100 protein-coding genes, 2 tRNA genes and 1 pseudogene are annotated in these 115,343 nt (G+C 27.0%); 52 read left to right on the forward strand and 51 right to left on the reverse strand.

What is annotated here, in order from left to right; all coding sequences use genetic code 11:
* Positions 1-162 precede the first annotated feature (162 nt).
* From lepB to QZ288_RS01975, 3 genes are read right to left on the reverse strand one after another with little or no spacing between them, the layout of a single operon-like run.
* Positions 163-684, reverse strand: a complete 522-nt coding sequence (lepB, locus tag QZ288_RS01965; RefSeq protein ID WP_295154408.1) for a signal peptidase I — start codon at positions 682-684, stop codon at positions 163-165.
* A gap of 33 nt (positions 685-717) precedes the next feature.
* On the reverse strand, positions 718-1,284 hold the full coding sequence (locus QZ288_RS01970; protein ID WP_295154410.1) for an NUDIX domain-containing protein: 567 nt from the start codon (positions 1,282-1,284) through the stop codon (positions 718-720).
* Positions 1,268-2,314: a hypothetical protein gene (locus tag QZ288_RS01975; RefSeq protein ID WP_295154411.1), complete on the reverse strand. Its 1,047-nt coding sequence runs from the start codon at positions 2,312-2,314 to the stop codon at positions 1,268-1,270. Before QZ288_RS01975 ends, QZ288_RS01970 begins: the two co-directional genes overlap by 17 nt.
* Positions 2,315-2,540: 226 nt before the next feature.
* On the opposite strand from QZ288_RS01975, the gene dnaG reads away from it, so the two are divergent.
* The 5 genes from dnaG to QZ288_RS02000 all read left to right on the forward strand — a co-directional run bounded on the left by dnaG (position 2,541) and on the right by QZ288_RS02000 (position 9,997).
* Positions 2,541-4,361 carry a DNA primase gene (dnaG, locus tag QZ288_RS01980; protein WP_295154413.1) on the forward strand — a complete coding sequence of 607 codons (1,821 nt, stop codon included), beginning with the start codon at positions 2,541-2,543 and terminating at the stop codon, positions 4,359-4,361.
* Entirely contained in the window at positions 4,358-6,121 is a 1,764-nt protein-coding gene (rpoD, locus tag QZ288_RS01985) for an RNA polymerase sigma factor RpoD (RefSeq protein ID WP_295154415.1), read from the forward strand. Before dnaG ends, rpoD begins: the two co-directional genes overlap by 4 nt.
* 330 nt (positions 6,122-6,451) lie before the next feature.
* Positions 6,452-7,285 (forward strand): hypothetical protein, encoded by an 834-nt coding sequence (locus QZ288_RS01990; RefSeq protein ID WP_295154417.1) that lies wholly within the window; start codon positions 6,452-6,454, stop codon positions 7,283-7,285.
* Between the two features lie 170 nt (positions 7,286-7,455).
* Entirely contained in the window at positions 7,456-9,000 is a 1,545-nt protein-coding gene (gene guaA / locus QZ288_RS01995; RefSeq protein WP_295154419.1) for a glutamine-hydrolyzing GMP synthase, read from the forward strand.
* A gap of 22 nt (positions 9,001-9,022) precedes the next feature.
* Positions 9,023-9,997, forward strand: coding sequence for a DNA methyltransferase (locus QZ288_RS02000; protein WP_295154421.1), 975 nt, complete (start codon positions 9,023-9,025; stop codon positions 9,995-9,997).
* 146 nt (positions 9,998-10,143) lie between these two features.
* Here the strand turns inward: QZ288_RS02000 and gyrA are convergent, their stop codons facing one another.
* A complete protein-coding gene (gene gyrA, locus QZ288_RS02005; protein ID WP_295154423.1) occupies positions 10,144-12,651 on the reverse strand; it encodes a DNA gyrase subunit A in 2,508 nt (835 codons plus the stop codon).
* 169 nt (positions 12,652-12,820) lie between these two features.
* On the reverse strand, positions 12,821-13,246 hold the full coding sequence (locus tag QZ288_RS02010) for a response regulator (protein WP_295154425.1): 426 nt from the start codon (positions 13,244-13,246) through the stop codon (positions 12,821-12,823).
* Positions 13,247-13,400: 154 nt separating this feature from the next.
* On the opposite strand from QZ288_RS02010, the gene QZ288_RS02015 reads away from it, so the two are divergent.
* The 4 genes from QZ288_RS02015 (at position 13,401) to QZ288_RS02030 (ending at position 17,037) form a co-directional block, all read left to right on the forward strand.
* Entirely contained in the window at positions 13,401-15,128 is a 1,728-nt protein-coding gene (locus QZ288_RS02015; protein WP_363322966.1) for a 6-hydroxymethylpterin diphosphokinase MptE-like protein, read from the forward strand.
* A gap of 19 nt (positions 15,129-15,147) precedes the next feature.
* Entirely contained in the window at positions 15,148-15,801 is a 654-nt protein-coding gene (locus tag QZ288_RS02020) for an RluA family pseudouridine synthase (protein ID WP_295154428.1), read from the forward strand.
* Positions 15,802-15,915: 114 nt separating this feature from the next.
* Complete coding sequence (gene tpx, locus QZ288_RS02025; protein WP_295154430.1) at positions 15,916-16,413, forward strand: thiol peroxidase; 498 nt, start codon at positions 15,916-15,918, stop codon at positions 16,411-16,413.
* 138 nt (positions 16,414-16,551) lie between these two features.
* On the forward strand, positions 16,552-17,037 hold the full coding sequence (locus tag QZ288_RS02030; RefSeq protein ID WP_295154432.1) for a glutathione peroxidase: 486 nt from the start codon (positions 16,552-16,554) through the stop codon (positions 17,035-17,037).
* Between the two features lie 696 nt (positions 17,038-17,733).
* Here QZ288_RS02030 and secA read toward each other — a convergent pair.
* On the reverse strand, positions 17,734-20,664 hold the full coding sequence (gene secA / locus QZ288_RS02035; protein WP_295154434.1) for a preprotein translocase subunit SecA: 2,931 nt from the start codon (positions 20,662-20,664) through the stop codon (positions 17,734-17,736).
* 279 nt (positions 20,665-20,943) lie between these two features.
* Between secA and QZ288_RS02040 the strand changes: the two genes are divergently transcribed.
* Complete coding sequence (locus QZ288_RS02040; protein ID WP_295154436.1) at positions 20,944-21,669, forward strand: flagellar protein FlbB; 726 nt, start codon at positions 20,944-20,946, stop codon at positions 21,667-21,669.
* A gap of 491 nt (positions 21,670-22,160) precedes the next feature.
* On the opposite strand, the gene glyS is transcribed toward QZ288_RS02040, so the two are convergent.
* Positions 22,161-24,254: a glycine--tRNA ligase subunit beta gene (glyS, locus tag QZ288_RS02045; RefSeq protein WP_295154438.1), complete on the reverse strand. Its 2,094-nt coding sequence runs from the start codon at positions 24,252-24,254 to the stop codon at positions 22,161-22,163.
* A 240-nt stretch (positions 24,255-24,494) separates the two neighbouring features.
* Between glyS and lpxC the strand changes: the two genes are divergently transcribed.
* From lpxC to hemW, 3 genes are read left to right on the forward strand one after another with little or no spacing between them, the layout of a single operon-like run.
* On the forward strand, positions 24,495-25,787 hold the full coding sequence (lpxC, locus tag QZ288_RS02050) for a UDP-3-O-acyl-N-acetylglucosamine deacetylase (RefSeq protein WP_295154439.1): 1,293 nt from the start codon (positions 24,495-24,497) through the stop codon (positions 25,785-25,787).
* Between the two features lie 57 nt (positions 25,788-25,844).
* Positions 25,845-26,699 (forward strand): RNA polymerase sigma factor RpoD/SigA, encoded by an 855-nt coding sequence (locus QZ288_RS02055; protein WP_295154441.1) that lies wholly within the window; start codon positions 25,845-25,847, stop codon positions 26,697-26,699.
* Positions 26,700-26,704: 5 nt separating this feature from the next.
* The gene (hemW, locus tag QZ288_RS02060; RefSeq protein ID WP_295154443.1) at positions 26,705-27,847 is read left to right on the forward strand and encodes a radical SAM family heme chaperone HemW; all 1,143 of its coding nucleotides are present in this window, start codon (positions 26,705-26,707) and stop codon (positions 27,845-27,847) included.
* Here hemW and QZ288_RS02065 read toward each other — a convergent pair.
* The gene (locus QZ288_RS02065; RefSeq protein WP_295154445.1) at positions 27,839-28,138 is read right to left on the reverse strand and encodes a Trp family transcriptional regulator; all 300 of its coding nucleotides are present in this window, start codon (positions 28,136-28,138) and stop codon (positions 27,839-27,841) included. The genes hemW and QZ288_RS02065 overlap by 9 nt on opposite strands.
* A gap of 187 nt (positions 28,139-28,325) precedes the next feature.
* On the opposite strand from QZ288_RS02065, the gene QZ288_RS02070 reads away from it, so the two are divergent.
* The 4 genes from QZ288_RS02070 (at position 28,326) to QZ288_RS02085 (ending at position 30,862) form a co-directional block, all read left to right on the forward strand.
* Complete coding sequence (locus tag QZ288_RS02070) at positions 28,326-28,907, forward strand: ankyrin repeat domain-containing protein (RefSeq protein WP_295154614.1); 582 nt, start codon at positions 28,326-28,328, stop codon at positions 28,905-28,907.
* A 103-nt stretch (positions 28,908-29,010) separates the two neighbouring features.
* Entirely contained in the window at positions 29,011-30,138 is a 1,128-nt protein-coding gene (gene dnaN, locus QZ288_RS02075; RefSeq protein WP_295154447.1) for a DNA polymerase III subunit beta, read from the forward strand.
* A 12-nt stretch (positions 30,139-30,150) separates the two neighbouring features.
* The gene (locus QZ288_RS02080; protein ID WP_295154449.1) at positions 30,151-30,387 is read left to right on the forward strand and encodes a hypothetical protein; all 237 of its coding nucleotides are present in this window, start codon (positions 30,151-30,153) and stop codon (positions 30,385-30,387) included.
* Positions 30,341-30,862 carry an aspartyl protease family protein gene (locus QZ288_RS02085; protein ID WP_295154451.1) on the forward strand — a complete coding sequence of 174 codons (522 nt, stop codon included), beginning with the start codon at positions 30,341-30,343 and terminating at the stop codon, positions 30,860-30,862. The genes QZ288_RS02080 and QZ288_RS02085 overlap by 47 nt, the downstream gene beginning before the upstream one ends.
* A 28-nt stretch (positions 30,863-30,890) precedes the next feature.
* On the opposite strand, the gene QZ288_RS02090 is transcribed toward QZ288_RS02085, so the two are convergent.
* Positions 30,891-31,514, reverse strand: coding sequence for a hypothetical protein (locus QZ288_RS02090; RefSeq protein ID WP_295154453.1), 624 nt, complete (start codon positions 31,512-31,514; stop codon positions 30,891-30,893).
* A 339-nt stretch (positions 31,515-31,853) separates the two neighbouring features.
* Here QZ288_RS02090 and mrdA point away from each other — a divergent pair, with 339 nt between their 5' ends.
* The 5 genes from mrdA (at position 31,854) to QZ288_RS02115 (ending at position 38,248) form a co-directional block, all read left to right on the forward strand.
* The gene (mrdA, locus tag QZ288_RS02095; RefSeq protein WP_295154455.1) at positions 31,854-33,851 is read left to right on the forward strand and encodes a penicillin-binding protein 2; all 1,998 of its coding nucleotides are present in this window, start codon (positions 31,854-31,856) and stop codon (positions 33,849-33,851) included.
* Entirely contained in the window at positions 33,844-35,160 is a 1,317-nt protein-coding gene (locus QZ288_RS02100; RefSeq protein ID WP_295154457.1) for an FtsW/RodA/SpoVE family cell cycle protein, read from the forward strand. Before mrdA ends, QZ288_RS02100 begins: the two co-directional genes overlap by 8 nt.
* 11 nt (positions 35,161-35,171) lie before the next feature.
* A complete protein-coding gene (locus tag QZ288_RS02105) occupies positions 35,172-36,323 on the forward strand; it encodes a fused response regulator/phosphatase (RefSeq protein WP_295154459.1) in 1,152 nt (383 codons plus the stop codon).
* Between the two features lie 159 nt (positions 36,324-36,482).
* Positions 36,483-37,094, forward strand: a complete 612-nt coding sequence (locus QZ288_RS02110; protein ID WP_295154461.1) for an acetate uptake transporter — start codon at positions 36,483-36,485, stop codon at positions 37,092-37,094.
* An 86-nt stretch (positions 37,095-37,180) separates the two neighbouring features.
* Complete coding sequence (locus QZ288_RS02115; RefSeq protein WP_295154463.1) at positions 37,181-38,248, forward strand: M42 family metallopeptidase; 1,068 nt, start codon at positions 37,181-37,183, stop codon at positions 38,246-38,248.
* Between the two features lie 52 nt (positions 38,249-38,300).
* Here the strand turns inward: QZ288_RS02115 and QZ288_RS02120 are convergent, their stop codons facing one another.
* Positions 38,301-38,738 carry a hypothetical protein gene (locus QZ288_RS02120; protein WP_295154465.1) on the reverse strand — a complete coding sequence of 146 codons (438 nt, stop codon included), beginning with the start codon at positions 38,736-38,738 and terminating at the stop codon, positions 38,301-38,303.
* Between the two features lie 65 nt (positions 38,739-38,803).
* On the reverse strand, positions 38,804-39,973 hold the full coding sequence (locus tag QZ288_RS02125; RefSeq protein WP_295154467.1) for a sialidase family protein: 1,170 nt from the start codon (positions 39,971-39,973) through the stop codon (positions 38,804-38,806).
* Positions 39,974-40,390: 417 nt separating this feature from the next.
* On the opposite strand from QZ288_RS02125, the gene QZ288_RS02130 reads away from it, so the two are divergent.
* The 3 genes from QZ288_RS02130 to QZ288_RS02140 all read left to right on the forward strand — a co-directional run bounded on the left by QZ288_RS02130 (position 40,391) and on the right by QZ288_RS02140 (position 43,387).
* The gene (locus QZ288_RS02130) at positions 40,391-41,311 is read left to right on the forward strand and encodes a tyrosine-type recombinase/integrase (RefSeq protein WP_295154469.1); all 921 of its coding nucleotides are present in this window, start codon (positions 40,391-40,393) and stop codon (positions 41,309-41,311) included.
* Between the two features lie 164 nt (positions 41,312-41,475).
* The gene (locus tag QZ288_RS02135; protein ID WP_295154471.1) at positions 41,476-42,879 is read left to right on the forward strand and encodes a hypothetical protein; all 1,404 of its coding nucleotides are present in this window, start codon (positions 41,476-41,478) and stop codon (positions 42,877-42,879) included.
* A 16-nt stretch (positions 42,880-42,895) separates the two neighbouring features.
* Positions 42,896-43,387: a hypothetical protein gene (locus tag QZ288_RS02140; protein ID WP_295154473.1), complete on the forward strand. Its 492-nt coding sequence runs from the start codon at positions 42,896-42,898 to the stop codon at positions 43,385-43,387.
* Here the strand turns inward: QZ288_RS02140 and QZ288_RS02145 are convergent, their stop codons facing one another.
* The 5 genes from QZ288_RS02145 to QZ288_RS02165 are packed head-to-tail and all read right to left on the reverse strand — an operon-like array spanning position 43,388 to position 48,750.
* Complete coding sequence (locus QZ288_RS02145; protein WP_363322950.1) at positions 43,388-44,317, reverse strand: UDP-N-acetylmuramate dehydrogenase; 930 nt, start codon at positions 44,315-44,317, stop codon at positions 43,388-43,390.
* A complete protein-coding gene (murC, locus tag QZ288_RS02150; RefSeq protein WP_295154476.1) occupies positions 44,286-45,674 on the reverse strand; it encodes a UDP-N-acetylmuramate--L-alanine ligase in 1,389 nt (462 codons plus the stop codon). Before murC ends, QZ288_RS02145 begins: the two co-directional genes overlap by 32 nt.
* Positions 45,675-45,693: 19 nt before the next feature.
* Complete coding sequence (locus QZ288_RS02155) at positions 45,694-46,767, reverse strand: UDP-N-acetylglucosamine--N-acetylmuramyl-(pentapeptide) pyrophosphoryl-undecaprenol N-acetylglucosamine transferase (RefSeq protein WP_295154478.1); 1,074 nt, start codon at positions 46,765-46,767, stop codon at positions 45,694-45,696.
* Positions 46,767-47,858: an FtsW/RodA/SpoVE family cell cycle protein gene (locus QZ288_RS02160; protein WP_295154480.1), complete on the reverse strand. Its 1,092-nt coding sequence runs from the start codon at positions 47,856-47,858 to the stop codon at positions 46,767-46,769. Before QZ288_RS02160 ends, QZ288_RS02155 begins: the two co-directional genes overlap by 1 nt.
* A gap of 25 nt (positions 47,859-47,883) precedes the next feature.
* Entirely contained in the window at positions 47,884-48,750 is an 867-nt protein-coding gene (locus tag QZ288_RS02165) for a toxin A (protein WP_295154482.1), read from the reverse strand.
* A gap of 167 nt (positions 48,751-48,917) precedes the next feature.
* Here QZ288_RS02165 and QZ288_RS02170 point away from each other — a divergent pair, with 167 nt between their 5' ends.
* The gene (locus QZ288_RS02170) at positions 48,918-49,940 is read left to right on the forward strand and encodes a diguanylate cyclase (protein ID WP_295154484.1); all 1,023 of its coding nucleotides are present in this window, start codon (positions 48,918-48,920) and stop codon (positions 49,938-49,940) included.
* A gap of 119 nt (positions 49,941-50,059) precedes the next feature.
* On the opposite strand, the gene pta is transcribed toward QZ288_RS02170, so the two are convergent.
* From pta to QZ288_RS02205, 7 genes are all read right to left on the reverse strand, one after another.
* A complete protein-coding gene (gene pta, locus QZ288_RS02175; protein ID WP_295154486.1) occupies positions 50,060-51,064 on the reverse strand; it encodes a phosphate acetyltransferase in 1,005 nt (334 codons plus the stop codon).
* A 137-nt stretch (positions 51,065-51,201) separates the two neighbouring features.
* Positions 51,202-52,077: a DMT family transporter gene (locus tag QZ288_RS02180; protein WP_295154488.1), complete on the reverse strand. Its 876-nt coding sequence runs from the start codon at positions 52,075-52,077 to the stop codon at positions 51,202-51,204.
* Between the two features lie 75 nt (positions 52,078-52,152).
* The gene (locus tag QZ288_RS02185; RefSeq protein ID WP_295154489.1) at positions 52,153-53,790 is read right to left on the reverse strand and encodes an ankyrin repeat domain-containing protein; all 1,638 of its coding nucleotides are present in this window, start codon (positions 53,788-53,790) and stop codon (positions 52,153-52,155) included.
* Between the two features lie 99 nt (positions 53,791-53,889).
* The gene (gene mgtE / locus QZ288_RS02190; protein WP_295154491.1) at positions 53,890-55,248 is read right to left on the reverse strand and encodes a magnesium transporter; all 1,359 of its coding nucleotides are present in this window, start codon (positions 55,246-55,248) and stop codon (positions 53,890-53,892) included.
* Positions 55,249-55,321: 73 nt separating this feature from the next.
* Positions 55,322-55,984, reverse strand: a complete 663-nt coding sequence (locus QZ288_RS02195) for a hypothetical protein (protein ID WP_295154493.1) — start codon at positions 55,982-55,984, stop codon at positions 55,322-55,324.
* An 87-nt stretch (positions 55,985-56,071) separates the two neighbouring features.
* A complete protein-coding gene (locus QZ288_RS02200; protein WP_295154495.1) occupies positions 56,072-56,830 on the reverse strand; it encodes an MBL fold metallo-hydrolase in 759 nt (252 codons plus the stop codon).
* A 72-nt stretch (positions 56,831-56,902) separates the two neighbouring features.
* A complete protein-coding gene (locus tag QZ288_RS02205) occupies positions 56,903-57,958 on the reverse strand; it encodes a glycosyltransferase family 9 protein (RefSeq protein ID WP_295154497.1) in 1,056 nt (351 codons plus the stop codon).
* 155 nt (positions 57,959-58,113) lie between these two features.
* Here QZ288_RS02205 and QZ288_RS02210 point away from each other — a divergent pair, with 155 nt between their 5' ends.
* Positions 58,114-59,100 carry an ABC transporter substrate-binding protein gene (locus tag QZ288_RS02210; protein ID WP_295154499.1) on the forward strand — a complete coding sequence of 329 codons (987 nt, stop codon included), beginning with the start codon at positions 58,114-58,116 and terminating at the stop codon, positions 59,098-59,100.
* Between the two features lie 52 nt (positions 59,101-59,152).
* Here the strand turns inward: QZ288_RS02210 and QZ288_RS02215 are convergent, their stop codons facing one another.
* Entirely contained in the window at positions 59,153-59,779 is a 627-nt protein-coding gene (locus tag QZ288_RS02215) for an SIS domain-containing protein (RefSeq protein WP_295154501.1), read from the reverse strand.
* A 74-nt stretch (positions 59,780-59,853) separates the two neighbouring features.
* Positions 59,854-60,516 (reverse strand): ankyrin repeat domain-containing protein, encoded by a 663-nt coding sequence (locus tag QZ288_RS02220; protein WP_295154503.1) that lies wholly within the window; start codon positions 60,514-60,516, stop codon positions 59,854-59,856.
* A gap of 259 nt (positions 60,517-60,775) precedes the next feature.
* Between QZ288_RS02220 and QZ288_RS02225 the strand changes: the two genes are divergently transcribed.
* Together QZ288_RS02225 and QZ288_RS02230 are read left to right on the forward strand one after the other, a co-directional pair.
* Positions 60,776-62,212, forward strand: coding sequence for a fibronectin type III domain-containing protein (locus QZ288_RS02225; RefSeq protein ID WP_295154505.1), 1,437 nt, complete (start codon positions 60,776-60,778; stop codon positions 62,210-62,212).
* A 15-nt stretch (positions 62,213-62,227) separates the two neighbouring features.
* A complete protein-coding gene (locus QZ288_RS02230; RefSeq protein ID WP_295154507.1) occupies positions 62,228-63,091 on the forward strand; it encodes a tetratricopeptide repeat protein in 864 nt (287 codons plus the stop codon).
* Positions 63,092-63,211: 120 nt separating this feature from the next.
* Here QZ288_RS02230 and QZ288_RS02235 read toward each other — a convergent pair whose 3' ends face one another.
* The 5 genes from QZ288_RS02235 to QZ288_RS02255 all read right to left on the reverse strand — a co-directional run bounded on the left by QZ288_RS02235 (position 63,212) and on the right by QZ288_RS02255 (position 69,970).
* Positions 63,212-64,654 carry a hypothetical protein gene (locus QZ288_RS02235; RefSeq protein WP_295154509.1) on the reverse strand — a complete coding sequence of 481 codons (1,443 nt, stop codon included), beginning with the start codon at positions 64,652-64,654 and terminating at the stop codon, positions 63,212-63,214.
* 13 nt (positions 64,655-64,667) lie between these two features.
* Positions 64,668-66,410 carry a phosphoenolpyruvate--protein phosphotransferase gene (gene ptsP, locus QZ288_RS02240; protein WP_295154511.1) on the reverse strand — a complete coding sequence of 581 codons (1,743 nt, stop codon included), beginning with the start codon at positions 66,408-66,410 and terminating at the stop codon, positions 64,668-64,670.
* Positions 66,411-66,576: 166 nt separating this feature from the next.
* Positions 66,577-67,293: a 5'-methylthioadenosine/adenosylhomocysteine nucleosidase gene (locus QZ288_RS02245; protein WP_295154513.1), complete on the reverse strand. Its 717-nt coding sequence runs from the start codon at positions 67,291-67,293 to the stop codon at positions 66,577-66,579.
* Positions 67,294-67,431: 138 nt separating this feature from the next.
* Entirely contained in the window at positions 67,432-68,880 is a 1,449-nt protein-coding gene (gene gatA, locus QZ288_RS02250) for an Asp-tRNA(Asn)/Glu-tRNA(Gln) amidotransferase subunit GatA (RefSeq protein ID WP_295154515.1), read from the reverse strand.
* A 199-nt stretch (positions 68,881-69,079) separates the two neighbouring features.
* Positions 69,080-69,970 carry a hypothetical protein gene (locus tag QZ288_RS02255; RefSeq protein WP_295154517.1) on the reverse strand — a complete coding sequence of 297 codons (891 nt, stop codon included), beginning with the start codon at positions 69,968-69,970 and terminating at the stop codon, positions 69,080-69,082.
* A gap of 289 nt (positions 69,971-70,259) precedes the next feature.
* On the opposite strand from QZ288_RS02255, the gene rpsF reads away from it, so the two are divergent.
* From rpsF to QZ288_RS02295, 8 genes are all read left to right on the forward strand, one after another.
* Positions 70,260-70,586, forward strand: a complete 327-nt coding sequence (gene rpsF / locus QZ288_RS02260) for a 30S ribosomal protein S6 (RefSeq protein WP_295154519.1) — start codon at positions 70,260-70,262, stop codon at positions 70,584-70,586.
* Between the two features lie 12 nt (positions 70,587-70,598).
* On the forward strand, positions 70,599-71,027 hold the full coding sequence (gene ssb / locus QZ288_RS02265; RefSeq protein WP_295154521.1) for a single-stranded DNA-binding protein: 429 nt from the start codon (positions 70,599-70,601) through the stop codon (positions 71,025-71,027).
* Between the two features lie 34 nt (positions 71,028-71,061).
* The gene (gene rpsR / locus QZ288_RS02270; RefSeq protein ID WP_295154522.1) at positions 71,062-71,418 is read left to right on the forward strand and encodes a 30S ribosomal protein S18; all 357 of its coding nucleotides are present in this window, start codon (positions 71,062-71,064) and stop codon (positions 71,416-71,418) included.
* A 168-nt stretch (positions 71,419-71,586) separates the two neighbouring features.
* On the forward strand, positions 71,587-73,308 hold the full coding sequence (locus QZ288_RS02275) for a cytochrome c biogenesis protein CcdA (protein ID WP_295154616.1): 1,722 nt from the start codon (positions 71,587-71,589) through the stop codon (positions 73,306-73,308).
* 492 nt (positions 73,309-73,800) lie between these two features.
* Positions 73,801-74,460: an electron transport complex subunit E gene (locus tag QZ288_RS02280; RefSeq protein ID WP_295154524.1), complete on the forward strand. Its 660-nt coding sequence runs from the start codon at positions 73,801-73,803 to the stop codon at positions 74,458-74,460.
* A complete protein-coding gene (rsxA, locus tag QZ288_RS02285) occupies positions 74,453-75,034 on the forward strand; it encodes an electron transport complex subunit RsxA (protein ID WP_295154526.1) in 582 nt (193 codons plus the stop codon). Before QZ288_RS02280 ends, rsxA begins: the two co-directional genes overlap by 8 nt.
* Before the next feature lie 49 nt (positions 75,035-75,083).
* Complete coding sequence (locus QZ288_RS02290; protein WP_295154528.1) at positions 75,084-75,896, forward strand: RnfABCDGE type electron transport complex subunit B; 813 nt, start codon at positions 75,084-75,086, stop codon at positions 75,894-75,896.
* Between the two features lie 238 nt (positions 75,897-76,134).
* A complete protein-coding gene (locus QZ288_RS02295; protein WP_295154618.1) occupies positions 76,135-76,935 on the forward strand; it encodes an ankyrin repeat domain-containing protein in 801 nt (266 codons plus the stop codon).
* Positions 76,936-77,308: 373 nt separating this feature from the next.
* Here the strand turns inward: QZ288_RS02295 and QZ288_RS02300 are convergent, their stop codons facing one another.
* Positions 77,309-77,680, reverse strand: a complete 372-nt coding sequence (locus tag QZ288_RS02300) for a preprotein translocase subunit SecG (protein ID WP_295154530.1) — start codon at positions 77,678-77,680, stop codon at positions 77,309-77,311.
* Between the two features lie 247 nt (positions 77,681-77,927).
* On the opposite strand from QZ288_RS02300, the gene QZ288_RS02305 reads away from it, so the two are divergent.
* The 4 genes from QZ288_RS02305 to nagA are packed head-to-tail and all read left to right on the forward strand — an operon-like array spanning position 77,928 to position 85,024.
* Positions 77,928-79,505, forward strand: coding sequence for a hypothetical protein (locus tag QZ288_RS02305; protein WP_295154532.1), 1,578 nt, complete (start codon positions 77,928-77,930; stop codon positions 79,503-79,505).
* 17 nt (positions 79,506-79,522) lie between these two features.
* Entirely contained in the window at positions 79,523-82,252 is a 2,730-nt protein-coding gene (locus tag QZ288_RS02310; protein ID WP_295154533.1) for an RNA polymerase subunit sigma-70, read from the forward strand.
* 25 nt (positions 82,253-82,277) lie between these two features.
* A complete protein-coding gene (locus QZ288_RS02315) occupies positions 82,278-83,051 on the forward strand; it encodes a glucosamine-6-phosphate isomerase (RefSeq protein ID WP_295154535.1) in 774 nt (257 codons plus the stop codon).
* Between the two features lie 11 nt (positions 83,052-83,062).
* A complete protein-coding gene (gene nagA / locus QZ288_RS02320; RefSeq protein ID WP_295154537.1) occupies positions 83,063-85,024 on the forward strand; it encodes an N-acetylglucosamine-6-phosphate deacetylase in 1,962 nt (653 codons plus the stop codon).
* A 53-nt stretch (positions 85,025-85,077) separates the two neighbouring features.
* Here nagA and QZ288_RS02325 read toward each other — a convergent pair whose 3' ends face one another.
* The gene (locus QZ288_RS02325) at positions 85,078-88,311 is read right to left on the reverse strand and encodes a type ISP restriction/modification enzyme (RefSeq protein ID WP_295154539.1); all 3,234 of its coding nucleotides are present in this window, start codon (positions 88,309-88,311) and stop codon (positions 85,078-85,080) included.
* 141 nt (positions 88,312-88,452) lie between these two features.
* Here QZ288_RS02325 and QZ288_RS02330 point away from each other — a divergent pair.
* Positions 88,453-88,538 (forward strand) — tRNA-Ser (locus QZ288_RS02330).
* 13 nt (positions 88,539-88,551) lie between these two features.
* Positions 88,552-89,259, forward strand: coding sequence for a flagellar biosynthetic protein FliO (locus tag QZ288_RS02335; protein ID WP_295154542.1), 708 nt, complete (start codon positions 88,552-88,554; stop codon positions 89,257-89,259).
* Positions 89,260-89,316: 57 nt separating this feature from the next.
* Here QZ288_RS02335 and QZ288_RS02340 read toward each other — a convergent pair whose 3' ends face one another.
* Positions 89,317-90,063, reverse strand: a complete 747-nt coding sequence (locus QZ288_RS02340) for a protein kinase (protein WP_295154544.1) — start codon at positions 90,061-90,063, stop codon at positions 89,317-89,319.
* A gap of 6 nt (positions 90,064-90,069) precedes the next feature.
* Positions 90,070-90,528 carry a flagellar export chaperone FliS gene (gene fliS / locus QZ288_RS02345; RefSeq protein ID WP_295154546.1) on the reverse strand — a complete coding sequence of 153 codons (459 nt, stop codon included), beginning with the start codon at positions 90,526-90,528 and terminating at the stop codon, positions 90,070-90,072.
* 162 nt (positions 90,529-90,690) lie between these two features.
* On the opposite strand from fliS, the gene QZ288_RS02350 reads away from it, so the two are divergent.
* A complete protein-coding gene (locus QZ288_RS02350) occupies positions 90,691-91,512 on the forward strand; it encodes an aldo/keto reductase (RefSeq protein ID WP_295154548.1) in 822 nt (273 codons plus the stop codon).
* Between the two features lie 65 nt (positions 91,513-91,577).
* Entirely contained in the window at positions 91,578-91,925 is a 348-nt protein-coding gene (locus tag QZ288_RS02355) for a cytochrome C biogenesis protein (RefSeq protein ID WP_295154550.1), read from the forward strand.
* 50 nt (positions 91,926-91,975) lie between these two features.
* Here the strand turns inward: QZ288_RS02355 and QZ288_RS02360 are convergent, their stop codons facing one another.
* The 9 genes from QZ288_RS02360 to QZ288_RS02400 all read right to left on the reverse strand — a co-directional run bounded on the left by QZ288_RS02360 (position 91,976) and on the right by QZ288_RS02400 (position 99,397).
* Positions 91,976-93,175, reverse strand: coding sequence for a MalY/PatB family protein (locus QZ288_RS02360; RefSeq protein WP_295154552.1), 1,200 nt, complete (start codon positions 93,173-93,175; stop codon positions 91,976-91,978).
* A gap of 30 nt (positions 93,176-93,205) precedes the next feature.
* Positions 93,206-93,994 (reverse strand): hypothetical protein, encoded by a 789-nt coding sequence (locus tag QZ288_RS02365; protein ID WP_295154555.1) that lies wholly within the window; start codon positions 93,992-93,994, stop codon positions 93,206-93,208.
* Positions 93,995-94,056: 62 nt separating this feature from the next.
* Positions 94,057-94,410: a flagellar hook-basal body complex protein FliE gene (gene fliE, locus QZ288_RS02370; RefSeq protein ID WP_295154557.1), complete on the reverse strand. Its 354-nt coding sequence runs from the start codon at positions 94,408-94,410 to the stop codon at positions 94,057-94,059.
* Between the two features lie 23 nt (positions 94,411-94,433).
* Positions 94,434-94,895: a flagellar basal body rod protein FlgC gene (flgC, locus tag QZ288_RS02375; RefSeq protein ID WP_012670385.1), complete on the reverse strand. Its 462-nt coding sequence runs from the start codon at positions 94,893-94,895 to the stop codon at positions 94,434-94,436.
* 35 nt (positions 94,896-94,930) lie between these two features.
* Positions 94,931-95,359 carry a flagellar basal body rod protein FlgB gene (gene flgB, locus QZ288_RS02380; protein WP_295154566.1) on the reverse strand — a complete coding sequence of 143 codons (429 nt, stop codon included), beginning with the start codon at positions 95,357-95,359 and terminating at the stop codon, positions 94,931-94,933.
* 97 nt (positions 95,360-95,456) lie between these two features.
* A complete protein-coding gene (locus tag QZ288_RS02385; RefSeq protein ID WP_295154568.1) occupies positions 95,457-96,116 on the reverse strand; it encodes a hypothetical protein in 660 nt (219 codons plus the stop codon).
* A 3-nt stretch (positions 96,117-96,119) separates the two neighbouring features.
* Positions 96,120-97,544, reverse strand: coding sequence for an AAA family ATPase (locus QZ288_RS02390; protein ID WP_295154570.1), 1,425 nt, complete (start codon positions 97,542-97,544; stop codon positions 96,120-96,122).
* A 90-nt stretch (positions 97,545-97,634) separates the two neighbouring features.
* A complete protein-coding gene (locus tag QZ288_RS02395) occupies positions 97,635-98,726 on the reverse strand; it encodes a tetratricopeptide repeat protein (protein WP_295154572.1) in 1,092 nt (363 codons plus the stop codon).
* A gap of 11 nt (positions 98,727-98,737) precedes the next feature.
* A complete protein-coding gene (locus tag QZ288_RS02400) occupies positions 98,738-99,397 on the reverse strand; it encodes an HAD-IB family hydrolase (RefSeq protein ID WP_295154574.1) in 660 nt (219 codons plus the stop codon).
* A gap of 195 nt (positions 99,398-99,592) precedes the next feature.
* On the opposite strand from QZ288_RS02400, the gene def reads away from it, so the two are divergent.
* The 4 genes from def to QZ288_RS02420 all read left to right on the forward strand — a co-directional run bounded on the left by def (position 99,593) and on the right by QZ288_RS02420 (position 103,072).
* A complete protein-coding gene (gene def / locus QZ288_RS02405) occupies positions 99,593-100,156 on the forward strand; it encodes a peptide deformylase (RefSeq protein WP_295154576.1) in 564 nt (187 codons plus the stop codon).
* Positions 100,157-100,158: 2 nt separating this feature from the next.
* On the forward strand, positions 100,159-100,809 hold the full coding sequence (locus tag QZ288_RS02410; RefSeq protein ID WP_295154577.1) for an HAD family hydrolase: 651 nt from the start codon (positions 100,159-100,161) through the stop codon (positions 100,807-100,809).
* Positions 100,810-100,913: 104 nt separating this feature from the next.
* Complete coding sequence (locus tag QZ288_RS02415; protein ID WP_295154579.1) at positions 100,914-102,158, forward strand: M23 family metallopeptidase; 1,245 nt, start codon at positions 100,914-100,916, stop codon at positions 102,156-102,158.
* 86 nt (positions 102,159-102,244) lie between these two features.
* Positions 102,245-103,072: a GGDEF domain-containing protein gene (locus tag QZ288_RS02420; protein ID WP_295154581.1), complete on the forward strand. Its 828-nt coding sequence runs from the start codon at positions 102,245-102,247 to the stop codon at positions 103,070-103,072.
* 134 nt (positions 103,073-103,206) lie between these two features.
* On the opposite strand, the gene QZ288_RS02425 is transcribed toward QZ288_RS02420, so the two are convergent.
* From QZ288_RS02425 to QZ288_RS02445, 5 genes and pseudogenes are all read right to left on the reverse strand, one after another.
* The gene (locus tag QZ288_RS02425) at positions 103,207-104,799 is read right to left on the reverse strand and encodes a potassium/proton antiporter (protein WP_295154583.1); all 1,593 of its coding nucleotides are present in this window, start codon (positions 104,797-104,799) and stop codon (positions 103,207-103,209) included.
* A gap of 88 nt (positions 104,800-104,887) precedes the next feature.
* Complete coding sequence (locus tag QZ288_RS02430; RefSeq protein WP_365970299.1) at positions 104,888-105,154, reverse strand: type II toxin-antitoxin system HicB family antitoxin; 267 nt, start codon at positions 105,152-105,154, stop codon at positions 104,888-104,890.
* 85 nt (positions 105,155-105,239) lie between these two features.
* Positions 105,240-105,785 (reverse strand): annotated as a pseudogene (locus QZ288_RS02435) (IS1595 family transposase).
* 153 nt (positions 105,786-105,938) lie between these two features.
* Positions 105,939-107,990 carry a sugar-binding protein gene (locus tag QZ288_RS02440; RefSeq protein ID WP_295154585.1) on the reverse strand — a complete coding sequence of 684 codons (2,052 nt, stop codon included), beginning with the start codon at positions 107,988-107,990 and terminating at the stop codon, positions 105,939-105,941.
* Positions 107,977-109,737 carry a SpoIVB peptidase S55 domain-containing protein gene (locus QZ288_RS02445; RefSeq protein ID WP_295154622.1) on the reverse strand — a complete coding sequence of 587 codons (1,761 nt, stop codon included), beginning with the start codon at positions 109,735-109,737 and terminating at the stop codon, positions 107,977-107,979. The genes QZ288_RS02440 and QZ288_RS02445 overlap by 14 nt, the downstream gene beginning before the upstream one ends.
* Positions 109,738-109,924: 187 nt before the next feature.
* Here QZ288_RS02445 and QZ288_RS02450 point away from each other — a divergent pair, with 187 nt between their 5' ends.
* The 3 genes from QZ288_RS02450 to QZ288_RS02460 are packed head-to-tail and all read left to right on the forward strand — an operon-like array spanning position 109,925 to position 112,368.
* Positions 109,925-110,590, forward strand: a complete 666-nt coding sequence (locus tag QZ288_RS02450; RefSeq protein WP_295154586.1) for a bifunctional nuclease family protein — start codon at positions 109,925-109,927, stop codon at positions 110,588-110,590.
* Between the two features lie 23 nt (positions 110,591-110,613).
* On the forward strand, positions 110,614-111,789 hold the full coding sequence (locus QZ288_RS02455; protein WP_295154588.1) for a hypothetical protein: 1,176 nt from the start codon (positions 110,614-110,616) through the stop codon (positions 111,787-111,789).
* Between the two features lie 27 nt (positions 111,790-111,816).
* The gene (locus QZ288_RS02460; protein WP_295154590.1) at positions 111,817-112,368 is read left to right on the forward strand and encodes a hypothetical protein; all 552 of its coding nucleotides are present in this window, start codon (positions 111,817-111,819) and stop codon (positions 112,366-112,368) included.
* Here QZ288_RS02460 and QZ288_RS02465 read toward each other — a convergent pair whose 3' ends face one another.
* From QZ288_RS02465 to QZ288_RS02475, 3 genes are all read right to left on the reverse strand, one after another.
* The gene (locus QZ288_RS02465) at positions 112,369-113,271 is read right to left on the reverse strand and encodes a PfkB family carbohydrate kinase (RefSeq protein ID WP_295154592.1); all 903 of its coding nucleotides are present in this window, start codon (positions 113,269-113,271) and stop codon (positions 112,369-112,371) included.
* An 11-nt stretch (positions 113,272-113,282) separates the two neighbouring features.
* Positions 113,283-115,175, reverse strand: a complete 1,893-nt coding sequence (locus QZ288_RS02470; protein ID WP_295154594.1) for a penicillin-binding protein — start codon at positions 115,173-115,175, stop codon at positions 113,283-113,285.
* 13 nt (positions 115,176-115,188) lie between these two features.
* Positions 115,189-115,259 (reverse strand) — tRNA-Cys (locus QZ288_RS02475).
* Positions 115,260-115,343: the final 84 nt, after the last annotated feature.

Here is a 115,343-nt window from a genome sequence, read left to right on the forward strand (position 1 = left end):
AATAATTTTTTTCATTGTTTGCTGAATATCTCCTATAAATTTTATATTTCTCATTATATTATTATACAAAAAATAATTATAAAAGTAAAGTTTTAATTATTTAGTATTTTTTACATACATATAAATAATATAATAATTAAAAATATACACCTTATAATATTACTAATTATATTTATTAAATATATTATTAAACAGCTGAAATCTCTTTTTAGGACTGAATATTAATATAACTTGTCCTTTTATATCATTGCCGTCTATAAACCCGAAATATCTGCTGTCCTCACTTAACTTTATATTATCTCCCAAAACAAAATACTGATTATTTCCTACCATATATAAGCCATTATCCTTATTAGAAAAAATATAATATTTATGTTCTATAAGTTTATCATTCAAATAAAGTGCTCCGTCTTTTATTTCTACTTTATCCCCTTCTACTCCTATAACTCTTTTCACAAGATTATTGCTTTCATAATTAAAAACTATAACATTAAAATTTTTAATTCTGCTAAATATAAAATTCTTTTTTAAAAGCAGTATCTGATCGCCCTCAAAAAATGTAGGCTCCATAGATTTATTAGTAACTATATAAGTATCAAAGAAAAATATTCTTATAAATCCAGCCAGTATAACGGCACTGAATGAGGCTAATATAATCTCAATAATTTGTTTTTTATTCATCATAATCAAAGTATTATATTCTTTAATAAAATTCATTCATAAATTATTTATATAAAAAGAGAGAGCCTCTTTAGAAGACTCAAATGCTATTTTTTCAAAATCAATATTATCCCTTTTAATAAAAATAACTTTTGAAGCATCATCATTAGGGACTGTATTCGGAGTATAATCCAATTTTGAATAAAAGAATATATCTGTGGTAACATACATAATGCTTTCGTATATGTATTCATTATGCCCGCTCATAAGAAAATTTATTTTATCTAATTTGATGCTGGTTTCTTCAAGTATTTCTCTTAAAGCAGTATCTTCAGCCCTTTCATAAGGCTCGCAAAAACCTCCGGGTGTATCTATACAGCCTTTTTTAGGGTCAAATTTCCTCTCAACAAAAACTATGCCGCTTGGGGTTTCTATTATAACGCTTACAGCAGATGCAGGATTAGTAAAATAAGTTCTATTACATTTCGAGCATTTAAAAATCTTTATATCATTAAAAATAAAGCTGTCTTTTTCTCCGCAATAAGGACAATATTTAAATTGATATTTTATATGCTCTTTTATATTTAAAGCATTTATAAAATGGCTATTAGTATGTTCTTGCATAATTTCTATTAATATAATATGATGCTATATTTTTAGCCTTGCATATAAATATATCAGACTGTGCCCATATTCCAAAAGGTGCTTTCTCAAAAGATACATTATGAATATTCGTAACATTCACGCTTTCATAATTATACTCATTAGGATCAACATTATAAAAATCATATATATAGTAATAATCAACATTCATATTATTCATTTCTTCGTCTATTAAAGTTTCCATCTCTTCTATAGTATCTGCTACTATATAATATGTAGTAATGAAGTTTCTTTTCTGACATTTTCCTAAACATTTTACCGTAACATTCCAATATCTTGGAATTTTAATTAAATTATCAATTTCATTTAAATTAACAGCAGTGAATCCGTATATAGATTTAAGATTATTAATAATATCATAATAATCAAAAATATATTCATCAGTTTCAGAACAGCCGTAATCTGCTGCTATGGAAGATAAAGAATAATGAATATGCTCATAATCACTGATGAAAGAAGCATTATCATTGAGTAAATTATATGAATTTAATATACGGTTAATTTTTTTCATATTTTTGTATGATGTGTTAATCTCTATTTCTTTATCCAAATTTATAAATATTTCAAATTCTGTAAGTTCATCTACCACCCCAAATCCTACAAATCCGCATTCAATCCATAATTCATTATATCTTTTAAATACTTTTCTTATCTCATTCATTGAAACATCAGGATCGCTCATTAATATATCAAAATCTCTATTAATATCCTGACTAATTCTCTCTATAACCATTGTTCCGTATGAGGGAAATAACTTTAATAATTTCATATACAATAATGAAATTTTATCAGATGAAACTGAAATTTTATATGAATACATATCTCCATTATCTGTATTCCTTAATTCTATTTTTGTCCCCTCTCTAGGACATATATATTCACTAGGTACTATACCCAATGGAATGTTAAATTTATTTATGATAATCCTTCTTGATTTTATATTGTTTAAGATCCTTCTTCTTCTCTGACTCTTTTCAAAATAACTAAACACAATAAGTCTCCGAAAAATATGTTCTAGTTATAATAACAAAAAAAATAAATTTGTCAATTAATATATAAATATTATAATAAATTTATTTTTTATAATTTTTTATATATAATACTTGACTTTTTTAAAAATATTTTTATATTTTATGCATATTTATTTATGGGAATAATAATTTTGATTTTCTATATCCGATTAATACATATAAATATTATATTTGAGTTTATTTATTGTGGATAATTTATTTATTGAAAAATTAAATAATTTATTATCTAGAGTATCTCTTGCTGATATACTTAGAGACAGATACAAAGTTATACATAGAGGCGGAAGTAAATATACTGTACAATGTCCTTTTCATAAAGACGGGCAGGAAACAAATCCTTCTATGTCTGTTGATGATGATAAAGGCGTATATAAATGCTTTACCTGCGGAGCTAAAGGAAATGTTATAACATACCTTAAAGAAAAAGAAAATAAATCCTTTAAGGAAGCGGTTCAGTATTTAGGAAATAGATTTTCAGTTGATGTAAGTGATTTTTTTTCTGCTAAAACTTCTCAAAAGGATAAAATATATTTAGAAAGCAGAAGAATTAACAGAATGGCATGCAACTTTTTTGGTAAAAATTTGCTTTTGAAAGATAAAGACGGTAATTATTTCTATAAAGAAGCTGAAAAATACCTAAAATCAAGAAAAATACCTTTCAGCATTATAAAAGAATTTAAAATAGGGTATGCACCGCCTAGCTGGAATGCTGTTATTAATGCATTAACTGAGAATAAAATTACAGTAAATAATATGAATATATTAGGATTGGCAAGCGTAAGCAAGAATAACCCTAATCATTATTATGACACATTTGTAAATAGAATAATGTTTCCAATAATAAATGAAAGAGAAGAAGTAATAGGCTTCGGAGGAAGAAGTATAGACGGAAAAGAACCTAAATATCTGAATTCTAAAGAAAGTCTGATATTCAAAAAAAAATCTGCATTATACGGAATAAATATAGCAAAATCATATATAATGAAGCAGGACGAAATAATATTAGTTGAAGGATATATGGATACTATAGCATGCCATAAAATGGGTATAAAAAATGCTGTAGGAACTTTAGGCACGGCAATTACAGAAGAGCATGCAAAAGAGATAAAAAAATATACCAAAAATGTAGTATTAGCATTGGATAGTGATGAGGCTGGTATTAAAGCAGTTAAATCGGCTGTAATTACACTGTTGAAGTTTGACTTAAAATTGACTATACTTTATATACAAGAAACTAAAGATTTAGATGAATTTTTTACAGTTTATGATAGAAATCGGTTTGATATACTATATAATAATAAACTTGATTGGTATAATTTTGTTATAGACAGCGAATTGAAAAAAGATATATCATCTTTGTCTATATCAGAAAAATTAGAAGTTATTAATAATTTTTACAGATATTTAGATGCAGTTAATAGTGAAACAGAAAAACAAATGATAATTTCATATATAGCTTCAAAACTTAATATAGATAGAGAAGCTTTTAAAAAAGATTATTTGAAGACAAATAAAGTAAATCGGTATAGTTCTGAAATAAAAAGTGATAAAAAAATAAAAAATATAAATAATAACTTTTACTATGAGAATAGCTTAATATATTTACTTGCTTTGAATCCTTCTTTAATTAAAGAGGCTGAAAAAGAAATTAGTGTTGATCTTATAAAAAAAGATATAACAAGAGAATTTTATATAAGACTTTTAACTCTTAATAAAGAAGCAAGTTCTGAAGATGCTCTTTTGGCATTAGGAAATGAGTACATAGCAAATCAAATTTTAAGCAAGAAAAAGCTTTATAGTGAAAATATATATGAAAAATTAGAGGAGCTTATTATTAAAATTAAAAGCGGCTGCATAGACTCAAAGAGAAAGGAAGTTTTAGAAAATAATTCATTAAATAATATTCTTCGAAGTAATGACGGATTTGAGGCTATTTGTGAAAAAGCACGCGAAATACATTTACTTAATAAGCAGAAAGAAAAATTACATCAAGGAAGTGATTTATGATGACAGAAGAAGATTGCGATCTTTTGATTAAAAATAATGAAAAAATTAGAAAGCTGCTTGAAAAAGGAAATACTAATAAATATCTTACATTTAAAGAGATTAACGGTGCCATTGATAATATGGATACCGATGTAATGGATATACTATTTCAATTACTTGCTGCTAGAAAAATCGTTATTGTTGAAGATAAGAGAGAATTTGAAAGTCTTTCTAAAAATCAAAATAAAATTGATGATGCCGCTAAATTTATACATGTAGAAGATAAAGTTGGAAATAATGATGATCCTATCAGACTTTATCTTAAAGAAATTGGAAAGGTTAGTCTGCTTACTCATGATGATGAGGTTGAATATTCTAAAAAAATAGAATCAGGCGAATCAGAAATTGAAAATATTATTTTAAATACTCATTTAGTTGTAGGAGAAGTATTAAACACTATAAAAAATGTGCAGATAGGCAAAGTATCTATACATGAAATATTAGAGCCTCCTAGAATTTATAATGTTTCTACACAGGAAAAAAGAAAATTAGAAAGAAAGTATAAAAACTTTGAAAAAGAATATACCGTAATAGCTGAAAAATATCTTGCTTTAGATAAAAGAATAAAGAAAATTACAACGCAGAAAACTATCAAAACTCTTACTAAAGAGCAGGAAGAAGTTAAAGAAAGTATAGTAAAACTTCTGACTAAAGTAAGATTAAATAGAATGGAAATAGACAGAATAGCTGAAAAACTTAAATTCTATTTGCATAGAATAAATCAAATAGAAGAATATTTTGAAAAACTAAAGAAAAGATATTATAAAGAAATATCAGACTTTGAAAACTATTATAAGGAAATAGAAGCTGGAAACAAAGATATATATATAAGACTTGTAGATGAGTTTAATATTACGCCTGAAGCTATAGAAGCTGTTATAACTAGCTTTCATAAAGCACAGATTCGTATGGCTGATATTTATGATGAAGTTAGAGTTGATAAAGAAACTTTAGTAGAATGGGTTAGAAAAATAGATTCTTCCAGAAGAAAAATTGCTCAGGCTAAAGATCATATAGTTAAAGCAAATTTAAGACTTGTTATTGCAATAGCTAAAAAGTATGTTAATAGAGGGCTTCATTTCTTTGATTTAGTTCAGGAGGGAAATATAGGGCTTATAAAAGCTGTAGATAAATTTGAATACAAAAAAGGATATAAATTTTCTACTTATGCTACTTGGTGGATTCGTCAGGCTATTACCCGTTCTATAAGCGATCAGGCTAGAACTATAAGGGTACCTGTTCATATGATAGAACAGATTAATAAAGTTCAAAGAGTTTTAAGACAATATATGCAGCAGCATGGAAGAGAGCCTTCTATTCAGGAAATAGCAAAAGCATTAAGCTGGCCAGAAAGCAGAGTAAAAAGCGTAAGAAATGTTGCTAAAGATCCTGTATCTCTTAATGCTCCTATAGGCGATGAGGAGGATACTATTTTAGGAGAACTTATAGAAGATAAAGAATTTGAAAGTCCGCAAAATATTACAACTTTCAAAATATTAAGAAAGCAGATTGATTCTATATTAGACAGTCTTCCTGACAGAGAGCAGAAAGTCATAAGAATGCGTTTCGGGCTTGTTGATGGATATTCTCATACTCTTGAAGAGGTTGGATATGTATTTAAGGTTACAAGAGAGCGTATAAGACAGATAGAGGCAAAAGCTATAAGGAGATTAAGGGCTCAGTCAAAGAAAAAAGAATTAAAAGATTTTCTTGATTCTTAAATCTTTAAATTAAAAAATTTAATAAAGAGGCAAATTTCTGCCTCTTTTTTTATTTTTAATGTTCTTAAAAAAATAAAAAAAATTATAGTTGTTTTATATTATTTTTTTATTATTATTAATAATAAAGCTTTTATTAAAAATATGTACTATATATGCTTTATTATTCATTTTTATATGGTATAGTTTTAAAAGTATATATATACCATTTACATAAAAAAATAAATAAATAAATAGAATAAGATGATTATAGGTAAATATAAATAATAATATAGAAATAAATAACAGAGCTGGAAATAAATTCAGAATAAGAATTAATTAAAGGAATTTTATATGAAAAAAATTATATTATCTGCTTTAATATTTATTTCAATATTTACTAAATCAGCATTCACTGAATTTGAAGCTAGTATATATATTCCTTTAGGTATTAATTCTACATTGCCTAATATAGATGCCAAATGGAATGTAGTCAGAAATATAAATCTAAAAACAATTGAATCAGATATAAGTTTTAATATAGGAGTTACAGCAAATTTCGGATACAGATTCAACATTAATGAAAATAACGGCATAAGTATATTGACTGAAATAGGATATTCAAGGCTTGATTTTGCTTCCGAATTTAAAACTGCAGGCAATTATGATAATGCAAGTCAGAATTTAGTTTTTCATACCCTAAATATAGGATTAATGCCTAAATATACTGTAAATCTTACTTCTTTACTTAAAAGTGTTAATCCGAATTATAATGGTAAAATGGAGCTTAATATAGGTATAGGCTTCGGAGTGAAAATAGCATTGGCTGGAGAATATTATATGAATAATAATACTGATAAAAGTCATTTATCTGAAAAATACTCATTTAAAGATATAAAAAGAAAATTTGATTATCCGCTTATACCATATATAAAATTTCAAATGGAGGATTATTTTTATTTTAATGAAAAAACAGCATTTTTATTTGGTATGAGCCTTACATACAATTTTAATATACTCTATGATATTCTAAATATATCTTATGAAAGATATGAAGAAGATCTCAAAGAAAGTATTAATAATCCTATAGGAATAGGAGGACCTAGATTCTTATATTATGATATTGATAAATACGGTTTTTCTAGTTTTGAAATAGCTTTCAATTTAGGAATTAAATTCGGAAATTAATATTAAGCAGATAATATTATAAAAATTGATGCTTGATTTTCAGGCATCTTTTTTTATTAAAAATAAATTGATATAACAAAAATTACATAATATTATGATAATTATTAATTGAAATTTTATCAATTTAATATAATATAATGAAATTCATAGTTTTATAAAAGAGGAAATATATGCAAAGCAATATAGATAAAGTACTAATACTAGATTTCGGTTCGCAGTTTACACAGCTTATAACTAGAAGAATAAGAGAATTAAAAGTATATTCAGAAATTCACCCTTTTAATGTATCTATAGATTTCATAAAAAAATTTAATGCAAAAGCAATAGTACTTTCAGGAGGTCCCTCAAGCGTATATGAAGATGATGCCCCTAAAGTTGATAAACAATTATTTGAACTTGGTATGCCAATACTAGGAATATGCTATGGTATGCAGATAATAGTATATTCTATGGGCGGAAAAGTTGAAAGTGCTGATAAAAGGGAATACGGAAAAGCTGAAATTGAAATTACTAATCATAAAAGCATATTCAAATCATTTAATAAAAATAATACAGTGTGGATGAGTCATAGCGACAGCATTAAATCCATACCTGAAGGATTTGAACTTATAGCAAAAACTCCGAACACAGAAATTGCTGCTATAGAAAATAAAGAAAAAAATATTTATGCTATACAGTTTCACCCTGAAGTAGTTCATACTGAAAATGGTATAAAAATAATAGAAAATTTCTTGTTTAATATTTGTAAATGCGAAAGAAATTGGAATATGGAATCTTTTATAGAATATGAAATAAAAAGAATAAAAGAAATAGTAGGCGGCAAAAATGTAATACTCGGACTTTCAGGAGGAGTTGATTCTTCTGTAGCTGCTGTACTAATAGAAAAAGCTATAGGAAAGCAGCTAAAATGCATATTTGTTAATAACGGACTTCTAAGAAAAGATGAGGCTAAAAAGGTTGTTGAAGTATTTAGGGATAATTTTAATATTGATTTGATTTATTGTGATGCTTCAAAAAGATTTTTAGATAAACTATCAAATATTACAGATCCTGAACAGAAAAGAAAAATAATAGGACATGAGTTTATAAATGTATTTAATGATGAAGCTAAAAATATTGAAAATGTAGGTTTTTTAGCACAAGGCACTCTTTATCCTGATGTTATAGAAAGCATATCTTTAAGAGGAAGTTCCGATGTGATAAAAAGCCATCATAATGTAGGCGGACTTCCTAAAGATATGAAATTTGAATTATTAGAGCCTTTCAGAGAATTATTTAAAGATGAGGTAAGAGAAATAGGTTTAGAGTTAAAACTCCCAGAAGATATTGTATACAGACAGCCTTTTCCAGGTCCTGGCTTGGCAGTAAGAATATTAGGAGATATTACAGAAGAAAGAGTAAAAATACTTCAAGAAGCTGATGATATAGTAGTAAGCGAAATAAAAAAAGCAGGACTTTACAGAAAATTATGGCAGTCTTTTGCTGTGCTTCTTCCAGTAAAAAGTGTCGGAGTTATGGGAGACGGAAGAACTTATGAAGAGGTTATTGCTGTCAGAGCTGTAGAAAGTGCTGATGCTATGACGGCAGACTGGGCTAAAATCGATTATAATGTTTTGGGTATAATATCAAATAGAATAATAAATGAAGTGAAAGGGATTAACCGAGTAGTTTATGATATATCTTCAAAACCGCCTGCTACTATAGAATGGGAATGATTTTTATAATAGTGTAAATTATATGAATACAAAAGTTAAATCAAATAAAAATAAAACTATTGATTTTGATATAAATACTGATGAGGGAAAATTTTATTTTGATAAATGTATTAAAGATAATGAAAATATAAAACTATATACAAAAGAAAGTATTTTTAATAAAACTATAAACGGAGATACTTTTTCTGTTTTAGAAAAGATAGAAAAAAATATAGCTGATTTAATGATAATTGATCCGCCTTATAATATATCTAAAAATTATCATGGATTTAAATTCAAAGACAGAGATAATTTAAGCTATGAAAAATATACTCATCTATGGGTAGAAAATATTATCCCGATACTAAAAAAAAATGCTGCTGTATATGTATGCTGTGATTGGAAATCAAGTCTTGTAATAGGAAATGTATTAAAAAAATATTTTAATATACAAAACAGGATTACTTGGCAGAGGGAAAAAGGAAGAGGAGCAAAAAATAATTGGAAAAATGCGATGGAAGATATATGGTTTGCTACATTATCAAATAAATATACTTTTAATGTAGATGATGTAAAGATAAGAAGAAAAGTTATAGCTCCTTATAGAATAGACGGCAAGCCTAAAGATTGGATAGAAACAGAAGACGGAAATTTTAGAGATACGCATCCGTCAAACTTTTGGGACGATATATCAATACCTTATTGGTCTATGTCAGAAAATACTGCCCACCCTACTCAGAAGCCTGAAAAGTTAATAGCTAAATTGATATTGGCAAGTTCAAACAAAGATGATTTTGTATTTGATCCTTTTTTAGGAAGCGGTACTACTTCGGTTGCAGCTAAAAAATTAGGAAGAAATTATTCAGGAATAGAACAGCATAAAATATACTGTGCTTGGGCAGAAAAAAGAATAGAACTAGCCGAAGAAAATAAAGAAATACAAGGATATACGGATAATGTATTTTGGGAGCGAAATAGTTTATCAATACAGAAAAAAATAAGAAGCGAAAATTATTAGTTTTTATTGTTTTTATTGCTGCTAATAAAAATTATGAGCTTTGATACTCTGTCATTCTGCAAATGTCAGGCACTCGCAGGTTTTTTATTTATATTTATAAAAAATTATTTGACGAATACAATTTTTATATTTAGTTTTCTAAATCATTACTTATTTTTTTCTTCATCAGAAAAAGGAACAACAGCTAAATCGCTTACTCTTGCACCATCAGAAATATTAACCATTTTTACACCCTTAGCATTTCTTCCTAATTCAGGTATAGAATCAGCTTTTATTTTTATAGTCATATCATCTGTAGTAACAACCATTATTTCATCTTTATCGCCCACCGTTTTTACACTTACAACTTTTCCTGTTTTATTATCAGGCTTAATATAAATCTGTCCTTTTCCGCCTCTTCCCTTAACATTAAACTGTCTTGAAGAAAGCCTTTTACCTATGCCGTTTTCAGTAATTACTATTAAAGATTCTCCCTTATGTATAGCATTTCCAGATACGCAGATATCATTATCATCTAAAGAAATGCCTTTTACTCCTGAAGCTGCCCTTCCCATCTTTCTAATCTTCTCTTCTGTGATTCTCAAAGCAAGTCCTGTAGCAGTTGTCATTATAAAATCATCTCCAGCCTGAACAGGAGAAACGGCTACAAGCTCATCATTATTTTCTAATGTTAAAGCAAGTATTCCTCTTTTCTTAGCATTTTCAAGATGCTTTAATTCCATTTTCTTTATAGTGCCCATCTTTGTAACCATTATAATTGACTGCTTAGCCTCAAATGAAGATACTGTAAAATAGCTTGTAATTTTTTCTTCGGGTGCCAGATTTAGTATAAATTTAATACTTTTTCCCTGAGAAATTTTACTCAAAGCAGGTATTTCATGCACTTTCATCCAGAAAGCCTTTCCTCTGTCCGTAAATATAAATAAATAATCTTTTGTGGAAGCAACAAATAAATGTTCAATATAATGCTCCCCTTGAGATTTTCCGCCCTGAACTCCTACTCCGCCTCTTCCCTGCGTACGATAGCTTGAAGCAGGGACTCTCTTTATGAAACCCTGAGTAGTTATAGATACTGCTACATCTTCATCATGTATTAAATCTTCTTCATCTATTTCAGTATCATTTGTCTTACCTATTATTTCGCTTCTTCTCTCATCTCCGTATCTTTCAGATATTTTTTTAAGTTCATCTTTAATAACTGCAAGTATTTTTTCAGGGTGGGCAAGCAAGTCTTCGCAATAATCTATAAACTCTTTTAACTGCTGCAATTCCTGTTCTATCTTTAATTTTTCTAAAGCTGTTAATCTTTTAAGAGGCATATCAAGTATAGCCTGAGCCTGTTTATCTGAAAGGCTGAATCTGTTTATGAGTGTATTTCTGGCAGCATCAGTATTCTCGCTTTCCCTTATTATTCTTATTACCTCTTCAATATTAGCCTGTGCTATTAATAATCCCTCTAATATATGTGCTTTAGCCTTTGCCTGCTTCAAATCATATTCTGTTCTTTTAGTTATAACTTCAACTCTATGGTCAACAAAATATTTGATAAGTTCTTTCAAATTTAATACTTTAGGCTCTCCATTAACTAAAGCAAGATTTATTATTCCGAAAGTAGTTTCCAAATCAGTATGCTTCCATAGCTGATTGAGTACAATCTGAGTAGCAACTCCTTTTTTAAGCTCTATTATAAGACGAATGCCTGCTCTATTGCTTGACTCATCTCTAATATCTGCCACGCCTTCTATTTTGCCCTGTTTAACTAAACCTGCTATTTTTTCATGCAAAGTAGTTTTTACAACTCCGTAAGGAAGTTCTTTTACTACTATAGCCTCTCTGTCTCTCTTTGTTTCTTCTATTTCAAGTCTTGCCCTTAATTTTATCCTTCCCTTTCCTGTTGTATAAGCCTCTTTTATACCTTCTTTACCGTAAATAATACCAGCTGTAGGAAAATCAGGACCTTGTACATAACGCATCAAATCTTTAATTTCAGAATCCTGATGATCTATATAATAAATAACAGCATTCACAACTTCTTTTAAATTATGAGGAGGCATATTAGTAGCCATACCAATAGCAATACCCATACTTCCATTAACTAAAAGCTGAGGCAATGTTGCAGGAAGAACAGAAGGCTCAGTTCTGGAATCATCAAAGTTCGGTACAAATTTAACTGTTTCTTTTTCTATATCATTAAGCATTTCCTCTGCAAAACGAGTCATTCTAGCTTCGGTATAACGCATTGCAGCAGGCGGATCATCATCTATAGAACCGAAATTACCCTGTCCGTCTATAAGTAAATAACGCATAGAAAAGTCCTGTGCCATTCTTACCATAGTTCCGTAAACAGCTACGTCTCCGTGAGGATGATAACGTGCCAATACTTCCCCTACTGTAGCAGCAGATTTTTTATAAGGCTTATCATGTGTCAAATTAGCATCATACATAGCATAAAGTATCCTTCTATGAACAGGCTTTAATCCGTCTCTGACATCAGGCAATGCTCTTGATACTATAACACTCATAGCATAAGTTAAATATGATTCTTTTAATTCATTTTCTATCGATATATGATCTACTCTCTTTAGTATATCTTTTGTCAGCGTAGAATATTGCCTCTCTTCTGAAAGCTCTGGTTTACTCTTTTTTACTGCCATATATATTTATCCTTTATAAAAAACATTCATATAATTATAACATTTCACTGTATAAAAATCAAACAATGATATTAAAGAATTTCAAAACAATATAAATTTAATATTTTATTAATAAATATAATTATAAATATTTTTATTTTTTAATGAGATACAGAATATTAAAATCATTTTATTTTAAATAGTCTTCTCTTCCAATAACTTTAGCTAAATGGTACATTACAGTCTGACGCTGAACAGGTTTAACAACATAACCGTCTACTTTCAATTTTAGAAATTCCATTAATATACCTTTATTCGCATAAGAAGTAACTACTATTATTTTAGAATCTATATTTAATGCCCTTATCCTCTTAAGTAAATCAATTCCATTCATTTGCGGCATTTCAAAATCCATCATTATTATATCAGGCTTATCTGAAGCATCTTTAAGTTTTGTTAAAGCATCTATAGCACCGTCAGCCTCTAACATTACATCAAAATTCTCTGATAATAATATTTTTCTTTCAGCTATTCTTATAGTACTGGAATCATCTATTACCATTACCTTATATGATTTACCTGACTTACTATTATAACCTAAAGGAAAATTTGCCATAAAAATACCTCATAACAATTATAATGTAGTTTCCAATTTATTTTATAATAATTATTAAGATTGTCAATTACTTTTTATAAAAATAATAACAATATAATTTTATAATATACTGTTATATATTTGATTTTTATATTTTTTTTGTTATTATAGATAGATGAATATATCAGCAAAACTGCACAATTTAATGAATGATAAAAAAAATGAACTTGACTCTTCGTACAAAATAGAAAAAAATAAAGATAATATCATAGTAATTTCAAAAAACGGAAGAGCTTTGCATAGCAAATATAATATAAATAATGAATGCAAAAGGGCATTAGAAAATATTAATAAAAATAAAAATCTTCTGATAATATACGGATACGGATTAGGATATATTTTAAAATATTTATTAGAAAATATTAATGATTATTTTAGTAAAGAGATTATAAAAAGTCTAAAAATTATAGTAGTTATAGAAGATAGTGCTGTTTTTAAATATTCTTATAATAATATATATAATACTGATAATAATAATATATTTTTTATACATAAAGATGATAATATAAATTATATAAATAAAATTGTTGATTATAAAAGCATAAACGGAATAAATTTAGTACTTCTTCCAGCACTTACGAAAGAAGAAAAAGATAATGCTAATATATTTTATACAAAAATACTAAATATAGTAGAAAAAGAAGTATCAAATATATTTACCAATATGTATTTTGAAAATATATGGACTAAAAATATTATATTTAATAGCGAATATATAAAGAACTCTTCGGATATATTTATATTTAAAGATGCTTTTAAAGGCTTAAAGGCATTATTAGTATGTCCAGGTCCTACATTAAAGCATAGCATAGAAATAATTAAAAAAGAAAGAGAGAATTTATTGATTATATGTGTTGATACAAGCTACAGCGTATTATGCAAACATAATATAATACCCGATTTTGTTATTACGGTTGACGGCGGTTTTTTTAATTCTTTAGATTTTGTATATGAAAATAATAAATTTCCATATTTAGTTATGGATATAGCTGCCAATAAAATAATACCTAGAAGCATAAGTGCTGATATTATAAGATTTACATCATCTGAAAATTTGGGGCTTATAAAATATATACAGAAATTTACTAATTTATCTTATCTTACAACATCAAATACGGTTGCAACTACTATGATAGATTTTGCTTACTATTTGGGATTAGATGAAGTATTATTAATAGGTTTTGATAACAGCTATCCTTTTTATGAAAGACATATTAAACATGCTCTATCCTATGAATATATGGTAAATAAAACTAATAAATTAAAAACTTATGAATCATATTACTTTAACACTATAAGAAATAATACTAATATAGATAATTATCCTCCTACAGAATTTGTATTTGAAAGCCAAATGGAATATTTTAATGAGTTTAAAAATAAATATTCAAATATGAAAATAAAAAGAATCACAAAAGAAGCTGTAAAAATTAACTGCATAGAAGAAGGAAATATTGAAGATTTTTATATAAGCAGTATAAGACAGAGAGTATTAAATATTGCAGAAAATATATACAAAAAAGATAATGATACTAATATAAAAAAAGCATATATAGAATTAAAAAATATACTAGAAGAGTTTAGAAATATTTTATCTGAAAAATATAATAATATAAATAATAATCTGCCTAACATAGACAGTTTATATAATGAAAGCATAAATATAGTAAAAGAGTATCAAAATAAAGCAGGCATATTGCATACTATATTATCTGCAACAATACTTATGTGCGAAAGAGGAGAGAGAGAAAACAGAGAAAAATTAATATTTCTTATTATGGAAAGCCTTAGGAATGTTAATTATTTTTTAACTAGAATATCTCTTATCATAGAAAAATTATAAAGTTATAAAGCGATGCAAAATGGAAATTATTTACGAAGATGATTATTTTATTGCTGTTAATAAAGAAGCAGGAATAGAAACAGATAATAATTTTATAAATATGATAAAAAAGGAGTATAATCATATTAATAATTTATATTTAGTTCATAGAATAGATAAATTCACCTCTGGAATAATAATTATTGCGAAAGATGAAGATACCAAAGAATATTTTGAGAAATCTTTTAAAAATAAAACAATAACAAAAATCTATCATGCTATAGTTCAAGGAGATGTAAAAAAAGAAAATGGTAAAATAGAAATGTCAATAGGAATTGATAAGAAAAATCCTAATAAAAGAATTCCATTATCTTTGAAAGAAGGCGGAGAAAAAGCCGTAACCTATTATAGAGTTTTAAAAAGGCTGAATGAACATACATTACTTGAATTAAAGCCTATAACAGGAAGAACTCATCAAATAAGAGTTCATCTTTCATATATAGGGCATTCTATTATAGGAGATAAAATATATTCAAAAAATGCTGATATATACAATATGAAAGGCTTTGCTCTTATAGCTAAAGAAATCAAGTTTGCACATCATATAACAAAAAAAGAAATAAATATAAATATAAAATACAATAGAGAATTCTTAATAAGACTGAAATTATTAGAAAAACAAAATAAAAAATAATTACAATATTTGTTATTGACTTTTTTAACAATAATTATATATTATTCTTTAAATAATTAATTGAATTTAATAATTATTTATCTTCAATAAACTTATTATCAAGGAGTATAAAAAATGACAGTTACATTTCAAGGTGCAGCACAAAATTTAGAAGGTGCTCAATTAGAAGTTGGTGCTAAAGCATTAGATTTCACAGTATTAAAAACAGATTTAAGCCCATGGTCTTTAAAAGATGCAGGTGATACAGTAAAAATTATATCTTCTGTACCATCTTTAGATACACCTGTATGCGATGTACAAACTAAAAGATTTAATAAGGAAGCTAGTTCTCTTAAAGGAGTAACAGTTGTAACAGTATCAGTTGATTTACCATTTGCTCAGGCTAGATGGTGTGCTGCTGCTAATGCTTCTTCTCATATAGTAGCTTCTGACTATAATCAAAAAGATTTCGGAAGAAAATTCGGTACTTTATTAAAAGAATTACAGCTTCTTACTCGTGCAGTATTCGTACTTGATAAAGATAATGTTGTTAAATATGTTCAGTATGTTCCAGAAATAACTAATGAGCCTGATTATGAAGCTGCTTTAAATGCTGCTAAAGCTCTTTTATAATTTTTTAATTTTTAATTAAATAATAAAAGCATATTCTTTACTAGAGTATGCTTTTTTTATTTTAATTTGTTTGATATAAAGTAAAATTAATTTATAATTAAATATAGCAAATAAAAACAAAAACTACGGAGTATAAATATGAGTATTTATGATTACACTGTTAAAGATGCTGATGGAAAAGATGTAAAATTAAAAAAATATAAAGGAAAAGTGCTTCTGATAGTAAATACTGCAACAAAATGCGGATTTACAAAACAATACCCTGCATTAGAAGAATTATACAAAAAACATAAAAAAGAAGGTTTTGAAATATTGGATTTTCCTTGCAATCAATTCGGAGGGCAGGCAAAAGAACCTATTGAAGAAATCGCTCAGTTTAGAAAAGAAAAATACGGCATTACTTTTAAGCTTTTTGATAAGATAAAAGTTAATAGCAAAAATGCTGATCCTTTATTTATTTATTTGAAAACAGAAAAACCTACTGAAGAAGGTATTGAAAAAATAAGATGGAATTTCGGCAAATTCTTAATAGACAGAGAAGGAAATATAATAGGACGCTATGATCCTAGAGTAAAGCCTGAAGAACTTGATGAGACAGTAGCCGAATTATTAAAAAAAGAGTAAAATAATAAAAATCTGACAGTTTCTATATATGCTTTAATTATATAGAAACTGCTTTTTATATAAAAAATTACTCGTAAGTAAAATTGATATAAGCTCGTAATTTTTATAGTTTTTCTATTTCTTATTTACTAATAAAAAACTTGTGCCGATATCGGCATTATTCCTGCAATTCTTCGAATGTCAGGCACTCGCAAGTTTTTTATTTATTTATTATTGCCAGCGATAAACTTTATATTATTACCACTTTGCGTGCCTTCGGCAATGTTTGCCGACGAAGTCCGCCTCGCGAAGCGTGCCTTTGGCAGGCGACGCCTATAATAAACAAATAAATTTATTTGCTGGCTTCGGCTCGCTTAGTTAAATATAATTTATAAGCTACTCATTTATCTTTATTGTTATTAGCTATAAACTTTTTTATTATTACTAATAAAAATTGTTCGCTTAAAAAGTATAGCAAATTACTCTGTACGCCTTCGGCGAATTTGCTATACACTCACAATTTTTATATTTAGTTTTCTAGCATTTAAAAAATTATTAGTTTTTATTATTACTAATAAAAATTGTTTGTTAATCCTTTCTGACATTTGCAAAATGGAGGAATAACTAAAATAATTTTAATATATTGAGTTTTAAGTTAGCAATAATAAATTTTAGTTATTTAGGGCAGCCCCTTAATTTATTTTCTTTTTTCTTTACTTAATTCGTATTATCCTTTCCATGACAATGTTTGTATTTTTTACCGCTTCCGCAAGGACAAGGATCATTTCTTCCTATTTTCTGAGTCATCTTAACATTAGCCTGAGAGGCTTTTACTTTGCTTTGCATATTTTGAGTCATAGCACTTGCACTTAACTTTTCTTCAATTCCTCCGTCAAATGCACTTTCTCTCTCAATACTTTCAAATGATTTAGGTATTATTTTTACTCTCATTATAAGGTTTACAAGCTCATTATGTATAGCATTCATAGTAGCTACAAACATTTTATATCCCTCTAATTTGTATTCTGTAAGAGGATTTTTTTCAGCATATCCTCTAAGCCCTATGCCTTCCCTTAAACTGTCCATAGCAAATAGATGATCCTTCCATCTGTTATCTATTATTGAAAGGAATATATTTTTTTCTACTTCTCTGAATATTTTTTCATCTGTTTCTAACGCTTTTTTTCTGTATGCTTCTAACAGCAGTCTGCTTATATTTTTTACAGAATTATCAACTCCACCCTCTACAGCCTTATTAGCAGCATCTTCTTCTATGCCTATTAAATAACTGTTAAGCCATTTTGTTACTTCCAAAGCATCAACATTCTTTTTATTTACAGATATATCTTCAATTGTTTCTTCTGTTACTTCATATATAATTTCTTCTACTCTGGCAGATATATCATCAGAGTAAAGTATATAATCTCTCTCTCCGTAAACTGCCATACGCTGCTGATTCATAACATCATCATACTCAAGCAAATTTTTTCTTATATCAAAGTTTCTGCCCTCAACTTTTCTCTGAGCATTTTCTATTGATTTATTAAGCCATTTATGTTCTAATTCCTCTTCTTCGCCCATTCCCATAGCAAGCATCATTCTTGAAACTCTCTCGCCTCCGAAAAGACGCATTAAGTCATCTTCAAGAGATAAGAAAAATACGCTAAGTCCAGGGTCGCCCTGTCTTCCGCTTCTTCCCCTAAGCTGATTATCAATTCTTCTAGCTTCATGTCTTTCGCTTCCTATAACATGCAAGCCTCCTGCAGCAAGTACTGTTTCTTTATCTGCTTTAGACTTTTCATTTATCTGAATTATTCTATCTATTTTTTCTGTCATTTCTAATGCATTATTTTTTTCAGCTAATTCTTTAGCCTCTTCAATTTTGCCTGCAATAACATTTCTTACAAAAGCCTCTTTATAGATATCTATAGATTTAACTTTTTTTGTTAATTCTTCTTTTTTATAAGGATCTCTCTCTTTGAAAGCCTTATCTTTCATAAGTACAAGTATCTGTTCTATTTCAGCAATGCCTTTAGCAACAGGATTCCCGCCAAGTACAATATCGGTACCCCTTCCAGCCATATTTGTAGCAAGAGTAACTGCTCCCGGTTCTCCAGCCTGTGCTATTATTGCAGCTTCTCTCGAATGGTTTTTAGCATTCAAAACTTCATGATTTATTTTATGTCTTTTAAAGATTTTAGAAAGCTCTTCATTCATTTCCACTGATACAGTACCCACAAGTACAGGTTTTCCAGAGTTCTGAAGTTCTTTAATATATTTTGCCAATGCCTCAAATTTAGCTTTTCTTGTTCTGTATATTTTGTCTGATAAATCCTGTCTTGCTATAGGCTTATTAGTTGGTATAACAGCAACATCTAATTTGTATATTTTATAAAATTCTTCAGCCTCTGTTTCTGCGGTACCTGTCATACCTGAAAGTTTAGGATACATTCTGAAATAATTTTGGAATGTTATTGTAGCATAAGTCTGCGATTCATTTTGTATAGCAACTTTTTCTTTAGCCTCTATTGCCTGATGAAGTCCGTCGCTGTATCTTCTTCCTTCAAGTACGCGTCCTGTAAATTCATCTACAATTAAAACTTCTCCGTCTGCAACCATATAATCAACATCGCGTTTAAATACTTTATGTGCCTTTAATGCCTGATTAACATGATGTACTATTGTACTGCTTTGAGCTCCGTATAAATTTTCTACATTAAGAAGTTTTTCTACTTTATGTACTCCTTCTTCTGTAAGATATACATTTTTATCTTTTTCATCTAATACATAATCGCCTGTGCCTGCAATTTCACGCATTCTTTCATCTACTTCCGCCTGTTTAAGCATAGGTATTATTCTGTCAATTTCATAATACATTTTAATATTTTTTTCAGCAGGTCCTGATATTATAAGAGGAGTTCTAGCCTCATCTATCAAAATACTATCAACCTCATCTACTATAGCAAAATAGAATTTTCTCTGAACTTTATCCTCTTTTCTTGTAACCATATTATCTCTTAAATAGTCGAATCCGAATTCATTATTAGTACCATAAACAATATCACAGTTATAAACGGCTCTTCTTTCAGGGGAATGCGGTTTTGTATTGTCAAGTATTCCTATACTTATACCAAGCATAGAATATATAGGCGTCATCCATTCAGCATCTCTTTTAGCAAGATAATCATTCACCGTAATAACATGCACGCCAAGTCCTGTTAAAGCATTAAGATAAACAGCAAGAGTAGCCACAAGAGTTTTACCTTCGCCTGTTTTCATCTCTGCGATTCTTCCCTGATGAAGTACAGCCCCTCCCATAATCTGCACATCAAAATGTCTCATACCTGTAGTTCTTATACTAGCTTCTCTTACAACGGCAAATGCTTCAGGAAGTATTTCATCTAATATATCTTGGAGTTTCTTTTTATTTTCATCTTTGCTTAAATCTAATTCTTCTGTTTTGCATCCTATATGTTTTTCTACTCTTTCTCTAAACTCTTTTGTTTTATTTGCAATTTCTTCATTGCTTAATTTTTTTATTTCTTCTTCAAATGATAATGTTTTTTCTGCTATAGGCTTTAATATTTTAGCGTCATTTTGTTCTTTAGAGCCGAATATCAATTTGAATACTAAATCCATTGCCCCCATTAGTCATAAACTCCTTAAAATTATTAATGCGAAAATTAAAAATATTGTATATTAAAACTTAATAATAACATAAAATGTAAATATAATAAAGCAGTAAATAAGTATTTTTATAACTGCATATATTTCATATTTTTTTATATTAATAAACAAAAAAATATGATAACTAAATATTTTTTTATTACGATAATAATTATGATAACAAAATTCAAATAATATATTGTTTTTTATATATATTATGTTATCATAATTATTATATTTGCAGTAAGGTGATTAAAGGTTATGAGATTAAAAATAGGTATTTTAACTATAGTAAATTTAATAGCATTTATAGCAGTATTATATATGTTTGATATATTCGGTGTTGTTAATTATTATACTTTAATGCGTAATAAAATAGCTCCGAATGCACCTAGTTTTTTAACAAGGTTTATGCAAAAACCAAGAGTTGAAGATATGACTCTTCTTGCAAGAGATGATCTTAATAAAATGAGAGAGTCCTTTAATTTAAGAGAGAAAGATTTGCAGGCTCAGGAATCTTTAATAGCAAGCAAAGCAATGGAATTAAATACTCAGTCCGAATTAATAGAACAAGACAGACAAAACCTTTTAAATGCTTGGTCTAATTATCAGGCTACTATGGATGAATCTTCTCAATATCAATTAGTATTGACTGACTTAGCTAATAAAATCAACAGTATGCCTCCTCAAAACTCTGTAGCATTACTTAATCAGCTGGCGGCAAATGGATCTGATGATTTAGTAATAGATGTATTATTAGAAATGGACGCTATAGCTGCTGCTGAAGGAAGAAGCAGTACTACTTCTTATCTATTAAGCTTGATGGAAGCAAATGTTGCTGCGAGAATATTAGAGAAATATGAAGCAAGATCCAATCCCGGCAGTAATACTGTACCTTCTTCGCCTAATGATTTTCCTAATTACTTACCTGATGATATGAATAATGATGATATGCTTAATGAAAGTATAATGGATATGGGAGCATAAAAGTTTTTTAATAATCAGAAATAAAAATTATAAGCCTTTCTTAAATATTTAAGGGAGGCTTTTTTTGTTTATATAAATAATTTGGGGCTATCCTAGATAACTAAAAAGCCCCTTTTTTAATAAATTATATAATTGTTTTTCTTTATTTATGCCAAAGCTTTACTGAGTTCATATTTACATTTAAATAATTTTTATTTAATTCAATAATTACAAAACATAATATTATTATAACTTTTCTATTTCTTATTTACTAATAAAAAAACTTGTACCGATATCGGCATTATCTCCTGCCATTCTACGAATGTCATACACTCATAATTTTTATATTTAGCTTTCTAGTATTTAAAAAAATTATTAGTTTTTATTGTTGCTAGCAATAAACTTGCTTAATAATAGCTGACAACTTCCTTATGTCAGTTGCTAGCGATAAACTCGCTTTAAATTAACTTATAACTTCCTTCGTCAGTTATAAGCTGTTCGTTTATCTTTATTTATTTTATCAAGCTGGAAAAATCAAGCATATTTTTGAAAATTTTATCTGCTAAAGAAAGCAAAGCTATGCGGTTATTTTTTATTTTCTCATCTTCCACATTTACCATAATATCTTTAAAAAATTTATCCAATGGCTCATATAAACTTGCAAGCAAAGCGAATGTTTTTTCATATTCTTTATTTTCCATAAGTTTATTAACTTCGCTTAATTTTTCTTTATAAATATTATACAGAGATTTTTCTGCCTCTTCTTTTAATAAAGATTCATCTAAATTAGCATCTTTTGAAGACTTAATAATATTCTTTAACCTTTTAAATACCGCTAAAAGATTAGAAAATAACTCTCCATTTTTATTTCTAAATGCATCAATAGCCTCTATTTTTAGATAAGCGTCATATATATCATCTATACCCGTAGATAAAACTCCAGTAATAGAATCTTTAGCAAAATCAATATCATTTTCAAAACGCGATTTAAAAAACTCAAATATATCTTTTACCAAATCTTCGCTCTTATTATTTCTAGCATCTTTAGGCATAGAATTAAGAGAATCTTCTATTAATTTCTTAAGATTGATATGCTTTTTAGATTTTATAAGTATATTTATAATGCCAAGTGCCTGCCTTCTCAAAGCATTAGGATCTTGAGAGCCCGTAGGTATATCCCCTACATAAAAACCAGCAGTAATATTATCCATTTTATCTAAAATAGCTATAGTTTTACCTGTATCATTTGAAGGTATTTCATCAGAAGCGAATAAAGGCTTATACTGTTCATTTATAGCTAAAGAAATATCATCATTAAGATTCATAGACTTAGCAAAATATCCGCCCATTATACCCTGAAGTTCTGGGAAATTATAAACCATATTACTAACTAAATCTGATTTCATATATTTAACAGCTTTAAGTATATTTTCTTTATCCTTACCATATCCCAATAGATTTATTAAAAGCTCAGAATTCTTCTCAAGTCTTTTTACTTTATCGGAAACACTTCCAAGTTCTTTTCTAAACATAAGCATTTCAAGTCTTTCATTCATTTCGTCCATACCTTTTTTAATATCTTCCTGATAAAGAAATCTTCCGTCTGAAAGCCTTGCTGTTAAAACTCTTATATTTCCTGCTGTTATCTGAGTAGTTTTAGGCTGATTAGCTGTTATCACGAACAGATTAGTTAAAGAACCGTCCTTTTTGCATAATGGAAAATATTTCTGATGTTCAATCATTTCGCTTATTAATACCTCTTTAGGCACTTCTAAAAATTTTGAATCAAATTCAGCTGTGAATAAATGAGGTTCTTCTACTAAATCCGCAACTATTTCGGACACCTTTTTCTTTGAGACAGATTCAAATCCATACTCTTTTTCAATATTTTCAAGCTGATTAATAATATTTTCTAATCTCTTTTCTCTTGATACTATAACATGCTTTTCTAATAATATTTTTTCATAGTCTTTAGGATTATTAATTTCAGTAAACTCAGGAGAAAGAAGCCTATGTCCTGTTAATTTATTATTAGTTTCTATTCCTGCAACAGCAGTTTTAATAATTTCATCGCCGAATAAAGCAAGAACATTTCTAATAGGGCGTACAAAAGCAAAATCTTTATCCCCCCATCTCATTTTCTTTTTGAAATCTATAGATGAAATAATATTTTCTAACTTTTCTTCAAACAGCTTTTTAGTTTCTATTCCTTTTTTTTCTTTTTTTACAAATATATATTTTCTGCCTTTTACTTCTTTTAAATACGGCTTATCAAATGATTCATTTTCATCTATATTTTTTATAGAATCTGCATTAATATTATGAGATTTTAAAAAACCTTCTCCCGCTTTTGTCAAAACTCCGTCTTTTACAGCACTTTCAAATAAAGGTCCTCTAAATTCTATAATCTCATCTTTTGATTTCTCTTCTGCATTTTCTGCCAATACAGCTAATCTTCTAGGAGTAGTATATGAATTGATACAGCTAAAATTAACACCATTACTTTTTAATATATTTTCTACTATCTTTTTGAAACTTAAACTTGCAGGATATGCAAAATCAGCAGGTATTTCTTCAACTAATATTTCAATAAGCAAATCTTTCACTTTAATATCCCTTAAAATAATAATTCAGTATATTTTATATTTAATATAAAAAAAAACAATATTTTTTATAATTTTGTTAACTATTTGTTTATTTTTAAGGTTTTTTTAAAAAATAAGTATTATTTAAAAGCAAATATAATTTATATATTGATTTTATATAATTAATAATATATATTTATATAAATATTATTATGTAAATAGATTATATATATTATAAATAAAAATGTGAGATTTTTTAATATGCAGACAGTAACAACTAAACAAAATATATTGATTATAGATGATGAAGAAGATATACTTACTACATGTCAGAGTATTTTAGAAGGCGAAGGCTATGATGTAGATATAGCAAAAAATTATAAAGAAGCAGAACAAATTTTTAATAATAAAAAAATAAATTTAGTATTTTTAGATGTATGGCTTCCTGATGTAGACGGATTAGATATTTTGTCTTATATAAAGGAGAAATATCCTTCTACAGCTGTAATTATAATGAGCGGACATGCAGGAGTTGAAACTGCTGTAAGAACTACTAAAATGGGAGCTTATGATTTTTTAGAGAAGCCTATCAGCATATCTAAACTTCTTTCAAGCTGCGATGAAGTATTCAGAGAAAATGAAAATAAAAATGAAAGCATTGAATCTAATAATAAAGAATATCATAATATAAAACATAATGAAAAATATAAAATTAAGCAGAGAACTATAGCTAAAAGCATTGTAGTAAGCGGATTTGCTTTAATGGAAGGAAGAAAAACTGCATTAACATTAGTTCCTGCCGATGCTGATACAGGAATAGTTTTTATAGATATAAATACAAATACCCGTATAAAACTTTCTAATGATAATATACTTTCTAAAGATAAATCAGGAGCAGTTAACTCTACTGCATTAGTATCAGGAAACAGATATATAAAAACTACCGAACATTTTTTGGCTGCACTTCATATGATGGGAATAACCAATTTAATAGTAAAATGCGACGGAGAAGTTCCTAATGTAGACGGTTCTGCTTTGGTATTTTGCGATGCATTGAAAGAGGCTGGTTTTGCAGAGCAAGATGCTTATATAGAGCCTATAGTTATAGATGATACTTTAACTTATGGAAATGTTAATGATAATGAAACATATATAATACTTTCTCCTTATGACGGATTTGAAGTAAGTCTCCGCATAGATTTTGCAGGAAGTATAGGCGTTCAGAAATATACATATAGATTTGAAGATTTTAATCAATTTACTGAAGAGATAGGAAAAGCCAGATCATTTAATACTATAGATAATATAGACTATGCACAAAAAATGGGTATGGCTGGAAGCGGTATGATAGGAAGCCATATACTTCTTTGCGATGGAAAAGTGATAAATACTAAACTTCATTTTGATAATGAGTTTGTAAGACATAAAATTTTAGATATAATCGGAGATTTATATATATTAGGCAGACCTATAAGAGGAAAAGTTACTGCTAATAAGTCTTCGCATTCTTTTAATCATTCTGTTGTACATAATCTGGCAAATAGATATTTATAAATTTGATTTAATAATTAAAAATGATATAATTAGTAACCAATTTAAGGGTATTAAGGTATGTCAGAAAGTAGTTTAAAAACTAATACAGAAGAACAAAATAATATATCATTATATTTTGCAGATGCAAAAAAAGAAAGGCTTTTAACTAGAGAAGAAGAAATAGAACTTACTAAAAGATTAAAAGAGGGAGATGCTGAGGCAAGGAATAAACTTATTAGAAGCAATTTAAGATTTGTAATTACTATAGCAAAGCAGTATAAAAACAGCGGGCTTTTACTTGAAGATTTGATAAGCGAAGGAAATTTAGGGCTTATAATAGCAGCTGACAGATTCGATCCTGATAAGGGATATCATTTTATATCTTATGCAGTATATTGGATAAGACAAAGTATTTTAAGAGCTATCAATGAAAAATCGAGACTTATAAGACTTCCTTTAAATAAGGCTATAGATTTGGTGGATTTAGAAAGAGCTGTACATCAATATTATTATAAAAGCGGTTATACTCCTGATGTTAATGAGCTTGCTTCTATATTAAATAAAGATCCTAATGATATTCTTCATATTATGTCTATGAGTACAGAGCATATTTCTCTTGAGGGCGAATATAATTATGACGGTATAAAATACAGGCTTATAGATACCATAGAAGATAAAACTTCTGAAAATGCAGAAGAAATTGCTGTAAATAAAGAGCTTGTAGAAGAATTAAAAACAGCTATTGAAAGTTTATCAGATATAGAAAAGCAAATAGTAAATGCAAGATACGGTATAGATCAGGATAAAAAAACATTAAAAGAAGTAGGAGAAATGTTTTCTTTTACTAAAGAGAGAATAAGACAAATAGAAAAAAAAGCATTAAGAAAAATGCATTCTCAGAAATATAGTTCATTAAAAGATTTCTTAATATAATAAAAATGTCAGGACTTTATATACATATTCCTTTTTGTACATATAAATGCAGTTATTGTAATTTTTATTCTATTGTCAATATGAATAATGAAAATATATATAAAAAATATTCTGATTATTTAATAAAAGAGCTTAAGTTAAGAATTAAAAATTATAATCAAAAAATAGAAACTATTTATTTGGGAGGAGGCACTCCTTCAGTATTGGGCTATGATTTATTAAAATATTTATTAGATAATATATTAAATATTGTTTATAATCATCATAATAAAAATTTAAAAAATACAGATTTAATTAAAGAAATAACAATAGAATCAAATATAAATAATATTAATGAGGAGTATATTAATTTTTTAGAAAATATATATAATATAAGACTTTCTCTAGGCATTCAAACTTTCAATGAAAAAAGCTTATCTATTATAAATAGGCATACTGATAAAAGAGATATTATAAATGCACTCAAATTAATAAATAAATCATCTTTAGAAAATATATCTCTTGATTTTATATGCGGGCTTCCTTTAAATAGTGAAAATCAAATAAGAGATGATATATTATTCTCATTAGATTTACTTGCGAAAACAAAACATATTTCTCTTTATTATTTGGAGCTTACAGAATATCTTAAAAAAAAGTGGAAATATTTAATTCCAAGCGATGATGAATCTGTAATATATTATAAAAAAGCATCGGACACATTGGAAGGACTTGGGTTTAAAAGATATGAAATTTCAAATTACTCTATTTCTAATTATCATTCTATTCATAACAGTAATTATTGGCTTATGAAAGATTATATAGGTATAGGAGTGTCTGCCTCGGGCTGTTATGATAACAGCAGATATAATAATATAAAAATCCTTAAAAGTTATTTTGATTTTATTGATAATAATAATCTTCCTATAAAAGAAAATGAATACTTAGATATAGAGACTAGAAAAAAAGAATTTATATTCCTTTCGCTAAGAACAGCAAAAGGAATAAATATTCATAAATATAATAACTACTTTAATGAAGTATTTTATAATAAGTACTATGAAATTATAAATAATAATAAAGAATATTTTAATATATCCAATGATTATTTATCTATAAAAAAGTCCTATTTTGATTATGCTGATGAAATTAGTATATTATTATTTTGATTTATTTAAAGATTCTTGAAAGTTTTTATCATTTATAAGATATTTATCCACTATTATTGCGAAAGCACTGTCTTCTTTTTTTAATTCTTTAGCTCCTCTTGTTATTGAACAAAGGCTTGCATTTAGATGTTTGGCTATTTCATACTGAGGCATTTTCTTCCTTAAGAGCGTTATTATTCTTAATCTTTGCTGTATCATATCCTGCTCATCTTTTGTAAACAGCTCCGTTAAAAATTTCTTAATAAACTCTTCATCGGTTTCAGCTGCTAGAATATGGGCTAATAGTTCCATTTTTATTTCTCCTTAAAATTATTACTATTAATAATACTGCATTATTAAGTATAGGATAAATATTAATTTTTTCAAGTAAATTTCTAATTATTGTATATAATAATATTTTATTATATATATTACAAATAATGAGCATTAATGTTTTTATATTAAGGTTATTTTTATGAAAAAAATTAATAAAAAAAATATGAAAAAGATTAATAAAAAAAATAAGAAAAACTCAAAAACTATTAAGAAAATTTCAACAAAAGAAAAAAGTAATAATAGTATTTTCATATTACTGCTTACAGTATTTATTATTTTTTCATTATTTATATATATTTACTATAATAAAAACTCTTCAAAAATTTCAAATAATATAAATGAAACTGACTCATCTGGACTTACAATAGTGATGAAAGCATTACTCAATGAAAATGGAAAATTAAGTATTAATGATATAAAGAAACTTATAAGAGACAATAGAAAAAATATAGATTATAAAATAAGAGACAGCAGCAGTAAAACTCTTTTAATGTATGCAGTATTTAACGGAGACACTGAAATAATAAAGGATATATATGAGTACGGCAATCAATTAAATGAAATAGATAATGAAGGAAGAACAGCTTTGCATTGGGCAGTTTATTATAATAAATATAATGCCGTTGTTGCTCTTATAGAACTTGGGGCTAAAGACTATATAAAAGATAATTATTCTCTTATGCCTATAGACATAGCCCAGTACGAAGGATATGAAGATATATATAGATATTTATCGAATTTATAATTACTGCAATTTTGTAAAATATATTGTAAAAAATATTTTTTAATGATAAAATATATAATGATATTATATTTTGAAAAAATTAGTAAAATAAAAAGAGGAAGCAATGAGATTTAGATGTTTAAAAAAAGATATAGTAAAATCTATCGGCGTTACAGAAAATGTTGTTGAAGGAAAAGTAATTTATAATATAGAAAGTAATGTGCTTTTTCATCTTTCCGGCAATATGCTTACATTAACAGCTACTGACGGTTCGGTATGGGCTAGAAGCCGAATAATACTTGATGACTGCGAGGGAGAAGGTTCTGTAGCAGTGTATGCCAAAAAAATAAGCTCTATATTAAAAGAAATGCCTGACGGGCTTATCACAATAAATGTTGAAGAAAATGAAAAAATAAATATAGAATCTGAAAACGGAAAAACTAAACACTTAATCATAGGAATGAAAACAGATGATTTTCCTGCTTATCCTGAAAGCAATAGCGATATCAGTTATATAATGCTTCCTACAAAAGAATTAGTTACTATGATTAATAAAACTATTTCTTCTATAGCTAAAGAACCTTTTAAGCCTGCTTTAAGAGGTATATGCTTTGAAAAAACTGACTCTAAATTCCTTGCTGTTGCCACTGACGGCAGAAGAATGGCTGTAATAGAGAGAGAATTTGAGGGTGTAGAGAACGGCTCTTTTTCAATAATTATAGAACCTAAAGTACTTAATGAAATACTTGTAACTGCTAATTATGATGAAGTTGAGCAGGTAAAAATGGGCGTAGACGGACAGCAGGTTTATTTTCAAGTTGGCAAATATGATTTCGTATCGAGTCTTATAGAAGGAAAGTATCCTAATTTCAGACAGGTTATACCGAAAGAGTTTGCATACAGTTTCAGAGTGAATAAAAATGATTTATTAGATGCTATAAGAAGAATTGTTCCTATGATTAATGATGTCCGTTCAAAGAGAATGATATTAAATGTTTCAGAAGAATCTCTTAAAGTAAAAGGAATAAATCAGGAGATGGGAGAATCTTTAGAAGAAATTGATATAAAATATTCAGGCGAAGAACATTCTGTTGCTTATAATTATACATATATTCAAGATGTTATTAAGCAGATTGATTCTGAAATAGTTACTTTTATGGTTAATAAAGATTCCAGCCCTACTATGGTGAAAGAGATAGAAAGAGAGGATTATTATTATATTATTATGCCTATGAGCATAGGTGAAGATTAAGTTGGGGGAAATATGTTTGAAGTAGAAAATAAATTTTATGAAGAACATATAAAAGAGTTTAGAAAAAAGTATCTAGGTAAGCATATAGTAATAAAAGGTAATGAATTAAAAGGCATATATAATAGCGATGAAGAAGCTATTAATGAATCAGTAAAAACTATGGAATTAGGGACATTTGCTGTAAAAATAGTATCTAATAATAATGATGAAGACACTAATTGGAGATTCTATTCACGTGTCAATTTTTAATAAAAAGAAAAAATACCATTTTGCATTTAGATTAGAATACAATCATATACCTGCAGAATTGAAAACAAAAGTATTAATAAAAAATAAATTTGGATTAGAAAATGAATACGATGCTGTATGGGATACAGGAGCAACTAATACAGCTATTACTCATAAAGTTTATGAAGAACTTAAATTAAAACCTATTGACAGTTATAAAGTAAGAGGAGTAAATAGCGGGATTCATACTGTTGATATTGTATTAATAGATGTATTATTATTAAATAAAGTTAATATAAAAAATATTAGAGCTGGTGTTTGTGATATTGGAGGATGCGATATACTTATCGGAATGGACATTATTAAATTTGGAGATTTAGCAATATCCAACAGAAATAATAAAACAATATTTAGTTTTGCAATGCCGCCTTTTGATAACCCTACAGATTTATTGGAAAAAGCAAATAAAGTTAATAAGAGTAATGGATATTCATAAAAATTAATAAAACTGAGGCTAAAGTATATTATTCATAAATTATTTTTACATTATAAACATTAAAATAATAAGGATATCTGCTGAAAAGTTCTATATCAATGGTTTTTGTATTATTATTTATTTCTTTAAAATTTTTTATTTTCTTGCTGCCATTTAAATAAAAATATATTTTTAAAAATGAGCTTATATTTTTTTTATTTATTTTATCAAAAATATTCTTATTTATTTTTATTGTGAATAGTTTATTTTCTTTTACAGATTTATAATTATGATATCCGTCTGTAATCTCTATATTAAATAGCGGGTAGTATATATTTATTTTATATGTATTTAATATTTTTTCTGACTTAATTATATTTATTTCTAATATTTGTATATTATATTTTTGATTTTGTTTTGTACTTATTTTTAATTTTATATCTGCATCTTTATCGAATGTCTTAATAAATAAATTATTAGTATCAAAGTTATCATTTTCTAAAAATAAATTATAATTATATTCATCTTTATGAAAGCCCATTATATGAGATTTTTCTCTGTATATATCATAGCCCTTATATTTTAAATCGCTTAATTTATAAATATCATCATTCATTACAGAAAAGGCATTTACATAAAAAGCAAATATTATAAAAGAAACATATTTATTCATAGCTATAACCTAATTTATAACTGAATTAAATTATAATCATTTTTTCAAGCCTTAAAACTTTAAAGCAAATAATATCATATATTATAATATAAATATATTTACTGCAATTTTAAATACATTTTCTAAAAATATTAGTCAGTAAAATCTGAATACATAGAAGATAAGCATTTAAATTTTATATAAAGTATTGCAGCATTTTTTGAAATTAATTAACATAATACAAACTAATAAATTAAAAATATATAAAAAAATACCGTTATTTATAGTATTGATAATTTTTTTTATTCAATATAGTATTTATATATTAGCAAAAATTCCTAAAAGGTAAAAGGTTTATTTATGAATTTTTTAGAAATAGAATTAAATAAAGACAAAAAAATAATAAGCGAGGATTTCAAATATAGAAAAAGACTTATAGCAGTATTCATAATATCAGTATTAGTAACCGCTTCATTATTAGTAAGATTATTCTATTTGCAAATAATAAAAAATGAACATTATGACAGCCTTGCAAGAAATAATAAAGAACAAATAATACCTATAGATGCTTATAGAGGCGAAATTTATGATAGAAATGGTATTATAGTAGCAGAAAATATTAAAACATACACTATGTATATGATACCCGTTTATCTGCCTAAAAATTATTTTGAAAGAGAAGAATTATTATATAGAGTATCAAAAGTATTTAATATAGATTTGGGACATATAAAATCTAGTTTGGAAAAAGTATCAAAAAACAGCTATGAATCCGTTGAAATATCAGAAAATATATCAATGTCTCAAATGAGCTATTTAGCTGAAAGATCAGAAGAATATCCGGGAGTATATTACGGAAGCAAATCCATAAGACATTATCCTTTAGGCGAGACTATGACACATGTACTAGGATATATTGGAAATATTTCTCAGGAAGAATTTGAAAGTAAACAGGCTGAAGGATACAGAAGAAACAGTGTTATAGGCAAAGAAGGCGTTGAACAGTTCTATGATAAGGAGCTTAGAGGAATAGACGGATATGAACAATGGATAGTAGACTCAAGAAACAGAGTAAAAGAAACAATAAGTCCTGCTATAGGAAAACCAATACCCGGAAAAAAACTTATACTAAGCATAGATTCTAAAATACAAAAGGATGCAGAAAACTTAATAAGAGGTCAGGTAGGCACTATAATAGTATCTAAACCTACAACAGGTGAAATACTTGCTATGATAAGTTCGCCTTGGTATGATCCCAATATATTCATAGGAAAGATAGATGTGCAAAAATATGCTGAACTTATAAAAAATCCTGCAAATCCGTTTTGGAATAAGGCTATAAGGGGAAGATATCCTCCGGGTTCAACATTTAAACTTGTAACATCTGTAGGAGCTCTTACAGAAAAAAGAATAGGCATCAATACCACAAGATACTGCGGAGGCGGTATGCTTCTTGAAAATCGATTCTATAGATGTACAGGGCAGCACGGTTATGTAAATATGTATAAGGCTATACAATTCTCCTGCAATACATACTTTTATAATTTGGCTTATGAATTAGGACCTAATTTCATAAAAAGATATGCAGAAATGCTTGGCTTTGGAAATGCTACAGGTATAGATTTACCGGGAGAAAAGGTTGGAATCGTTCCTAGTGCCGATTGGAAAAGAAGAAAAATCGGAGAATATTGGTGGGATGGTGACACTATTCAATATGTTATGGGGCAGGGATATATGTCTGCTACTCCTATTGCAGTTCATATGGCAACTTCTGCAATAATTAACGACGGAATAATGTACAGACCTCATGTTGTTAAAGAAATAAGAAGTTCTCAGACAGATGAAGTTATATATAATAATGATAAAGTAATAATAAAAAAATTAGATATAGATAAAAATATCTTTACAGTAGTAAAAGAAGGAATGAGAATGGCGGTAACAGGAGGTACTGCAAGAAACGGAGCATGGTCTCCTAATATAAAATTGGCAGCAAAAACAGGTACAGCTCAGAATGCTCAGGGTAAAGACCATACTTGGGTTACAATATTCGGACCTTATAATTCAAGACCTGCAGATAATATGATAGCAGTGACTGTTATGCTGGAGCATAGCGGAGGAGGCGGAGGAACCACTGCAGGACCTATTGCTACTGCAATGCTTCGCTCTATATTAGGCGGAGAAGATGCTGTAGATGCAAGAAATGTAATATATGCTAGAATGCAGTACATTTATCAGCAGATAAGATTAGCAAGAGAACAGATGAGAGCCTCTCAGGAAAACGGAAAAACATTAGAAAATATTGACGGAGAGCAAAAAGAAGAAAAAAATGAACAAGATGAGAGGATAAAATATGAATGATAAAAAAGAATTAAAAAAACTATTTGTCTTTGATTGGAAAATATTGGCAGCTGTAATATTCTTAATGACTGCAGGAGCTATAGCAGTATATTCATCAACATATTCCCCTGAGTCTGGAAAAACAAGCTGGATGTTCTTGAAATTTATATTTTTCTGTGCCACAGGAATAGTATTAATATTTATCAGTATGTTTATAAATTATACTAAATTAGCTGAACATAGAATGTCTTTATATATACCTATGCTTGGAATTTTAATATTAGTTTTAATACCGGGAGTAGGAACTACAATAAACGGAAGCAGCAGCTGGCTTTTCGGTATGCAGCCTTCTGAGTTTGGTAAAATAGTAGTTATAATATTTTTGGCAGGATATTTGGATCAAATAGGAGATAAAATAAAGGAAGTAAAATATTTTGCTTTAGCTGGTATTTTTATCGCTATTCCTATAGGTTTGGTACTTCTTCAGCCTGATTTAGGTACTGTGCTTGTATATTGTTTTATTGTATTTATAATGCTTTTTGTCGGAGGAGTTCCTACAAGATATATTATAGCTTTGATAAGTATAGGAGTTATAGGACTTTCTATACCTATGTTTTTAGAGTATAAAAGAATGTCTGATGATATCGATAATATACTTTTCAACTTTCTTTCGCAAAGAGTATATATAGGATATTTAGCAGGAATATTTTTATTTTTATCAGCATTGCTTCTTATACTTAATTTTTATATGAATAGCAAATATGTAGGATTGGCATCATTTACATTTTTTGTATTATTTTTATGTGCAGGGGCAGCTCTTATATTTGATATAGGATTGAAAGGATATCAAAAGCAAAGGTTATTAGTATTTATGAATCCTCAGCTGACAAGATTAAGTTCTGGTTATAATATAATACAGTCTCTTATTGCTGTAGGAAGCGGCGGCTTATTGGGAGAAGGCTTTTTAAATGGAAGTCAGTCTCAATTAAACTTTATTCCTCAGCAGGTAAATGACTTTATATTTTCTAATATATGCGAAGAATGGGGATTTATCGGCAGTGCTTTGGTAGTTTTGGCTTATGCTGTAATATTTATAAGAGGAACAATGGCTGCATACTTTGCTAAAGACAGACTAGGTGCTTTAATTGTATCAGGAGTTATAGCTATGTTTTTATGCCATGTCATAATTAATATAGGTATGGTTGTGGGAATGATGCCTATTACAGGCTTAACGCTTCCTTTTATAAGCAGCGGAGGTTCGTCTATATGGACTTTCTCTATATCTATAGGTTTAATATTTAATGTAGAAGCTAGAAGATATGTTCATTAAAAGTTATTAATATGAAAAATAATATTTTAACAGAGAAAGTTTTAATTGCAGACTCTAATATAGATTATGCAAAATTTCTGCAGAATTTTTTAAAAGAGTCAGGCTATTTATCATACATAGCTTTATCTTATGAAGAAGCTATTAATATGGCTTATGATAAAATACCAGACTGTATATTAGTTGATTATATGCTTCCAAATGCAGGAGCTTCAAGACTTTCAGAACATATAAAAAAAGATAATATATTAAAAAATATAGCCGTGCTTTTTCTTACAGCTACAAATAATAAAAGCGAATTTTTAAAAGCTTATAAATGCGGAGCAGACGGATTCTTTTTAAAATCTACAGATACAGATATATTATTATCAAAAATGAAATCATATATCAGACTGAAGAAAACAATAGAATCCAATATTATGTATATGAATATATTAAAAAAAGATATTGAATATGCATCAAAGCTTCAAAAATCCATTCTCTCTTACGGAAATACTTCTATACCTAAAAATGATATATCCGTTTTTCATTATGCCCCTAATGAAGTATCAGGAGACTACAGCGGAATAAAAAGCATTAATGACGGCTGGTATTCTATACTTTTGGCAGATGTATCAGGACATGGCGTTGCTGCAAGTATGCTTACTATACTAATAAAATCTTTTTTCGATTCTCATATAATAACAAATTATAAAAATACATCTCCTTCCAATTTCATAAAAGAATTGAATAAGTTTTTTATAGAAGAAAATTTTGACAGAAGTTTATTTGCATCTGTGTTCTATGCTATATACAATAATAATACAGGGGATTTTATATGTTCATCAGGAGGCTCTCCAAAACCTATATATTATTCAAAAGATTCAGCAGAAGAAATTAATATAGAAGGTCCTTTAGTAGGAATGTCTGAAGACAGCGAATATTCTGAAGTCAGCATAAAATTAAATCATAATGATATAATATTTATATTTACTGACGGAGCTTATGAAATATTTAATACCGAAGGAAAAATGTTCGGAGATGAGCTTTTAAAGAATGTATTTATGAAGCATTCTCATAAAGATGTTAATGTGATAAAAGAAAGTATAATAAAAGAATTAAAGTCATTTTCAAACAATATATTATCAGACGACATAAGTATGATAATACTAAGAAGAACAAATTAACAAAAAAATCAAATATTATTTATTAAATAAAAAAATACAATCTATCAAAATAAATACATCTTTTTTTAAAAAAAATTAGATTTATGTGAATATAAATTTGACATGCATATATATTTTTCTATACTAGTTAATAGATAGACAATTTATAGGAGTATTTATATGAATAATGAAGTGAAAGTAACTCAAACCTTAGCAGATCCTGCACCGTATGGTTTATTTGGTCTTGCTGTAATCTGTTTTATAGCATCCACACAAAAATTAGGAATAACAACAGGAGTATCAGGACTCATACCTTGGGCTATATTTTTAGGATGTATTCCTCAGTTTGTAGCTGCTATTGTAGATTTTAAAAAAGATAATGTATTAGGAGCAACTGTATTCGGAGCTTTCGGAATGTTTTGGTTTGCAGTAGCTTTAACTTGGCTTATTTCTGTTGGGTATTTAGGAGAAGCTATGCAGAAAAGTCTTGATATGAAACAATTCGGTTTTGCATGTATAGCATATTTATTTCTTGTAGCACCTTTGAGTATTGCTGCTGCTGAGGCTCATAAGGTATTATTTATTATATTTTTGGCTGTAGATGTATTATTAGTGGCTATGGCATTAAATTATTTGGGAGTAGCTCCGAAAGAAACTCAGCTTATAGCTGGAATATCTGAACTTGTTGCTGCTTTATTCGGATTTTATGGTATGGCAGCAGGAGTATTAAATAAAAATTTAGGAAGAGTAGTACTTCCTGTTGGAAAGCCTTTAGGAATATTCAAAAAATAATTATATTGAAATAAAAAGAAGTTCATATATATAAAAAAATATATATGGACTTTTTTTATATTAAAAACTCAGTAAAGGACTTTTTTATGAATGATACTTTAACTTTAATGAAAGATTTAACAAATGCATTCGGACCTTCAGGTTTTGAAGATGATGTTATAGAAATTATAAAAAACAATACTTCATTTATAGATAATGAAAGAGATTCAATAAATAATTTATATTTAGGACTTCAGAAAATAGATAAAAATAAGCCCATAATAGCATTAGACTGCCATATAGATGAAATAGGCTTTATGACAGAACATATAAATGATAATGGTACAATATCTTTTATACCATTAGGAGGCTGGCATATACCTAATATAGTATCGAATTCTGTTGTAATAAAATCTTCATCAGGAGAATATATAAAGGGAGTAATAGGCTCAAAACCGCCGCATTTTATGACAGATGAAGATAGAAGAAAACTGCCTTCCCTATCCGATATGTATATAGATGTAGGCACTAGAAGCAAAAAAGAAACAGAAGAAGTATTCGGTATATGCATAGGAGACCCGATAGTTCCTGATGCTGATTTCAGATATGACAGCAGAACTAAAAGTATATGTGCTAAGGCAATAGATAATAGAGTTGGTGCTTTATGTGTAATAGAAACTTTAAAAGCATTGAAAGATGAAAAATTAGATGTGAATTTAGTAGGTATTATGACAGCTCAGGAAGAAGTAGGGACTAGAGGGGCTTCTGTTGCTGCTAATAAAGTAAAGCCTGACTTGGTTATAGTATTTGAAGGTCCTCCAGCTGATGATACTTTCTATTATGGAGACAGAGCACATGGAGCAATAGGAAAAGGCACTCAGCTTAGAATTATTGACGGCGGTATGATTACGAATCCTAGATTAAGTAAATATGCTATAGAAACAGCTAAAAAAAATAATTTGGCTCATCAAATTATAGTTCGTTATAAAGGCTCTACTAATGGTGCAGTTTATCATAAAGCTAATTTAGGAATACCTAGTATTGTTTTAGGTATAGCAACTAGATATGCTCATAGTCATTACTGCTATGCTTCTTATGATGATATAATATCTTCTATTGAGATAGCTAAAGCATTAATAAGAAATTTAACTAAAGAGAAAATTAAAGAATTTTAAAAACTTTATTAAGTTAAAAATATTAAAAAATATATAATACCATTTTTATATTTTAACTTTTTACTATATTTCTGAACTTGGAAACATCAAACATTCTAGTAGTTTTGCTTTTTTCAAGAGAAGCTCTTATTATAAGCATACTGCAGTTAAGTAAATTATCATAAACATAATCAGGATTCAAAATTATAGAACTTAATCTATTATCAGAGGCTTTACAATCTAAATTATCAGGCAAATCATCATCAAATCTAAAAAATGCCTTATGTTCTGCAAATACAAAATCCTTACTATTCCAATCTATTATTATTTCTTTTGAATTATTTCCTTTATTACTTTTATTACTTTTAACAACTAAATATGTATCCTCGCTCCAAGATGATAGTTTATATGCCAGAAGTTTATAAGTAATTGTTTTATCATTTTCTTCTATTTTCCAATCATTTTCTTTTATTTGATAGACATTAGAATCCATTATATCTTTATCGTCCATAAGAAATCTCCAAAGCACTATTAATATTTATTATTATATAGTTATATTTATTTTATACAATATTTTTAATTTAAAGTAAACCTTTTCATATATATTTTTCTAATTTTATTTTTATCTTTATATCCGTAATACACAGAGTATATTATGCCGTCATTTTCAATGCACCAAGGATATCCGCAGTCAGTACTTTTCATATCAGAATCTATTATAATCTCTTCATTGTTTGCCTTATAATTAATCTTTTCTATATCAAATATATCATCTGGATTATCAAAAATTAATCCTCTCACTCCGTAAGGTTTTAATCTGTATCCGTAAGTAAGAAGAAGTTTTCCATTACTCAAAATCAAAGGATTAAGAGTATATCCTTTTATATCTGTAAAAATAGGTTTTGAAAAAATCATATCTCTATTTTTAGAAGTTTTTATATCTTTTAAATAACTTATAGATGTAAGTCCGTATTCATTATCAATATGAGTTCTTATGAATGCTATAATATTATTTTTATAATTAAGTAAAGAAGGCTCTGCATATTCTATTTTTGATTTTTTTCCATTTATATTTTTAAAATCACTTTTTATATTTTTAAAATCACTTTCGCATAAAAAAGTTTTTAACTTCCAATTAATTAAATCTTTGCTGGAAATAATAAAGCATTGATATTTAGAATTATTTTTGTTTTTATTATTTTTATAAGCATATATTGGAAAAAGAAGCTCATTATTTAATTTGCATATACTTCCTCTTGCAGCAAAATGCTTCATAATATTAAAATTATCTTCATCAATTTTTATAATATAAGGCTTTGAAAAACTTTTACCATTATCATAACTTATACATACACCTATACCGCTTAAAAGAGCTATTGTATTATCATATTCTATAAAAGTAAAATCTTTAAATAATTCTTTTTCATTCATAGGGTGAAATGTATATCTGAAATAGTATGCCATTATAGTTTTTTCATCTATTCTAAAAAGCTGTGCATCTTGTTTGGCGGCATCATCTTCTTCAGCAAATTCAAAAACTTTTTCCGTTTTTAAATTATTTAAATTTACATAAGCAAGCATTGATTTACTCAATGAATGAAGATGAGAATAATGCTTATTTATTTTTGGTGCTGTTCTGAAACTTATCAAGCATTTATTATTATTAAGTTTTATAATACTAGGAAATGCTGCATATATTTTTTTATCTTCAAATATAACAGCTTCATCTAAAATATTAATACCCATAAAATTTATCCTAAACTTAAAAAATATATAGAATAATTTTCGGTATAAAAAAGTCTGCATATATAAAAATATATTTTAGAATCTTGATATAATTCCAAAAATAAGAATTATAAGTCTATTTTTCTCCCGCAATTTTTATGAATGTGAGAGTATCAAAGCTCATAATTTTTATTAGAAATAATAAAAAAGTTTATCAATAGCAATAAAATAAAAAACTTGTGAGTACCTGATATTCGCAGAATGTCAGGGATTATGCCGATATCGGCCGCAGAGCGACGAACAAGTTTTTTATTAGTAAATAAAGAAAATTATTAATTATTTTACAATTTTTTATGCCAAGTTAACATACTTCATAAATTTATAATATAAACTTTCGATAATAATTCAAAACAATATAATTTTAATGGGGATTATTATATGCATAATGATTATATTTTAGATAATAAAATATATGTTTTATTAGAAGAGTTTAGCGACTATCTGCAGACTTTAAATTTTGCTGCTCATACTATTAACAGCTACAGAAAAGATCTAAAAGAATATTTTCAATTTTTAGCTGATAAAAATACTTTATTAGATAATTCTGATCATTATACAGTGAGAGATTATTTAACTTTTTTAAAAAATAAATCTCTAACAAATTCCACTATGTCAAGGCATTTATCCTCAATCAAAAAATTTTATAAATATTTAATTAGAAACGGATATTCCGATAAAACTAGAATAGTAGATATGAAAAGCCCTAAAAGAGAAGAACATATAGCAAGCTTTTTATCTATAGAAGATATTGATAATATATTAGCAATAAATGATGACGGAGATTTTACTCTTGTCAGAGATAAGATGATGGCATTATTTATGTATGCAATAGGGTTAAGAGTATCTGAACTTGCATCATTAAAACTCAGTATGATAAAAAAAGGCTCTGAAACTTTAAGAATATACGGTAAAGGCTCAAAAGTTAGAGACATACCTATACTCCCAATAGTGTATGATAATTGGGATATATATATAGAAAAAAGAAGAATAATTCAAAAAGAATATTCTCAAAATAATGATTATCTATTTATAAACAGATTCGGCAAACCTATAAGCGACAGAAGTATAAGAACATCTATGAAACGCCTTATAAGAAATTCTAATATATCTATAGATTTTTCACCGCATACATTAAGGCATACATTCGCTACTCATCTGCTTAATAATAATGCTGAAATCAGAGGAGTTCAGGAGTTATTAGGACATGAAACAATATCTACAACTCAAAGATATACGCATGTAACAAATTCAAGATTATTTGAAGTATATAATAAATTTCACCCTCATTCTAACAGCTAAAATATAAAAATTATAAGTAAAAATGGCAGGAATAATTAAAAATAAAGTAATTTAAAAGCTATAATAAAAACAATTTTTATTAACAATTAAATATTTTAAATAAAAAATATTTGATTTAATTATTAAATATAATATAATAAAAGCAAAAATAAATAGGCAGTTTAATGGAAATAAATTTAGATAATTATACAAAAATACCATTAGAACAACTAAAATTCTATAAAGAAGTAATATCAAAAGATAAAATAGAAATTATTGCTAAAAATACAAATGGTATAATTAATATAATACCAAGCAGTAAAATTAATTATTTATTTGAAAATGATAATAATATTTTATTTAAAGACTCAGAATATTATATATACAAATCTTATTTAGAAATGTTTGATTTTTTTCTAGGTTTAGATGAGCTTGATAATAAAGATTATTTCTATTCTATTTTTACTAACTGTAAAGATCCTTCCCAAAAAATAAGCAAAGTTCAAGAGCAAATGCTTGAAGAAATTTTATCTATGGCTAAATATCAAAGAATAGAAAATATCAAAAATCTTATAAAAGAATTACAAGCAGAAGAAAACAAAGATAAATTTACTATTAAAGCTTGCAATATTATCGGCGAAATACTTATAAAATTAGGACTTATTCAAAGAATAAATGTTATAGGCAATATTAACGATGATGATAAAATAAATGATTCTAAAAATATAAATGTTAATTATGAAGAGTTAATAAAAAGTACAGCTGAAAGTGCCTTTGTATTATTAAATAAGCATTATGAAAAATATGATATGCTGAAAGATACTGTAGGATTTACAGGACATAATATAATAGATCATAGCAATAGATTATTTATGAATATAATAGAGTTTATGATATTCTATAATAAAAATATTAATATGGGACTGCTCTCAAAAATAAGAGCAAAATGGATGAATAAGTATATACAGTATTATACAAAAATTTCAAAAAAAAATAAATTCATAAAAGATCCGTCAAGATTAGATAATATATTTAAATTAGGAATAAGATCATTTGATTATATTGAAATTGTAAATATGGCAGCAGCAGCATTACTGCATGATATTACTTTAACAGAAATTATAAATTATCTGCCTACAGAAAATAATTATATTAATAATAATGAAATATATTCTCATTCTATTAAATCTTATAATTATCTTAAATATTCTATATCTAATAATCAGGATATCAATTTAGCTGTAGGAACTCATCATGAATATTATGGATACGGATACGGACTTTCAATGACTTTATTAGATTCTATTAGAAGTAAAAGACCTAATTTTGAATATAAGTATTTGATTAGTTTTGATTCTAAAGATATACTCAATTTTGAAGCTTCTGTATTTTACCCTGTAAAAATTTTAGAAATATTAGATATATATGATTCTTTAAAATACAAACATGATATTTGTCTTGACAGCATTAATACAAATGAAGAAATAATAGATTATATGTATAATAATTTTCTTAAAGATGAAGTAAAAATTGATTATATAATATTTTCTATTTTCAAAAATTATTTATCGGATATAAAATCATTTTAATACTATAAGGCTGTATATGAAATATTTTATACTTATTATTTTAAGCATTATATTTTCTGCTTCTTGTTTTAAGAACTCACAAAATACAGTTTCTTATGAAGATTCTTATTATGAAGATATTATACAAGTAGATTCTCCTAATTCATTTATACCATTAAAAGTAATGGCTGCTCCTCCTAAGCATGCAAAAAACAGCAGATATTTTATAATTAATAAAAATATTGCAGAATCTTCATTTGATTATATGAATAATTCATATATATACAGAGCTTCAAAAGACAGTAATGCTTTATTATACTTTTATAAAAATTATACAAATAACAGTAAAAAAAATTTTATAATAGAAGATAAATACAAAATTAATGCTAATTATTATGAATTTGATTTTAATGAAAAGTTTATTTTATGGGAAATAAATGATATATATTATTTGTTATATACAAAAGCGAAAGATGATAAAGATTTAACTAATCTCTCATCTTCATATATAAAATCAGTAATGAAATAATCAGCTTAAAAGAGTGATATTAATTTTGGGATTAAAATCATAATGCTGTTCTATTTTTTTTCTAGTATCTTCTATTAAATTAATAACATCTTCGGCTTTGCTTTTATTATCAGTATCATCATATAGAAATTCATTAATAATATAGTTAGGAAATCTTTTATGCCATCTCATAGCTCCGAATTTCATATCGATACCGCCTACTCTTTCTACCATTTCATAAGCCTTAACATCATTAAAATCTTCAAATACAGGTCCTATACTAGCATCAAGAGGAGCAACAGAACCTCTTATATATCTGAACCAATCTATCCTATTATCAATACTTTCAGGACTGTCTTTTTCTAATATAAACACAGATGATAATATAATAATATATTTTCTCTCTTCATCGCTTAAAGCCAAATAATCATTTTTACTAAGCTCCATAACACTGCAGTATTTTTTATTGAATAATGTTACAGATTTAAGAAAGTTAAGTAAAGATACTCCGAAAGATTCAAATTTATCATATATAGCAGCCCCTATTCTAGTATTCACTGAAACCGCAAATTCTAAACCTGATAAATTTCTAATCCTAGCCTCGTGAGAAAGTCTTTCTAAAATAGCTGAACTATTAGATTTTAAAATACTGTCATCTAAAAACTCAAAAGCTTCAAATTCACCCTCTAATGATACTATTATGCCCTTATATCCATTGTCAGAAACTATAACCTTGCTAGTATCACCTATAACAAAATAGTCTATAGTATTAATATGCAGGAAATTAGCAAGCTCCAAAAAATCGGATATTTTTTTTATAACTATATATAAATCAATATTACCGCCTACATTAAATCTGCTGCATTTACTAAACAGATGATTTATATAATATTCTATATTTTTTTCTTGAAGAAATGTCTCAACTATTTTGTAATTGTCTCGCATAATCATTGCTAATCCTTACTATACTGCCTGCCCCCAAAGTTAAAATTATATCCCCGTCTTTTTTTATATTATCAATCACAGGCAATACTTCTTCTATATTTTTTACATACCTAACATTATCATTTTGTTTTCTAACTATATTACATATAATTTCTCCATTTATCCCGGCTATAGGAACTTCTCCAGCTGCATAAATATCTGTTATAATAATTTCATCAGCATCATTAAAAGCATATTCAAAATCATTAAGAAGAAGTTCGGTTCTGCTGTATCTATGGGGCTGAAACACCGCTATTATTCTTCTATTTTTATAGGCATTTTTTACAGATGAAAGTGTTGCTTTTATCTCTGTCGGGTGATGGGCATAATCATCAAATAATGTTATTTCTTTATCATAAAGTTTATTCAATCTTCTTCCTACACCTTCAAAAGTTTTAAGCCCTTTCTTTATAGTATTAACATCTATTTTCAAATGAATTCCTACTCCTATAGAAGCCAATGAATTTAAAACATTATGAATACCTATAAGAGGAATAGAAAACTCTCCTAAACATTCTTTATTATGATAAGCTATAAAGTATGTTATAGGTGCTTCTGTTCTAATAGAGTCTTTATCAATATAAAAATCATATTCTTTACTAAATCCGTAAGAGTAATATTTTTTATTAGCACTTTTAGATAAATCTTTTACAACATTATCTTCAAAACATAAAAAAGAACAGCCGTAAAAAGGAACTTTATTAATAAACTCCAAAAACGCAACTCTTAAAGACTCTACATTTCCGTAATAGTCTAAATGATCATTATCAATATTAGTAACTATATTAATTACAGGTGAAAGCCTCAAAAAACTTCCGTCGCTTTCATCTGCCTCGCATACCATATATTCACTGCTCAAATCATTGCATGCCGCATTGCTTTTTAAATTAAAATGATTTCCGCCTATAATACAAACAGGATTAAGCCCTGCATACATCATTATCTGAGTAATCAAAGATGTTGTGGTAGTTTTACCATGCGAGCCTGATACTGCTATACCGTATCTTAAACGCATAAGTTCAGCAAGCATTTCGCCTCTTGATATAACGGTTATCTTTTTTGCCCTAGCTTCAATTATCTCTTCATTTGTAGGACTTATAGCCGATGAGGTTACAACTGCAGCAACATCATTTTCCACATTTTGGGCTTTATGTCCATAATATACTTTTATTCCTAAGCCTTCTAAAGATTCTGTTTTAGCAGTTTTAGATAAATCGCTTCCTGTTATAGTAAAGCCTATAGCATTAAGTACGCTTGCTATGGCACTCATTCCAATTCCGCCTATTCCTATAAAATGAATTTTCTCTTTTCTATTTGTAAACATATTTTCCTCAATTTATCAATTATTTCTTTCCCAAAATACTAATTATATCATCTACTATTGAAGATACAGCACTTACACTATGATTATTTTTAATATTTTCTCTCATAGCATTTAATCTGTCATCATTATTCAAATTATTTATAACTATACTTTCTAATTTTTCTTTATCTAAATCTGATTCTTCTATTAAGTAAGCCATATCTTTATCAAGCAAATCCAAAGCATTAAAATACTGATGATTGTCAGCAGCATAAGGAAAAGGAATTAATAAAGAAGGCACATTCACAGCTAATATCTCGCTGATAGAACCGCTTCCTGCTCTTGATATAACGAAATCAGCAGAATGAAGCAGATTAGCCATATCTTTATAATAGCTATGCACAAAAACATTTTCAAATTTAGCATTATTAACTCTTGCAATTATATCACTAGCCCATTTAGGACCTGCAAGCCATACTATACGAAGATTATTAACTTTAGTTTTTATATCTTTTATGCATTCAAAAAATAATTCATTTAATTTTAAAGCACCCTGAGAACCTCCCATAACAACTAAAAGTTTATCATCTTCCTTCAATTTCATAACTGTTCTGGCACTTTCTCTATGAACTACAAAAAAGTCATTTCTCACAGGATTTCCAAAAACTTTTCCGTCTGGCATAAACTCTAAAGTCTTTGAAAAAGTCAGATATACTCTTTTGGCATCTTTATAAAATATTTTATTAACTTTACCTGGTATTGAATTTTGCTCGCATAAGAATATAGGTATATTTCTAGATTTAGCAGCATAAAGCATAGGAAATGATACAAATCCGCCCATTCCCACTACACAATCAGGTTTATGTCTGTTTATTATGCTATTAGATTTCATTAGAGCAGGTATGAATTTAAATATAAATATTATCTTTTTTAATAAATTTCCTGGAGAATTAATATTAATAGTATTAAAATCATAATTATTAGGTATTAGAGGATAATCTTTTAAAGCTACAACAAGTCTTGGTTTATGTCCTTGTTTTTTTAAATAATCATATATGGAAATAGCAGGAGTTATATGCCCTGCAGTTCCGCCGCCGCATAAAATTATATTCATTATTCCCTCCTCTGAGTTATTTTTAACAGCATACCTATCATTATCATATTAACAACCAAAGCATTTCTTCCATAACTTATAATAGGAAGAGTCATTCCTGTAGTAGGAAGCATAAGTGTAGCTACCATTATATTTAGATATGCCTGTACGCTAATAAACATAGTAATAGCAAATGAGAGATTCTTTAAAAACAGATCATTAGTACGCGATGATATTATGAATCCCCTAATAGTAAAAGATAAAAATAAAAGCAGTATAATCAAATTCCCTATTAAGCCGTATCTTTGTGCTACTGATGCATATATAAAATCAGTTAAAGCTGCAGGCAGATGCGTGCTTACATCTCTTATATTCTCATCTGGAATTCCTGAAATTCCGCCGTAATTAAATGCAAGTTTCGCCCTTCTAATTTGATAAACTTCTTTTTCAGGCTGATTCTCAGGGTATAAGTATGACATAATTCTGCTTTTCATATAAGGAGTACTAAAAATAAAAATAAAGAAAAGAAGCAAAATTAAAATACCTGATAAAAATATTGATCTTAATGGTATGCCTCCGTAAAAGAATATAGAAAAGCCTACTATAGAAAATAAAAGTGCCGTACCCGAATCAGGTTCTATTAATATAAGACTTGATACTAAAATTAAAATTAATAATGGAGGAAACAAACCTCTTTTTATATCTATTAATTTTTCTCCCTTTTTACTTAAAACACTTGCAAAATATATACTGCATGTTATTTTTGCTACTTCGGAAGGCTGTATAGTAATTCCCAAAGGAAGAAGAAGCCATCTTTTAGCATAGCTTCCAGCTACAGTTATGCCAAAAAAATACACCCATATAAGAAGTATTAAGGTAAAGAGCAAAATAATAGGAACCATTTTATCCAAAAGAGAAAAGAAATCAGGAATTATAAGCATAATTATAGTTAAAGAGAGCATAAATAATAATAATTTTAAATGATTATAAAAATATGATGTATTAGGTTCATGTATAGTTTGTGCACCATATATAGAAACTAATCCTGCTATAAGCAATGCCGCATATATTATAGATAAATATTTATCTGGAAGTAATTTTCTATTTAACATAAATACTCTTTATTAACTCATAATATTATAGTATCTTATAAGCTAATGACATTTTTAATTCTATGAATGTCATATTATTATAATACGGAAGACCAATATGAAGTCCTGCTGATGCTCCTATATTAAACATTAATCTTTCCTTTAAAAAATTAAAATTAATCATTGCCGCCGCACCAAATTTATGCGATAAATGTTTTGAATTAATCAAATATGTAAGTCCGTAATATCCGCCTATATAAAATAAACTAATCTTTCCTAAAAGAAAAAAATCATTAATTAATTCAAACTCGCTTTTTTTATGCAGTATCGAAGTTCTAGGATCATAATAATAATTTTTATTTCCAATATCAACATAAGACATATTCAGATTATTTATCAAAATAAAATGATTAAATTTAAATATAAAATAAGGAGAAACATTTACTATAAATCCGAATGCATTTCCCTTATTCATATTATATAATTCATCAAAAGAATACCCTGCATCTTTATTATCAAATCCTGCATAACCAAAATTCATAGCATTAAACATAAAATCAGCGTATCCGCTTAATCTAATTCCGAAAAATGATAAAGGCTTTATATCTATAAATGCCCCAATCATATCAGAAGAAAGCGAAAAATTATTATCTATACCAAAATCTGCTTTTGTATCTTTCAATAAAAAATTTGTAGCATTTTTATAAAAATATAATCTATAATATAGTCTTGTTTCTAAATTAAATTTTATATAATTGAATCCCCCCAATGCAGTTTGTTCTATAAAAAGTTCATTACCATTAATCGAAAGTTTTCTTTCATATATATCCATATTAAAAATAGTATTTATATCTGCCAAAACAATTTTAGAAAAAATACAAACTAATACTATAAAAATATTTATTTTTTTCATTAACATCTCAAAATTATGAAAATTATAAAATTATTTAATATGATACTTTATAAAACAAAAAAATCAAGATAAAAAATATTATTTTAGAGAAGAATTAATATACTGTAAAAAGTATATTGAAAAAAAATATATATATGTTAATATTTAAATTCAGGAGTTATTTTTTAATGTATAGAAGTATTATAAAATCTATAATGGGAAATAAAATTGGGGTTATAAAAAAAGATTCTACTTTATTAGAATTATATTCTTTTATATCAAAATCTTCAGATAAAATATTAGCTGTCATAAATAATTCTAATAAAATAGTAGGTGTTATAAATTGTAATGAACTTCTAGTTAGTATATTAAAAAATATTGCAAAAAAAGACTTAAAAAATATACTTAATAAATCAATATCCTCTTTTATGAATAAAAAATTAATAATAGCACATCCTGAAGATAATATAACTGAAACTTTTTACATTATGAGAGATAATAAAATTGATTATTTGGCAGTAATCAATAATGATGATTATCCAATAGGTGTAATTAATATATATGATATGTATGAAAATATATTAAAAGTAAGAATGCATAATATGAATATTGCCATTACAGAAATAGAAAAAAAATCATCTATTGAAAAAGATAAAGTTATAAAAAAATTGATGAAAGAAATTGATACTTTGCATGCTCAATCAACTATAGATCCTTTAACAGGCTTATTTAATGTAAGATACTTCAATAAAATAATAGAAGAAGAAGTAGAAAGATCTAAAAGATATAAATACAGCATATCCATAATATTTATGGACCTTGATCATTTTAAAGATATAAATGATATATATGGGCATAATTGCGGAAATGTTGTACTTCACGAAATAGGACAATTATTAAGCAATACTTCAGAAAATATAAATACTCTTAGAAAAAGCGATATAGCAATCAGATACGGCGGAGAAGAGTTTATTGTAATATGTCCTAATACAAAAAAAGAACAGGCTTATATTTTAGCTGAAAGAATAAGAAAAACAGTAGAAAAAAAGAGATTTATTTATGAATCTAATATCATAAATGTAACTATAAGTATAGGAATAGCAGAGCATAAAGGAACATCTAAAAAACCTATATCAGATACAATAAAAAATGCAGATTCGGCAATGTATGAGGCTAAACATTTAGGAAGAAATAAAGTAATACTGCATTAATCATTTATAATATATTTATTCAGATTTATAATAATTTATGAATATTTAATTTTTAAAATAATTAAAGGCTGACAATATATAATTGAAAGCCCCTAATTATTTTTTATATGTAGATAATATTATACCTGTAAAGAAGTTAAAACTGCTAAATCAGCTATATCTTGATCAGAACAGCCTCTTGAAAGGTCATTAGCAGGTTTAGCTATACCTTGAAGCATAGGACCTATAGCAGTACATCTTCCTAATCTTTGAGCTATTTTATATCCGATATTTCCTGTATTAAGCTCTGGGAATATAAATACATTTGCATCGCCTTTAATAGGAGAACCAGGTGCTTTTCTTAAAGCAACTTCTTCTACTATAGCAGTATCAAACTGCATTTCTCCGTCATAAATAAAACTTACATTACGGGAATCTAATATTTTTTTAGCTCCTCTAACTTTTTCAACGCTTTCATGTTCAGCAGAACCCTTAGTAGAGAAAGAAAGCAATGCAACTTTAGGCTCATTACCTGTCATAATTTTATAAGATTCAGCAGTAGACTCAGCAATATCAGCAAGCTGTTCTGAAGTAGGATTAGGTATAACAGCACTGTCAGCAAAACAGCTTATACCATTTGTAAATAAACTTTTATCAGGACTCTCAATGAAAAATGTAGATGATAAAGTTTTAATTCCTTTCTTAAGTCCTATTAAAAATAAAGCAGCTCTAAGCATTTCTCCTGTAGCATAAACAGCTCCTCCAACCATACCGTCAGCATCATTTGCAGCAAGTATAGCAGCACCCGCATAAACAGAATTATTAATAATCAAATCTCTAGCCTGATCTTTTGTCATACCTTTTTTCTCTCTTGCCTTAAAAAGCATTTCAATATATCCTTCTGTTTTAGCGTCCTTATTAGGGTCAAATATTTTTGCAAAACTGCCGTCTAATTCTAATGCATTTTCTTTTGCTAAAGCTTCTATTTTAGCAGTATCTCCTACCAATATAACTCCTTTAACTAGCTGTTCTTTTTTGAGAATAACAGCAGCTTTAACATGTCTTTCATCATACCCTTCTGCTAATATTATAGTTTTTGGATTAGATTTTGATTTTTCTTTTAAATTATCCATAAATGATGTCATAATAAAAAACCTCTTTAAAAATAAAATTACTATTTTTATATTATAATACATAAATCAAAATTTTTCAAACATATACTAAAAAGCAGTATTATTTTTATATTATTATTACTAATAAAAATTATATATTAATAATTTTATTAAACAGACTTTATGCTGCTTCCAATCTCACATATAAATATAGCAGAAATCATACAAATACCCCCTAAAATAAAATTTACAGTAATAGGATCATTCATAAATATAACTCCGCCCAATGCTCCTAAAAAAGACTCCAAACTTAATATTATTCCGGCTTTATTAGGGTTTACATATTTCTGAGATACAGTTTGAAGCAAATAAGCAATTCCTGTAGCTCCTATAGATAAATATAAGAGAGAATACAAAGCCTCGCTCGATACAGAAGCAATATTCAAAGGCGTTGAAGTTATAATGCCTATAGAAAGAGATATTAAGCCTGCTATTATAAGCTGTAAAGCTGCCATTATAATGCCATTAACATATTCAAGAATCTTATCTATAAGTACTATATGCAAAGCAAATACAAAAGCACATAATAATGCTAATGAATCTCCCGCATTGATATTGTAGAATCCTTCAAATGAAATTAATAAATATAAGCCTGCAATAGTAATTACAGCAGCTATAAATGCAGAAATATTCGGTCTTTTTTTATATACTATCCAAGCAATAAATGGTATAAATATAACATAAGAACCTGTAAAAAAAGCTACTTTTGAGGCAGTAATGAATTTAGAACTCATAGTCTGCAGGAAAAAGCCCAAAAACAATGCTGTACCTAATGGTATGCATAATATTATATCTTTCTTAGTAATATTTTTTATTTTTTTAAAAAAAACAATGGAAATAAAAATACCGCCTGTTAAATTTCTAAATCCTACAAGATAAAAAGGCTCTATTTCTTTAACTACAACTTTAACAGCCACAAAACTATATCCCCAAATTAATGCAGTTAAAAATATACCTATAGTACCTAATCTTTCCTTATTAGCCATATTGTTCAGCCTAAAAAATATATTAAATTATTAGCAGCAGATAATATATATTTAAATAAAAATGTCAAAATATTATTATGACTTTAATTTATTATTAAATAAATTAACAATTCTGCTGTAGCCTTTTTCTTTTGCAATATCATATTCTTTAGAAAATGTATTTTTATTTATTTCATCTATCTCATAATATTTTATTAAAAGTTCGCATATTTCAAAATATCCGTTTGAAGAAGCTATATACAAAGCAGTATGTCCGTTTGAATTTTTATTTCTTATAGAAGCATTATTTTTCAGCAAATACTCTACAATTTCGGATTTTCCATTATCTGAAGCTATCATCAAAGCAGTTTCCCCTTCTTTAGTGCAATTATTAATAATATCAGGATATAATTCTAAAATATACCTAACAATATCAATATATCCTTTTGCACATGCAAACATAAATGAATTCCATCCGTTAATATCAGTATAATAAATATCAGCACCTTTTTCTATCAAATATTTTACAGATTTCAAATTATCATATATAACAGCCCACATCAAAAGAGTAATAGATTCATTATCATTTTTAAGATGCATTCCGTTCATTAAAAGAAGCTCAACAATATCTATATTTCCAGCTATAACAGCGTGAATCATAGCATTTCTTTCTATACTGTCTAAAGCATTGGTATCAGCATTATTATCAAGCAAAGTTTTTACTATTTCTATATTACCTATATAACATGCATACATAAGAGGAGTTACATCATCATCATCAGATTTATTAACATCAACATCATACTTTATAAGCAAATCTATTATTTCTTTATTTTCTATTTCTATAGCAGATATTAAAGCAGTTTTTCCATTATCGGTAACGCCATTTAAAGGAACTTTATTCATAAGAAAATAATTAACTATATGTTTATGCCCTGCAGATACAGCAACAGCCAAAGCCTTAGGTGCTTTTTTCTTGGAATTATCAAAAAAATATCTAACAACATCTAAATGTCCGTTATATGCCGCTGATATAAAAGCACTTGAAAAAACATTATGATTATTAACGCCTAATTTTGAATGTATATAATGAACCAATGATAAATTTCCGCTTATGGCTGCTATTGTTAAAGAATATTTAGGAATCTCTATATTTCCTTTATTTAATATATATTCCACTATATCAATATTTCCGCTTGATATGGCATAAGATAATACAGTTTCTTCATATATGTCAGAATCATCAATATTAGCATTATTATCTATTAAAAATTTTACAGCATCAAAATTAGATTTTTGACAGCAGTACATTAAAGGAGTAATATTAATATCTGTTTTGGCATTAACATCAGCACCGTTTTCTACAAGTATTTTCATTATATCAAAGTAATTTTCAGAACAAGCATAATGCAAAGGAGTTTCATTATTACAGTTACTTAAATTTATAGAAGCACCATACTTTATTAAAATATTCACTATATCTATATGTCCATTAGCACAGGCATTCATTAACGGAGTTATATACAGCTGATCTGCCTTATTAGGATCTGCACCTGCTTCTAAAAGAAGTTCAACTATCTCTTTATACCCTGCTCTGCATGCATGCGTTAATGGAGTTAATCCTATTATATTGCTTATATCAACATCTATATTTTTATTTTTTAATAATACTTCAACAGCTAATATATTATTGCTAGCTGACGCCTCGTGTAATTCAATCTCAATTTCTTTCATAAATGATAATCCTAAGTCTTTGTTTAAATTTAATATAAAAGCATAAATTAGTCAAATATATTTTTATTAAAAACAATAAAAATAATGTTAGAATTAATATTATTTGAGTATTGTAAATGCTAATGCAGCTATAGAACAATATAAAGCAGTACCAATTATATCGCATATAGAAGTAAGCATAGGAGCTCCGCTTATAGCAGGATCAATATTCAATTTAGTTAATACAAATGGAAGGCAAAGCCCTATAATGCTCCCTATAAAAACTATACTAAACATTGATACAGATACAATAGCAGCTATTTCAAATCCGCCCCGTATAATACCTAATATATAAGTTCCCAAAGCCATACTCAAGCCCAAAATAGAAGCAACTATAAGTTCTTTTGAAAGCATATAAAACCAATCTTTTAATACAACATCGCCTATAGCAAGAGATCTTATAACGAGAGTAGCAGACTGACTTCCTGCATTGCCCCCGCTCCCTATAAGCAGCGGCAAAAATACTACAAGTACTATATGTTTCTGAAGAGTATTTTGAAATATGCTTATGACTCCGCCTGAAAATATATTTATAAAAACCAATATTAAAAGCCAGAATATTCTCTGTCTATAAAGAGTAAAAATAGGAGTAATTTTTAAATTATCATCAAATTGATCCTCGCTTGAAGTAATACCTGCCATTTTATAAAAATCATCTGTATACTCTTCTTCAGCAATATCCATTATATCATCTACAGTAACAATACCTATCATAGAATGTCTGTCATCAACTACAGCAAGCGAATGAAGATTATATTTTTTTATTATATTAATAGCATTTTCCTGATTTTCATAAACAGATATATAAGGACAATTATTAGTAATTTCAGATATCAATGTATTTTTATCCGTAAAAAATAATTTTCTCAATGCAATAGAACCTATCAAAGTTCTTTTTGAATCTATAACATATAATGTAGTGTATGTTTCTGACTCTTCTATATTTCTTCTTACATATTCAAAAGATTCCCTTACAGTCCAATCAGGCTTTAAACTTATGTACTGAGGAGTCATTAAACGCCCTATACTCTCTTCTGGATAAGCTAAAAGCCATGAAGACATTTCTCTTTCTTCAGCACCAAGAAGCTTTAATATATTTTCGGATAATGATGAAGGTATAGAGCCTAAAAAATATGTTCTGTCATCAGGATTCATATTTTCTAAAAGATACTTTATATCAGATTCGTCCATATTTCCTATTATTCTTCTTTGGTCTATAGGAGCAAGTTCTGGAAAAACATCTAAATAATAATCTCTAGGAAGTATGCTGAAAACTTTATATTTATCATCATTTTTTAAAGAAGTTATAAGATTAGCAGTTTCTACTTCCTGCCATAATAAAAGTATATCTCTTAATGATTCCCAATCTTTTTCTTCTATCAAGTCTTCAATTTCAGGCTGTAAAAGTTCTTTTAACATATTATCTTCCTATATAGAGTATATCAATTCAATATATAAAGTATATCAATTCAATATTATCAAATTTATTTTTTTAATTTCTAGTGCCTACAAAATAAGTGCCAAGCTGTATTCCAAAATCAAAAGAATGTATATCATATCTTGAATAGTTAGGATTTTTATAATTCATAGCAAAATCATAATTAAAATATAGTCCTGCAGCAATAGCCGAAAAACTGCTGAGATTATATTTAAAATCTATAGTAAATTTCAAATATGGTATAACAGCATTTGAAAATGATTTTTTTATTTCATCGCTATTTAATTTTGTATTATTATTATCATCTTTAATATTTGCAGCCAATGGTATTTTGACTCCTGAGCCTATTCCAAATGCTAAAATTAAAAAAGTTACTCTAAACATAGCACCTGCATTTAAACTGTCAAATGCATAAGAAACTACTTTTCCTTCTTTAGAATTCACATATTTATAAGTGCTTCTGTAATATCCTATATCAGCTAAAACATCAAATCCTAATAATCCCCCGAAATCATAAAAATATCCCGGCTGAACCAATACTCCGAAATCAAATGAGCTTCCGCCTTTAAAAGTATTCAATTTGCTTCCGTCTAATCCCCTCATATCAGAAAATGCAAAACTTCCTGTAAGAGGTACAAATAAAGCAACTCCTCCGCCATGCTGTGCTGATAGATTAATGCTGAAAAGTAATACAAATGATGCTATTAATTTTTTCATATAGTTTAGTTCTCTCTTAAATAATTATATTTAAAATTATATAATATAAAAAAATAATATAATGTCAAATAGATATAATAATAATTATCAAACTTGTATGCTAAGTCCGTCATAAGCAGGATACATATTTGCAGGAAGCTCTCGCTCCAAATTCTTATGTAAAACATCATGAGTCATATGAGTAAAATAAGCTTTTCTCACTCCCAATTTATCAGCAATATTAACAGACTCCTGCAAACATAAATGCGTATGATGAGGTCTATATCTTAATCCGTTCAAAACTAAAATTTCAGTACCCTCTAATAGTTTTAAACTTTCATCGCTTATATAGCTTGCATCTGTAATATAGCTGAAATTATTGAATCTATATCCTAATATATTAAGTACGCCGTGCTCTACATTAATAGGAGTAACCTTTATATCATCAAACATCATCTCATTTTCTATATGATAAAAAACAACCTGAGGAAGCCCTCCTCCTACTTGAACAGGGTTAAAAAAGTAATCATATTTATCCCTTAAATTATCCATAGTGTATTTATTTCCGTAGCAGTCTATTGATTTATGCAGCATAAAATTTAATGATCTCAAATCAACAATGCCTGAAGTATGATCTGCATGCTGATGAGTATAAAATACCGCTTCAAGACTATCAACTTTTTCTCTAAGCATCTGCTGTCTGAAATCAGCTGAAGTATCTACTACATAATTTTTATTATTATTTCTTATTAATATAGAAGAACGCGTCCTCTTATCTCTTTTATCCTTACTTCTGCATACTTTACATTTGCATCCTATCATAGGAATGCCGTCGGAAGTACCTGTACCTAAAAAAGTTATTTGCATGATATACCTCCTTATAAACAATTATATATTTATTATTATATAATTTTTATTCTTAATATCAATATTATTTATTCAGCATTTATATGCATTATCTATTTTTTCTATAAATCTTTTTGCCAAAACTTCAGCATCTATATTTTCTATGCATATATGATTATTAGGGCAATTTTTTCTTTTATAGCATCCTGCACATTCTAAATTTTCTACTCTTATAGTTTCAGAATTTTCAGCAATAGGTCCTACTCTTATTTCGCTAGTAGGACCGAATATAGCCATAAGAGGCTTTTTGAATGCACATCCTGTATGCATAGGAAATGAATCTACTGTAATAATGCCTTTTGAATTTTTTATTAAATATGCTAATTGAGGCAAATTAAAAAGTCCGGAAGTATTTACTGCATTATCAAAACCTTTAACTATCTCCAAACATTCATTATTATAATCTGATACAGCAGAAACTACTATCTGTATATCTCTTAATTTTTGAATCTCTTTTATTATTTCCCTTGACTTATTTACAGACAAATCTTTAGTATCCCATCTTGAAAAAGGAGAAAAAACTATATAATCTTTCTTTATATTGAAATTGCTGTTTATTGAATATTTTATACTTTCTATTTTTTCGGCAAAATCCGTATCTATATTTTCAGGCAAAAAATAGTCCAAATCTGTACCGTCATCAGGACAGTCAATAAATTTTAAAAAAGAAATTAATCCTATTACAGCATTTATATCTTTATAATAATTGCTTTTTACTCCAAACCATTTACCTTTAGCATATTTTTTTTTTGAACGGCATAAATACAAAAATATAATGCTTCTCTCAAGTCCCTGCAAATCCATAGCTATATCATAATACTCTTTTCTAACTTCTTTTATATGAGAAAAAAATTCTTTTATAGTAGAAAAAAATGATGAAAAAGATTTAAATATTTCTTTCTCATATCTATATATATCCAAAACATACAATTTATTTATATAAGGATTATTCTCTAATATTCCTAAAGCTCTTTTATCTGTCACTATATCTATAATGCAATCAGGCTTCCACTTTTTTAATGCCCTTATAATCGGAGTGATATGAAGAACATCTCCAAGAGAAGTTTGTTTTATTAAAAGTATTTTCATATAAATAAAACCTAAAATAATAATAGCTTAATAATACATATTTTTTTTAATATATCAAGAAAAAATTATAAAAATTACTATAAACAGTATTGACAAAATTACTTTATATAGTATTATTACTATATAAAGTAATTAAGTATTATAAAGGATTAAGTATGAAAAAGAATAAAATTATAATTTTTATATTAATAATAATATTTATACTAGTGTCATCATTTAGTATTAGTAAAAATAATATATATAAAAAAACTAATGCAGAAAATAATGATATTGTAAAAATAGGAGTAAGTCAGCTTATAGAACACGATGCTTTAAACTTAATATATAAAGGCATAGAAGATGAATTAAATAAATATTATAAAAACAGCAGTAAAAAAATAAATATAGATTATCAAAATGCTCAGGGTGAACAGGCAAACTGCAATACAATAGCACAAAAATTTGTTAATGATAAAAAAGATATTATAATAGCAATAGGAACTCCGCCTGCACAGTCTGCTGTAAACATGACAAAAAATATACCAATAATAGCTTCAGGAATAGGCGACCCTATAGGTGCAAAATTGGTAACTAATTTAAATAAACCGAATGCTAATATAACAGGCGTTATAAATCTTCCTCCAATAGAAAAACAAATAGAACTTATAACTAAACTTCTGCCTAATGCTAAAAAAATAGGACTTTTATACTGCTCAAGCGAAATAAATTCAGTATATCAAATAAAATTAGCAAAAGAAAAACTAGATTTACTAGGATTAGAATATATTGATCTTACAATTGCAAATGCAAATGAAATACAGCAGATGATGTTAAGTGCTGCAAATAAAGCGGATGTTATATTTTCTCCTACAGATAATATCATAGCAAGCAGTATGGCTAATGTTGCTATGATAGAAGAAAGCATAAAAATTCCTGTTGTATGTGCTGATGCAGGTATGACAAAAATAGGAGGTACAATTACATATTCTGTTGATTATTATGATATAGGAGTGCTTACTGCTAAAAAGACAATAGAGGTTTTAGAAAATATAAAAGATATAAAAAACATACCATTAGAACCTTCATATAATTATAATTTTGTAGTTAATACAAATATGATAGAAAAATTAGGACTTAAGATACCTAATAATTTATATAATTAATATAAAAATAGATGCTAGTTTTTATATGCTGCTAATTTTAAATAATCTATTATTATCTATTTTCTTTAAAAAAATGTTCTTCTACTCTTATGCAAATTTCATGATATATCGCCTCATGATATTCCTGAGATATATGAGTTTCTTTAGCAGGGGCTTTAATTGAAATATCAGATATTTCAGCAAGTTTTCCCCCATTCTCATTTGTAAAGGATATGATTTTTATACCCATAGCTTTAGCAAGTTTAGCAGCATAAATAATATTTTTTGCATTTCCAGATGTACTTATAGCAAAGAAAATATCTCCCCTATCTCCGAAACCTAATAATTGCTGGGCAAATACCAAATAAGGTTCTTTATCATTAAGATATGCACTTGAAAGTCCTAAATGCGAAGTTAAAGCAACAGCTCTCAAAGGAGATTCTAAATTATCGGCTATATATTCGCCGTCTTCTATCTTCAATAATTCATTTCTAATATTTTCATTAATAGGTCTTTTCTTTAAAAAACTTTTTAATAATTCTCCTGCTATATGCTCGCTGTCGCAGGCACTTCCGCCGTTTCCTGCTATTAAAACTTTATTTCCTCTTTCATAGCATTTTATAGTTTCATTTACAGCTTCTTCTATATTATTTTTTATTCCTTCCAATTTAGGAATTCTATTTATCAATTCTTCTATCATCTAATTTTCCTTAAAATAAATTACAATATTAAATTATATATAAAATTATATGTTTTTACAATATTTATTAAATATTACTCATAAGCTCCATAACTAGAAAGAAATTCAATCAAAGTTTCAGGTTTTTTATAATGCTCCTTAACATAAGTAAGTACTGTTCTTCCATTTTTATCCTTATTGTTAATATCAATTCCATTATCGCATAATATTTCAGCTAAAGGAAGCATATTTTCGCTTTTATCAGCAGACATAAAAACCATAAACAAAGCATTATAGCCGTCATTATTAACAGAATTAATATCTGCATTATAATCTACTAAAGACTGAACTATATCCTTATATAATCCGTATGAAGCAGCATGCAAAGCAGTTTCGCCATAATTATTAGAGGCATTAACATCTGCTTTTGCCTTTAATAAAATATTTACAATATCAGCATATCCTCCTGTTGATGCCATTATCAATGCTGTATATCCTACCTTATCCGAAATATTAACATCAGCATTTGAATTAATTAAAAGTCTTACTATAGCACTATGCCCGTGATGAGAGGCAAGCATTAATCCCGTAACTCCGTCTTCTGATACAGCATTAATATTAACTTTCCTATTTATAAGAGAAACTACTGCTTCATATTTGCCTTCCTCGCATGACTTCAAAAATCTCATTTCTGTATCTGTAAGACTATAAGCCGAGTAAAAAAATGATAATAAAATTATAAAAATCAATTTATTCATAAATAACCTAAAATAACCTAATTATTAATTATATATAATACTATTAAAAGAATATTTGTAAAAATATTTTTTAATAATATAATCAATTTTTTATTTTATTCAATAGCATAATTTTTTATAAATTTATAACGAATTTGAATTATATAAGTTTTATTTATATATAGTATAAAAAGATTATTTTTGTTATATTTTTAATAATGGAATTTAGAAATTATCCGAATAATTATTAAAGAAATATAACATAAATTAGGATTTGAATGTGCGTTATATAGTTTTTTTTATAGCGTTTATTTTATATTTTACAGCTAATCTAAGTTCTGCTGTGTATGATGTTTTTTCAAATACGAATAATATTCATTATAGTACATTAAATAATATTACAAATAGCTTTACATTAGATAATAATAGTCAGTCATATACAGATCCTTTATCAGAAATTTCATTATTAGAGAAATCTGTTTTAGGTGCTACTAGTATGCATGGAGTTACATACAGTTCTGATGTTAAAAGTATAGACGGAGTTCATGGGGGCAATGCAATATTTCTTCCCAATATTAAATCCTATGTAAAAATAGATCATCATTTAGATGAAGGTTCCAAATACTCTTATAATACTATGACAAGCTTCACTTTAGAATTTTATTTAAATCCCTATAGTGTAAGAATGAATTCGCAGGTTCTGTCAAAAATGGCTATATATAATGATAACGGCGTTACAAAATATTCTGGTATAAGAGCTAATATTATTAATGGAAGATTAGTTTGGCAGTTTAATAATTTATTTTCATATAATGGAATATATACAAATATTACTTTATCAGAAGGCGAATATTTGAAAGAAAATGAATGCAGACATCATAGCGTTAGTTTTGATGCTTCTACAGGAAAATTAGTAAAATATATAGACGGTTTAGAAGAGCAGGTAGTATATTTAACAAGTACAGGCGATAAAATGGGTTCTCCTTATATTATAGAATTTGAAAATATAAAATTAGATCCTATGTACTTAGGACAGGGATTTATCGGAGCAATAGAATCTTTTTATTTTACGCCTAGCTATAAACAAAACTTTAATTTATACAGATATGCTGCAAATGGCGATATAGTAAGCAAAGTTATAGATTTTCAAAATAATGATACTTTTATAGATGCTATTAATTATGCAGGTAATTTTACAAATGGAAGCAATATAGATTTATATTATAGAATTTCAGATTATTATTTTTCTCCGGATGATAATAATATAGCTTGGGAGAAATTATTATATAATACAAATATAATATCAAGCAGCAGTACAAGATATATTCAAATAAGAGCAGTATTAAATAGTAATGCTGATAGAAATATTACGCCTGTATTAAATAATGTTTCTATAGTTTATCATCATGCTAAACTGCCTCAAGTTCCTATTAATTTGACTGCCGTTTCAGCTGATGCTAATTCAATTATATTAAAATGGGAAGGTTCTCATGAAAATATATCAGGCTATAAAATTTATTATGGTACTAAATCAGGAGTTTATAATGATGCAGAGCATACCCCTATAATTATAGGAAAGCAGAATGAGTATTTAATAGAAGGACTTAGTGAAAATGAAGTTTATTATTTCACTATTACAGCTATAGGCGGCGAAGGCGGAAATTCAGAAAGCAGTTTTTCTAAAGAAGTTTATGCTAGACCAGTTTCATTAAAATAAAAAAGGAGTATTAACGTGTCTACTAATACTAAAGCAATGAAATTAAGCAATCTTGCTGAGGAGTTATTAAAGAAAGGAGTAAATGAAGAGGCTATTGAAGCCTTAAAAAGAAGTATGAGATTAAGTACTTCTGATGATATGAAATCATATTTACAAGTTGCTGTTTCTTTATTTGACAAAGGTGATTATGAACATGCTAAAATATTTTTAAGTACTTTCTTAGAGTATTGGATGGCAGCCGAAGCATATTTTATTTTGGCGGCTATTGCTAAAAATGAATATAAACTTGAAGAGGCTTTTGAACTTTATAGAAAGGGAATAACTTTATATACATCATCTAATCTTGATCCTTATTATGAGTTTTTATCTTTATGTACTGCTCTTAAAGAAGAGGATAAGGGATTAGAGGCTGCTAAAAATGTACTTAAAATAAATAATAAAGACAGAGTTGCTTTAGTTTATATGGCTAACTACTTTTTTAGAAATGGGCTTTATAAAGAAGCTATGAATTTTTATAAAATATTAGTAGACAATAAATTGGCTGATCATAATGATTATCATTATTATGGTGTTTGTCTTCACGAAATCAAAGATTATAAAAAAGCCGAAAATATGTATTTGCAGGCTTTAGCTATGTATCCTGCCGATACTCCTGAAGTGCTTGCTCTTAAAAATCTTAGAAGTAAAAGTTTAAAAGATAATTATCCTAATTTGGAAGAGAGTAAGGCTAAATACACTAATAAGATAAAAGAAAATCCAGAGTCAAGCGATTATTTTCATTTGGGAAATATTGAGTTTATAGAAGGCAATTATGAAAAGGCTGCTGAATTTTATTCAAAAGCAAAAGAAGTTTATGAGGATCATGTTTATATTTCATAAAATATAATATATGCTTATTTTTTTATTTTATTTAAATTTAATTAAATAAAAATCAGATTTTAATATAATATTTTTGCATTTTTCAATAAAATCTAAACAGCAATCGATTATAATACTTTTTTAATCCACACTATATTCCGCTTCGCTGTCTCCGCTTATAACAAATCTATACGGATTGTTCGGAAGTATTTTTACTAAATAATTATATAATAAAGTAGAACTTTGAAGCACATTATTATTAGTATTATAATAAAAGTATTTTGGATAATCTAATACATATTTATAATAAGGATTACTCTTTGAACTTACCAATTCCCCTATTTTATTATTAACTTTCCATAAGAAATAAACCGATTTATCTGTAAAATAATTTGTTTGATTATTATTTAATATATATGAAAAGAAGTCTGATGATTTTAGATAATCATAATTTTTATAAGAATTCATAGCCGATTTATAATTTTCAAATATATCTGCCATACCTTCTATATTATTAGTCATATATCTTAAATAGCTCCAGCCTATTATAGGTCCGTAATATGTATCATATTTAACTAAAGCCCAATCCTCTCTCTCTCTTTCTTTAGAATTATATACATTTGTTTTATTTAATACGGTTACAAAATCATAATTATATAATTTATGAAGTTCTTTTTCAGTACCTTGATTAATAGCAGGTATTCTATCTCTTATTATAATACCATTTCCTATTATATAATATTCTTCTTCAAATAAAGGCATCATATCTTCTATTCTTTTTTGTACTGTTTTTATAGTATCCTGATAATTTTTATTTTCATTAGCATTTAAAGTGAATGGAAGATTATCAGGAAAGTATGACTGATTATTTAATATATTTTCCTGAAGTACGCTTGTTCTGTATCTGTCTGAAAATCTTTTTAAGTATGTTATATTTGTATTGAATTTTGCTTTGTCATTTTCATCTTTTATTTCACTGAATCTATGTCTTATGCTGAAATAATATGCAAAATCTTTCAAAGGAAATACACTTTCTTCATCTTGAAGTATTCTGTCGAATGTATAGCCATTAAAAGAGTATTTTCCGTCTTTCACAGTAATACCCATTTGACTGTATATTTTTTTTAAAGAATCATTTAAATTCATAACCGCATCATCATTATTTTCTTCGCCTTCAATTATGCCTTCTGATAATAATCTAGTATAAAATTCTTCTATATATAAAGGCTCATTTTCCACCATATATATTAATGCCTGTCCAAATAAATATGAAGCCTCGCTTTCATAATAGCTTGAAGGGTATGTGAATAAGAATCTTGCTAAAGTTTCAAATCCTTCTTTATAGTTTGATGAAAGTATTTGATTTCTTCCTGTAATAAAAGTTCTTAATTCATTGTAGGGAGATTGTGAATCTTCTTCTTCCGTTTTCGGCAAAGTTTTTAAAAAATTTCCCAAAGGTCCGTAATCTTCAGTTTTTTGTATGCTTTTTAATTTTTTATAATCATTTATTGAATTTACTGCTTTGCAAGAATTAAATATCATAATACATATTAATATTATTATACCTAATAATTTTTTATTCATATTGTTTTACCTTTTATATGTTAAATTTTTTTCTAAAATTATATAAAGAAGATTTAGAAAAACTATTACTGCATTTCTCAAGCATTTCATTTACTAAATTTCTGCATTCTTCTATACTGACATTTCTAATAATATTTTTTACTGCCGAAATAGATTTTATTGGCATAGAAAATTCTCTTACTCCAAGCCCCAATAAAACAGGAGTATATTCAGGAACTCCTGCCATTTCTCCGCATAATGCTATAGGCTTATTATTTTCATTAGCTGTATTTATTATTTTTTTTAATGTTCTTAAAACTGATATATCTATAGGATTATATAAATATGTTAATTTTTCATTTGTTCTGTCGCATGCCATCATATACTGAACTAAATCATTAGAGCCTATAGATAAAAAATCTGCCTCTTTTACTATCAAATCTATTATTTCTGCAGCCGAAGGAGTTTCTATTAAAACGCCTATTTTTATATTTTCATTAAAATTCTGATTTTCTTTTTTTAATTCCTCTTTAACATCTTCTATAAACTTCTTAGTATCTTCAATCTCTTCCAAAGTGCTTATCATAGGAATCATTATTTCTATATTGCCGTAATGCGAAGCTCTAAGCAATGCTTTGATTTGATCTTTGAATAATTTTTTATTTTGTAAGCAAAATCTTATAGCACGCCAGCCCAAAAACGGATTATCCTCTTTAAAATCTAATCCTAAAGCAGGCGATATTTTATCTCCTCCTATATCCAAAGTTCTTATTATTACTTTTCCTTTTATTTTAGAAGCTATATATTTATATACTTCAAATTGAGCTTCTTCTGTAGGAAGCTCGGTAATTATTTCTTCATCTGAGAACATATATAAAAATTCTGTTCTGTACAAGCCTATTGAATCTATGCCGTATTTTAATAAACTTTCGGTTTCTTCTGGTATATCTATATTAGCATTTATTTTAATTTCAATATTATCTTTTGTTACAGCTTTTTCTTTTGCATCCAGTATAGATTTTTCTTTAAATTTTTTTATTTTATCTGAAAGCATAGTGTAATTATTAATATCTTTTTTGCTTGGATTCATTATCACTATATTGCTTTTGCAGTCTATTATTATTTTTTTTCCGTTTTTTATTTTGCTTGATATATCTGTTATATTGAATATTATTGCAATTCCAAATGATTTAGCTAGTATTGCTGTATGAGAAGTATATCCGCCGCTTTCTACTATAAAACCTTCAGCTCCTATATTATTAAATTTTAAAACATCGCTTGGAGTTAATGTTTTTGCTATTACTATACTATTCTTTGGTACTTGAGAATAATCTGCTGAATTAGGCTGTATTAAATTTCTTATAAGCCTAGTTTTTATATCGATAATATCGCTGCTTCTTTCAGAAAGCATTTTATTATTTATAGATGATAATTTTTCAAGATACTCTGAAATTATAGTGTCATATATATGTTCTATATTGAATAATTTATTTTTTACTTCTTCTTTTACTTGTTTTTCTATCACTTTATCCTGAAGCATTAATATATGTATAGATAAAATATTTTTTATATTATTATCTGCATTCATTTGAAGTAATTTTATTTCTTCTATAGATTTATTTACAGCTTCATCAAATCTTTTATATTCTTCTTCTATATCATCTTCTTCTATTTTGTATATTGGAGTATCTAGCGAGTGAGCATAAAAAAAAGAGCTTCCTATAGCTACATCATCTCCAACGCCGTTTCCGCTTAATATCGTTCTTTTATCAGGCATGCATTCTCCAATATTATGTTAATTAATATTAAAGATTATATTATAAATGTAAAAATTTTCAATAGTAAATTAATTGTAAATATTATTATTTTTTTATTAGAATATATATTACACTTAATTCATTAGTAATGTATTATTATAAAATTTTATTTATCATTTAAAATTTTTATTTCATATTTTCAAGCATTTCCACTACTATTTTCATAGAATTCTGTGCAGACTTCACAACAAATTTAGGAAAATCAATCACAGCATCACTGTCAGCTTTATCAGATAATGAGCGTATTACTACGAAAGGCACTTTATACATCAAAGCAGTATGAGCTACAGCAGCCCCCTCCATTTCTATAGCACCTGCTTTAAATTTATTATGTATCTGCTTAACTTTATTATTATCCCCTATAAACTGATCTCCTGTAGCTATGGTATCAATATATACTTTATTTTCTGTTATAACTTTCTCGGCAGATTCTTTCGCCAATTCTATCAAATAATTATCAGCAGGATAATAGTTTTTATCATAGCCCTTAACCAATACAGTAAGTTCATCTCCGTCCAAAGCACTTGTATCAAAATCATGCTCTATTAAATCTTTTGAAATGACAATATCGGATATATCATAATTAGGATTTAGAGAACCTGCAACTCCTGTAAATATTATCTTTTCTACATTAAATCTTTCTATAGCTATAGCAGCTGCAATTGCCGCATTAACTTTTCCTATACCAGATTTGAATAATACTATATCTTTATTGCATAATGTGCCTTTATAATAAGTTATATCAGCTATTTCTATCTCTTCTATATTTTGAATCATACCTTTAAAATTTGTAATTTCAGAATCCATAGCACCCATTATTGCAATTCTTTTAGTTTCCGACATAAAAATTAATCTCCTTAAAATAATTTAAATAGTATATAGTAATTATATATTAAAAAATTATTTTTATAAACTTTTTATTTAAGTTTTATTATAAAAAAAAGAGGGAATAAAATCCCTCTTAAAATATTAAAAATAAAATTAATTATTTGAAATTTCATGAGCATAAGCCATTCTAAACATATCAGTTTCATTGAACTGTTTAGCAATGAATTGTATTCCTATAGGCATATTATTTTTATCATAACCGCAAGGAACACTCATAGCAGGAAGCCCAACCAAATTAATATTTGAAGCATAGCTGTCAGCCAAGAAACTTAAAGCACTGTCAGTTTTATCTCTGCTGCCTAAAAGTCCTGCAGTTACAGGAGAAGTAGGCGATATAATAACATCAACATCTTTGAATGCATTATCAAAGTCCATCTGCATAAGTTTTCTCACCTTTAAAGCATGCTGATAATGGCTATAGAAAAATCTTTTGCCTGTCATTAAAGTACCGAATAATATTCTAGCCCTAGTTTCAAAAGCAAGCCCTACGCTCCTTGAAGTATAATAATATTCATCTAAATTGAAATCTCCTTTAGGGTGATATCCGTATCTTATTCCGTCATATCTGCCCATATTAGATGCTACTTCAACCGCCATAACAGCAGTATAAACCCTTGAGCCGTATTTAGCATTAGGAAGACTTATATCAACTATTTCAGCACCTTGTTCTTTTAATTTTTCAATAGCATTCATTATTTTTTCTTTTACATCATAAGCTATTAAATCTGTATTATAATATTCTTTAGCAAGCCCTATTTTCATACCCTTAATATTGCCATCTAAATATGAATTATAATCGGGTACAGGTATATTTAAAGTAGTTGATTCTTTATTATCAAAACCAGCTATTATTTTAGTCATTAAAGCTGCATCTTGAACATTTTTAGTTAAAGGTCCTACTTGGTCTAAACTGCTTGCCATAGCTATGCATCCTAATCTAGGTACTCTTCCATAAGTAGGCTTAACTCCTACTATACCGCAGAAAGATGCAGGCTGTCTTATTGAACCTCCTGTATCGCTTCCCAAAGCAGCAAAAGCAAAATCAGCGGCAACAGCAGCAGCAGAACCGCCTGAAGAACCTCCGGGAACATGATTTCTATTTTTAGGATTTCTAGTTATACCGTAATTAGATGTTTCTGTAGTGCCTCCCATAGCAAATTCGTCCATATTAGTTCTGCCTATTATAATAGCACCATTATCAATTAACCGCTGAACTGTAGGAGCAGTATAGGGAGCTTTATATCCTTCAAGCATTTTTGAAGAAGCAGTCATCAAATGATCTTTATAGCATAAATTATCCTTAATTGCCATAGGTACGCCGAGCAGCGGTAAATCTTCGCCTTTATCTATTCTTTCCTGAGCTTTTTTTGCTTGTTCTAATGCCTCTTCTTTAAAAATTTCAATATAGGCATATATTTTATCATCTCTTTTATCATCTTCCTCTATCCTGCTGATTATAGAGCTGACTAATGCAGGAGCATCTATTTCTTTATTTTTTAATTTTTCTCTGATTTGAGTTATACTTAATTTATGCAACTCCATAATAAAAAACCTCTCATTTTAAACAAAAAATATAATAAAAGTTATTAATTTTTTAATTATATCATATATAAATGTTTTTTGCAAAAAATAAAAGATAAAAATATAATATTTGAAAAATATTGAGAAATATATTTACTGCAAAAAAAATAGAAAGCCTATAATAAATACAGACTTTCTATTTATTAAAATCAATTATTAATTACTGAGCATTATCAGCAGCTTGATTATCATTCTCATTTTCATCTTTTGGAGGTTTGATTTCAGGAGGTATTCCTACAGGAACATCAGCAAAATCAAAATAATTTTCATAATAAGATTTTTGGAATCTGTTTGCTATAGGTGCCATTCTAAAATTATCTACATAAGAAGCAACAAAGTTGATATTTTTTCCGCCGTAAGTAGCATAATAAACAGCTAAAGAAGTATTAGCAGCTTTATTAACATAATTTCCGTATCTCATAGAAGTAAAATCATCAAAAGTAACATGCTTGCTGTTATGGAATCCGCCGTATTTCATATGGAATCCGCCTAAAGTTCTGCTGAATAAACCTCTTGACATTACATATCCAGGGTGAGCATATTCTTTATCCTGATTTGCATTCTTATATCCTTCTAAAGTAAAATCACCTTCATAAACAGCACTGACAGCAAATAATTTATCTTCGTGAAAGAAGAATTTATAAGCCCATTTAGTTTCTTTTCCTGCTAAAGTTGCATGATCATTAATATTATCAGCTCTGACAGTCATACATTTAAATTCATTAGAAACTGTAAAATTAAAATATAAAATATTTTCATCTCTTGTAAAAAGCTCTGAAACATCATTAGTGGTAAATTTTACATTTATCCAATTCATAGCATGAGGATTATACCATACTAAATCAGGATCAGGATATTTGCTTACATAAAATGTACCGCTTATAGGCTCAGCTGCAGCTGAAGAAAAATTAGAAGCCATTAATATCTCATTAACTCTGTCAGGTGTAATTCCATAAGGAATCATATTATGAAACATATAAGGAATAGTCTCATAAGCAAATGCAGAGATACTTATAGCTGCAAATAAAAACATAACTAGTAATTTTCTCATTTGATTCTCCAAGATTTTTATTATTTTCTATTATACTATATTGAAAAATTAAATCAAATACATTATGTTTACTTATCTATATTTTTTTTGTATTTGATTAATTTATAATATAAAAAACAATATAAATATAAAGAAAATAGTAAAAATAGATTTTTTTTTATTATTAATTTTAATTTTATTGACTTTTAAATAAAAATCCTGTATTATTTTTCAAATAAAAATTATATACTTCGCTTCTTTTGTATTATTTTTTAATATATATAGAAGTCTTGTCCAAGGAGTTAAAAATATGAGAGAATACGAAATATTATTCGTAACAGAAATTAATGATGCTTTGCATCAAACAGCAAAAGAGCATGTAAAAACAATACTTCAGAATTATCATGCCGAAATATTCTATGAAGCTGATTACGGCATTCATAATTTAAGTTATCCTATACGAAAAGTTAATCAGGGTAAATACTATTATTATCATTTCAGATGTGACGGAAATAATTTAGTGCATATTGAAAAAGAATTGCGTTATGAACTTAGTATATTGAGATTTATAATAGTTCGTTTAGATGAAATAGTTCAGAAGAATAAAAAAGAAGAAAATAATAAAGAAGAGGCTTAAATAGGTTTTATTATGGCAACAGATTTTAATAATGTAACTTTAATAGGAAGACTTACAGCAGATCCTGTATCTAAATATTTGCCTAGCGGCAGTGCAGTTGCAGAGTTTTCTATAGCAAATAATTATTATGTCAGCAGTAAAAATACTACAGAAGTTAATTATTTTGAGGTGGTAGCTTTTGGAAAAATTGCTGAAACTGTGAGCAAATACCTTACAAAAGGAAAGCAAGTTGCTGTAATGGGTACTTTAAGACAGGATAGATGGCAGGATAAAGATACTAATACATCCAGATCAAAAGTTAGAATAGTTATGAGTTCTATGCAGATGCTAGGGAATCCTTCAGGTTCTTCTGTTGGTATGGATACTGCTTATTCGCCTTCTGCTTCAAACGGAGGAGTTGATTTGGGAAGTTTTGAAGATGATGATGAAGTACCGTTTTAATATCATATAAATTTTTTTAATTAGGAGATAAACAATGGATTTAGAAAATACAGAAAATCTTGAAAATAATAATACTGCTAATAATAACAATAATAATAATGAGGAAGAAAATAAAGTTAAAACTGATAAAAAACCTCATTTCAATAAGGAATCAAATACAAAAGACGGAAGAAAAAAATTCTTCAAGAAAAAAGTATGCTATTTCTGTAAAAATAATATTGATGTTTTAGATTATAAAGATATTAAATTATTAAAAAGATATGTTAAAGACAGCGGTAAGATAATACCTAAGCGTTTAAATGGCACCTGCTCTAAACATCAAAGATTAGTTACTAAGGCTATTAAAAGAGCTAGAAATATAGCATTTTTACCTTATGAAACTAGATATTAATTTTTGAATATTTGAATATAATCAGCCGTTATAATTTAATTTATAGCGGCTTTTTTATTTTTTAATTCTTAAATAAATAATAAAATATTAATTTTTAACTAAAATATTATTATAAATGTTATACTATACAAACAAAAATATATAATAAAAAACGGCATAATAATTATGATGAATATAAATCAATTAAAATATATTATAATTTTAATATTTATTGCTGCATATACCTCATTAGCTCAAAATAATAATTTATTTAATTTAAACAATTTTGATTCTTTAAATAAAAATCCTCAAATTCATTTTATTTTAGAAACAAATAATAATAAATTAAAAGTAAAAGCAATTATACCAAATAATTATTATGCATATTTGGAATCAAGCATGGCAAATAAAATATTATTTTTGGCAGATAATAAAGAAATAGATACAATATATCCTAAAGGAGAAAAATATTATGATGATATTATAATAAAAGGAGAACAGGAGTTTATCTTAAATGATATTGATATAAATAATATTAGTTTTATAAAATCAGTTTATCAGCTATGTTCATCTGAAGATAATATATGTCTTTCTCCTCAAAGTGAAATTATTTACGGAAAAGAAACTGATATTATAAAAGATGAAAAGCCTGAAAATGCAGATTCTATAGAAAACTATATAAAAGAAAGCAATAATATATTTATAACTTTAATATTAATATTTGCCGCAGGATTTGTCTCTGTGCTTTTGCCTTGTACTTATCCATTATTATCAATAACTGTATCAGTTCTTGGAAATACAAATAATAATGATAATAAAAAGTCCGGTATTTTAGCATCGCTTTTATTTGCATTAGGCATAATCACAGCATATACTTTTTTGGGTGCTTTAGTTTCAGCTGCAGGATTTATTTTTCATAAAACCATACTTTTTGGAAGTCTTGGATACAATCCTATAGTATTAACTGTATTAGTATTGCTATTTTTATATTTCACATTTTCAATGGCTGGATTCTATGAAATTAAAGCTCCTAGTTTTTTGCAGTCTGCAAAAACAAATGCATACGGCAAAAAAAATCAGCCAGTATTCCATAAATATATAATGGGGCTTCTTGCAGGAATAGCTGCTTCTCCTTGTGCTGCTCCTATAATAGCCGTTATTTTAGAAATAGGTTTTCTTAATCCTGTATTTGCTGTTCTTTATATGGCAGTTTATGCTTTGGGTTTTTCTTCAGTATTATTCATTCTTGGTACATTCGCTTCATTACTTACAAAAATGCCTAAAGCAGGAACTTGGATGATTTATGTTAAATATATTTTTACTTTTTTAATGATGATGATAAGTTTTTATTATGCTAATATACTTTTCGGAGTTTTGGGATTTACTGACATAAGTTATATATTAGCTTCAGCAATAATAATAGTATTTGCAGTATTAGTTTACATAATAAAAAATAAATCTGCTATGCTTAGTTCATTAGAGATAAAAATATTCGTCTCTGTATTAATATTATCTATATTATTAGGCAATGTTTATGAAGTTATAAAACAAAAAAATGAAGCTTCAAATCATATATCATATAATGAAGCATTAGAGCTTTCAAAACAAAATAATAAACCGATACTTATAGATTTCTCTGCCGTTTGGTGTGCTAACTGCTATGAGCTTAAAGAGAAAGTATTTGCTTATGAAGACTTAAAAAAGTTTATAGATGATAATTTGATTTTTACTGAAGTTAATGCTGATAAATACAAAAATATTTCTGATGAATATAATATTAAATGGCTTCCTTGGATAATAGTTATAGACAGCGATAAAAATATATTATATGAAAAAAATTCATTTTCAAGTTTTGATGAGAAAATGGCTTTGAATATAAAAAAAGATTTAGAGAAAATAATTAATAAATAAAAAAAGAGGAGACTTAAGAACAGGTTAAAAAAATTATCAAACAAAAAACCAAATTCATTAAATTAATTAAAAGGAGACACAATGAAAACAAGAGAAGAGATGGAGAAAATTTATGATGAAGAAGGTGGACTAAGTAAATGTCGGATTTAAAAGATAGTTATTTTTCTAATTAAGTAAAAAAATAGGCGAAAGTTATGATTAAGAAATAAAGCAGTAAATATAAAATGGCTTGGATATGCTTTTTCTAATTAAGTTTTAAATCTTTTCTAATTCCCCGCCCTCTATATTTACTGCTTATACTAAAATTTTTACTTTAGTTTTTTAATGTATTATTTGGAAATTATAGAAACCTGCCCTAGTTTTATTTAAATTTATAATCTTTTTTTTAAAAAATTAGCTATAATTATCATATATTTATAATTATACTTGAAAAAAATTCTATTTATGTTAGAATAATTAATTATAATGTTAATTGAATCAAGGTTAGTTATTATGAAAAATTCTCAAATATTTATGAAAGGTATTTGGATAAATAATCCGACTTTCGTTCAGGTTCTTGGCTTGTGTCCTAGTTTGGCAGTAACAAGCAGCGTAATGAATGCTGTAGGTATGTCCGCAGCAACAATATTCGTTCTTGTCTGTTCATCGGCTCTAATTTCGCTCATTAAGAAAATATACGCTAATGAAGTTAGAATTATGGGATACATTGTAGTTATAGCAGCTTTTGTTACTTTAACTGATATAGTTATGAAAGCTAAATTTTACACTCTGTCTTTATCATTAGGTCCTTATATACCTCTTATAGTTGTAAACTGTATTATATTAGGAAGAGCAGAGGCTTTTGCTAGTAAAAACGGCATTATACCTAGTATTTTTGATGCTTTAGGTAATGGTGTAGGTTTCTTCGTTTCTCTGATACTCCTTTCTTCAGTCAGAGAGATTTTAGGAAACGGCAGCTGGCTAGGCTTTGATATAGTAGGTTTTTTCAGAGGATTCTTTGAGTCTGCTATGCCTTTTGCTTTAAATGCATATAATGAAATTACTACCCCTTGGGTTGTTATGATTATGGCTCCGGGTGCTTTCTTTACTTTAGGAACTTTAATTGCTATTAAGAGAGCTATAGATGCCAGAGGAGGTAAAGTTAATGGTTAATTTAGTTTTATTGTTTATTGCTACAGTTTTGGTTAATAATTTCGTTTTGACTAAATTTTTGGGTATATGTCCTTTCTTGGGCGTATCTAATAAATTAGATTCGGCTGTTAGTATGGGAATTGCTGTTACTTTTGTACTTGTTCTGACTGCTGCTATAAGCTGGATGATACAGTATTATATATTAGTTCCTTTTAAAATAGAATTTCTTCAAACCATACTTTTTATTATAGTTATTGCTTCTTTGGTTCAGTTTGTTGAGATGGTTGTAAGAAAAACTAGCGAAAGTTTGTATTTAGCTTTGGGTATATTCCTTCCTCTTATCACTACTAACTGCTGTGTATTAGGATTGGCTTTATTCGGTGTTTTATATAAGTATAATTTCATACAGAATATAGTATTTGCTTTAGGTGCAGGCGTCGGCTTTACATTGGCTTTAGTTATAATGGCTAGTATAAGAGAGCGTTTAATGACTGCTGATATACCAGAAGCTTTTAAAGGTCCTGCTATGCCTTTCATTACTGCGGGCATACTTGCACTTATTTTCTATGGTTTCTCTGGTATAATTAAAATATAATTATAATAATATATTAATATATGTTAGAAGATTTACAAGGATAAATAAAATGATGACATCAGTTTTGGTAGCTTCAATATCTTCAGGCTTAATCGCCTTGATATTGGCTGTTTTATTAATATTTTCTTCAAAGATTTTTAGAGTTGAAGTTGATGAGAGAGTTACTGTTCTCACAGAAATTCTCCCTGGTGCTAATTGCGGCGGATGCGGTTTTCCCGGATGTGCCCAGTTTGCTAAGGCTTTAGTTGATGATGTAGCTCCTGTTGACGGCTGTTCTGTAGGCGGAGCAGATACTACTTCTAAAATTGCGGATTATTTAGGAAAAGTTGCTCCTGAACAAAAAGATAGAACTAGAGCTTATATTTTCTGTCATGGACATCAAGGCATAGCTAAATCAAATAGAATTTACAGCGGTGCTGATACTTGTGTTTCTGCTGTTATGGCGGGAGGCAATAAGGAATGTTCTTACGGCTGTGTAGGTTTTTATGATTGTATGAAGGCTTGCGATTTTGGTGCTATAATTAAAGATGAAAAAACAGGAATGCCTGTTATAGTAGAGAATAATTGTGTTTCATGTATGGCATGTGTTAAGGCTTGTCCTCAGAAACTCATTGAAATTCACCCTGTATCTCAGGAGTTCCATGTTTACTGTAAGTCTAAAGATAAAGGTCCTATTGCTAAAAAAGCATGCGACAGAGCTTGTATAGGATGTAATATATGCGTGAAAAATACTAAAGAGGGCGGAATGAAAGTTGATAATTATCTTGCCATAGTTAATTATGAAGATTATGCTATTACAAATGAAAGTATAGCTAAATGTCCTACTAAAGCTATCACTGATGAAAAGGTAAATTGTATATAAAAAAGGCTTAGTAAAGTAAAAATAAAAGATAATATTATAAAGCAAGGGTAATATTTATTTATTGCTCTTGTTTTTTTATTATATTAATATAATAAACTATTAAAATTTATTGCAATTTTGAATATATATAATCATTAATTTCAGAAAGTCATATTTTTTATATTTATAGAAAATAATTTATTTCTAGAGTATAATATTTCAAATTATTAATTATAATATGGATATATTAAAAATGTTTATAAAAAAAATAAAAGTGTTTAAAAATATATTATTGATTTTTTTATTAATAATTTTCATTTTGTCATGCAAGAAAAAAGAAGATGAAGCTATAAATATTAATAATGATTCTAGTTATATAAGCAAACCTGAAAATATATATCATAAAACATATACCAATGTTGTGAAGATTCAAGGTAAATTTATTAATATTGATTCTTTACTTTCTTTATTTTCTTATGAAGGCAGAGAAGAAGGCAAGTACAATGAAAATTATGATATATTTGGGGCTATACAAAATCATAGTTTAAAAAGAGTTCAGGAACTAGTTAGAGAAGGCGAAGATATTAATCAAACTTATACCGGAGGTGATTTATACAGCAAGTCTATGGATAGAAACTATTATGCAGAAAATACTACGCCTTTGATGTTTGCTGTATTTTATAGAGATTTAGGTATAATGAAATATTTACTCGATAATGGAGCGAATCCTTTTGTTGAAAATGATGACGGTGAGAATGCTTTTCTTTGGGCTTGCGGTTGTGGAAATATTGATACAATAAAAATGCTTGCTGAGTTTGATCCTGATTTAGTTTATTCTGAAAACATATACAAAGCAAATGGGCTTCATATAGCTGCCTTAAATGGTAATATAGAAGTATTTGAATATCTAGTTAAGGATTTAGGAATAGACATAAATAGTAAAACTGGAGCCGGAAACGGAGTTTTATATTATGCTGGTTATGCTGGACTAGGATATGATGATGGTAGGAGATATGAGGCAGTAATAAAAAAACTTAAAGAATTAGGTGCTGCGGAGTAATTTTTACTAATGATAATTGAATTTATAAATCAGTAATAAAAATCTAAAAACCATAGATTGTATTTAAAATTATTTTTTTATTATTAAATAAATAAATTTTTATGAAATTATTATTGTACTATTTACTGATATTAGGCTCTACATAGCGGAAATACAAAATCTGTAAAGCAGTCAATATAAACCTTGCAAGATGAAAAATTAAATCCCCTTTTCTATAGGCAGGAGCAAGAGGATTAATAGATATATTAGAAGATGCAATATTTAGGTAATGACAGCATTAATTATGTAGAAATTATTAAACTTTTATTATAATGCAGATAATAAATATAAAAACGGCAATGATACTCTATAAATATTATAATAATTACTTTTATTACTGATTAGAAATTATATTAGTATTTTCCATAGTATTATTAATATTATTAGTATTATCAGCAGGAGGCACTGTTAATGGAGCAGGTACTGCTGATGTATTATTATTATTATTATTGTCATTAGCGAAATTTTCAAATGCTGTTTTCTGAGTACTTATAGCAATAGATATAAGCAAAGCACCAACTATGAATAAAGCAGAAAGAAAAGTTGTAGCCTTGCTCAAAGCATTACCTCTTTGGCTTCCTAAAACATTAGCCTGAGCATTTGAAAATAAGCCCTCTGCTTTACCGCCTTGTATAATAATTATTAAAATCAATAATACGCATATTATAGAATAAACTACAATTCCTAAAGTTAGTAAAGCATTCATATATATTTTCCTTAAAATTAATTCAATTTTATTGCTGATGATTATATCATTTATAAAATATTTTTCAAGTAAAAAAATATTAATTTATGATAAGCCCATTTAAAATTAGATGATAATTTTTTAGGAAGTTTATCGCTAATAAATAAAAAATATGTTATTATTTAATAAAAAAATATTTTTATTAGTAAATTTAATTTTTTTCCGTTAATACTAATAAGGATTATAATATAATGGCAGGTACTTTATAATGGCTGTAAAAAAAACAGGCACTGAAAAACAAACTTCATCTAAAAAATCTTCATCAGAAGAAAAAACAACAGGGAGAAATTCTTATAAGGAATTGTCTGAAAAATTGAAATTAAAACTTCAGAAATCAGAAGAGAAAATAGCCGAACTTAATGAAAAATATAAAAAAGTAGTAGAGATACAAAAGAAAAAAATAGAAGATAAATATAAAAAAATCATAGAGAATTTAGAATCAAAAAAATCAGCACTTGCTAAATCGCAAAGTAATAATGCTGAAATAAATAAACTTCAAAAAAGATTGGAAAAATTAGAAAAAAGCAATCAAAAGCTTGAAGAAGAAAAAAGAAAAATAGAATTAAAAAATGAAGAATTAAAATTAAAAGCAAAAGAGGCTTTGAAATCAAAAAATGAAGCATCAAAAACAGATAAAGAATCCGTAAAAGAAATTAAAGCCTTAAAAGAAAAGTTATTAGAATCAGAACAGGAAAAAAAAGAATTAAAGGCAAAATTAAAAGAAGCGGTAAGCGATTTAAAAAATGCACAAAAAAATACTAATAAACTGTCAAAAGAAGATAAAGAACAATATAAAGAAAATTTAAAAATATTAAAGCAAATAGAAAAGGAATCTAAAGCATTAGATAAAAAAAGAGAGCTCTTAAAAAAAGAGGAGGAAAAACTTAAAGAAATAAGAGGCGATATAAAAACTTCTGCTAAAGATATAGCATCTACAATGAAAAGAAGCTATGTTTCAGATGATGATAATGATGATAGTAATTATGATAAAGAAATACAATCAGGCGGAAGTTTATTATCGGATATGAATGCTAAAACAGAAGAGGGAATTACGAAACTTGCCGCTTTACTATGTGCCGCTATGGACGATTACAGAGAGCAGAAAGAAAAAGAAAGGCAAGAGACAGAAATAGAAAGCAAATCTGAAATTGTATCTGTTTTATCAGAAGGAGAGGACAGATTAAATAAGGCATCTGAAGGATTAGAAAATCTTGTTGAAAATAGATTGGAGGATTCAGACAGTACTAAAGATGAAAATTTGAGTAAAAGACCTTTCACTATTATTGATAAAATAGAAAATAGCCGTGTAGAAATAAATGAAGGTTATACTCCTCCTGCAGGCGGACAATCTATAGTATCATCTCCTGACTCTTCTCAGCAGATAGGACAGGCAGCTCCTCAAGCTCAGCAGCCGAATATTACAGTAAAAGTTGAAGCTCCGAAAGAAAGTGCTAAATTAGCTAAGCCTGAATCTCAATTAAAGCCTGCAAGCGAAACTCCTACTATGAGAATGAAGCTTTTAGATGATATAGATGATTATGAAAAGAAACTTGTAATCACTTATGGTTTTGATAATATGCCTGAAAATACTTATTACTCTAAATATAAAAGAATATTAAGAAATGCTGCTAGAATAAGTTTATTCGGAAATCTTCAGGAAGGACTTGAAATGTTCAAGCTTATAAGAGATCAGAATATACCAGATGAATATAAGCAAATGATAGATAAAAACATTCAGGATATTACTTATTATTTAAGAGGTTTGCATAGAGTTAGAATGGAATAAATTAGGAAATATAATTAATGAAAAATCTTATAAGACTTTTATTAACATTGCTGATAATATCCATTTTATCATGTTCTCAGAAAAAAATTGTAAGCAGAGAAATAGAAGCTATTTATGATAAAAAAGATAATTCTTACACAATAACATATCCTGAATATAATAAACAATATCCAAAATTCATTAATTTAAAATACAGAAAAATAAAAATAGAAAATGGAATATCATTAACATACAATATAGATTCTGATAATATACCAATAAAATTAAATATTCAAACAGAAGAAAATAATGTAAAAAAAACATTTTATATAGAAAACCCTTTAGTTAATAGAAATATAAATCTCATATTATATGCATCTGACTTTAATCCTCCATTAGAAAAAAATAAATTAGATAAATTATCTGTAAGTATAGAAACTATAGGAGATATTGATACTAAAGATAAAGTAAAAATTGCAATAGCAGAACATGACAATATAAGAAGAGGAGTAGAAAATATATCTCTAATACTGCCTGAAAGCGGGCATATAGCTAAAAGCAATCCTCCTTTCATAATGATAAATAAAAAAATATCTCTCGCTAGAATATCAATATCAAAAGAACCTTCATTTACTTCGAGATATGAATACACATTAAGAAATAATAGTTTTTTCTCTATGACAAATATATTAGAAAACGGCAAATGGTATATAGCATTTGATGAAAATGGGGATACTAATTTAAGAAGAATTTATCATTTCTTTATAGATGAAAACAGTACAAAAATTATACCTATAACAAATAAAACTTTTAATATAAAAAGACCTTTTGTATATATAGATAAACAGACATTTGATATTTTATATAATTTAATATACAGACAAAACAGACTTGAGCCTTCTGTACTTTTAAGAAATATTAATGCATTCAAATTATATACATCAGAAAATATAGGAAAATGGTCGGTAAATAATATATCATATTCATCAAATAATAATACCAATAAATTATACTTTGAAAATCTCCCTTCTCATACAATGCTTATGTCTTTGAAAGCATCTTTTGAACCTAATAATAATTTATTGAAATATGAAATAAAGCAGATGATAAGAGATATAATGAACTTAGATGAAAATAATATAGAAAATTATAATATTATAGATGCAGTTAATATATTGGCTAATTCACTTATTATGCCTTTTGATTTGCTTTATAATGATTTTTCGCCGGAAGAAATTGTTTTGATGAAGCAGAAGTTCATAAAATACGGTGAAATACTTTATAATTATATAATAGGAAATCCATCAGAATACAGAAATAAAAATATAATAAAATATATTACAACATTAGGTTTAATATCAATTAATATGCTTAATGAAAATGTCAGTCAGGATCAAATTAGAAATTGGCATTATTTTTCTATGAATTATATTAATGCAATGATATTTTCTATATTTGAAAATGACGGAAGTTTTAAGTCATCTATAAGCGAAGCATTTGACACTATTCTGCCTATATTAAATTATGCATTATCATTAAAAAATGTAGGTATATTTGATGCTTTCTCTTTAACTTCTTTCAGAAATATAGGGAAATATTTATCAATTGCAGGATATCCTTCAGGCTATACTTTACCTATAGGATATACGGCAATATATGACAGAACTAAATTAAAATTCGATACAGGGGCAAGAAATGCTGTTATGGAGCTTTTAAGTAAAATGTATGCAAATCCATTATATAAAAACTATGCAGTATTTGCACAAAGCGAAGCATCAGAATTAAAATATCTGCCGTATTCATTAATGTGGAATAACTATTATCTTAGAGATAATGTTAATTCTTCAGCTGATTTTCAATTTGAAACTTCTCTTTTGAAAAAAATACAAACTGCTATATACAATGAAAATATAAAAGCTATGAATGCTCCTTATTTAGCTGTATATGCCAAAGGCAGAAATATTGATAATTCTTTCGGACTTAATCATAATGACAGAATGAGCTTTGTATATTATAATTATGGTGATTCTATAATAGATGAATTAGGCTGCAATTTCGATTCAAATAATTATGAAATATTTAAAGATGCTGATTTTCATAATGGTATAATTATAGATAATTATAAAATAGAAGAAAATACGGGAAGCTATTCATATATAAAAAATATAACTAATTATTATAAAATGTTTTATGTATATGCAAAAGCAAATCAAAAATATACTTACAGCATTAATTTAAAAAACTATGAAAGAAGATTTTACTATCTAAAGCCTAATATTTTAATAATAAAAGAAAATATAGAGGCTCTTACAGATATAAGCAAAGAATATCATTCATTAGGATATAAATATAAATGGAATATCAATTCAAAACTTCCTATTACTTTTGATAATACTAAAAATCAATTTATAATAGAAGGAGATAATTCATCTACATACATACAAATACTTTCATCAGACGAATTAGAATATAATGTAATACAAACCAATATAGGACAAATTAAATTATATACCGCAATAGCATCGGTAAAAGAGAATGTGAAAAAATTTGAACCTTGGATAATAGCAGCTACAATACCTAAAAATAATGTTCCTATAAATATGAGAAGAAATATTATAAATCCTAGTATAACTATAAATAATTTCAGCGATACAAATATAAATTTTACTGCAGGATATAAAGAATATAATATAGAAAATAATAAGAATATATCTGATTATATAGTATATACAGAAAATAGGGAAAATGTTATAATAAGTTCAGATTAATTTTAATTATTAAAAGGACTTATTAATGAATATATATATAGCTGATTCGTATGAAGATTATACAATATTCACAGCAAAGCATATTCTCAATTTTTTGGAAAAAAAACAAGAAAAAAAAGAAAAACTATATATCTCCGTTTCAAGCCAAGATGATACCAAAGATATTTACAAAGAGATAGTAAAAAATATTAAAAACTATAAAATAAATTTCAAAAATATATTTATATTTCAGCAATCAGAATATATAGGACTTTCCCCTAATGATATTAACAGCAAAGCATATTTTTTAAAAGAAAATCTTATTTCAAAAATAGATATGCCTGATGAAAATATATTTTTATTTAATGGAAATGAAGATGAAAACCAAATGGATAAACAGCTTGAAATAATAAAAAAAATAGGCAGATTCGATGTTATATGGTATTCTCTTACAGCTGATTCTACTTCGGCTGGAAATGAAAGAATGTCATCATTATCTTCGCTTTTTAGAATAAAAACTTTAAGCGAGCATTCGATAAATGAAATAAAATATAAATTTGATAATAAAAACAATATGCCTGCTACTGTATTTAGTATGGGTATGGGTTTTATAGATATGACTGATACTATTTTACTTACATCATCTGGAATAGATAATTCCTGCTCTTTAAAAGAATGTTTAGAGTATGGAATAAGCAATTCTTCTCCTCTAAGCAAATTGCAGAAGCATAGAGATGTAACAGTGATAGCTGATTATGAATCATCTTTAAGGTTATCAAGTCAGACTATATTTATGAAAATAAAAAATATGAATAATTAAGGAGAATAATCATGAGAATCATTATTACAAATGAAAGCGTTTATGAATGGGCTGCTTATTATACAGTAAAATGTATATTGGATTATTCGGATACGGATAAGCCTTTTGTATTATCTTTTCCGCTTAGAAATGTAAATAAATCATATTTTCAAAAATTATTGTCATTTTACAATGATAATATAGTATCTTTTAAAAATATACATGTAGTTTCATCAGGAGAGTATATAGATTCCAATATATCTCAAAAATATTTAGAAGAAAATTTCTTAAAATATACAGATATACCTAAAGAAAATATACATCTATTTAAAAGCTGTGCAGCAAATAGAAAAGAAGAAGCAAAGAGAATGGCTAATCTTATAAAAGAATTAGGAAATATCACATTATTAATAGATACTTTAGCCGAAGACGGAAGTTTTCTGCTTAATACTCCAAGTTCATCATTGGAAGGAAGCGTAAGAGATAAAAAAATAAGCGAGATTATAAGAAGCTATGAAGCCAAAAAATTAAATATGCGTATGGAAATGTTTCCAAGAGAAGGGTTTACATTAGGTTTTGAAGAGGCTTTTAATGCTAAATATGTTCTGGTTATGGCTAACGGATATGAGGTATCCGATGCATTAGCACATTGCGTAGAAGGCTCTATAAGTCAGTTCTACCCTACTTCTGTACTTCAGGAACATAAAAAACTTATAATCGTTGCAGATGAGGAATCAAGCAGCGATTTGAAAGTAAAAACTTATAAATATGCAAAAAGTTTGGAAAGCAAGAGTTTACATCCTAAAGAACTTATTAAAGGGCTTTATAAATCTTATTATGCTCTTACTAATATCAAAATTTTCGACGGCGAGAAGTTTATAGACGGCCACTGCATAGTTATAGAAAATAATGTTATTAAAAGTGTAGAAAAAGAAATAGATGTTGATGCTGTTATTACAAGAATAGATTTAGGAGGTAAAATAGCAGCACCCGGATATATAGATTTGCAGGTTAATGGCATAGGAGGCTATGATATTAATATTGATCCTTCTGTTGAAACATTAAAAAATATTAATGAAGTTTGCCAGAGATACGGATGCACTTCATATTTGCCTACTATTATAACAAACGGCGATGAATATATGCTTAAAATAATAGATTTGTTTAATGAGATAGAAGATTTATCTGTTATAGGAGTATTAGGCATACATTTTGAAGGTCCTTATATATCGCATGAAAAAAGAGGCATTCATAATGATAAATTCATAAGAGAGCCTAATAAAGATATGATAGAAAAAATTAATGCTTCAAAATGCGTAATGGTTACATTAGCTCCTGAAATGGTTGACGGCGAAATAATAAAAGAATTTGCTATGGCTGGGAAGGTGGTATCTGTAGGGCATACTAATGGAACTTATGCAGAAATTAAAGATAAAATACCTTATGGAATAACTTTCGCTACTCATTTATTTAATGCTATGCGTCCTTGGGGTTCAAGAGAGCCCGGTGCTGTTGGGGCTGTACTTGAAACTAAAGATATATATGTAGGACTAATATGCGACGGAGTGCATTGCGATTTTGCTTCGGTAGAGCTTGCATACAAATTAAAGATGGGACATATATGCATAGTAACCGATGCAATACCTCCTGCTGCTTCAGACATTAAAGAATATATTTGGGCAGGCAAAAAAATACATAAAGACGGCAGCAGACTTATAGATGATAATGGTACTTTGGGAGGATCATCTATTACTATGAGTCAGTCTGTAAGAAATGCAGTTAATTATGCAGGTGCGGCAGTTGAAGAGGCTTTGAAAATGGCTTCGCTTTACCCCGCTCAGGTTATGGGTATAGATAATAAATATGGAAAAATAAAAGAAGGGTATATTGCCGACTTGGTTATATTAGATGAAAAGCTAGTAGTTAAAGGCGTAGTATTTAAAGGAAACTATAAAGAATATAATTATGATTATGAATGGGAAACTCATGCATAAATAATATTAATAAAGGGCTTTGATTAAATATATATTAGTTAAAGCCTTTTAATTTATGATAAATTAAATATAGAAATTTCATTTTCTAAAATTAATGATTTATTTAAAATCTGTATAATCTTCTGAAAATATGAGTAATCGATATCTTCGCCCTTATGAGATTTTAAATATTTATCTAATACTTGATATCCTCCGATTTTATACATACAAACTTCTTTTGATACTTTGTCAAAATAAAGACTTTTATTTATAAATAGTCTGTTTTCTTTTTCATTGTAAAGAGGCTTTTCTATTTTGTTGTTTTTATCATCTTTATATAAACCTTCTCCTATTATCTTATTCAAATCATTATCTTTCATTAAATGAAGATTGTATAATTTAGTACCTAAAACACTTAACTTTATAAATATATCTTTAGAATTTGTAAAAGGAATCTTAGGGAAATCTATCTTTAAGAAATCAATATATTTAGTTCTGTAAGTTTTGTGAAAGAGTACAGCATAAATATAGCCTAGTATATCTTCAGGGGAGAAATGACAGTCATATTTTTTATCGATGAAATTTCTAAAATTAATAGTAAAATTCTCTATTCTGTCTGAGTTTTCAAAAATGTTTTCTTCATATTTCTTAAACAAATCCCCAACATTATAATTTTCAGTTTGAATAGCTTTTCTTACATTAGGTGTATTGTATAAATATAGAGGGAAAATATAGCTTCCAGAACCTACAAGGTGTAAATCAATTAAATTATTAGAAATAAAAATATTTGATAATTCTTGCAATTTAGTTCCCCTATCACATATTAATCCGATATTATTATCATCTTTCAAAAAATGTTCAAATATATCATAAACAGGATATGCCATAAAAGCTCTTGATTTATTAACATAATATGTATATTTAAAATCAAAAGGGCGAAAATGACATTTCATAATATAATTTTCTAATTCATTTTCATTTTCTTTAATTGTTTTAATAGCTATATCTAATTTCCAATCTCTAGAATCTTCTCCTATATCGTATAGTTTATACAATTCTTCTTTATCTTTACTTATAAAATCATTCAAAAGTTTCATAAGTTTTTCTTTATCATTTTGAAAAACTATATTATCTCTTTTTGAACATATACCTACTCCTGAAATTTTAAACATATCCTTTAAACTATAAAATTTGTCATACTCTTCTTGTAAATATTCATCTTGTTTTATAAACAAAAAGAAAGGCTCTTTATATTCTAATTTTTTCCACTCTATGCTTTTGATATTGTTACAAGTAAGGAAATTATATTTATATTCTCTTTTACCGTACAAATCATAATAATATACATTAGCATAATCATTGCTATGCTTATAATATGACGGATTTAGTTTTTTATATTCAAGTTCTTTATCTTTTATTTTTTGACTATTCTTTACAAATATATTTATACTCACGCCCTGCATTATATCAAATACATTATCATCTTTGCTGCCGTCTGGAGAAACTTCTTTTTTTCTTGTATTGCCATGCAAATTAACAATATATATTTCATCAAAACTTTTTAATAAGCTGTAACGCATACCTCTAAAAGTAGGATTATCCAAAAATGAATTATTAGAAATAAAGCCGAATATTCCGCCTGCATTTTGATTATCTATTTTCTGCTGTGCAAATCTTATAAACTTCACATAATCATCAAGAAGCCATTTAGGATTTTTTTCTTTTTCTATTTTTCCATTTCTTGTTATAGCTAAAGGCGGATACTCCAAACTGTCTTTATACTCTTTTCTTACTTCTTCTTCAAATATGCATTTATTGGCACTTGCTCCGCTGTAGGGAGGGTTTCCTGTTATTATGAGAATACTTTTTTCTTTTGTTTTTTGTGCCAGATTCATCTCTTCATTAAGTTCTTCAAATATATTATTTTTTTCTTTGCCTTCATCTAAATGTATATTTTCTAATGTATTAGTTAAAAATATATTTAATCTTTCATCATCTTCTAAACTATAATCAAATTCTTCTTTTAGTGTCTGAGATATTTTAAGATGTGCTATTGTATATGGGGCTATCATAAACTCAAAGCCGTAAAATTTATTAATTAATTCTTTAGGGTTATATTTAACAGAGTTTTTTTGATAATAAGATAAAGCCTTTCTAAAAGAATCAAGTAAAAATGTGCCTGTACCTGCTGCAAAGTCTAAAAGTGTTATATTAGTATCTTTTTCTAATGCCTCACCCAAGCCTTTATTTTTATGAAAATAATCTTTTAAAACTATATCTATAGAATTGGTAATAAAATTAACAACACTTTGAGGAGTATAATAAACACCTCTTAATTCTCTAAGCTCTGGATTATACTTATACAAAAAAGTTTCATAAAAGTGCATATAAGGGTCTTTCTGCACAGCTGTGTTATCATATTTATTTAATTCTTCTATAATAGAAACAATATTTATATGATTTGTGATGTTTATTATTTCATTCAAAAGCCATTTAATAGTTTTTAAGTCATTAGTATTTAATTCTTCCAAATCCTGAAGAAATTTACTCATTGCTCTTATTAATGGAAATGATTTCGGTATAAACTTAGTTAGATTATATAAATCTATTTTTTCATTTGTATTGAGTCTTGCTAAAAATAAACTATAAGTAAGAGTTTGGGCAAAATTATCGCAGAAGTCAGCAAAATATATCTGCGAGTAAATTGTATTTTTAAATATATTATATAATCTTTGTATTTGATTATTATTTTCAAGCTCATATAAATCATCTCTTAATATTCTCGTACGTATAGCCAAAGCGTCGGCAAACTCTAAAGCTGTATTTATAGGCTTAGGCTCTCTTGAAAAGAATATTTTAAATATATCTAAAAGTTTTCTGCCTGCATCATCTAGTTTAATCTTTTTATAATTTTTAATCTCGCTTAGATAGCATATTCTCACTTCATCAATGATATTGCAATTTTCATCAATTAATATAAATCTCAAATAATCGGTAAGTATAATATTATCGCTTAAAGTTAAGTATTTTTTTATCTGTTCGCTTTTAATAATTTCATCAAGATTAGCATTTACTCTTTTATTTTCTATATATCCCAATACTAAAGAATCAATAGTAATTAAAAAATCAGGTGCTCCTCTGCCCTCTTTATCATTATTAGGCTCATGCTTTATATTAACTCTTTTTAAATTAAGATTATTTTTTATATCATTTAATAAAATTTCTAAAGCACTTCTATAAGTATGTTCTTTATATTCAGCAGTTATGTCTTTTATACTTTCCAAATATGCATATAATTCTTTAATCATAATATAATCCTTAATCTTATATTATAATTAAAAATATACAGTTTGTCAAAATTACTCATATTATTAAATTAGTAAAAATAAACTTGACTAAAAATATTATTTATGTTATCATAATACAACTATTTGAAAAATATATAATTTGGAGAGATGCCCGAGAGGCCGAAGGGAGCAGTTTGCTAAACTGTCGTAGGCAACCCCTACCGCGGGTTCGAATCCCGCTCTCTCCGTATCGGTTTATATATGATAAAAAAAATTTATGTCATATTCTTTGTTATTTTTGCAGCAGCATTCACTCAGGAAAATACAAATTATAATAATACAGCTGATGAAAATACAGTAATACCTATAACAGACGAAAATAATAATATAGAAGAAAATAACGAAAATACAGCGGAAACTAATTTCTTTAATACCCCATTAAATAATACTAATAATGCCGATGAGCCTGCAATATTACAAGATATTAGAAATATTCAAGACAGAGCATCAGTGAGTAATGGCTGGATGTTTATTAGGGCTATTATAGGATTTATAATTACTTTGGCAGGCATATATTTTGTATTCATTTATCTTAAAAACAAATCAAAAAAAGTATCAGGTTCAAGCGATATTATTAAAGTGATTGCCACTACTCCTATAGCTGCAAACAGATATATTTCAATAATAGAAATAGTTGATGATATGTATTTAGTTTCTGTTTCAGATCATAATATTAATCTCCTTTCCAAAATAGAAGATAAAGAAACTAAAGATCAAATAAAAATGATGTATATTAATTCTAAAAATAATATGGTTGATGACAGTTTTAAAAATATTCTTAATCAAACATTATCCGTATTCAAGCAGCCTAAAATAAAAGAAAAAGATCCTTTAAAAACTACTTCAGAAATCAGAGAAAGGCTTAGAGATTTAAATGCTGATAATCCTACAAATAATGATGATAAATAAATTATGATAAAATAAATATATAAAAAAGGATACCTAAATTAATAGATATCCTATTTTTTAATATTTTACATTATTAGTTTGATTATAATTTATCAAAGTATATGAGTGCAGTCTTCCATCACTTCCTTTATATACATTCATATTAAGAGGATCAATTTCCCATATTCTGTCTACAACAAAATTATAATAATAATTTCCTATTTCAGCCCTTAAAGTTATAACCCATAAATTATTTGAATAAGTCATAGGGTATCTCAAACTGTCAAATCCTAATTTATCAGAAGTAAACATAACTTCTCTAGCTGTAGTATTGCTGTAGAAAAATGTTACTGTACCGTCTGAATTATAAATAGGATTTTTTTCATAAAAGCCTATATCATTAGTCAAAGTAAAATAGCTTACAGATTGATTATTATTATCATATTCTACATTGGAATTTACAGGATCATTAATCCAAACACCATTAACTCTGTATCTGTATGAATATTTTCCTGTTTTTAAAGGATACTGCCATAAATAATAATGAACACCATAAGAACTTTTTATAAGAGGTATGCTGTCCTCCCAATTATTAAAATCCCCAGACACCTCTACCGAATCATAATTTTCAGCAAAAGTAAATAATACTCCGTCATCTACAATTCTTGGAGGCATAACATCTTGTATATTATAGTATTTTAAAATTTGCAGGCTGTTCATTCTAGCTTCATACTGCTCCATTGTTTCAATATCTTTTTCACCGCATGACAAAAGAACTGTACTAAAAATTATAAATAATACTGTTAATTTATATATTTTCTTCATTGCTGCTTAACCTGTTATATTTAATTTACTGTCGCCGCTTGATAGGGAATTATCCTGACTAGATGAAGCTTTATTTTCTGTATTTCCCTTAGCAATCTGCTCTTCAACGCCTTCCCAAGCTGTTTTAAGCTCTTTAAGATACCTTATAACCTCTAATATAGGAGGCTTAGTTTTTGATATATTACCCTCAGTAAGCTTTTGATTCATATATGTATATATAGATGCCAATCTATGTGCTATATCTCCTGCTTCATAATTAAGAGAAGATAAAAGCTCATATATAATTTCCTGTGCCTTTACTATATTATTGTGAGCTTCCTCTGTACCGTGTTTCTTATCAATGGCAGCACAAGCAGTTTCCAAAAACTTAATAGCTCCGTCATAAAGCATTACTATAAGTTTGTTCTGAGAAGCTGTACTTACATCTACTTTTTTATATTTTTCGTAGCCGTTATTACTTGACAATTTAATCCCCCATTGAAATTATTATGTTAATTAATAAATATTATCGGAAAATCATAAAAACAATAAAACATTTTTTAATTTATATAAATTAAAAAATATTGATGAAATTATATATATTATATCATATAATAAAATTAATTCTATGATATAAAGGAATAAATTATGATTAATGTAAAATTTAATAATGGTATAGAAATGCCTATACTAGGGCTTGGAGTATATGAAATAACAGATAAGAAAGAATTAGAAAATGCAGTTAAATGGGCAATAGAAGCAGGATATAGAAAATTTGATACGGCTCAGTTTTATAATAATGAAAAGGAATTAGGGGAAGCTATAAAAAAAACAGGCATAAAAAGAGAAGAAGTATTTATAACTACAAAAATATGGAATACAAATCAAGGATATAATTCAGCAAGAAGATCATTTGAAGAGAGTTTAAAGAAACTTAATACAGATTATGTAGATTTAGTTCTCATTCATTGGCCGGGCAGTAAAAAAGAAAGATATTTAGATACTTACAGAGCATTAGAAAATATATGTCAAAGCCAGAAAGCTAAATCTATAGGACTAAGCAATTTTGAAATAAATCATTTAAAAGATATATTTGCTCACTGCAGTATTGCTCCTGTGATGAATCAAATAGAAAGACATCCGAATTTACAAAGAAATGAATTAATAGAATTTTGTAAAAATCATAATATAATAGCAGAAGCATGGTCTCCTTTAGCAAGAGGAAAGCTTTTAAATGATAAAATAATAATTGATACGGCAAAAAAATATAATAAAACGCCTGCACAGATAATATTAAGATGGAATATAGAAAATAATATATCTGTAATACCTAAATCTGTAAATAAGTCTAGGATAGAAGAAAATATAAATATATTTGATTTTAAATTGGATAAAAATGATATTGAAAAAATAAATTCATTAGAAAACGGATATAGAGTAGGACCTAACCCTATGACTTTTGATTTTTAATAATTTAATTTTTATAAAGCATAAAAAATATTATATAATTTAAAAAGCATATTATAGGATATAAAATGAATATAAAAAAAGTAAAAATAGAAATATATATACCTGAAGAATATACGCAAAAACTTAGAGAGGCTTTGAATGATATAGGTGCATTGGGATTTGGTAATTATGATAATGTTATGTCTGCAGCAAAAATCACAGGGTATTGGCGTCCTTTAGAAAATGCTAATCCTTTTGACGGAAAAATTAATGAGATATCAAAAGCTCCTGAAGATAAGATAGAGTTTTCAACAGATGTAAAAAATATAGAAAATATTATAAAAGTGATGAAAAAAGTTCACCCTTATGAAGAGCCTGTTATAAATATTATACCGCTTTTAAATAATAATTTTGATATTAATACTAACTATTAAGTATAATTATTATTATAATAAATAATATAAAGTTTATTATAAAAAACAATTTAATTATAATTTTTATTTTTTAATTGTGAGGATATTCTATTCACAAACTCCTCTATATATTTAAAATCGCTAGCAATATTAACTCTTATAAACCCTTTATAATTATCCGAAAACCATTCTCCGAAATCTACAGCTATTTTACAATCATCTTGTATAAACTCTTTAACTCTATTAGGATTAACAATTTTTCTTAAATCCATAAAAGTTAAATATGTTCCTTCTAAAGGGCTTATTATTATATCAGGAATTTTTAACTTTAATTCATCTAGTATATACTCATAATTTCGCTTCAATGTTTTTAATAATCCGTCAAGCCAATTAGAACCGTATTTATATGCTGCCTCTGCGGCAATCATACCAAGAATACTTAATTCTGTTCTATTGATAGTTTTAACATATTTATTATATATTTTTCTCATATTATCATCTGGTATAATTATATGAGAATTCAAAAGACATGCTAAATTAAATGTTTTTGATGCTGAAGTTAATACTATTAATCTATCAATATATTTATCTTTATTTTTTATAGAAAGTGCTGAAATAAAAGGGCGAATCCCTAAATTGATATCCTGATGAATCTCATCGGAAATTATATATACATTATGTCTTTTACATATATCAAATGTTTTATCTATCTCTTCATCAGTCCATACTCTTCCTATAGGATTATGAGGATTGCAAAATATCATTAATTTTACGTTATTTTTTACTATATCATTTTCAAGCTTCTCAAAATCTATACTAAATATTCCATTATCATTTTTTAATTCAGATTTAATTAAGTTCCTTTCATTATCTTTAACAGCATTATGAAAAGGATAATAAACAGGAGTAAGTATAATAACACTATCTCCCTTATTCGTAAAAGCATTAACAAGCCAATATAAAGAAGTAACAACTCCCGTAGAAAAAGATATCCATTCTTTTTTTAAATCAATATTATATCTGCTCTTCTGCCAATTAAAAAATGCTTCAAAATAGCTGTCCCATAAAAAAGTATATCCAAAAACACCATGAGATACTCTTTTATTTAAAGCCTCTATTACTTCATCAGGTGCTCTGAATTCCATATCGGCAACCCACATAGGTAAAAGTCCATCAACTTTAAATCTTTTATCCTTAGAAGTTTCTAATTTCTGCGAATTGGTTCCTTCCCTATTTACTAAATATTTATTATTAAACTCTTCTATAGTCATAAAAAATCCTTAATCAGTAAATAAAATATACTATAATGAAAATATATCTTTGATAATATAAACAAAATCATTCTTTGGAAATCTATTAATATTTATTATATTTTCTACTGCATCTGCAAAGTATAATTTATTTTCGCTGGGTAAATATGATAAAGTAAATATCTGAGCGTTACTATTTAATAATTTTTCTTTTGTATATCCGTATTCGGACATTTCTATTATTCTATTTGGAATGCTGTCGCCGTAAAAAATAAAAACAGCATAATTATATAATTTTGCTTTTAATATTTTATCATTATCATCTTTAACATCATAATATTTTCTAAAAAGTTTTTGATTGTCATCAGCATATAAATCAAATATTTCATTAATCTCATTTTTAATATTATTAAGCACAGCCTCGCCATCTTTATCAATATCAGCTAAAATAAAATAGTATGCATATATTATGACAGATTTTTTATTTTTTATAATATCAGCATTAATAAAAACTCTTGATGAATTAACAGAGTACATACTATATCCGAAATACCTAAGTCTGTCTATTATATTTTCTTTACTTACTGTTTTATTTATATTATGCTCTAATATAGAATTATTTTTTATGAATAATAATTTTCTTTTATTGATATTTGAAGCATCAATATATAAAAATACCAAAGTTATAATTTCAAGTATTATTAGAATAATAGTTATATATATTTGATTCTTATTATAAATTGAGAAAAAAATTAAGTCGGCAAACATTACGGCTATTAAACCGTAAATGCCTGCCCTTAATAATTCTTTTTTGAAAGAGAACAGTTTATTATTGTTCATTATTGTTAATTTCTTTTATATATTGCTAATTTTTTTATATACTGCTAATTTATTTTTTATACTTATCTGTAAGTTGTAACTTCCTGATAAGCTCTTACAGCTCTGTCAATTACAGCCTTTGTAAAACTAAGAGATAATTCAGCTTCAGCAATAGAGTTCATTACATCAGAAATATCAACCTGATCAGGTCTTATTCCAGCCTGCACTATTATATTATCTCTATCAACTTGTTTTTGATTTACCGCATCAATAGCATCGCTAAGCATTGTACCGAAATTACTTATCAAATCATTACTAGAGCTTCTTCTAAGCTTTTGAGCAGGTCCGTAATGTCTAGGATCTGTAGTTTTAAGCACAAACCCATAATTATCTCCAACATTTCCTGTTTTTGCATTCATTACACTATTAATATTCATAAAAATATCCTTAAAATATTAAATTAATATCTTATTATATTCAAAGCACTTCCAAACATAGTTTTAGCAGACTGAATCATAGTAGAATTTGCCTCATAAGCTCTTGAAGCTTCCATCATATCAACCATCTCTGTAACAGGGTTAACATTAGGCATTTCTACATATCCTGCTTTTTCTCCATATTTAATAGCATCAGGGTGCGAAGGATCATAAACGAATCTAGTTGCAGTTTCCATATCCTTTTCTATACTGAATACTCTTACTCCTGTACCTACATTAGGCTGAAGGGCATCTGGTAAAAAAGGACTTCTATATTTATTGCCGTCATCTCTAGGCTTAAATATAACTCTGCTTCTTCTAAAAGCTCCGCCCTCTGTAGTTCTTGTTGTATTTACATTTGCTATATTATCAGCTATAACATCCAATCTAGTTCTTTGGGCAGTTAAACCGCTTCCTGATGTATTAATAATTGAAAATATTCCCATTTCTGTTACTCCTTTAAGAATTTAAATAATACAAATTAAGCATTGCCTATCATTCTTCTGATTTCTCTGTACTGTGCATTAACTATTTGACTAAACATTTGATATCTTAAAGTATTTTTAGCCTCTTCAGCCATTTCTTTATCTATATCAACATTATTTTTATCATTTCTATAGCTTGTATCATAATCTACTGTAATAGTAGGTGCAGTCTGCTTATAATCCATAGGAGTATGAAAAGGAAAATGTCTTGAATCTGTTCTTTTAGCTTCCATACCATTATAATTTTCGCTGTCTAAAGCTCTTGCAAGCTGATATTCAAAAGTTACATCGCTTCTTTTGAAATTAGGTGTAGATACATTTGCCATATTATCAGCTATAACCTCAGCTCTAAGCCCATAAACATTTAAAAGCTTTTTAGCTACAGTCATAGTTTTAGCATAGGTTGTATCAGCAAACATACTCATAGTTATAACCTCTAAATTATAAAATTATACTTATAGCTATTGTCGGTTTAATAAAAAACTGCTTTAATATTTTTTTTGGAGATTAGAAATTATAAAATTATATAGGTATATTATATTTTTGTTCTAAATACTCTAAAAAATACGGAAAATCAGAATAAGGGTAATCTTTTATACTTTCATAATTATCTAATGGTGAATTATAATCTGTGAATCGCTTATATTTATTTATAGCTTCTTTATGCCTGTCAAAAACACTAGAGTTTTTTTCTTTTATCAAAGATTTGATATCGTCTTTTATATCATGCAAATTAGAAATAGTTTCTCCATCTTTAAGATAAAATTTCATCCAATCTTCAAATCCTCTATAAGAAAATATAAAATGATAATCAATCTCAAAATTAAAGATATTTAAAATATCAAGTACGCTGTTTTTTAATTTATTGAAAGCATCAAAAGGTGCTTTATCACAGTCTGTTATTATAACTAATATATAATTAGAATTTTGCTCTCCAAAGGATAATAAAGTGTCTAATCCCATTTTTATAGTTTCATATATTTCTTTTATTGCTTTATCAGCCTTATCTTCATTTCTATGACGTTTATCTAATTGATTTAATTCACTATAATTATCAAAGTAATCTATACTTTTTTTATGATTTTCCAATATAGCAGATAAATATTTCTTCTCATAAATACCAGTAGAGAAGCATATAAGAGTAGTTTTTTTATCATTTATATTTGGAATAGTAAAACTCATAACTTATAACTCATTATCATTATTAGAGTACATCTTAATAGGTAAATCATAGGCTCTAGGAAAATATTTTGCCCCTAATTTATTATTCTTATAATTTTCAATTAAATTTTCTTTTGTCAATCCTTCTATATCAGAAGCAGAATAAATATATGTTTTATTTTTTTCTTTTACAACAAACTTAACTTGTTCTAAAAGTAAATATTTAAAATCCATTAGCATTATATCATGTGTTGTCATAAATAATTGTGAAGTCTGTTCTATCTCTTTATACATATTTTTTCTAAATAAAAAAAATACTGTTTTTATCAAATCAGGCTGAACTCCGTAAAATTCATCATGTAAAGATAAAGAGCCATTTTTTAAAGATGTAACTATATTAAACATATGAAAAGCATATATTTTTGTTCCGTCAGATTCTATCTCATCAAAAAGAGCTTTTTTACCATTTCTGTATGAAATAACTTTCTTACGTTTTTTTACGGCATTATCATTCAATGCTTCTAAATTTTCCATTATAGAAATAATGTTATCAATATATTTTTCTTTCTTTAAAAAATCTTTATCTTTTTTTAATTTACTTTTATTTTCCTCATAGCTTTTTCTCACATCTTTTGTGAAACTTTCAATTTTTTCATATTGATCATCTAATTCAAAAGAAATATCATCTATACCTAAATCAGCTATTTTTATTAAATCTATATAAAAATCTAATAATTTATATTTATCCAAATTATTAGATATTTCATTAAAAAGGGTGTTAGTAAAATTAGGAGTTTCTAAATAATTAATACCTAAATTAGTAGATAATATAGAAGTCATAAGTTTTCTATATTTTATTATAGTTTCAAATTCTTTTTTTTCTTTTGTATAAATATCCATTAAAAATAATATAAATGTTTCATCAGACGGTATAACAATATTTTTATTATTAATTATGTAATTTTCATCTAAATCATTATTAGTTCTTTCAAAAACTAAATTACCATTTTCTTTAAGAATTTCTTTTGTAATTTGTATACTTTTTTTATATTCATCATTTATTTCTTTATTTTTTACATTTAACTTATAACTATACAATGAATATTCATTTTTATTTTTATTTAAAACATTAGAATAAAATTCTATTTCAAATTTAGACTCTTCATTTTCACCATAAATCATATTAGGTTTATATATATTATCTAAAAAACCATTATCAACATTAGACAAACATATATTTAATATAGCTTCAAATATATTAGTTTTACCTGAACCATTATGTCCGTAAAATAAGCATAATTTTGAAATATAATCATCATTTATTTTTAATACAAAAGGGTTAGCATTTATATTTGCTTCATCAGTAGGATTTTTCGGTTTTATTCTAAAGTCCAATTCTATTTTATCATAAATAGATTTATAATTTTCTACTGAAAATTTAACTAACATTTTTATATATTGACCTTTATTTTTTATTCAAATAATCGTAATTAGTATACATTTTTTTTAAACTTTGTAAATACTAATTCTTATGCATTTTTACTTAAAATACAAACTATTCATAATCTCTTTAGCAAATGATATTAAATAGCTGCTTACTGTCACGGTTGATGATATTGTAAGTATTATAGACTCTTCGCCCTTACCTACTATAGCTGCAGCATTGAAGAAATCTTTTTTATTTATTTTGGAAGTGAATATAAACTCTGCAAATAAATCATTATACTCTTCTCTTAGTTTTATAGATATAGGAGTTATTATTGAATATAATTCTCCTCTGCTGATTTTGAATCCGTCAAAAAGCTCTTTTACAGCATTTTCATCATATTTTTTATCGCTGTAGCTTATAATTATTGATATTCTCTTGTCAGGGCTTTCTATCTTTAATACGGAATTGTCTATATAAGCATTGAAATTATCAGGAACAAGCAAATGAAATCTGTCAGGGTTTGCTTCAATAGATATTAATTTGCCTATATCAAATTTGGCATTATCTCTTAAATATTTTATATTATTGATTCTGTTTATGATATTGGAATCATTTTTATTAATAGTTAATGCCCTATACAAAATATCTATAGCATCATCATATTTATATAATGCCCTATAAGCAACAGACATATTAATCATAGAAAGTATATCGCTGTTATCAACAGATACAGCATTCTTATATTTTTCTATAGCCTCTAAATGTCTGCCCTCCATAGAAAGTATAATGCCGTACTGCCCATAAACACTTGAATCAGCATTGCCGAAAGATATTAATTTTTCTATTACATTCTTTGCTTCTTCATATTCATAAATGCTTATAAGTGCTTCAATCTTATTTTCAAGCAAATCTTTATCATCTTTTATAAAATTGAGTGCCTTATCAATAAGCTCTATCACAGATTTGAAATCATTTTCTTCATAATATATATCAATTAATACTAAATATCCGTATTTATATTTATTATCTTTTTTTATCAATTCTAAAGCTAACTTTTTGGCATAAGAAATATTATTTATATCTATAAGATTATTAATTTTTTCTGCAATGATATCATTATTCTCTTTTATTATATCATTAATATCATCATCTATGTTTTTATTATTAATTGTATTATTATTGATATTTTCACTGCCTGACATACTATCTCCAATTAACTCCAATTAACTATAGTAAAACCATTATCCTTATTATTCAAAGCATAATTTTTTAATTTTTTGTCCGGATTAACGCATATTTTAGTATCGGCAAAATGAAAAAGAGGTAAATCACTTATAGAATCACTGTATGCTATATTTTTACTGCTATGCTTAGGAAAAAAATGTTCTGTAAATAATCTGTATCTCTTGCCTGCACCATAACAATTTTTACCATACATATATCCTGTATACTTTTCTCTGAAAGTCCATAATTCAGTACCCATACATCTGTCAAAGCCCAAATTCTCAGCTATATATTTGGTATAAATCTCAAAACTTGCTGTAATTAAAATTAATGTATATCCTTGATTTTTCAGTTTTTTTATCTCTTCTAAAGCATCTTTATAATAGAATTTAGGCACTATTTTATCAGCAAACTCTTTTCCTATTTTGTTTCCAAATTCTATATCTATATTTTTGAATATATGTGCTATTTTATATTTTATATCTTCATTATTTATTATTTTTAAAGAAAATAATAAAAAATAAGGAATTAAAGCTATATAATATATTATACTGCTTGGATTTTTCTTTAAATAGAAAATCATAAATGGAACTATAGAGTCTTTATTTATAATGGTTTTATCCAAGTCAAAATAAGCAACTTTCATCATAAAGTTTATTCTACTACAAAAAAATCATTTGTCAAAGGAATTTTATAATTTTAAATAGCAATTAATAAAAAAACTATATAAATCTAATATAAAAAATGTCTTGACTATAAATAAAAATTTAATATTATATAATAGATTTAATATTAATTAATAATAATTACAAATAATTTTTTATATATAATTTTAGGAGATAATATGCTAAGAGAATTAGTAATATACGGAGATGAAAGACTTAAGAAAGTATCAGAAAATATAGAAAAAATAGATGATGAAATACAAACTTTAATAGATGATATGTTTGAAACTATGTATAAAGAGAGGGGTGTAGGGCTTGCAGCCGTTCAGGTTGGAGTATTAAAAAGACTTATAGTTATATCAGTACCTGACTTTGATGATGAAAAAAAGCCTGATTTTAAATTAGCATTGATAAACCCTGAAATAATATGGAATGGAGAAGAAAAAGAAGTATTAGAGGAAGGATGTCTGTCATTTCCTGAAATAAGAGATGATGTTGCAAGATACACTCAGATAAAAGTAAAATATTTAGATAGGGAAGGAAATGAACAGATACTTGAAGCTGAAAATTATATAGCAAAGGTACTGCAGCATGAAATAGATCATACAAATGGAATATCTTTTATAGACAGGCTTGAATCATATCAAAAAAGAAGATTAAAAAGAGAATTAAAGGAACTTAGAAATAATACTGTCAGAGGCATAAAAAAAGTTAATAATAGAGAAATGTTAAAAAACAGCTGATTATGATAAGAAATATAATATTTGATTTAGACGGAACTTTGGCTGATTCCATAATTGATATACATAACTCTATAAATTCAGCATTGAAGCATTTTAATTTACAAAGCATATCTATTGAAGATACTCATAAATTTGTTGGAAATGGTGCTGAAATACTAGTTAAATATGCTGTTAATAAATACATTAATAATAAAAAAATAGAAAAAGAAGTATACAAATACTATATAAAATATTATGAAGAGCATTGTACTGACAGCACTAAACTCTATGACGGAGTTTATGATACATTAGACTTATTATACAGTAAAAATATTAATATGTTTATAATAAGCAATAAACCTAATAAAATGGCTGTAAAAACTGCAGAAAAACTTAATATACTAAAATATTTCAAATCTGTTATAGGCGATGGTGTTTATCCGTACAGAAAGCCCGATATTAATATTTGGTATAGTTTAAAAAAAGATTATAGTCTGCTTGAAAATGAAACTATTATGGTTGGAGACGGAATACCTGATTATGAATTTGCAAATAATTCCTCTATAAAATGCTTTTTAGTATTATATGGAATAACTGATAAAAATATTTTGTTAGAATTAAAAAATAATTATTATTTAAATTCATTTAAAGAAATTGCCGATTATGTAAATTAGGAAATAAATTAAAAAAATAAAATTACATACTTGACAATACTATAAAATATTTGTATATTAGAATTATTAGTAGTAAAAATAGTATTAATTTAACGAAATCAATTATGAAAAACAGTAGATTTAAGTACACAAAAATTAAGAGAAATAATACTGTATCTTCTTATATAGGAGATATAATATCAAATATAAAAAAAAAATTATATAAAAATTCCAGCGTACAAAAAATAAGAACTACTTATGTACATTCAACAAGATATTCTGTTAATAACGATAAAAAAAATAATATTTTTGTAAGAACAATTAAAAAGTTTTCATTAATTGTAGTATCATTATCATTATTAATGTTTTTAGCAAATTTTTTGATAATGAATATGCGTTATACTTCAAATGCAGCGATTGTACCTGAAGACAGAATCCCATCTAGCTTAGCATATAATAAAATACTAGATGAAATATCTCCTGTACAGGTGAGCTATAATACTTCCAATATATCTGAAGTACCCACTGTAACATCAGCAGTAACATTAGAAAATGCAACAGATATATTTTATAATGCTATAGCTTCTGATAATACTTTAGTCGGAGACGGTACTATAGGAATGAAGTATGATGATTATATAATAGAAGAAGGCGAGAATCTTACTACAATATCAAGAAAAATAGGTGCTAATTTAGATACTTTAGTGAGCGTTAATAAAATAACTAATGCCAACAGATTAAGACCAGGACAAAAGATTGTAATACCCAACCGCAACGGATTATTATATACAATAAAAAAAGATGAGTCTATAGAAGAAATTACTGAAAGATATGATGTTTCATTAGACAGAGTACTTTCTTTTAATAAAATAAGCGATCCTAATGATATTGAAGTTGGAGATGATATATTTTTACCGGGAGCTAAATATACTTTAGATGAAAGAATAGATAAATTCGGACAAATGTTCAGTATTCCTACTGCCATAACTAGAATAAGCAGCGTATTCGGATATAGAATACACCCTATTACAGGCGTAAGAACTAAACATATGGGCGTAGATATACCCGGAAGAATAAATACTCCTGTATATGCAGCTAGAAAAGGAAAGGTAGTATTTGCAGGATACAGCGGAGGATATGGCAATTTGGTTATAGTTCGTCATGATAAAGGCTATACAACATATTACGGACATCTTAATTCTATAACTACATCTGTTGGAGCGTCTGTAGGTGTGGGAGTAATGATTGGAAGAATGGGAAGCACTGGAAAATCTACAGGAAGTCATTTACATTTTGAGGTTAGAAGAAATGCAGTAGCTTTAAATCCTGCTGATTTCATACCTATAAAAAAATTCTTAAGAAAAAGATAATATAATTAAAAATAAAATATCCTTAATATATTTGATACTGAGATTATATTTGCAATATATTTTTATTTTTGTATAATATTTTAAATATGAATGATATTATTAAAATAATTAATATGTTAAACAAAATACCCGAACCTTTTTCTGTAGACGGTATAATAAAAACTTTTGAAGCCAATTCTAAAGATTTTATAAAAAGCTTTGCCGTTTATTTTTATAAATATGATACAAAAGAAGCAAGATTATGGTATGTATCTAAAAATAAATTAGTTATTAATAAAAAAGAAAATAATAAAGAATGTTCATTATATGCAAGAGGAAGTAAATTCGGATATATAATACTCAATACAAATAAAAATGAAGATGAAATATCAATATTGATAAATTATCTTTCAATACTATTATACAGCGAAAAACTTTCATTTCTTGCAAATAGAGATAAACTTACAGGCTTATATAACAGAGGATATATAATAAAATATTTAGAAGAAAAAGAAATATCAAATGAAATATACTCTATAGTTATAATAGATTTAGATAAATTCAAGCATTATAATGATACTTATGGTCATAATATAGGCGACTATGTATTGAAATTAGTATCAAAGGTTATGAAAGAAAAATTAAAAAAGCTAAAATATAAATCCGTATTGGCAAGATATGGAGGCGAAGAATTCATAATAGTATTTGATATCAGCAATAAAAATGATCTTTTTAATACTATGGAAATGATAAGAAACTCTATACTAGAAACCGATTTTTCTACAGAAGAATATTCATTAAAAGCTACAGCATCTTTAGGCGGAGCAGTAAAAGAAAAAAATATAGAATTAAAAACTTTTATTAATAATGCAGACCAAGCTCTGTATAATGCTAAAAAAACAGGAAGAAATAAGTCTGTAATATTAGATTTTTAATATAATAAATTAAGTCACTTTCATTTAGCTTTAAATGATATAAAGCTAAATAAAAGTGGGAGATTATTTATGAAAAATACTATATAATATAACCGTTAATAAAAAAGATAGTAAAAAATATACAAATAAAAAATTTATTCTTTAATAAGCACTATATCTCTGTATTTAATAGCCGTATTTCCTCTAGGTATAATAGTACCCCCTTCCCTCTTTATCATAACGATTAAATTATTTTTAGGCAAATTTAAATCTTTAAGCTCTTTATCTTTCCAAGGATGATGATGATTAATATATATTTCTCTGAGACTCATATTATAATATTTAGTTTTTTTAGAATTAAGTATTACAATATCATCTTTTTCTATTATAGTTTTTCCATTTGGAATTATTGTGCCTTCTCCTCTTTCAATCGTTACTATTATAGAATTTTCAGGAAGTTCTATTTCCATTATAGGTCTTCCTACCCAATGATGTGTAGGAGGTATCTTTATTTGTATAAGCTCCATATCAGAATCATCTACATAATCGTTAAATGTCTTAAGTACATTTTCATCAGAATCCACCAAATCTAATTTTTTAGCCACTATAGGCAGCAATGTACCTTGAATAAGTACAGATATTATTGATAAAAAAAACACTATATGAAATATATCATAACTTATATAATTATTATTAACTATTACAAATATAGCAAATACGATAGAAGCTGCCCCTCTAAGCCCAGCCCACATAACTAAAATCTGTTTTTTTAATGATACTTTAAAAGGAGTGAGTATAGAAAATACGGCTATAGGTCTTGCTGCAAATGTAATAAAAAGTGCTACATAAATAGCAGTAGGTGCTACATTTAATATTCTTGAAGGGAATGATAAAAGTCCGAGCAAAAAGAAAAGTACCATTTGCATAAGCCCTGTTATACCGTCAAAAAAATGAACTAAAGTAACTTTGTTTTTAATATGGCTGTTTCCTAAAATAATACCCACTATATAAACTGTCAAATATCCATTACCTCCAACTATAGAAGATAAAGAATATGCAAGCAAAGCTACCGCAAGTACAAATATAGTATCAAGCCCATTAACAGGAAATCTGAACCTTTTAAGCATATTATAAGCTAAAAAAGATACAGCCAATGCAGCAAGCAAAGCAAAAACTATCTGAGAAAAAATCATATACACAATAGATAAAGGACTAGTTAAAGTTTGACCAGTAAGCCCTAAAAATATAACTGTAAGCATATAAGACATAGGGTCATTACTTCCGCTTTCAAGCTCTAAAAATGAAGCAAGTCCGTCTTTTAAGTTTAGATTTCTAGAACGAAGTATAGAGAATACAGAAGCTGCATCTGTAGAACCTATAACAGAGCCTATCAAAAAACTTTCAAATAATTCAAATTTAAGTATAAAATAGCATAAAGCCCCTGTAACCATAGATGTGATGAAAGTACCTAAAAATGACATAAGAAATGCTTTGCCTGCTACAGGCTTCGCAGCTTTCCAATTAGTACCAAATCCACCGTAAAACATAATAAATATTAATGTTATAGTACATAATTGTTCTGCTATTTTATAATCATTAAATTGTATTTTTAAAAGCCCGTCGCTTCCAAATATCATTCCTAAAACTAAAAAAAGTAAAAGTGAAGGAACACCTACTTTAGAAGAAATTTTACTTACTATTATACATAGTATAATTATTATAGATGATAATAATATTGATGTATTCATAAAAACCTATTATGTTAATAATATTTTTTAATAAGTATATATACTTTTAAAAAAAATACAAATATTAAATTAATAAAAATAATATATCTCAATTAGTATAATATGTTTCTTTATTATCTTTATTATCTTTTATCTTTTCTAAACCTGAAGCTTTTGGAATTTTCTCTTTGTCTTCAAGCATACCGTCAATATGCATCTGAAGTGCTATTTTTGCATTATTAACTGTTTCTTCTAAAGTTCTTTCTGAACTTACACATCCGTAAAAATCATAAAATACTGTATTATATCCTGATTTGACTTTATATATATTTGCTGTAAATGTTTCTAAACTCTTTTTTATAAAAAATATTGTTATATATAAATTTAGGGGCTGTTCTAGATAACTAAAAAAGCTCCTTTTTTGCTAAATTATATATAATTTCTAATTGCTTTTCAATATCTTATCTAAATTGGCATTTTTTAATAAATGAAAATGTTCTTTTGGTATTCCATACCATTAATATGATTCTTTTCCTCAGTAAATTTTTCATCGTGATTAATTCTGAAATGCTGCCGAAGGCACACACAGCAAAATTCAAATACATACAAAATATTATAACTGCAATAAGAATCAGTATATACTATCTGGCTGTACTTTTTGCTTAATAATACCAAATAATTTTGTATTTATTATTTTTACATAATACTTTCTTAATCTTTTCAATAAACCGAATACTAGTATTTTATTTTTAGCTCCTCTTTTTCCTTTTCTTTTACCTCCAAAATAACTTTACGAAGTACATTCTTGCGGTATCATCAACTTCTATTTCACAATTAAAAATTTCTTTCTCTGTTTCATATTCAAATATTAATTTTTTTAATCTTAAAAAATAATAAGAGGCTGTAGTTTTATTAACTTTTACTAAGATTAAAGATGTCCTTGCTGCAAAATGCTCTATTAATTTTAATTGCTTTTCTTTAGTTAACGCCAAAGGCGTGCGTTTCATACCTAAATTTTAACAAATTTAAGTTATCTAAGACAGCCCAAAAATTTATTATAGACAAATAAATATATATGCTTTTAATAATTATAAAAGTATTAATCCTATTTATAGAATACAAAAACTTTATAAATCAATTAACGGCAGCATATACGCCAATCATATTAAAAAGGAATAATATTTTATATTTCCATCAGTATCCATAACCTCAATAGTAATAGAGCCGGCCTCAGCATCATCTATATTTATAGAGAATGTTTCGTCCATAGAATCAAGCAAGCCGTCATCTGGAATAATATATCTCCATTCTCCTGTTATTGTTGAATATCTAACTGTTTTTATAAATGAAAGTTTATCAACCGCTCTGAAAGTAATTTTTCTATTAGCATTTTCTCCTATACAATTAAAATCAAATATTTCAGGAGGATCATTATCATATTTAATATTAAACACTTCTAAAGTTTTTGTTTTTATCTGACCTACAGGATTATCATATTTATCGCTTGCTGTGATTCTAAAATCATAAATACCAGACGGCATTAAATAGGCATTAAATTTATAATATGAAGTCTCTAAATTACTTGATAATTTTCTATATTTTTTTTCGCCCTTTAATCTGTACTCCAAATCATATATAAGTTTATCTCCGTTAGGATCAGAACCTTTCCAATAAACCATAGCTTCATTTTCTTCTAATTGAGGGCTCTTTGCAGTTTCAGAAGAATCATTTTGCTGACGGTAACGTGTTGTAAGTCCTCCATTCAAAACCTCAGGAGCTAAATTATTTTCAACATAAGTAAAATCTATAGAATTTAATATAGGAGTAGATTCTGCATTTGAAGTTTCCATTGTAACTTTAAATTGCATAAATCTTCCGTCTGGAACATCTGCTTTGCCATTATTTTCAACAGCAACAAATTTACTCCAAGTATTATCTACTCTTGCCGCATTTCCCGTTCTCACCTCAACAGATATATTCGCTCCGTCTGGAACAGTGCTCATAGAATTCAAACTTCCAAATTTACTTAAAAGTTTTAAATCTAATGTATCGCTTGTGAAACTTCCTTTATTAGGATAGCCGTGTTTTATTTTGTATATTTCTCCTGTTTTTGATACAGCAAAATAAAGCCCGTCTTCAGAAACAGCAAATGTAGAAAGCATTTTATTTTTTAATCCGCCTATATATGATAAAAGCCCGTCATCGCCGTTAATTTTATATATATCAGCTGTATCTCCTGTAACAAAGTATATATTATTATCTTTATCGCTGCTTAAAGCAAGTACTAATGTTTGATTTAAGAAAAATAATCTTTGAACTGTACCATTGGTATCTGCTTTATATAAAGAATTTCTAAATTCTCTTTCTCTTTCATCAGCTCTTTTATCTCCGTCTATTATAGAAGGAAGTATTAAATAAGCAGGCTGTCTGGAAGATGTGCCGAAATATAAATTACCTATATTATCTAAAGTTATAGCATAAACTTCATTTTCAGCTGTATCATAAAGAACATTATATGAAGGATTTTCTAAATTCGTAGATAAATCTATAGATAATACAAGTCCTCTTCCTGCTGTTCCTACATAAAGTTTATTATTATTCTTATCATAAAATAAAGACATAGCATGCTGTTCATCTGTCTTTAATATTTCTTTTATGTTTCCGTCAGGAGTTATTTTTAATACTCTGGCATTATTTCCGCCTGCAGCAGCAAATAAGTTGCCGTTATTATCAAATTTCATATCCCATATATAAGTATCATCTAAAACCTGTCTCCAAATCTCATTACCTTGACTGTCATATTTTATTATTTTAGCATAAGGACCTAAAGCCGCATATATATTTCCGTTGTTATCGCTTATAACTGATGTAAATGCACTCTCATTTTTTTCTGATACAAATAATATAAAATTAGTATTATCAGCTGTTCTTTTATAAAGCTCAGCACCCATTCCGCTGATTGCAGCAAACATATCCCCGTTATCAGCAGGATACATTTTCCAAATATCTTTTCCAGATATAGCTCCGTTTTTTTCTATAATAGGAGCCAAAGTTAAACTTCCCTGTTCTGTAAGCATTATGCCGTCATATATGCCATTATCATAAAAACCTCTTCTTGTGCTTGATAAAGTTCTAGTTACAACTGCAGAAACATCAGCAGAAGTTAATATCAGTATTGATTGTAATATACAAATTATCTTAACGATTTTCATATTTTCTAGCCCCTTCAATTATTATATCTATTTTCATTAATCCAAGTATAGAACATGGCATTTGATATTTTCCGTCAATAGCAGTAATAACAGCAGCCTTATCAGAAGTAGCATTCTTAGCCATTATACCGTATTTAGATGGAGGAAGAGTAGGATATAAATCTTTTCCTATTTGAACTCCCCTAGATGATGAGTAAAGCCATACCCTCAAAGAACTGTCATCATAGCTTTTTCCGTATATACGCATAACATCATCTAAATTTCTTATTTCATATTTACTAGACATAAATAATTGTTCTGCATAATTGTAAATATATTCATTGGCGGCATAGATACTGTAAACATCTGTTTTTAAATTGATAGGAAGTTTTATAGGTATATCTATGTACTGCTTTTCTTTTCCATAAGGAGTTACGCCTACTCTTAAATGTATAGTTTCTCCAGCTACGGCTCTAGGCTCTAATAAAGTAATATCATTCAAAAATGCATATTCAAGATTATTTCTTTTAACAGATAATTTTACAGATTTTATTCCGACTCTATTAAAATTATTATATATAAAGAAATCTACAGGTGCTATTAACTGCTTTATAGCGGATTTGAAAGCATCTGCAGAAGAATAAGCCAGTATTTTATCGCTTACTTTATAAGGCTCATCAAAATAATCTGTTTCTATTTCATAACTAATACTAAATACGCCCTCTTCATCTTCTCCTGCAGTAGAACTTATAGCACTATATAATGCCATAGAAAGTATATCAGAAAAATATGAAGGATCATTTAATACTCTGAAATTATAATCTCTAGTTAAAAAAGTTTGATCTTCTATTTCTAATTTTACAGGAACCATAGTGTTATCAGGAACTTCTCCGTATACGCCGGAAACGCCGAATGCCCCGTCATAAACAGTATATCCCAAATAATTAGAATAAGCAGCACCTAATTTGAAAGATGAAGCAACCGAAGCTACTATATGATTAATATATGCTCTTGATACAGGTGCGGTTAATCTTCCTTTAGACCACATAGAATGTCCGAAAAGCAAAAACTTTTCATTATCAGTATGAGAAACGGTACCTATTCCTGCTAAAGAAACATCTCCGTCAGCCATAACTATAGCAACAGAATCCCCAAATAGAAATTTTGATGCCTGATTTGTATCCGAAACAGAACCTCCAGCCTGCATAGGATAAAATCCGTTTTTCTTAAAAGAATCAGAATATTCATCAAATGCTTTACTGCTTATGCCTGAAAATATTAACGGAGTTTTAAGAGAATTATCATTAGCAAAGCCTAAAATAGGTGCTTTAGCATTATCATCATTATAAAGTTTATACATTTCTTCTATAGGAGTAACTCCTGCTATTGGGTCTTTTGCATAGTTCCAGCCGAAAGCCAAAGCTCCTGCTATTTTTCCGTTAAAATATATAGGAGAGCCGCTCATACCTGCTACAGTTCCTGAATGTTCTAAATTTAGTCCCTCGCATCGTATAAGTATTGCATCGCTGTTATGCCATCTCTTTCTTAAAATGGATATAACTTTTACTTTAAATGGTTCTACATTAGTACCATGTATAACTGTATAGCCTACTCCTTCCATTCCCTCATAAATTTCGCTGATAGGAATAACTTCAGGATTTTCAGGAGGATATGGAGGTAAATTTTCTGCTGTTTGAGATGAAAGATTAAACAGAATAATCAATAAAAATACAAAAATAAAAAATGCTCTTTTTCTCATAGTATCCAAATTATAAAATATATTTTTAATAGTAATTATAACTATAATTAAACTATATTTCAATACAAATAGTAAAATATTATAATATATTAATTTTTAATTATAGACAAGTATAATTAAAAAAAATTACCTTGACAAATAATATATATATATTAATATTATACTATTACAGCTATATAAATGTGGGGGTATAAAAGTGGTAGAAGCTAAAATACTTAATTTGGCAATTACAGATAAAGGCTTCGTAGTTATTTTAAAACCTGAAAAATCTGATAAGGTTGTGCCTATATCTATAGCATATTTAGAAGCTCAGTCTATAATGTCAAGCCTTATAGAATATAAAATTGAAAGACCTCTCACACATGATATAGTATACAGCATATTTCAAAACTGCAGTATAAGATTAATAAATGTAATTATAGATAATGTGCATATTGATACTTTCTTTTCAAAATTAGTTATAGAACATAATGGTAAAAATATATTCATTGATTCAAGACCTTCCGATGCTATAGCACTTTCTCTTAAATTCAAAACTCCTATATTTATAGAAGAACATATAATAGAAAAATCAGGCATAATATTAGAGGAAAATGAAAATTTAATGAAAGTTAAAGAAGGAATACCTTTTACATATCAGAGATTTGACAGAGAAGAACTTAAAGAAAGCAGCAATGAAAACATTTTTACAAAAAAAGAAGAAATTAATGATAATTATGAATCAGATAAATTAAATACAAGAGAAAATCACAGCAAAAAAAACAGAGAAGAATTGCAGAAATTATTGGAACAGGCTGTAAAAGAAGAAAGATATGAAGATGCTTCTAAATATAGAGATGAACTTGATAATTTATCAGAATAAATTTTATAAATTATAGAGGCTGTATGAAATACTATATTATTAAAGTAGTTTTATTTCTATTAATTTTTACTCATTCAATAATATATTCAAAACCATCTGACAGAATAAAGTTTGAAGCAGGCGAACTTACAGAATTGGAATATGATTTCTTTACAAAAGTAGATAACGGAAATACTAATGATTTAGAGCTTCATTATGACGGCTTTATAATCGCTTCAGGAATTACAGATAAAGATGAATTTGAATTTTACAGACAAAAATTAAATGATATAAGAAATCTTGCCAAAAGAGAACTATCTCCTTATGTAGATGAAGGTTCTTATGAATTTGGTAAAAAATTACTTGATTGGCTCTATTCAAGCGGAACATTAAAAAAATATTTTGAAACTTCTACATTATTTCAGGATTTAATATATAAAGGCGAATATAATTGTCTAAGTTCAAGCATATTGTATTCTTTATTGTATAGAGAATTTGGATTCAAAGTTACAGGCGTATTAACTTCAAGCCATTCTTTTTGTACTGTGTATACTGATAATAAAACTGTTGATGTAGAAACTACTGTATCAAAAGGATTTGACCCAGGACAGAAAGAAATAAGAAGTGCAGGAAACTCAACTATAGTTACATTTGTGCCTCAAGGTAATTATAGAGACAGAAATAATGTTGATATACTTACATTAATAGCAACTTTATATCCAAATTCTATATCATTAAAAAAAATAGAAAAAGATTTAGAAAAACAGCTTATTATGGCTAAAAAAGCATATTATTTATCTCCTAATACTAAAATATACAATGATAATTTAGTTAATGCTTATAACAGACTTGCTTTAGATTATTTAAATAAAAAGAATTTTGAAAGTTCTTATAAAGCATTGGAAGAGGCTTCTAAATTTGATTCTAATAATGCTATGACAAAAAATAATAAAGTACATTATTATAATACTATAGGCACTTCGTATTTAAGCAGAAAAGATTTTCCTAATGCTATAGAAATATATAAAACAGGCATATCAGATATAGGAGAAAGTGCTGATGTACTTAAAAGAAATCTTAAAGTATCGTACTATAATTATGCTGTTACAGAATATAATCAAAGAAGATATAATAATGCCAGCACCATATCAGAAGAGGCTTTAAAATTATTTCCAAATGACAGAGATTTTATCAGATTATTATCATCTATACCAAAATAATATAAAAATAATTCCGAATAATATTATATGAAATTCTATTTTACAATTATAATATTTGTATTTACAGCTTTACAATACAGTTTTGCTCAGGATAATTATAATCTTGATATAAAATTCAGAGTAATTGAAAAATTTGATAAGATTTTATCATCTGATAATAAAGAATATACTTTTTATATAGATGCTAATTATACTTTTACTGATGAAGGTAAAAAAATATACAGAGATAATATAAATAATATAAAAAACACTTTAAATGATTTAGAAAATCAGGAAAAAGATGCAAAAACACAGGAAGAAAAATCATCTTTAAAACAAAATATAATAATGTATCAGGCTTTGCTTAAATATAATACGCCTCCGAAAAAATTTATAGCTCTATTAATAAACAGACAAATACATCAGTATATATCAAAATACCCTTCCAAATATATAGATAAAATGATGAATAATAATCTTCAGGAATTCTATGATGATATTAAAAAAAATATCATATATAATGAGAAATATACAGGGAATTTTACTTCTTTAAGATTTCTCACAAAAGAAAGATTCAAATATTTTACAGGTAGAACATAATCATAAACCAAATTTAGATTTTACTTTTTTAATATCATATATTGCTGTTCCGCCTTTAAGCTGAATCGTCTCTTCTGAAACGCTTAAAGCAAATTTTAATATATTTTTAATGTCAAGTCCTTTCAAAACAGCATAGCTTAATGCAGCACAAAAAGCATCTCCTGCACCTACAGTATCAATAACATTAACTTTATTAGAAGGATTAAATATATATTCATTATCATAAAATACAGCTGCACCTGATGCCCCAAGCGTAAGAAATATATAATCAATATTAAAATCTTTATTAATAGCTTTGAGTAATACTTCATTATCACTTTGCAAAGAAGGATAAAAAAGTTCTTTTATTAAGGCAAGCTCATCATCATTGATTTTTAATATATTTATAAACTCTAAAGATTCTTTTATTTTTTCTTTTGTATAATAATTTTTTCTAAATGTAACATCGCATACTTTATACTTAGCATTTAAGTTTTTAAATACATTTTTTAAAGTATTATATGATTTTTCATTTCTTTGGGATAATATATTAAAATAGAATATATCATAATTTTCTTTCAAAGCATTTTCTATATCAGCTTTATATTCTATATTATCCCAAGCGGCATTTTCATATATTATATAATCAGGTACTTTATTTTCATTAAGAAATACTGAGGCTTTGCCTGTTTCGTAACCATTTAATATTTGTATTAATGATTTATCTATATTTTCATTATTTATAAAATCAACTGCTTTTTTTGAATAGTCATCATTTCCTAATGCGGTTATGAACTTTAATTTATCATCATTTTCTATAAGCCTTGATAATTGAAGCGAATAATTAAAAGGAGCTCCTCCTATCACTGAAATATTATCATAAATATCGTATAGAATTTCACCAAAAGTAAGTATATTAAACATAAATAACTCCATTATTCTTTTAAAGGTGCTTTCAATAATAATCTTATTATAGAATTATTAGTAATATATGTTCCTTCTGGAGGTGAAAAGTCTGATATATATCCTTCGCCTTGTATAGATATTTTAGCATTATTATTTGATACTATATATGATATATTATTTAAAGCATCTCTTAAAGAAAGCCCTTTAATATTAGGCATAATATTATTCGTAATATTTAATGAAGGCGGTATCAGAGATAAAAAATCATTAGTATTTATAGTATGTATTTCTCCGTCAATAAGTCCTAAATAAGGTATAATTTGATTTGCAATTTTTGCAAAAAGAGGTGCAGCTACCCTACCCGCAGCCTGACTTCCAGCACCTAAAGGATCATCAAGAAGAACAAGTATAGATATTTTAGGGTCTTCAAGAGGAAATCCGCCTATAAATATAGACTGATAATATTTCTGAGGCTTATCATCTGAATTATTTCTATAAACTTCTGTTATAGCAGTGCCTGTTTTTCCTACAATATCTATATTAAGCAGATTAGCCCTATGTCCTGTAGAACCTGATTCAACGCCTTTTCTAAGAAGAACTCTGGCTATTTGAGAATACTGTTCATCTATGATTCTTGTTTTTTTCAAGTTATTTACAGCACTGATTTTTTCTATGCCGTCATAAAAAGAATTAACAACATGCATAGGTACTTTCCAGCCCCCATTTAAAAGAGGAAGATAAGAAGCTGCTATCTGCATAGGAGTAACACTCAAATCATAACCTATTGCCAAATAACCGCGTGAAAATCTATGCCATTTATTTAAAGGATGATATATTCCGCTCCACTCATTTTTATAAGGTCCTACTCCTGTAGGCTCTCCGAAACCAAATCTCTTTAGATAATCATAAAAAAACTGCTTATCTATCCTTTCAGCTATAGTTACAACGGCAAAATTGCAGCTGTATTTTAATATATCATTAAAAGCAACATCGCCGTGAGGATAATCGCAGTGTATTCTAGTTTGTCTGCTGTAATCATAATATCCATTGCAGTGAAAAATTTCATCGCTATTAACAACGCCCTGCTCTATTGCGGCAAGATCTGCAAATATTTTCATAGTGCTTCCCGGATATATTGTACTCATTATGCTTCTGTCCATTCTTTCATTATTTACATAAATAAAAGGATTATTAGGATCAAATGAAGGATAAGAATAGTTTGCTGCTATTGCCCCTGTATTAACATCTGATACTATTACAGTTACAGACTGAGGGGATTTTTCTGCTGCTGTTTTTAATACTTCATTTCTTACTATAGTCTGCACATCTCTGTCTAAAGTTAATATTATATCTTTAGGATTATCATTTTCTGATGAAAGAATAGCCTCGTATGTAGCTTCAAGTCCCGCATAGCCTTCAGTTTCTGTTCTATTCATATATCCTATAATATGAGCAAATACATCTTTATAAGGATAAAATCTTTTATAGCTTTCCGTACCATAAATACTTTTAACATTATATTTATCTTTTATTTCTTTTATCTTTTTATATGAATCAAAATTGATATTCTGGGCTAATCTTATAGTTCTTCTTTTTGTACCAAGCAGTTCTCTAAATTTTTCTTTTGTTATGCCTATTATATTAAAAATCTGTGAATAAGCTTCATTAATATCAGTATTATCATTCCCGTCTAATGAAACAGATTCTGTATCTAAATATATAGTATATGCAGGAACATTTATAGTGAGAGGACGCATTTTAGCATCATATATAGTTCCTCTAGGCTTATCTAATCCGCTTAATGAAGAAATAGATTTTCTTTCTTTAATTGTAAGATTAAATAGCTGAATTAATACGGCAATACTTCCTATAACAAAACAAATAAGGAATAAATATAATCTCTTTACTCGGCTGTCAATCATAATTAGGAAAATGAGGCGGCGAACGGATTTGAACCGATGATAAGAGTTTTGCAGACTCCTGCCTTACCACTTGGCGACGCCGCCATATTTTTAGATGTGATTAATAATATACTAAAAATAATAAAAAGTCAAGCTAATATAATAATTTTTAAACTTTACAAATAATAT

Origin of the sequence: uncultured Brachyspira sp. (genome assembly GCF_910578695.1) — a bacterium.
In the GTDB taxonomy this organism is placed as follows: domain Bacteria; phylum Spirochaetota; class Brachyspiria; order Brachyspirales; family Brachyspiraceae; genus Brachyspira.

What these genes read in the sequence shown, in the direction of transcription:
- lepB (WP_295154408.1), bottom strand. Translation starts at nt 684, where the DNA reads ATGATGAATAAAAAACAAATTATTGAGATTATATTAGCCTCATTCAGT.
- QZ288_RS01970 (WP_295154410.1), bottom strand. Translation starts at nt 1,284, where the DNA reads ATGCAAGAACATACTAATAGCCATTTTATAAATGCTTTAAATATAAAA.
- rpoD (WP_295154415.1), top strand. Translation starts at nt 4,358, where the DNA reads ATGATGACAGAAGAAGATTGCGATCTTTTGATTAAAAATAATGAAAAA.
- QZ288_RS01990 (WP_295154417.1), top strand. Translation starts at nt 6,452, where the DNA reads ATGAAAAAAATTATATTATCTGCTTTAATATTTATTTCAATATTTACT.
- guaA (WP_295154419.1), top strand. Translation starts at nt 7,456, where the DNA reads ATGCAAAGCAATATAGATAAAGTACTAATACTAGATTTCGGTTCGCAG.
- QZ288_RS02000 (WP_295154421.1), top strand. Translation starts at nt 9,023, where the DNA reads ATGAATACAAAAGTTAAATCAAATAAAAATAAAACTATTGATTTTGAT.
- gyrA (WP_295154423.1), bottom strand. Translation starts at nt 12,651, where the DNA reads ATGGCAGTAAAAAAGAGTAAACCAGAGCTTTCAGAAGAGAGGCAATAT.
- QZ288_RS02010 (WP_295154425.1), bottom strand. Translation starts at nt 13,246, where the DNA reads ATGGCAAATTTTCCTTTAGGTTATAATAGTAAGTCAGGTAAATCATAT.
- QZ288_RS02015 (WP_363322966.1), top strand. Translation starts at nt 13,401, where the DNA reads ATGAATATATCAGCAAAACTGCACAATTTAATGAATGATAAAAAAAAT.
- QZ288_RS02020 (WP_295154428.1), top strand. Translation starts at nt 15,148, where the DNA reads ATGGAAATTATTTACGAAGATGATTATTTTATTGCTGTTAATAAAGAA.
- tpx (WP_295154430.1), top strand. Translation starts at nt 15,916, where the DNA reads ATGACAGTTACATTTCAAGGTGCAGCACAAAATTTAGAAGGTGCTCAA.
- QZ288_RS02030 (WP_295154432.1), top strand. Translation starts at nt 16,552, where the DNA reads ATGAGTATTTATGATTACACTGTTAAAGATGCTGATGGAAAAGATGTA.
- secA (WP_295154434.1), bottom strand. Translation starts at nt 20,664, where the DNA reads ATGGGGGCAATGGATTTAGTATTCAAATTGATATTCGGCTCTAAAGAA.
- QZ288_RS02040 (WP_295154436.1), top strand. Translation starts at nt 20,944, where the DNA reads ATGAGATTAAAAATAGGTATTTTAACTATAGTAAATTTAATAGCATTT.
- lpxC (WP_295154439.1), top strand. Translation starts at nt 24,495, where the DNA reads ATGCAGACAGTAACAACTAAACAAAATATATTGATTATAGATGATGAA.
- QZ288_RS02055 (WP_295154441.1), top strand. Translation starts at nt 25,845, where the DNA reads ATGTCAGAAAGTAGTTTAAAAACTAATACAGAAGAACAAAATAATATA.
- hemW (WP_295154443.1), top strand. Translation starts at nt 26,705, where the DNA reads ATGTCAGGACTTTATATACATATTCCTTTTTGTACATATAAATGCAGT.
- QZ288_RS02065 (WP_295154445.1), bottom strand. Translation starts at nt 28,138, where the DNA reads ATGGAACTATTAGCCCATATTCTAGCAGCTGAAACCGATGAAGAGTTT.
- QZ288_RS02070 (WP_295154614.1), top strand. Translation starts at nt 28,326, where the DNA reads ATGAAAAAGATTAATAAAAAAAATAAGAAAAACTCAAAAACTATTAAG.
- dnaN (WP_295154447.1), top strand. Translation starts at nt 29,011, where the DNA reads ATGAGATTTAGATGTTTAAAAAAAGATATAGTAAAATCTATCGGCGTT.
- QZ288_RS02080 (WP_295154449.1), top strand. Translation starts at nt 30,151, where the DNA reads ATGTTTGAAGTAGAAAATAAATTTTATGAAGAACATATAAAAGAGTTT.
- QZ288_RS02085 (WP_295154451.1), top strand. Translation starts at nt 30,341, where the DNA reads ATGATGAAGACACTAATTGGAGATTCTATTCACGTGTCAATTTTTAAT.
- QZ288_RS02090 (WP_295154453.1), bottom strand. Translation starts at nt 31,514, where the DNA reads ATGAATAAATATGTTTCTTTTATAATATTTGCTTTTTATGTAAATGCC.
- mrdA (WP_295154455.1), top strand. Translation starts at nt 31,854, where the DNA reads ATGAATTTTTTAGAAATAGAATTAAATAAAGACAAAAAAATAATAAGC.
- QZ288_RS02100 (WP_295154457.1), top strand. Translation starts at nt 33,844, where the DNA reads ATGAATGATAAAAAAGAATTAAAAAAACTATTTGTCTTTGATTGGAAA.
- QZ288_RS02105 (WP_295154459.1), top strand. Translation starts at nt 35,172, where the DNA reads ATGAAAAATAATATTTTAACAGAGAAAGTTTTAATTGCAGACTCTAAT.
- QZ288_RS02110 (WP_295154461.1), top strand. Translation starts at nt 36,483, where the DNA reads ATGAATAATGAAGTGAAAGTAACTCAAACCTTAGCAGATCCTGCACCG.
- QZ288_RS02115 (WP_295154463.1), top strand. Translation starts at nt 37,181, where the DNA reads ATGAATGATACTTTAACTTTAATGAAAGATTTAACAAATGCATTCGGA.
- QZ288_RS02120 (WP_295154465.1), bottom strand. Translation starts at nt 38,738, where the DNA reads ATGGACGATAAAGATATAATGGATTCTAATGTCTATCAAATAAAAGAA.
- QZ288_RS02125 (WP_295154467.1), bottom strand. Translation starts at nt 39,973, where the DNA reads ATGGGTATTAATATTTTAGATGAAGCTGTTATATTTGAAGATAAAAAA.
- QZ288_RS02130 (WP_295154469.1), top strand. Translation starts at nt 40,391, where the DNA reads ATGCATAATGATTATATTTTAGATAATAAAATATATGTTTTATTAGAA.
- QZ288_RS02135 (WP_295154471.1), top strand. Translation starts at nt 41,476, where the DNA reads ATGGAAATAAATTTAGATAATTATACAAAAATACCATTAGAACAACTA.
- QZ288_RS02140 (WP_295154473.1), top strand. Translation starts at nt 42,896, where the DNA reads ATGAAATATTTTATACTTATTATTTTAAGCATTATATTTTCTGCTTCT.
- QZ288_RS02145 (WP_363322950.1), bottom strand. Translation starts at nt 44,317, where the DNA reads ATGATTATGCGAGACAATTACAAAATAGTTGAGACATTTCTTCAAGAA.
- murC (WP_295154476.1), bottom strand. Translation starts at nt 45,674, where the DNA reads ATGTTTACAAATAGAAAAGAGAAAATTCATTTTATAGGAATAGGCGGA.
- QZ288_RS02155 (WP_295154478.1), bottom strand. Translation starts at nt 46,767, where the DNA reads ATGAATATAATTTTATGCGGCGGCGGAACTGCAGGGCATATAACTCCT.
- QZ288_RS02160 (WP_295154480.1), bottom strand. Translation starts at nt 47,858, where the DNA reads ATGTTAAATAGAAAATTACTTCCAGATAAATATTTATCTATAATATAT.
- QZ288_RS02165 (WP_295154482.1), bottom strand. Translation starts at nt 48,750, where the DNA reads ATGAAAAAAATAAATATTTTTATAGTATTAGTTTGTATTTTTTCTAAA.
- QZ288_RS02170 (WP_295154484.1), top strand. Translation starts at nt 48,918, where the DNA reads ATGTATAGAAGTATTATAAAATCTATAATGGGAAATAAAATTGGGGTT.
- pta (WP_295154486.1), bottom strand. Translation starts at nt 51,064, where the DNA reads ATGACATCATTTATGGATAATTTAAAAGAAAAATCAAAATCTAATCCA.
- QZ288_RS02180 (WP_295154488.1), bottom strand. Translation starts at nt 52,077, where the DNA reads ATGGCTAATAAGGAAAGATTAGGTACTATAGGTATATTTTTAACTGCA.
- QZ288_RS02185 (WP_295154489.1), bottom strand. Translation starts at nt 53,790, where the DNA reads ATGAAAGAAATTGAGATTGAATTACACGAGGCGTCAGCTAGCAATAAT.
- mgtE (WP_295154491.1), bottom strand. Translation starts at nt 55,248, where the DNA reads ATGTTAAAAGAACTTTTACAGCCTGAAATTGAAGACTTGATAGAAGAA.
- QZ288_RS02195 (WP_295154493.1), bottom strand. Translation starts at nt 55,984, where the DNA reads ATGAAAAAATTAATAGCATCATTTGTATTACTTTTCAGCATTAATCTA.
- QZ288_RS02200 (WP_295154495.1), bottom strand. Translation starts at nt 56,830, where the DNA reads ATGCAAATAACTTTTTTAGGTACAGGTACTTCCGACGGCATTCCTATG.
- QZ288_RS02205 (WP_295154497.1), bottom strand. Translation starts at nt 57,958, where the DNA reads ATGAAAATACTTTTAATAAAACAAACTTCTCTTGGAGATGTTCTTCAT.
- QZ288_RS02210 (WP_295154499.1), top strand. Translation starts at nt 58,114, where the DNA reads ATGAAAAAGAATAAAATTATAATTTTTATATTAATAATAATATTTATA.
- QZ288_RS02215 (WP_295154501.1), bottom strand. Translation starts at nt 59,779, where the DNA reads ATGATAGAAGAATTGATAAATAGAATTCCTAAATTGGAAGGAATAAAA.
- QZ288_RS02220 (WP_295154503.1), bottom strand. Translation starts at nt 60,516, where the DNA reads ATGAATAAATTGATTTTTATAATTTTATTATCATTTTTTTACTCGGCT.
- QZ288_RS02235 (WP_295154509.1), bottom strand. Translation starts at nt 64,654, where the DNA reads ATGAATAAAAAATTATTAGGTATAATAATATTAATATGTATTATGATA.
- ptsP (WP_295154511.1), bottom strand. Translation starts at nt 66,410, where the DNA reads ATGCCTGATAAAAGAACGATATTAAGCGGAAACGGCGTTGGAGATGAT.
- QZ288_RS02245 (WP_295154513.1), bottom strand. Translation starts at nt 67,293, where the DNA reads ATGTCGGAAACTAAAAGAATTGCAATAATGGGTGCTATGGATTCTGAA.
- gatA (WP_295154515.1), bottom strand. Translation starts at nt 68,880, where the DNA reads ATGGAGTTGCATAAATTAAGTATAACTCAAATCAGAGAAAAATTAAAA.
- QZ288_RS02255 (WP_295154517.1), bottom strand. Translation starts at nt 69,970, where the DNA reads ATGAGAAAATTACTAGTTATGTTTTTATTTGCAGCTATAAGTATCTCT.
- rpsF (WP_295154519.1), top strand. Translation starts at nt 70,260, where the DNA reads ATGAGAGAATACGAAATATTATTCGTAACAGAAATTAATGATGCTTTG.
- ssb (WP_295154521.1), top strand. Translation starts at nt 70,599, where the DNA reads ATGGCAACAGATTTTAATAATGTAACTTTAATAGGAAGACTTACAGCA.
- rpsR (WP_295154522.1), top strand. Translation starts at nt 71,062, where the DNA reads ATGGATTTAGAAAATACAGAAAATCTTGAAAATAATAATACTGCTAAT.
- QZ288_RS02275 (WP_295154616.1), top strand. Translation starts at nt 71,587, where the DNA reads ATGAATATAAATCAATTAAAATATATTATAATTTTAATATTTATTGCT.
- QZ288_RS02280 (WP_295154524.1), top strand. Translation starts at nt 73,801, where the DNA reads ATGAAAAATTCTCAAATATTTATGAAAGGTATTTGGATAAATAATCCG.
- rsxA (WP_295154526.1), top strand. Translation starts at nt 74,453, where the DNA reads ATGGTTAATTTAGTTTTATTGTTTATTGCTACAGTTTTGGTTAATAAT.
- QZ288_RS02290 (WP_295154528.1), top strand. Translation starts at nt 75,084, where the DNA reads ATGATGACATCAGTTTTGGTAGCTTCAATATCTTCAGGCTTAATCGCC.
- QZ288_RS02300 (WP_295154530.1), bottom strand. Translation starts at nt 77,680, where the DNA reads ATGAATGCTTTACTAACTTTAGGAATTGTAGTTTATTCTATAATATGC.
- QZ288_RS02305 (WP_295154532.1), top strand. Translation starts at nt 77,928, where the DNA reads ATGGCTGTAAAAAAAACAGGCACTGAAAAACAAACTTCATCTAAAAAA.
- QZ288_RS02310 (WP_295154533.1), top strand. Translation starts at nt 79,523, where the DNA reads ATGAAAAATCTTATAAGACTTTTATTAACATTGCTGATAATATCCATT.
- QZ288_RS02315 (WP_295154535.1), top strand. Translation starts at nt 82,278, where the DNA reads ATGAATATATATATAGCTGATTCGTATGAAGATTATACAATATTCACA.
- nagA (WP_295154537.1), top strand. Translation starts at nt 83,063, where the DNA reads ATGAGAATCATTATTACAAATGAAAGCGTTTATGAATGGGCTGCTTAT.
- QZ288_RS02325 (WP_295154539.1), bottom strand. Translation starts at nt 88,311, where the DNA reads ATGATTAAAGAATTATATGCATATTTGGAAAGTATAAAAGACATAACT.
- QZ288_RS02335 (WP_295154542.1), top strand. Translation starts at nt 88,552, where the DNA reads ATGATAAAAAAAATTTATGTCATATTCTTTGTTATTTTTGCAGCAGCA.
- QZ288_RS02340 (WP_295154544.1), bottom strand. Translation starts at nt 90,063, where the DNA reads ATGAAGAAAATATATAAATTAACAGTATTATTTATAATTTTTAGTACA.
- QZ288_RS02350 (WP_295154548.1), top strand. Translation starts at nt 90,691, where the DNA reads ATGATTAATGTAAAATTTAATAATGGTATAGAAATGCCTATACTAGGG.
- QZ288_RS02355 (WP_295154550.1), top strand. Translation starts at nt 91,578, where the DNA reads ATGAATATAAAAAAAGTAAAAATAGAAATATATATACCTGAAGAATAT.
- QZ288_RS02360 (WP_295154552.1), bottom strand. Translation starts at nt 93,175, where the DNA reads ATGACTATAGAAGAGTTTAATAATAAATATTTAGTAAATAGGGAAGGA.
- QZ288_RS02365 (WP_295154555.1), bottom strand. Translation starts at nt 93,994, where the DNA reads ATGAACAATAATAAACTGTTCTCTTTCAAAAAAGAATTATTAAGGGCA.
- fliE (WP_295154557.1), bottom strand. Translation starts at nt 94,410, where the DNA reads ATGAATATTAATAGTGTAATGAATGCAAAAACAGGAAATGTTGGAGAT.
- flgC (WP_012670385.1), bottom strand. Translation starts at nt 94,895, where the DNA reads ATGGGAATATTTTCAATTATTAATACATCAGGAAGCGGTTTAACTGCC.
- flgB (WP_295154566.1), bottom strand. Translation starts at nt 95,359, where the DNA reads ATGAGTATGTTTGCTGATACAACCTATGCTAAAACTATGACTGTAGCT.
- QZ288_RS02385 (WP_295154568.1), bottom strand. Translation starts at nt 96,116, where the DNA reads ATGAGTTTTACTATTCCAAATATAAATGATAAAAAAACTACTCTTATA.
- QZ288_RS02390 (WP_295154570.1), bottom strand. Translation starts at nt 97,544, where the DNA reads ATGTTAGTTAAATTTTCAGTAGAAAATTATAAATCTATTTATGATAAA.
- QZ288_RS02395 (WP_295154572.1), bottom strand. Translation starts at nt 98,726, where the DNA reads ATGTCAGGCAGTGAAAATATCAATAATAATACAATTAATAATAAAAAC.
- QZ288_RS02400 (WP_295154574.1), bottom strand. Translation starts at nt 99,397, where the DNA reads ATGATGAAAGTTGCTTATTTTGACTTGGATAAAACCATTATAAATAAA.
- def (WP_295154576.1), top strand. Translation starts at nt 99,593, where the DNA reads ATGCTAAGAGAATTAGTAATATACGGAGATGAAAGACTTAAGAAAGTA.
- QZ288_RS02410 (WP_295154577.1), top strand. Translation starts at nt 100,159, where the DNA reads ATGATAAGAAATATAATATTTGATTTAGACGGAACTTTGGCTGATTCC.
- QZ288_RS02415 (WP_295154579.1), top strand. Translation starts at nt 100,914, where the DNA reads ATGAAAAACAGTAGATTTAAGTACACAAAAATTAAGAGAAATAATACT.
- QZ288_RS02420 (WP_295154581.1), top strand. Translation starts at nt 102,245, where the DNA reads ATGAATGATATTATTAAAATAATTAATATGTTAAACAAAATACCCGAA.
- QZ288_RS02425 (WP_295154583.1), bottom strand. Translation starts at nt 104,799, where the DNA reads ATGAATACATCAATATTATTATCATCTATAATAATTATACTATGTATA.
- QZ288_RS02440 (WP_295154585.1), bottom strand. Translation starts at nt 107,990, where the DNA reads ATGAAAATCGTTAAGATAATTTGTATATTACAATCAATACTGATATTA.
- QZ288_RS02455 (WP_295154588.1), top strand. Translation starts at nt 110,614, where the DNA reads ATGAAATACTATATTATTAAAGTAGTTTTATTTCTATTAATTTTTACT.
- QZ288_RS02460 (WP_295154590.1), top strand. Translation starts at nt 111,817, where the DNA reads ATGAAATTCTATTTTACAATTATAATATTTGTATTTACAGCTTTACAA.
- QZ288_RS02465 (WP_295154592.1), bottom strand. Translation starts at nt 113,271, where the DNA reads ATGTTTAATATACTTACTTTTGGTGAAATTCTATACGATATTTATGAT.
- QZ288_RS02470 (WP_295154594.1), bottom strand. Translation starts at nt 115,175, where the DNA reads ATGATTGACAGCCGAGTAAAGAGATTATATTTATTCCTTATTTGTTTT.